Genomic DNA, 115,343 nt, shown 5'->3' on the forward strand with positions numbered 1-115,343 from the left:
TGCGGTAAAAACGCCTGCAGGAATTTCAAGAGGGGCGAACAGTGTTCTTCCGATGAGATCTGCTGCCATTACAAGAACAGCACCTATCAGAGCTGATACAGGAAGGAGTGCTCCAAAGGAAGATCCGACAAGCCTTCTTGCAATATGCGGCGCGATCAGCCCCACAAAACCAATGCCTCCGGCAAATGCCACTGCGCTTCCTGTAAGTGCTGTTGCAATCAGCAGAAGAATGAACCGGTTTTTCTGCACTGAGCTGCCGACACCGGCTGCAAGCTCATCCCCAAGCTCCTGAATGTTGACGTTCCGGACAAAAATAAAGCTGATGATCACAAGCACTATGGTAACAGGCACCATCACTTTCACCTGTTCCCATGTTGCAGAGTACACCGTCCCGGTAATCCATATATTAGCCTGCGCTGCCCTGTATATCGGACCTTTGATCAGCAGCAGGGTTGTAAGTGACTGAGCAAGCATTGAAAGGCCAATTCCGACCAGAACCAGTCTAATCGAGGATGAACCGCCTCTCCAGGATAAAAGATAAACAAGCAAAGCAATAACGGTTGCCCCGATAAAAGCAGCGACAGGCATCCACTGAATTGGAACTGTCAGTGAATTGTTTTTATCACTGAAAAGCACCAGGAAAAGGACTATCGCGACAGATGCTCCGCCTGTAATCCCGATAATATCAGGGGATGCGAGCGGATTGCGGATAATGCCCTGCAGAATTCCCCCTGCTATGGCGAGAGATATGCCGACCATCAGCGCAATTAGAATCCGCGGCAGCCTGAACGAGTTTATGATGAGCTCATCCATTTCTGTGCCGAATCCGGCAAGCGTCTTCAGCACCTGCAGCGGTCCAATCCGCATATCCCCCATACCCGTGCTGAACAAAAACGTAAAAGACGTAACGGCAAGAAGGATTAAAAAAACAGCTAGTGCCTTCTTATCAATAAGAAACGAGATAAATCCTTTGCCGATTCTGAAAGATTGGTAGCTTTTCATTTTTGGAACCCCCTGCGTGCGATGTAGATGAAAAACGGCGTTCCGACAAGAGCCGTCATCACTCCAACCGGAACCTCTTCAGGCATCGCTGCAAATCTGGCTCCTATATCCGCTATCAGCAGCAGGACTGCACCAAGTACAGCGCAATACGGCAAGATCCAGCGGTGATCATTTCCAACCAAATAACGCGCTATATGAGGGATAACGATTCCGACAAATCCAACAGGTCCTGCAATGGCCACTGCACCGCCTGCAAGCAGTATAATAACAGCAGCTGTGACCAGTTTAACCGTCCCTGTCTTCTGTCCGAGACCTTTCGCCACATCTTCCCCCATCATGAGAAGGTTGATTTTAGACGCAAGAAAAACACAGATGAAAAAAGCGGCGGCTGTATAAGGCAGCACACTGTAGAGCAGCTCGAGCTTCCTTCCCTGAACAGAACCCGCAAGCCAGAACAGCACCTGATCAAGGGCAGCCTCATTGCTGACAAGAAATCCTTGAGTTAAAGAAGAAAACAAGGCGGCCATTGCAGCACCCGCAAGTGTGAGCTTCATCGGAGTAAGACCTTCACGCCCGAAGGAGCCTGCAAAGTAGACTGTAAACGCTGCAGCTGCAGCTCCGGCAAACGAAATCCATGTGAATGCCTGGAGAGACGTCACGCCGAATACGGACACGGCAATGACTACAAAAAAGCCAGCTCCTGCATTGATCCCGAAAACGCCTGGAGATGCGAGCGGATTTTTTGTAAGGGCCTGCATAAGTGCCCCTGCAACAGCAAGACTTGCTCCAACAACCGCAGCAACCAAGGCTCTCGGAAGGCGCACATTCTGAATAATAATATGTTCATTTGATCCATCAAAGCCTGTAAAAGCAGCAATCGCGGTCTGCCAGGAAGTTTGTGTATAACCGAGCACAACACTGGCACATGCACTTGCAATAAGAAGGATGACTCCAAGAACAAGTCCTCCCGATTTCATTAAATTAGATTGTAATAACATATTTATACCTCTTGATGTTAAACCATCCCAGGATTATTTTTTTCTACCGTTATTGTAACAAAATCAAATGATTTTGAAAATCATTTTCAATTAAATGTTGACAACGGAAATCAGAAAAATTAATATTTAACTTGTAAATGAAAATCATTATCAAATACAATACGGGGGTACGAAACATATGCAAGCTACATATCAAAAAGCATGGCTGGCACTGATTGCAATCGTTTTATCTGCAGTAATGCTTACAGCATGCGGCAATGGCGAAAAAGAAGAGGCAGCCGATACCGGCAGCAAAGATAAAGAAGGCGAATCTTATACAGTTGAACACGCAATGGGCACGACAGAAGTAAAGGGCAAGCCTGAAAAAGTGGTCATCCTTACAAATGAAGGAACTGAAGCATTGCTTGCACTTGGAGTAACTCCAGTGGGAGCCGTTAAATCATGGATTGGCGACCCTTGGTATGAGCATATTGCCGGTGACATGAAAGACGTTGAAGTAGTAGGAGACGAAAGTGCTCTTAATGTAGAAGCAATCGCAGCGCTTAAGCCTGATTTAATTATCGGAAACAAGCTGCGCCAGGAAGATCAGTATGAAAAACTAAGCAAAATCGCACCGACTGTTTTTTCAGAAACGCTGAAAGGACAATGGCAGGAAAACTTCAAATTCTACGCAAAAGCTCTTGACCGCGAGGAAGAAGGCAAAAAAGTTCTTGCCGACTACAATGCACGCATTGCTGAACTGAAAGAAAAAGGCGGAGAAAAGCTGAATCAGGACGTATCTGTCGTCCGTTTCATGGCTGGCGCTACCCGCATTTACAATAAAGACTCATTCTCAGGAGTCATTCTTGAGCAGCTTGGATTCACAAAACCTGCAAACCTTGAAAAAGTATTCTCTGATAACCCAAAGGACCTGTTCGCACGTGAGGTAACAAAGGAATTAATTCCTGAAATGGACGGAGATCTTCTCTTCTACTTCACATATAACCCGGCTGAATCAAAAGCCGATGCAGACAAACAGGTAGAAGAATGGACAAATGATCCTCTTTGGAAAAACCTGAATGCTGTTAAGGAGGGCAAAGCTTACCAGGTGAGCGATGCAATCTGGAATACATCAGGCGGAGTAAAATCAGCGAATCTTGTTCTTGATGATATTGAAAAGCTGGTTCTCGAAAACTAATCATTGTCTCCCACTTATCTTTAAATAGACCCTTTTAAACGAAAAAACGTCCTCCCATTCGGTGGACGTTTTTTCGTTTCTTCTATTGAATGACAGATTCTCTCGTTTCAGTAATCAACTCATAATATTTCAGTGCAAGCATCTTTTCATCTTTAACTGAGCGGTTCCAGCAAAGATCATTCCAGATTTCTGCAACAGCACTTTTCCTCGCGTCTCCGGACTCTGCATCCTTCTTGGCAATGACCGTAAGCAAAAGATCACACATGAGTGAGGACAGTTTTTTTGCATGCAGCTGCCAGGCGTCTTCATCCTGATTTTTCAAATAAGAGAGGAGCTCCCCGAGTTCCTTCACTCCCTTCATGACTTCAGGACTGTTTGCAGAATGGGAAAGAATCCATCCGGTAAACGATTCATGAACGGAAAACTTTCTGATCAGCCGAAGAACCTCATGCCCCAATATATTGGCTGTCCCCTCCCATACCGTCAGCACCTGCGAATCTCTCAGCAGCCTTGGAGTGACAAAATCCTCTATATACCCGTTTCCGCCGTGCATTTCTATGGCTTCATGCGAAAAGTGAATCGCTTCTTCAGCCGTTCTTGCCTTTAACAAGGCGATAAACAGCCTTGTCAGGGCTTTCTCCTCTTCTGTTGCAGTTTTTTCTCTTGCCGATTTTTCAAACAGCTCGATCATTTCAAAGCAGGCACTTGTCTGAACCTCCTGCTTGACGGCCATTTTGACAAGTGTTTCTTTAATCATCGGGGACTCTGTTAGCTTCTTGCCGAATGCTTCACGTTTATCGGCGTAGGACTTTGCTTCTACATAAGCTCTTCTCATAATGCCTGCGGATGCAATCGCGTTGCAGATTCTTGATAAATTAAGCGCTTCCATCATATAGTAAAACCCTTTAGAAGGATCTCCAATCAAGTAAGCTTGTGCGCCCGTCAGTTCAACTTCAGCAGAAGGGACAGCACGGACACCGAGCTTGTCCTTTAAACGCCTGACTGACAGGTGATTCAGCGTTCCGTCGTCTTTTCTCCAAGGTACAAGAAAGAGAGACAGCCCTTTCGTTCCCTGAGGGGCACCCTCCATTCTTGCCAATACAGCGGCAGCCCCGCAGGCACCGGCATTGCTTGCAAAATACTTTTCCCCATAAAGCCTGTACCCGTCATTTGTTTTCACTGCCTTAGTCTCATTAGCTCCTACATCTGAGCCTCCCTGCCGTTCTGTTAAAAAAGTCGCTCCTTCATACAGCTCTGTGTCGCCTGTTGAAATAAGATGAGGCAAGAACCTTGCTTTTACTTCATCATCTGCGTATTCATCGACAAGGTAAGCCGTCGCCATCGTCAGTGTGACCGGACAGTAAAAACCTGATTCCACCTGTGACAGCACATATCCGAGAGCATACGAGTAATGATAGGTTACTTTTCTGCCAAGCTCAGGCACCGGCTTATGCAAGTACCCGACAATTCCGGTCCCGTACGTTTCTTCAATCGTCTTTTTATAGCCCTCATTCAGCCATATTTCAGACGCATCGTTTCCGTATTTATCATAGCGGATCAGCTTCGGCTGTCCCTCCCTGTCTGTGTGTGCGGCACGCCTGTCAAATTCCCCGTAGCAGCGTTTATAAAAAGAAGAAAGACGGGTAATTGTATATTCATACAGTTCATGATCCATATACTTTTTCAAGTTAAACAGCAGATTTGCTTCCAATGATTGTGCACCCCGTTTCAGTAAATGCGTTCACTTCTTATTTTACTGAAAATTCAAATCTTTTACATATGTTTCTTCGTATTCTTTTAACAATCTTTGGAAAGCTATAGATAGAAAATTCGGGGCAGGAGGGAGTCAGACAAATGCTTCAGGCAGCACTTTGGGGAGCTTTTGCTGGTTCCTCTATTTTGCTGGGCGCATTGCTTGGCATTTATAAGGAAATCCCAAGGAGAATTCTTGGGTGGATAATGTCGTTTGGTACAGGTGTTTTAATAGGGGCAGCTTCCTTTGAACTTTTGAGGGAATCTGTAGATGATGGCGGCTTGATGACCGCATCAGCGGGATTTATCATTGGTTCGCTGACCTTTACCATCAGTGAACTGCTGATTACGAAAAAAGGGGGCAGCGACCGAAAACGCTCAGACAAAAATCCCGAGAATCATTCGGGAGTCTCGATTTTTATCGGCACGGTCATCGATGCCATACCCGAGTCCGTCATCATCGGAGTCAGCCTGCTTCAGGAAAATGCCGTCAGTTTCCTGATGGTCACAGCTGTTTTTATCAGCAATTTCCCGGAGGGACTTTCAAGCTCTGTGGGACTGCGCAAGGACGGGTATTCAAAAAAGAAAATCCTTCTCATGTGGCTCATCGTTCTTGTGCTGTCCTCTTTAAGTTCGTTTCTTGGATATACGCTCCTTCAGCAGGCAGGCCCTGCCGTCATAGCAGGAATAGGCGCCTTTGCCGCAGGGGGAATTATCGCTATGGTTGCTTCGACCATGATGCCTGAAGCGTTTGAAGAGGGCGGCCCGGTAGTAGGCTTTATTGCTTCCATTGGTGTACTGGCTTCATTAATCTTATCTAACTTGTAAAAGGGCCCCGCTTTTGCGGAGCCCTTTTCTCATCCTGTTAAAATGTCTTCATTTGGATATTTGATTTTTTCTTTCTTTGGTTTCGCCAATGAGAACAGAAGTGTAAGAGGCCCAACTTTTCCAATAAACATAATGATGATGATTACTTCTTTCCCAAGATCCGACAGGCTGCCGGTGATCCCCATCGATAACCCAACCGTTCCAAAGGCGGAAACGACTTCAAAGAGGATTTCTATAAATGAGGCTTTTTCTGACAGGGTCATAATAAAGATTGCTGTCAGTACAAACATCAAGCTTACCATCGCAATAGCCAGCGCCTTAAGAATAAACCTCGGATGGATGCTTCTTCTCCCGATTGTCAAATCTTCTTTTCCGCGCAGGAAGGTAATGGTCGCAAAGACAATAATGATCGCTGTCGTCAATTTAATCCCGCCCGCAGTCGATGCACTGCCGCCCCCGATAAACATGAGAATGATCATCAGAAAAAGAGTCGCTTCATCAAGGCTCGCCATATCGAGTGTGTTAAAACCTGCTGTTCTCGGAGAAACCGCCTGGAAATAGGAGGCAAGCAGCTTGCTTCCTGAAGACAGATTCCCGAGTGTTTCCGGATTGCTGTACTCCACGAAGAAGATAAAAAACATGGCAAACACATTTAAAACGAGCGTGCCGATCAGCATGATTCTTGTATGAAGAGAAAATTTGCTGAACTTCCGTTTTTTCCATATATCCAGGAGTACGGTAAACCCAATCCCCCCGATGATAAACAGGGAGGAAATAACGATATTGACCAAAGGATCATTTACATAGCGGATAATATTATCCGGCCACAGGGCAAATCCGGCATTATTAAAAGCTGATATGGAGTGAAAAAAGCTGTAGAAAAGACCTTTGGACCAGCCAAATTCTGGAACCCAGCGGATTGATAAAAAGACCATGGCAACAAATTCAATCAAGATGGAAAACAAAAACAAGTGTTTGACAAGATTGACCACTCCGCCAAGAGATGTTTGGTTAAGCGCATGCTGCATCACAAGACGTTCTTTTATCCCAATCTTCCTGCCAAGGACCATATAAATCAGGATGGCAAAAGACATAATACCAAGTCCGCCAAGCTGAATAAGGAGAGCGATAATGGTCTGCCCGAATGTAGTAAATGTGCTTCCCGGATCAACCGTAGCAAGACCTGTAACCGTCATGGCAGATGCTGCAATAAATAGGGCGTCAAGCCATCTGACAGACTCATGCGTAGCGAATGGCAATTTCAGAAGAACCGTTCCAAGCACAATGCCGGCTGCAAAAACGACGACAAGCAGCTGAGAAGGATTTAATCGTGTTAACCTCTGCATTCTTTTTCTGCTGAACACCTACATCCCCTCCTCCTCAAACCTTGAAATGTCTTTATTGCGTCCGATGACAAGCAGAATATCACCGCTTTTAATGAATTCTTCTGCAGGCGGGGAAACAATGATTTCTTCCTCCCGCTGAATCCCTACAATGTTGCAGCCGTATCTTGATCTGATATCCAGATCAATAAGCGTTTTCCTGTGGATTTTGGAGGTCGCCAAAAGCTCCGCCATACTGTAATCCTTTGAAAGTTCAATGTAATCAACCATTTTTTCAGAAAAGATATAATGCGCGATCCGCTTTGCCATATCGCGCTCGGGATGAATCACTTTGTCTGCTCCTATTTTGTCTAAAACTTTATGATGATAGTCATTTTGGGCTTTTGCCCAGACCTGCGGAATCTTCATTTCTTTCAAAAGCAGAGTAGTCAGGATGCTCCCTTCAATATCATCTCCAAAAGAAACAAAGGCATGATCCACATTCCGGACCCCCAGCTGCTTTAGTGTTGCTTCATCAATCGCATTTGCCTGCACAGCAAGAGTGGCATATTGAGAATAGTACTGCACCTTTTCATCATCTTTATCAACTGCCAGCACTTCAATTCCCATTTCATGAAATTCCTTTACAAGACTTCCTCCGAAACGTCCAAGCCCAAAAACCGCAAACTGCTTTCTCACCTGATTTTCCTTCTTTCAATCCATTAATTTTGCACACAAAAAAGACACAGAGGTTCCATGAACCACTGCGCCTGTTTTTTCAGACTGCAATATGTTTCATTTATCCTCTCTCAAGAACGCTTGCGAAGTTAGCTGTCGGATTCGGGCCATGAGAGTAGCCCTACCTGTAAAGGATTCACCCCGAGCTGCAGTCTGCAGCAAATTTGGGTCCCCCGCTCCTAATGGATTCAGCGATTTAAGAACATATGAATGTGAGTTATGAGAGTATCTTACTCCTGTTGGAATGGACAGTAAAGAGGCATATTCGGGCAAAAAGCTTTAATTTTACGTGTAAATCGTTTGGTTAAGCGCTTACATATGTGTTTTGCTGACTCTGGCTGTAAATTTTAGGGTTTCTCGGATATTGTACTAGTGAACTTTGATGCTGATATCTGAACCGCAGGAGGGACATGACTCGTTACCGCCGACTTTTGCCTTTTTTCTGCCGACTCCCGTGTTTTATCTACCGACTTTTGAACTTTCACTGCCAACTTCATCCATTTTACATCCAACTCTCTCTGCAGGCGGTTCCCACAGTATAACTTCGTTTTCCCTAGAAAAAGAAGGCATCTAAAGAGGGCTTCTGCCTGGCTAACGATCCAGCTCAGTTTTAGAACCAAATCTCCGTAAAATCAACAATCATACAGCGAATAAAAGGCCAGAATACCTCTTTTCTAGAAACCTTGTGACCGAGTTCAGCGTTCCGCTAGAAAAAGAGGTCATCTCAGAGGGCTCCAGTCCGGCTAACGATCCAAAGTCAGAGTCTAACAGTCCAAACTGCCTTGCTAATAAGCGAAATACCGGGTCTAACAATCCAAAACAAGCATCTAACAATCCGAGGTCAATTCAGAGCCGGATCCCCATCATTTACAGCAGGCAATCACTGCATCAAAAAAACCAGGCCGCCGCAGCAGACCTGGTTTCGATCTCTTTATAATTTTGCACGCTGCAATCTCAAGGCATTCAGTACGACTGATACGGAACTGAAGGCCATGGCTGCTCCGGCAAGCCATGGTGCAAGCAGCCCTGCCGCTGCCACTGGAATGCCAAGCGTATTATACCCAAAAGCCCAAAAGAGGTTCTGCTTAATGTTGCGGATGGTCAGCTTGCTCATGTAGATGGCATCCGCAATGCTGTTTAAATCGCCTCTCATCAGCGTAATATCTGCCGCTTCCATGGCGATGTCCGTTCCTGTGCCGATTGCCATGCCTGTGTCTGCAGCAGCAAGGGCGGGAGCATCGTTAATGCCGTCCCCAACCATCGCCACTTTTTTCCCGGCCTTCTGAAGGTTTATCACTTCTTCTGCTTTTCCTTCAGGAAGCACTTCAGCAATGACATGCTCAATGCCCGCAGCTTTTGCGATTGCCTGCGCTGTCCGTTCGTTGTCGCCGGTCATCATGATGACGTCGAGTCCCATCTGCTTTAAGCGTTCAACCGCTGCTTTAGATGTCTCTTTAATCGTATCCGCTACAGCGATCAAGCCCGCCAGTTCTCCGTCAATTGCTGCAAGCATAGCCGTTTTCCCGTCAGCTTCCAGGCGTTCTTTTTCTGAAAGAGCTGCTTGCGCGTCAACTCCGTATTTATCCATAAGGCGTATGGTGCCAATCAGCACTTCATGGCCTGCTGCCTCAGCTTTAATACCAAAGCCAGGTACAGCTTCAAACTTGCTTGCTTCTGCGAGCTCGACGCCTTTCTCTCTTGCTCCGGCGACAATGGCCTGGGCGAGAGGATGCTCAGACTGATTTTCTGCTGCAGCGACCAGCTTCAGGACAGTCTCTTCATCACGGTCACCATAGAGAATCACATCCGTTAATTCCGGTTCCCCTTTTGTCACAGTACCGGTTTTATCTAAAACAACCGTATCCACAAGGTGTGCCGTCTCCAGGTGTTCTCCGCCTTTAAAAAGAATACCCGCTTCAGCAGCGCGCCCGGAACCTGCCATGATGGAGGTAGGCGTAGCAAGGCCCAGTGCACATGGACATGCGATGACAAGCACCGCAATCATTTTTTCAAGCGCTCCTGCAAAGTTTCCCTGGTCAACCCATAAGATCCAAATCAGGAACGTTAGAACGGCAATCCCGACAACGATCGGAACGAATATGCCTGAAATTTGATCAGCGAGACGCTGAATCGGCGCTTTTGACGTTTGTGCCTGCTCAACCACTTTAATGATTTGTGCAAGCGCTGAATCCTTGCCGACTTTCGTTGCTTTCACCTTAACGAAGCCATTTTTATTAATGGTTGCTCCATAGACTTGATCACCAGGTGATTTATCGGCAGGAATGCTTTCACCTGTCAGCATGGATTCATCAAATGCTGAGATCCCCTCTATAATTTCACCATCAACCGGCACTTTTTCTCCCGGTTTAATTAACACGGTGTCTCCTGCTGCAACTTCTTCAAGAGGCACCTCAAGTTCGGTGCCGTTCCTGATCACCCTTGCTGTTTTTGCCTGAAGTCCCATCAGTTTTTTTATGGCTTCTGACGATCTTCCTTTTGCTTTAACCTCAAACAGCTTTCCGAGCAGAATCAGGGTAATCAGCACAGCACTCGTTTCAAAATACAGCTCCGGCATATGACCGGCATGCCCGATGGACTCTATTGTCAAATAGAGACTGTAGAAATAGGCAGCTGATGTTCCAAGTGCAACAAGAACGTCCATGTTGGCACTCTTATTTTTAAGTGCTTTGTAGGCGCCAATGTAAAACTGGCCTCCAATTATAAATTGAACCGGAGTTGCGAGAATCAGCTGAAACCAGGGATTCATAAACAGTTCCGGCACATACATCCATGAGGTGAAGGAGAAATGACCGACCATTGACCAGAGCAGGGGAATTGAAAGGATGGCCGATAATATAAATTTTCTCTGCTGCTTCCCAATCTCTTTTTGCTTGCGGTCTGCTGTATCTTCATGGCCCTTCTCTGCTTTGACACTTGCTCCATACCCCAGTTTTTCAATCCGCTTGATCATATCCTGAGGTGTAATAACAGAAGGGCTGTATTCAACCGAACCTGTTTCAAGAGCTAAGTTAACGGTTGCTTTTGATACGCCTTCGAGCTTGTTCAGTCCTTTTTCAATTCTTGCCGAACAAGCTGCACACGTCATTCCGCTAATACTGAATTCAGCTTTTTCAAGACTGACTCCGTATCCCAGATCCTCTACCTTTTGATGAATGGCTGCGCTGTTCGTTTTTCCCTGATCGAATGTGACGGAAGCTTTCTCGAGAGCGAGGTTCACTGTTGCCTGCTCAACTCCCTCAATCTTATTCAGGCCTCTTTCAATTCTGTTTGAACAGGCTGCACACGTCATTCCGGTTATTTGAAAATTGGTTTCTTTGAGATTGCTCATTTAGAGTCCCTCCATATACCACATAGGGGTATATATTTCTAAAAAAGAAAACGTGCGGTTTAGCACGGTTTCTCTGGTTAAAATAAAGCGATTGCGCTTTTCTCATTGTCCAGCTCCATCGCCTAACTCCTCGGCCAGAACGGCTCCGCCAAAAAAAGCAAACCCGGCTTTTTCCGGCGGATCCTTTTCTGCCCTTCGGAGCTGACCAAGGCGATTCCGCTTTTCGTTTTATTCCACCTCATACCCCTGATCATCAATAGCTTCTTTGATGGCAGCCAGGTTCACTTTTTCCGGGTTGTACTCGACAGCTACTGTGCCTTCGTTAAGATTGACTTTTACTGATGTGACACCGTTTAGTTCACCCACGCCGCCTTCTACTGCTTTCACACAATGGTTGCATGACATTCCCTGTACATTCAATGTTGCGTTTTCCATATTGTATCTCCCCTTTTGTTTTATTTCATTAGACGTTTAACAGTTACAAGTACTTCATCGATGACTTCAAGATCACCATCCTGGATGCGTTCGACCAGACAGCTTTTCATGTGGCCTTCAAGAAGAATTTTGCTGACGGAATTCAGGGCAGATTGTACAGCAGCTATTTGAGTCAGAACATCATCACAATAGGTATCCTTATCAATCAGCCCTTTTACTCCCCGAATCTGGCCTTCTATTCTGTTCAGCCGTGTCACTAAATTCTTTTTAGTTGTTTCCGAATGATGGCTCTTTCGGTCTGTTCCTGGAACATGACAGCTTTCAGGTTCATTTGCGTGATCAACCATGTCATGCACCTCCTTGATTTAAATTTACCATACCCCCCTACCCTATGTAAAGGAAAAAACCGCCTATTTTTTTTCGTCTGTCCACTTGTAGCCTGCACCCCATACCGTTTGAAGGTGTTCTTCAACCGGAAAGCCTGTTTTTCTAAGTTTGTCCCGGATATGTCTCACGTGAGAATCGACCGTTCTGCCGTCTGTATCTGCCTCATATCCCCATACTGCCGTAATCAGGTGGTCCCGGTCAAACACCCTGTTCCGGTTTTGCAGAAAAAGACCGGCCAGTCGAAATTCTTTTGGGGTAAAAGGAATTGTTTTCTCTCGGTAAACAGCTTCCTGCTTATTTTCATCCCACTTTAATCCCCTGAATTCAATTGCAGGGTTGTTTCGCGTTCTTCTTAGAATGGCTTCAATTCTTGCAAGCAATTCGGATTCATCAAACGGTTTCGTCAGATAGTCATCCGCACCGGCCCTGAGTCCTTTTACAATATCCGCCTTATGATCCCGGGCGGTGACCATAATAATCGGAATATCTGAAAACAGCCTGATCTCCCTGCAGATCTCAAAACCGCTTTTATCCGGCATCATGATATCTAAAATCACCAGAGCAGGGTTTTCACTTGCGATCAAGTCTGCCGCTTCATTGCCGTCGGTGCTTTTCACGCAGGAATAGCCTGCAGGCACAAGATAAAGCTCCAGCAGATTAAGCATCAGCTGTTCATCATCTATCAAAAGTATTTTTTTCATGCTTTTGACTCCTTTTGAAACTCAATGATAATAGAAGTTCCTTTTCCAAGACTGCTCTCTGCACGGACTGTGCCTCCCGCAGCCTCCACAATTTCTTTTACGATGGCCAAACCAAGACCTGTCCCTCCGCTGTGGCGCGACCTCGACTTGTCTACTCTGTAGAGCCTGTCAAAGACATGCGGCAGGTCTTTCTCAGGTATCCCGATCCCCTCATCAGAAAAGGCAATCTTCACGGAATGATGCTCTTCCCGGACTTTGACTGTAATGGCTGAATTCTCCTCCGAATAGCGGATGGCGTTGTCTAAAATATTCAAAGTAACTTGCTCAAACCTTGCCAGGTCAATAAAAAGATAGACCTTATCTTCCGGAAAGTCCTCTACAACCTCCATTTTTTTGTCTGCCAGAACGGCCTGAACCTGTTCAACTGTTTTTCGGAGGAATGACCGTATCTCCGTTTTCTCTTTTTCAATGTGAAAGGACAGCTGATCCATTCTTGCCAGTTCGAACAGATCCTCCACTAATCTTGACAGGCTGGATGTTTGCTCGCTTAATATTGTCAAATAGTTCGATCGCTCAGCAGGAGGAAGCTCCGGTCTTTTTGCCACATCAGCATATCCCTTAATATACGTGAGGGGGGTACGCAATTCATGAGCAATGCTTGCCAAAAATTCGTTTCTTTCCTGTTTCAGGTGCTCAAGATCACTTGCCAGCTTTTGAATGGAGGCACCAAGCTCGCCAAGCTCATCGTTTCTGTGCATTTGCAGCTTAACCGTAAAATCCCCTGCACTTAACCGCTCCGTTGCCTCTTTCATCTTGAGCATGGGCTTTGTCACAATTCTTGATAAAAAGAAAACGGCTATAATCGTCAGCAGCACAGAAACAGTGCCGATAAAAAGGAAATGGTCGTTCAGCCTTGAGATCATGGATTGGATGGAATCTGTCCCTTTAAACATATAGACATATCCTTTTACCTTTTCCCCGTCGCGGACGGGGCTTGCCGTCCATATATAAGGACTGTTTTTCCAGTCTTCCCCCGATGCCGAAGGTTCCATTAATGCCTTTTCCATATCAGAATTGAGATCAGCAGATCCATAGAGAACGGTTTTATCCGCTGCTGTCAGCAAAACGTCCGTATCAGCCTCAGATTCCATGAGAACCACATGCTCCATTGTTGTTTCATCCCCGTGTTTCTCAAGGACATCACGATGGCTGTCCCCCCTGATTTGCAGGGCAGTCAGCTCTTCTTCTACACGTGTATTTACAAGATTTCTGTATAAAAAGAGAAAAAGACAGGTCTCTACTATTAAGATAATGATAAAAAACAATAATCCAATTTTAATGGCAAGCTTGTTCACGGTGAATCCCCTTATTATTCTTATTTCTTTTACCATACCAGAAAAATGTGCATAATTTGTGCAAGCGGGCTAAAAAAGCATACACAAAAAGCGGCCCCAAAGGCCGCTTTCTGTATTAAACCATTTTCTCATCAATTTCAGGAATCTTATATTCTCCATGTTTCTTTTCCGTTTCAGCAACAATAACAGCACATGCTGCATCTCCAGTGATGTTAACGGCTGTACGCGCCATATCAAGAAGACGGTCAATACCGATGATCAAGGCGATACCCGCTACTGGAAGACCGACAGAGTTCAGTACCATGGCAAGCAGGATTAGTCCTACTCCCGGCACACCGGCAGTACCGATTGATGCAAGAACAGCTGTCAGAACGACCGTAATCATTTGAGTGATTGTAAGGTCGATACCGTAAACCTGCGCAATAAAGATTGTCGCTACACCTTGCATGATTGCTGTTCCATCCATGTTGATTGTTGCGCCAAGCGGTTGAACGAAGCTTGAGATCGGCTCAGGAACTTTCAGGCGTTTTTGGGCTGTTTCCATAGATACAGGAAGTGTTGCATTACTGCTTGACGTACTGAAGGCAACTGCCATTGCCGGCGAGAAGTTTTTGAAAAATGCCACCGGACTTTGTTTTGCAAGGAAGAAGATGGCCGATCCATATGTGACAACGGCATGAATCACAAGGGCAAGAATAACGACTCCCATGTAGAGACCCATTGCCTTCAGAGCATCGAGTCCCTGGCTGCCGACTGCCGCTGCGATTAAACCAAATGTGCCGTATGGAGCGAATTTCATTACAAGATTGACAAGGTACATCATTAAGTCATTGCCCTGCTCAACAAATCTCAGCAAAGCACTTGCCTTTTTACCAAGGAATGTAATACCAAGACCTACAAAGATTGAGAAAACGATAATCTGAAGCATATTGCCGTCAGCAAAAGCCTTAACAGGGTTTGTTGGAATCATGTTCAGCAGTGTTTCCGCTACAGAAGGGGCTTCCTTCGCTTCGTACTCTGCAGAAGATGTATCAAATTCCCCGAAGTTCCCCGGCTGAATCGTAAGGGCAAGAACCAGTCCGATGACAATGGCGAGTGCGGTTGTTCCAAGAAAGAATGTTACAGTTTTAACACCGATTCTCCCAAGCTTCTTCGGATCACCGAGCCCGGCTACCCCAAGAGTAATAGAGAAGAAGACAATCGGCACAACAAGCATGTTAATTAAGTTCAAGAAGATTTTTCCAAGCGGCGTAAACAGGAATGTATCCAGCTGCTTAAATAAATCCGGGGCGGTAATATTGAGGATTAATCCTACAATTGCACCCAGAATGAGACCAATGATGATTTTCGTTGCTAGTTTCATAGACAACCTCCGTAAAATAGAATAATAAAAAGCTAGTTATTTATTCCCAGTTTAACGGGATGGAGAAACATGATTGTGAGAGTTTTTTAAAAAATACAAAAAAACCACAGGAGGAACCCATGGTTTGCATTCGTCAATTTGAATAATTATGACTTTTCACAGTTGAGTCTCTCCAGCGCAAGCGAGGTTAGCTGTCGGATTCGGACGAAGAGCTGTCCTACCTCAAAACTACAAGGATTCACCCCCAGTGCATGCGCACTTACTCGGGTCCCCCGCTCCTGTTAAGGATTAAGCGTATATTTATTAAGTTATACTACTATTCTAAATAATAGTTTGTCTTTTGGCAAACATCAAAATTTGCCTTTAGTTGGATTTAAGCATAAAATTTAGCAGAAATCGCGATAAATTAAGGAGTTTTCCCATGAAAAGATGGATCAAAAATTTTTTTCTGATAGCCGTGGCAGTACTTGTACTTGCGTTTGCAGGCTTTTTCATATGGTCACAGCAGACATATAAAGCAACTGAAGACCTTTACAACTCGACCAATATTCAAAAGGAAAACACAGCAGACGGCTATTTGCTTTTTGAACCGGTGAATCAGAAGACAAATACGGGCATTATTTTTTATCCCGGAGCAAAGGTCGAGCCTGAAGCTTACGCCTATCTTGCCGAGCAGCTTGCTCAGCGGGGATATACAGCGGCGATTGTCAAAATGCCTTTTAACCTGGCGATTGCCGGCATCAATAAAGCCGGGAATGTAATTAAAGACAATCCGGAAATCACAAAATGGTATCTGGGAGGGCACTCACTTGGGGGAGCTTCAGCATCGATCTATGCCTATGACCACCAGGATACAATAAAAGGACTGTTCCTTATGGCTGCCTATCCCACAGATTCCAGTGATTTTTCCGGGACTGATTTTCCGATTTTGACAATTTACGGAGAGAAAGACGGTTTGGCCACTCTTGATGATATCAGGGAGAAAAAACACCTGCTTTCAGAGGATACATTTTTCTATCAAATTAAAGGCGGAAATCATGCGCAGTTCGGCATTTACGGCAATCAAAAAGGCGATAATGAAGCGGACATCAACGTTTATATTCAGCAGGACCTTATTGTTAATACAATCGACAGATGGATCATCATGAATCAATAAGTTTTAAACAAAAAAACTGCACCCCTTCAAATAGCTTAAGGGTGCAGTATCTTATAATTATTTTACTGCCTCAAGAAACTCCTCTGCATCCTGAACTATAAGAGCCACTGCGTCTTTCCAGAAATCCTCTTTTGTCAGATCAGCGCCAAGATGCTTCATGGCAAGATCTTCAACCTGCATCGAGCCTGTATCTTTAAGCAAGGCAATGTATTTCTGCTCAAAAGCAGCTCCTTCCTCAAGCGCTTTTGCATAGATTCCAAGCGAGAACAAGTAACCGAATGTATACGGGAAGTTATAGAATGGAACGCCCGTAATATGAAAGTGGAGCTTTGATGCCCAGAAGTGCGGGTGATACTCGCCTAATGAATCACAATAGGCTTCTTTCTGAGCGTCTTCCATCAGCTCGCTGATTCTCTCGGCACTCACCATTCCTTTTTTACGCTCTTCATAGAACGCATTTTCGAAAATAAAGCGGCCATGTATGTTCATCAGAAGCGCCACACTGCGCTGAACTTTATCTTCAAGCAGAACAAGGCGCTCTTCTTCCGTTTTTGCTTTTTTCACTGAAGCATCCGCCACAATCATCTCGGCAAAAGTCGAAGCCGTTTCCGCCACATTCATCGCATAGCTGCGGTTCAGCGGATGAACGCCTGCCATTGCATGCTGGTGAAACGCATGACCAAGCTCATGGGCAAGAGTTGCAATGTTAGAAGGCGTCCCTGAGAACGTCATAAAAATGCGGGACTGATCGCTTTCCGGAAAGCTTGTGCAAAATCCGCCCGGCGCCTTTCCCTGTCTGTCTTCAGCTTCAATCCAGCGGTCTTCAAAGGCTTTTTTCGTAAAAGAGGTAAGCTCCTCCCCGAAGTTTGAGAACTGATCAAGAATAAACTCTGCTCCCTCCTGGTAGGAAACCTTCGACTCTTTGCCGCCGATCGGCGCATCAAGATCATACCAGCTGAGTTTTTCCACCCCAAGAAGCTCTGCTTTTCTTTTTAAATACTTCACTAGAGACTGCTTGTTTTCAGAAATAACCTTCCACATCACATCAAGCGTTTCCCGCTTCATCCGGTTGATTTCAAGCGGCTCGCTGAGCACATCGTTCCAGCCGCGCTTTTCGTAGACATTCAGCCTGAAGCCCGCAAGATGATTCAGCGTCTGTGCAAATAAATCCGCTTTGCTTCCCCATGCTTTTTCCCACTCTTCAAATACAGCCTTGCGGACTTCACGATCCCCGCTTGAGAATTTATTGGCTGCCTGGCCAACTGAAAGTTCTTTTATTTCTCCATCTTCTCTAAATGGAATTTTCACTGTTGAGACGAGCGTGTCATAAAATTGTCCCCACGCATGATATCCATCAACAGAAAGAGCATTAATCAGCGTTTCCTGCTCCATCGGCAGTTTATTCTTCGCTTTGTTTCTGCGTTCAGTAAGCACATAGCTAAGGTCAGCAAGACTTTCCGTCAAAATAAGCTCTTCCCAGACTCCATCCTCCACTTTTACAAGCTTTTGATCAAGGCTTGCGAGTGCATTCTGAAAGTGGGAGCTGAGCTGCGTTACTTTCCCTCTCAGAACAGCAGCGTGTTTGTCCTCTGTATCCTGAGCCTGCAGGCAGCCAACAAAAGCACCCGCCTGTCTAATTCTTTTAGCAATCCCCTGGAATGAGTCAAGGATTTCATTAAGGTAAACGTGATCCTCTTTTGAGCTTGGCACAACCAGCTGATCTGCCTCTGCCTGAAATAATGGAACGTCCTTTTCAAGCTCTTCTAAGTGACGCTTAAAACTTTCAGACTTGCTGCCTCCTTCAAAAAATACATCCAAATTCCATGTTTCTGCATATGTAGCGGCTTTCATAAGTTTACCCCCCATTAAGTATTTCGCTGCACTAAATAAACTGACAGGTCTATTATATAACATCGGCTTGAATTTTTGTATAATTCTTACTCTTTTCAAATACAAAAAAAACAGCCTGCAGGCTGTTTTTAGTTACTTCACCGATTTATCTGATTTTACCTCATCGTCATCCATTAAACCTTTTGTTGCATTTTTGAATTCTCTCAGTGTTTTGCCTGCAGCTTTGCCCAGCTCCGGAAGTTTTTTCGGTCCGAAAAGCAGGAGTGCCACAAACACAATCAACATGATTTCGCCGAATCCCAAGTTCATCATGTAACCTTCTTCCATGTCATATTTTCATAAAAATAGAAAGAAAACGCTATCTTTGTAAATTATAGTAGATTCCTGTGTACAATGCAAAGTGAAGTTTTGGTGACAATTATTTCAAGATATCATGCAATTATTGCTATATGGTATATCTCGTTGACAAACTTATTTCTCCCTGCTAAATTAATTCTATTAAAATAACATTAAAAAATCCTCACGACATCTCAGTGAGGTAGAGGTTGCGCGATTGGAAGAGTAGCATGCATGAGGCCGGTGGGGCTGATGAACGCATGACGAAAGGCCTTCGCGCCGAAGTGTATAACAGCCACACTGTTATACGCTGGGACGGCATTAAACAGGTGCCGGACTGCCGCAGATTTTTCTGCGGAGTGCTATCTGGAGATGATCGTGAGTTTTTGCGTACTGTGGCGCACGGACTTTTCCGTGCGTCTTTTTGTTTGTTTTTATTAAGAATGACACAGACTGATCATAAGGTATGTGTTCCATAGGAGGTTTCACATTTTGAAACAGAAAAAATGGGGTTTCTGGCTGTTAACAGCCTTTGTTGTAGGAAATATGGTCGGTTCGGGTATTTTCATGCTTCCGAGCACACTTGCACAAACGGCAAGTCCTCTCGGTGTAACGAGCGCCTGGCTTGTCACTGGATTCGGCGTTCTGATGATTGCTCTTGTTTTCGGCAATCTTTCTATCCGCAGACCCGATTTGACGGCAGGTCCTCAAAGCTATGCGAAAGCCCTTTTTGATTCTCCTAAGAAAGGAAATGTCGCAGGCTTCAGTATGGTCTGGGGCTACTGGGTCGCGAACTGGATCAGCAATGTTGCCATTATCACCAGCTTTGCCGGCTACTTATCTTCCTTTTTCCCGATTATGTCGGACAAATCTGTTCTTTTTACAATAGGCTCACAGGACGTTCAGCTTGGGAGAGCAGTAACGTTTGCTGTCTGTACCATTCTGCTTTGGGGCACTCATTCCATTCTTGTCACAAACATGACAGGTGCAGGGAAGCTTAATTTTGCTGCTACCGCTTCTAAAGTCATTGGATTTATGCTGTTTATCATTGCCGGATTATTTGCACTTGAAACTGCCGCGTTCGGCGAATTTTATTTCCCGGTTGAAACAGACAGCGGCAGTACCCTCGGACTGACAAGTCAAATTCAATTCGCCGCGATCTCAACTTTATGGGCGTTTGTCGGAGTAGAATCTGCCGTGATATTATCAGGACGCGCATCCTCACAGAGAGATGTGAAAAAAGCAACTATTACCGGCTTAATCATTGCCGTTTTCATCTATTTGATTATCACACTTATAACCATGGCTGTTCTTCCGCATGACCAGCTGCAGACCTCCGACAAACCGTTCGTCGATGTGCTCTCCGTTATTTTAGGAGATGCAGGAGCGAATGCAATGGCTCTGCTCGCCGTTGTGTCCCTGTTCGGTTCCACCATCGGCTGGATTCTGCTTTCTTCTGAAGTGCCGTATCAGGCTGCGAAGTCAGGCATCTTCCCGGCATTCTTTGCAAAGACCAATAAAAAAGGCAGTCCTAAAAATGCCCTGCTGATAACGAATTTAATGTCGCAGATCTTTATTTTTTCAACGATTTCAGGGACCATCAGCGAAGCATATACGTTCCTGACAACGTCAGCTACACTTGCTTATCTTTTCCCGTACCTTGTCTCCTCCATCTTCTTCCTGAAGCTGATCGCTAAAGGAGAAACGTATGATCTGGTAAAGGGTTCACGTGTAAAAGACGGGATCATCGCGTTCATTGCCTGCTTGTACTCTGTCTGGGTGATCGTCACCGGAACAGCGGACCTTAAAACATTTGCTCTGGGCGTAGGCCTTTTCCTTGCAGGCTTTGTGATCTATCCTTTCCTTGTAAAGTACATGAAAAAAGAAGAATCTGCCTCTGCTTAACCAAAAGGGCTGCATCCATTATGCAGCCTTTTTAATTTGCTGCCGGAGCAAACATCTGGCTTGCACAATACTCAATGATTTCCCTCCTTCTTATGATTCCAATGAAGATTCCTTTGTCATCAGTCACTGGCACAAAATTCTGTTCCATGGCCCTTGTAATAATATGTTCCATCTCAGCCTGAATGGAAATGGGCTCGTTTTTGCGGTGAAAAGGGATTTCCGTCAGCCGGATGTTTTCTGTGTTATGAAAATTCAGGTTTGGGGTATTTTTCAGCTTCCAGAGCAGATCTCCCTCTGTCAGCGTCGTGACATATTTCCCTTCTTGATCAAGCAGAGGGACCGCTGAATAGCGGTGGTATTCCATCTTTTCAAGCGCCTGACGCATCGTCGACTGGATAGGCAAATAGACAACTTCCTTTTTTGGAATCAGGAAAAAAGCAATATTCATTTCTTAAAAGTCCTCTCTATATTTTTCCATCTGACACAATGTGAATATCAATGTTTTCTGTTTTTCTCATAATTGTATTTACGATAGACCCTTTTCGGATTTCCTCCCATCTTGTTCTTGCTGACTGCCCCAGCAGAATTTGAGTCACATGGTATTTCGTTGCTGTTTCTATGATGATGTCTGCAGGTTTACGGTTCCTCTCATGCTCAAGCAAAAAGACCGCATTGAATTGAGAGGACAGCAGCTTCCACCTTTCCATTTTTTCTCTCATCTCCTGGGTAAATGATTCTTCCGGTAATTTTGCTGCATGGAGGATAAAAAGCTGTGCACGGAGCCGGTTCGCCATCCTCCAGCCTCTTCTGATGAGTTTTTCGGCTGTAGGGCCGTATCCCACGCAGACAAGTATTTTTTCATGTACGCCTATGGGACCATATGAAAGGTTTCCGCTGATCTGCTCCATTTTTTCATCTACATCGTCCGCCACTTCTCTAAGGGCGAGCTCCCTTAAAGCAGAAAGATTGGGAACGGTAAAGAAATGGGAGAGACTTTGCTCTATCTTGTCAGAGCCGTAAATTTTACCTTCTGACATTCTTTTTCTCAGCGTTTCAGGCGTCACATCAATCAGCTGGATTTCGCTTGCTCTTTGAACAAACAAATCAGGCACGCGTTCGCGCACCGCTACTCTCGTAATTTGCTGAACAATATCATGGACACTTTCCAGATGCTGAATATTGACGGCGGACATGACATGGATGCCTGCTTCCAGTATTTCTTCTACATCCATATACCTTTTAAGATTTTTAGAGCCTGGTATATTGGTGTGGGCAAGCTCGTCAATAATAACAACCGCCGGCTTTCTTTCAATAATGGCCTCCACATGCAGTTCTCTGAAAATGCTTCCCTTATATTTCATCTCTTTAAGCGGGATGACTTCAAGGTCTTTTATCAGATCCTCTGTTTCTCTTCTTCCATGACATTCAATCAGACCGATGACGGCATCAATGCCTTCAAGCTTTAAATCATGGGCATCCTGAAGCATTTTATACGATTTTCCAACCCCTGGGGCAGCTCCCACATAAAGCTTCAGTTTGCCCCGGTTCATTTCTGCAATTTCATCAAGCAGCTCCTGCGGGGTTTTTCGCCTGAAATATGGATGGTTTTCCGTCATATTTTCACCTCCTCTATGATAAGCGCGTCAGCTGTTTACAAACATCCAGCCTCAGCTTAATCGGCAGCTGAGGCGGATCTTATTTATTGTTTCATCATGTTTTTTATGTCCAGATTCAATTTAAGAACATTCACTCTTTCTTCTCCAAACAGTCCAAGTTCCCTTCCCTGCACATGTTTTTCAATCAGTTTTTCAAGTTCAGCTTTGTTAATTCCTGTTTCTTCTGAAACCCGATCGAGCTGCACGTAGGCTGCTTTTGGACTAATATGCGGATCAAGACCTGAGCCTGAATTTGTCAGCAGGTCATTCGGTACATCGCTGATTTTCGTTTCAGGATTGTTTTTTTTCCACTCTATTATTGATTCCTTCGTGCGATTCAGCATATCCTCATTGGATGGTGCATAGTTGTTGGAGCCTGATCCTGCACCGCTGTATTCAATGCTTGAGACTCTTCCGTGGAAATAGCCTTCTTCTGTAAAAGTCTGTCCCATCAGCTCAGAACCTATCACCTTATCATTCTCATCATAAATTAAACTTCCATCTGCCTTATGAGGGGCAGCCGCCTGGGCAATTCCTGTTACCGCAACCGGATATACCAGGCCGCAGAAGGCCATTAACACAAGAGTCATTCTGATAATCGGCCCTATTATTGATTGTTTTTCTTCCATTGTATAAACCTCTTTTCTTCTATATAAATGCAGCAAGGCAAAGATCGATCATTTTAATGCCGATAAAAGGAACCAGCACTCCTCCGAAACCGTATACCAGCAGATTTTTTCTGAGCAGGGCATTTGAACTCATCGGTTTATAGCTGACACCTTTCATTGCGAGAGGAATCAGGATCGGGATAATAACTGCGTTAAAAATCAAGGCCGACAGGATCGCAGAGATTGGCGAATCAAGTCTCATGACATTCAGCATATTCATTTCCGGAATGGCGAGCATAAACATGGCTGGAATAATGGCGAAATACTTGGCAATATCGTTTGCAATACTGAAGGTTGTCAGTGCTCCGCGTGTCATCAGCAGCTGTTTTCCAATTGAGACGACTTCAATGATTTTCGTTGGATTGGAATCTAAATCCACCATATTCGCCGCTTCTTTTGCAGCGGCCGTTCCGCTGTTCATGGCAAGACCTACATCTGCCTGTGCAAGTGCAGGGGCATCATTTGTGCCGTCACCCGTCATGGCAACAAGCTTGCCCTGTGATTGTTCATATTTAATGACTTCGATTTTGTCCTCAGGCTTGCACTCTGCAATAAATTCGTCAACACCCGCTTCTTTTGCGATTGTGGCAGCTGTGAGAGGATTATCTCCCGTACACATAACGGTTTTAATCCCCATGCTGCGCAGCATGTTAAACCGCTCTTTCATTCCGGGCTTCACCGTATCTTTCAAATAAATTAATCCGAAGATCTGATCATTCATGGCTACAGCAAGCGGCGTACCGCCGGCCTTAGAAATGTCATCCGTTTTTTTATCAAGATCAGCAGGGATGACTCCTCCATGTGACAGAACCCATTTCTTCACGGCATCCACCGCGCCTTTTCTTACTGTCGTCCCATCAGGCAAATCCATGCCGCTCATACGTGTTTCGGCTTTAAACTCAATGAACGTTCCTCCATCTGCAAGATCCGTTCTGTATGAAAGCTGCTTGTTCTTTAACAGCTCAAGAACCGATCTTCCCTCTGGTGTTTCATCTTCAAGCGAACTGATGGCTGTCCATTGGGCAAGGTCCTGCATCGGGGCATTGCCCACAGGAATGAACTCACTCGCCATGCGGTTCCCGAATGTAATCGTACCTGTTTTATCCAGAATGATGGTGTTTATATCACCTGCAGCTTCAACGGCTTTACCAGACATCGCAATGACGTTAAACTGTGTTACCCGGTCCATCCCGGCGATTCCGATCGCGGAGAGCAATCCCCCGATTGTCGTGGGAATCAGGCAAACCAGCAGTGCAATCAGAACAGGTATTTCAAGCTGAAAGCCGAGATAATTCGCATAAAAAGGAAGTGTTACAACGACAATCATGAAAATGAGTGTCAAGCTTGTTAAAACCGTATTCAGAGCAATTTCATTCGGTGTCTTCTGACGCTCGGCCCCCTCAACAAGAGCAATCATTTTATCAAGGAAGGATTCGCCCGGATCACTTGTGATTCTCACTTTAATCTGATCGCTTACCACCTTTGTTCCTCCTGTTACGGAGTTGAAGTCTCCTCCCGCTTCCTTAATAACAGGAGCAGATTCTCCTGTAATGGCTGATTCATCAACAGATGCAAGACCTGAGATAACCTCACCGTCCCCTGGAATAAACTCTCCCTGTGATACAATAACCAAATCTCCTTTGCGGAGCGAAGCGGAGTCAATTTTTTCAATCTCTCCATTAGGTTTAAGGCGATTGGCCGTCATTTCCTTCTTGGAATTTTTCAGCGAGTTTGCCTGAGCCATTCCCCGTCCTTCTGCCAAAGCTTCAGCAAAGTTAGCAAATAACACGGTGAACAAAAGAATCAGTGAGACCGTTAAATTAAACGTCACGTTTACTTCTGCAGATCCAAAAGCAGAAGGTGCAAAAGTGAGCAGCAATGTCAGGAAGAAACCAATTTCTACAATAAACATGATTGGATTTTTCACCATGATTCGCGGATCAAGCTTAATAAAAGATGCCTTTATTGCGTTTCCAATCAGCCCTTTATCCACTTTCGTTCTGTATTCCGGCTTCTGATCTTCCGGCTCTGTCTGTCTTGCACCTTCCATCTGATCATACCTTTCAGCAGCCTTCACTGCGGTTGCTAATGATGTCTTACTCATTTCGGATCCTCCAATTAGGTTTATAAAGTTAAAAACTCTGCGACCGGTCCTAAAACCAGTACCGGGAAGAATGTCAATGCCCCTACAATAAATACCGCTCCGACAAAAATGGTGCCAAACAAACTAGTATCTGTACGGAATGTTCCGATGGTTTCCGGCACAAGCTTTTTAGCAGCTAATGATGCTCCAACAGCAAGCATGGCAATGATGCCAAAGTATCTGCCGATAAACATGACGATTCCAGTTGAGATGTTCCAGAACGGAGTGGCATCTCCAAGACCTTCAAAGCCTGAACCATTATTGGCTGCAGAAGATGTGTATTCATAAAGAACTTGGGAAAGCCCATGGAATCCCGGATTTGAAATACCGTCAGATCCTAGCGGCGTATAAAGCGCAAGGGCTGTTGATCCCAGAATCAGAAACGGATGAATCAGCAAGGTAACAGCGATCAGTTTCATTTCTTTTCCTTCTATTTTCTTGCCAAGGAATTCTGGCGTGCGCCCTACCATCAGGCCAGATAAGAAAACGGCGATGACAGCGTACATGATGATATTCATAAAGCCAGCTCCAATCCCGCCGAAAACCGTATTCAAAAGCATATTCGACAAGGCCAGCATCCCTGTGATGGGAGAAAGCGTATCATGCATGGTATTAACCGCTCCTGTTTCAGAAGCTGTTGTCACGATTGCATAAAGAGCAGATTGTGCCGCACCAAAGCGGACCTCTTTGCCTTCCATGCTTCCTGATGCCTGCTCAAGGCCTGCTTCAGCCAATCTTGGGTTACCCTGATATTCAGATAAAAGAGCTGTTCCAAGAAAGACCACGAAAATCATGGCCATTGCAGCAAATAGGATTCTGCCCTGCTTTGCGTTTCCGACCATTTTTCCATACGTGAAAGGAAGGGCTGTCGGAATCAGCAGCATCAAAAGAATTTGCAGCAGGTTGCTAATCCCGTTAGGATTTTCAAAAGGATGGGCTGAGTTGACACCGAAGAATCCTCCTCCGTTGTTGCCCACTTCCTTAATGGATAAAAGAGAAGCAACAGGGCCCATTGCGATCGTCTGATCCGCGCCTTCTACGGTTTTTGCCGTCACACTTGAATCCAGCGTCTGAGGAACACCAAGAAAAACAAATACCAGACCCGTTACAAAGGCTATCGGCAAAAGAACACGAGTAATGGAACGAATTAAATCTACAAAGAAATTTCCAAGAGGGTTGCCTGAAAGTCCTCTTATTAATGCAATGGCTGCAGCAAATGCTGTAGCAGGAGCGACAAACATCATAAACGTAATGCCGATCATCTGAGAAAGATAAGATAATCCGCTCTCTCCGCTGTAATGCTGAAGATTTGTATTGGTCATAAAGCTGATGGCCGTATTAAATGCAAGTGTCGGATCCATTCCGGCAATGCCGCTCGGATTCAGCGGAAGCGAACCCTGAAAACGAAACACAAGGTAAACGATAAAAATCATGAAAATATTTGAAATCAGTAGAGCAGAAGCATATTGCCTGAAACTTTGAATCGTTTGTTTGATTCCGCTTAGTTTATAAACCGCATGTTCAAAAGGGCCAAAAAAAGCATCAAGTTTCGTTGTTTCATAAGAAAACGCACGCGCAATGTAGTTGCCTGCAGGCTTTGCCAGCAGGACGACAAGCGCCAATGTCAGGATAATGGAAAGTATGGATAGTACACTCAATGTCTCTTCCTCCGCAAGTTAAAATTTTTCAGGGTTTACCAATGCATAAAGCAAATAGAGCGTGATGGCGGCGATTCCGCCGAGCAAAACAATCGTCACTTTTCTTCCCTTCCTTCAGTCACAATCTTTTCAGACCATTTTACAAGTCCTGACATAAGCAGCGTTAAAGCTGCAAATGAGAGAATCATGATACTGTCAAGCATTTAAATCCCCCGTTCTTATTGAATCAGAAATTTTACGTTATCCAATCTTGAATACATGACATGCTGAGCGCCGAGCAATTCATAAAGCTTAGCCGGATAATTCGCTCTTTTTGTAATCACCGTAATCGGCGCCCTGACACTCGCTTTGAGTATTTCCATCAGCCGGCAGGTCTCAGCTATTTTGTCTTCGAGCAAAAGCACTCGTGAAATGGGCTCGTTTATAATCAGGTACTGTGCATGTTGCTTAATAAAATAAATGGTTTTAAACCCTTTGGTTCTCAAATGACTTTCTACACTGTAATCTCCGGTAATAAATGACAGAGATGAATTCTCCGGGAGAATCTCATCCAGGCAGCCAAGCCTCGTATAGCTCGGAATGCAAATCAGCATCGTTTCCATGACGTTCCCTTCCTTTTCAAATCAATAAAAACCGCGGAAGAGGGTCTCTTCCGCGGTTTTTAGGCATCACTTAAAAAGCATGCCGCACCTGCGATTTTGATTTCCCTCACTGCGCTTTCGGGGTTAGCTGTCGGATTCGGGCTATGAGAGCTGCCCTGCCACCTTTTCAGATGGATTCACCCCAAGCGGCTGTATGCCGCAGAAGATTGGTTCCCCCGATTTCATTGTGAAATTAAGCGTCCAGGTATTCAGTTCTGATTTGACATCTCTTTTAGAGATCCACCTCCTTAAATCATTCTCGTATTTTAACCTTGCTTCATTTCGCCAAGCCAGTACGAGCACGTTCCAGGCTTGCTGAAAATCACGTATCGTGCTCCCAGTTTTTTATATAGGTCATAGTGTCTGCTGTCATCTGTCATCACGATAATCCGCATCGTGCCCAGATCTGAGAAAAAGGCTGTTAATTCAAATCCTTCATTGATCGAATCCGATATAACATAAACAGAACGATAATTTGAAAACTTCTTTTCCAATTCGATCAGGTTATCCATTCGTGTGTTTCCATCTCTAGAGTTCGACAGTTCACACGCATACTGCTCATAGTTCATGACATCTGCAAATCTTCTATTCACGCTTATACTCTCTACGACAGAACCGAATAAATCTCCCTTGCCTATAACCAGTGTGTGATTCATCGTCATCCCCCGCACATCCATGTATAACGGTATTTTTCCCCTCCTGCCGGCTCTACCCCTATTGGATGAAGCAGCCCAAGTGTAAAAAAAAGAGACCAATGCTTACCCTTCCCCAAACAGATCCATATCCAATCAAATCAGCAGAATAAGCTAGATTGATCTACATATGGCTGTTTTGGAGAAAAAGTACTCATTGGTCTACTTAACGCCCAGCAAGCCGAGGCCCTCTTTGCGTTCCGTCTTCCGTTTTTTCCTTTTTCGAATGAATTGCATGCATCAAAAAGACCTTTTACAGTCCCCAGGCCTCTTCTCTGCCTTAAAAAAGGGCAGTAAAAAAAAGACTCCTGTTAAGGCGGTCTTTTGACCTCCTTCGCTTTAGCCGACGAAGTTAGCTGACGGGTAGGATGGCGAAAGATCTCATCCTTCCTGCAAATGCAGAATTAACCCCAAAAAATTGGTTCCTCCGCTCCCGAATCTCGGGACTAGGCCGTTATGCAATTCGTGATTACGTGATTATCTTACTCCCGCGGTGAGATCGTGTAAACAGGGAAATACACCGAAAATCAGGTGAATTATACTGCTTTCGCCTTTCATTCTCTCTATTACTCTTATTTGCTCATGTTATTACAAAATTTAAGTCTTTTTTTTAACGATTGCTGCAGCATATTACCAGCATACTATTCCCTATCATTTACAGTTTGCTATTGACAGGGTCTGGGTGTGTAAGTAAGATAAACTCGTCAATATATGCAAAGCGCACTCACCAGCAAGATAAGATTTTGTCATTGTATGACGGTGGATCTGCGCAACTGCAGCAGCAATGTTAATCAAAAGCATGTTTGCCGGGGGTATATTCATATGGCTGTGTCGCCAAAAAAAAAATTAGAAATGGAACTTAGTGAAGCCTTTATTAAGCTTCAAAGAGACTTAATTGGACGCGGTCCTCAGGAGACCAGAACCTACATTGTCCATGATATGGTGATCGCGAGGTTCAAAGGTGTTCTCACAGTTGAAGAAAAACACCTGGTTGAAAACGAGAATGGCAGAAAGCTTGTGAAACAAATGAGACAAGTCCTGCGTGAAATGTACAGTAAAGAGTTTGAGGAAATCGTAGAAAGATGCACCGGGTGCAAAGTGCTGTCCAGCCACAGCGACATCAGCACCAAAATGGGGGAACGGATTGAGGTTTTTGTGGTAGATAAGGATTTAGAGCGTTCTCTCGAATCAAAAGGCTAAAAACCGCATTTCAAAAGGAGTATGCATAGCCCGCATACTCCTTTTTTCTATGTATTCAACTATTTTCCACCTCATTTCAAACACCTTCTCAGGAATAATAAATAATAATCTGGAGATATACAATAAATTAAAAAAGAGAGAATGAGAGAGAAAACGAGAGAAAAACAGAGTCTGGATAGATTAATTTCTAAATTATTCCTCTTTTTCAGAGCTTTACAAGTAAAATTACCCGGGCTTATGATAGGCTCAATTTATTTCCTAATTCGCAGAATCCGCTAAAGGAACGGGGGACCCAATCTTCCGGGGTGAAGCCGCAGCATCAAGCGGCCGGGCGACTCTTACCGTCCGAATCCGTCAGCTAACTCCGTATGCGTTGTTTGAGAGAGGAAGGTGTGACTATTCAGAGCCGGCTAAAACCCGCTTGCTGAAACAAAAATATAATCCTTCGATTTTTCAAAAACCGTTCGTAATGTCAGACAAAAATTAAAAAATCGGGGTGTTTTTTATGTTGACCATTTTAGATACGTTAAGTGAAATCAAGGCAGAAATAGCTGAAAAACATGTAGAATTGCTGCACCTTCAATTTGTTGATCTTGAAGGGAATTTAAAGCATGTCACCATTACAGCTGATCAGATTGATGAGGCGGTGGAAGGTAAAATGATGTTTGACGGGTCGTCAATCACGGGCTTCTGTCCAATTAATCAGTCCGACCTATATTTAAAGCCTGATTTGAACACATTTGCCATCATTCCCTGGTCAGTTGAGGAAAAGTATGCGGAAGCAAGGTTTCTATGCAGCATTCACAATCCGGATATGACTCCTTATGAAGGTGATCCGAGATTTGTGCTGCAGCAGGCAATGAAAAGAGCAAAATCACTCAGTTATTCCATCAGCATCGGGCCTGAATTGGAATTCTTCCTTTTCAAAACCGACGAGAATGGAAATCCGACAACAAATCCGCATGATCTGGGAGGCTATTTCGAACCCGCTCATGATTTAGGTGAAAAAGTGAGGCTTGAGATCTACCGGACGTTAAAAGCAATGGGCTTCAAAATTGAAGCCTCACACCATGAAGTAGCAAACGGCCAGCATGAAATCAACTTCCGTTTTAACGATGCCCTGACTTCTGCCGATAATGCAACGACTTATAAATGGGTTGTTAAAAATGTCGCAAAGCAATTTAATCTGCATGCTTCTTTTATGCCTAAACCGGTTCAAGGAATAAACGGATCAGGCATGCACGTGAACATCTCGCTGCTTAAGGATAGGGAAAATACGTTTTACGACGAAAACGATGATATGCAGCTTTCAAATGAAGCCTACTACTTTATCAATGGCATACTGACCTATATTGAAGAAGTGACCGCCATCACTAACCCGATTGTTAATTCGTACAAGCGGCTTGTTCCTGGCTTTGAAGCTCCTTGCTATATTGCCTGGTCAACCTCAAACCGTTCAACCTTAATTCGCATACCGGCAAAAAGAGGGGCTGCAACACGCATTGAAGTGAGGCATCCTGATCCAAGCGCTAATCCATACCTTGCTTATGCCGCGATTGCTGAAGCCGGAATGGCAGGCATTGCCTTATCAGAATTCCCGAAGGCTGCTGTGCATGATGACATATTCAGCATGACAGAATCAGAGCGGCTTGAAAAAGGCATCAAGCATCTTCCAGATAACCTTGAGACAGCACTGGATTTGCTGGAAAACGGCCCACTTGCGAAAATGGTTCTAGGGCCTCACGTTTTCCGTCAATTTCTTCTTCATAAAAGGGCTGAATGGCACGAATACAGAAATACCGTACATTTATGGGAAATTGAACGTTATCAGATGAAATTTTAATAGAAAATCAAAAACCCCGGTTCATTGTTGAATCGGGATTTTTTGTGTCTCATTCCGTGAAGGAATTCATAATTTCCGGCCAGTTGGTTAACGTAAGAAAATAAGCTGATTCGCAAGGTGAGCGGACTGGTTATTATATCAATATACTTTTGTGAGAGTGTTATTCTCAACTGTTGGAGGATACTGTATGAATTCCCTTTTCCGAAAAAAATCAATTACCGACCTACTTGCCCAAAGTCAGCAAAAGTCACTTGAACGCACGATGGGTGCAATGGATTTGACCCTGCTCGGCATCGGAGCCATCGTGGGTACGGGCATTTTTGTTCTGACAGGAGTGGTTGCTGCAGAAGCTGCGGGCCCTGCACTCATTCTGTCTTTTATCCTGTCCGGTATTGCATGTGCGCTTGCTGCCTTTTGTTATGCCGAGTTCGCTTCCTCCGTGCCGATTTCAGGGAGCGTGTATACCTATACATATGCAACACTTGGAGAGTTTTTTGCTTTTTTAATCGGGTGGGACCTGATGCTTGAATATCTGCTTGCCACTTCTGCTGTTGCAACCGGCTGGTCTGCTTACTTTCAATCACTGCTCGCAGGTTTCGGACTGGACCTGCCCAAGGCCATCACCTCCGCTCCCGGAGCTGGAAAGGGCGGATTGATCGATTTGCCTGCTGTGTGCATCATCTTCTTAATCACCGCACTTCTGTCAAAAGGAATCAAAGAAAGCACCCGCGTCAACAACATCATGGTGTTCGTCAAACTTGCCGTGATCATCGCTTTTATCGTAGCTGGTGTGTGGTATGTTAAGCCTGCAAACTGGACGCCGTTTGTACCTTTTGGTTTTGACGGGATTGTTACAGGTGCTGCGACTGTGTTTTTTGCCTATATCGGGTTTGATGCTGTTGCCACTGCAGCTGAAGAAGTGAAGAGACCACAGCGGGATGTCCCAATCGGCATTATTGCTTCTTTGACTGTTTGTACAGCTCTGTATATCATCGTTTCGCTTATTTTGACAGGAATGGTTCCTTATACAAAACTGAATGTAGCCGATCCGGTTTCTTTCGCCCTTCACTTTGTCGGTCAGAACACACTGGCAGGCTTCGTTTCTGTCGGAGCAATTGCAGGTATTACGACTGTGCTTCTCGTGATGATGTATGCGCAGGTCCGGATTTCATTTGCGATGAGCCGTGACGGACTGCTTCCAAGCGTTTTATCAAGTGTGCATCCATCATTTAAAACACCGTTTAAAAATACGTGGCTGACAGGTCTCGTTGCTGCAGCCATTGCGGGCTTCGTCGATTTGACTACACTGGCCCATTTAGTGAATCTGGGTACCCTTGCAGCCTTTACCCTGATATCAATCGCTGTGATTGTTCTGAGAAAAACACACCCAACCCTTGAGAGGGCATTCAAAGTGCCGTTCGTCCCTGTATTTCCGGCAATCAGCGCCTTGTTCTGCATCTATCTCATGACGAGCCTTCCCGCCATCACATGGACTTCCTTTATCATTTGGATTGTAATCGGGGCCGTCATCTATTTTGTATACGCAAGGAAAAACAGCAAACTAGTTTAGATCGCAAAAAAAACCTTTCTCCGCTGCAGGAGAAAGGTTTTTACTCTTTATGATCGTCTGACCTGTCTGAAAAAGTACCCGACTAGCAGCAGTGCGACAGCAAATGAAATCATGACAATAAACTTCAGATGATCATGCAGAACGCTTTTCCCAAAAACGGGTTCTACATCTGCTACTGCGCTTTTCACAAGCTTATTTTTTTCAGCTTTCACAGGATCAAGCGGATGTTTGGCGAGTTCCCGGCCATCTTCACCGTCAATCGTCAAATTTCCGTTGGTATCCACATCAGCAGAAATGGTCTCATGTGTTTTTCTGGCATAATAAAGCGGCTCATCCAATGTGAACTCCTGTCCTTCTTGATCCTTATAATATGTTCCAGAAGCGACAAATTCGGATGTGAAATTTGCAAAGCCGTAATCAAGCAGCTTGACCGTATCTTTGTAAGACATACGGTCTGTCTTTGCATTCAGCGTGACAGCGATCAGCCTGATATTTTCTCTTTCAGCGAGAGTCGACAGCGTAAAACCGGACTGGCTGACATATCCGTTCTTTCCCCCCACCATTCCTTCATATGGGGTCGCCTGCAGAAGTTTGTGATGATTGTGGAGAGTTGTGTCCCAGGTTTCCCCGTCCCATTTCAGCTCGGCTGTTGAAAAGATCTCGCGGAAGATTTCGTTTTGTGATGCATACTGAGTCAAAGCAGCCAAATCTTCCGCTGTAGTGACATGATTCGGGTCAAAAAGACCGTGCGGGTTCGTAAAATGAGTATCCTCAAGCCCTACTTTCTTCTCCAAAAACTCATTCATTTCCTTTGAAAATGTTTCTACATTTCCGCTGATATGTTCAGCAATGGCAATTCCTGCATCATTCCCGGAATTGATCATGAGTCCCTGAATCAGCTTTTTCAGTGGCACCTGTTCGCCTGCCTCAAGATACACTCTTGTCCCGTCGGCATTTCTGGCATTTTCGCTGACAGTTACGATATCATCCAAATTCCCATTTTCAATCGCATAGATGGCTGTGGCCATTTTTGTCACACTAGCAGGGTACATCTCGGCATCGCTTTTTTTCGAATAGAGAATCTGGCCGGAATCAGCATCGATCAGGACGGCTGATTCACTTTCGATTGCCGGTTCATTTGCCGACAGTTCCTCTGCTGATGGTTCTGAAGAAAAAATCATACCTAAAAAGAAGCTCGCTGCAAGAATCAAAGGGGTTTTTTTCATCTATATAAATCTCCTGATTGTAGTAGTCTATATTCATTCCGTATACAAGCATAACAGGTAATAAAACGGCATGACAATGTAAAGTTATAGAAACGGATGCATAAACGTTCATTTTACCTGAATTTATAGAAAAATCTGTATTTTTATTGATTTGACTTCCAATTCTGCCTGTCATATACTTTACCTGACGAACGTCAGGAAGGCGGTTTTCAATGTGACCTCAGAACAGCTTAAACAGGCGGCCATCCGCCTATTTGCCGATTATGGCTATGAAGGTACTTCACTGGCTGACATTGCTGCTGAAGTTGGAATAAAGAAACAGTCGATTTACACCCATTTTAAAAATAAGGATGAACTCTTTCTTAAAGCGATGGCTGATGTTCTTGAAAAGGAAATTGAATATGCAAAAGCTTCATTTTCTTCTTCAGAACAGCCTCATCTAAAAGAAATTCTCTTCTCCTATTTGACGGATTATGTGCACCGTTTCGAAGTGGAGGCGGAAACAAAATTCATGCTGAGAATTAGCTTTTTGCCCCCCTCACATTTATATCGGGAGGTCATGGAAAAAGTTTATGTGTACCTCGATACGTTTGAAGAACTGCTCATCAGCGTTTTTGAAAATCAGCCTGCTCTTGCTGTAAAACCGTCTGAAGCGGCCACGGCGTATATGGGTGTCGCAGATGCTGTTTTCGCCGAAATGCTTTATGGCGGACCTTCGCGCGTGCAAAAACGGCTGGATAGCTGTTTTTGCGTTTATTGGAATGGAATTAAAAGAAAAGCGGAGCCGACCGTTTAGCCCTGACAGGCAGAAAAGAAATCACCGGAAAAGTCCGATTTTGACTTTTTCGGGGATTTTGTTCTGACGGAAGGGCTGGGAGGCGAAGCTGGACACCACGAAAAGCGGAGCCGACCGTTTAGCTCCGGGAGTCAGATAAGGAAACGGTGGTAAAGGCGCTTTTTGCCTTTGCCGACGGTTCCGTTCTGACAGAGGAGTTGGGCGGCGGAGCTGGACACCACGAAAAGCGGAGCCGACCGTTTAGCCCTGACAGGCATCCAAAATATCATTCGGTAAAGAAGGTGCTTTTCTGCCTCTCATCCGTTCTCATCGATGATATGGAAACATAAGGAAAGGACGATTATCATGAACAAAGACTGGACGAAAGTATTTATGGCCGGTTTTATTGAAGTCATTTGGGTTGCCGGTCTGAAGTATTCAGACAGCTGGCTTGAATGGCTGGGAACCATCATCACAATCTGCATCAGCTTTTACCTGCTGATCAGTGCATCGAAAAGACTGCCTGTCAGTACGGTTTACGCTGTTTTTACGGGACTTGGGGCAGCCGGAACCGTTATAGCAGAAATTCTGTTTTTTAATGAGCCTTTTCAGCTGGTTAAAATCCTTTTAATCACCGTTTTAGTATGCGGGGTTATCGGGTTAAAAACACTGTCTGATGACAAAAAAGAGGAGGCTTCCATATAATGGACTGGGCGTTTCTAATTGGGGCCGGCCTGTTTGAAGTAGCCGGCGTTATCGGGATTAATAAAATGAAGGAATCTAAGGGAATCGTTCCACTGCTGATTATGATTGCAGGTTTTTCGCTAAGCTTTCTGCTGCTGAATCAGTCCCTCCAGACGATTTCACTCGGGACTGCCTATTCCGTCTGGACAGGAATCGGATCTGCCGGGAGTGCGCTGATCGGCATCTTGTTCTACGGGGATTCAAAGAGCTGGAAACGGATATTATTCATCAGCATGATTATTTCCGCAACGGTAGGGCTCAAACTGGTTTCGTAAGGAGTTTTTACTTTTGATTAAATATTCGTTTCTCGTGTTTATTGGCGCATGCAGCTACGGTATCATTTCAACAATTATCAAGCTTGCCTACAAACAGGGCTATTCAGTGGAAGAAGTGATCGGCAGCCAGTATGTGACTGGCTTTCTTCTGTTTTTAGTCTGCTCCCTTCTCTTTTCAAGAAAAAAAGCGACATGGAAACAGGCGCTCTTCTTGATGCTGACAGGGACGACGACAAGTTTTACAGGGATTTTTTACGGCAAATCACTTGAAACCGTTCCGGCGTCCATTGCGATTATTCTGCTGTTTCAATTTACATGGATCGGCATTTTAATTGAGGCAGTTTATCTTAAAAAGAGACCTGACAGAGCGAAGCTTTTCGCTGTCCTTCTTTTGCTTATAGGCACTTTCATGGCAGGCAACCTGTTCGGGAAAGAAGCAGTCAGCTTAACGGACCCGGGAATCATCTGGGGCCTTTTCTCGGCTGTCTCTTTTTCCCTCTTTATCTTTGCAAGCGGAAAAGTGGCAGCTGAGCTTCCATCGCTGAACAGAAGCTTGTTCATGTCGTTTGGGGCGGCGATCTTTCTCACCGTCCTTTTCACTCCCGATTTTATGACAAATGGTTCTCTTCAGGAAGGACTATGGAAATTCGCCTTGCCGCTCGGCTTTTTCGGCGTGTTTATCCCGGTTGTGCTGTTTTCCATCGGCACTCCTAAAATAGGCTCAGGACTCGCCACGATTGTCGGTGCTGCCGAACTGCCAGCAGCCGTTCTATGCTCGGTCTTTTTTCTGAAAGAATCGGTGAACCTGGTGCAGACGGCCGGTATTATCCTTATACTGGCAGGTATTGCGGTCCCGCAGCTTTTTTATTATTTCCGGCAGAAGAAGAATGTAGGTCAGACACTTCCAATGCAATAAATGCATACAGAAAAAAAGGCTGAGAAATATACTATTTAGCCATCTAAAAAACCGAACCGTGGTATAAACCCGGTTCGGTTTTTATGTTAATGGACTTTTTCAACTGTCAATATACTTTTTAGTATTGGACATGTGATCTTTTATCGAGTGCTGCCACTTTTATCTGAGGTGAATACTCATTTGTGGCGTCTTTTGCCCGAGTGCCACCACTTTTATCAGAGGTGGATCCTCATTTGTGACGCCATTCGCCCGAGTGCTGCCACTTTTATCTGAGGTGAATCCTCATTTGTGGCGCCATTCGCCCGAGTGCTGCCACTTTTATCTGAGGTGAATCCTCATTTGTGGCGCCATTCGCCCGAGTGCTGCCACTTTTATCTGAGGTGAACCCTCATTTGTGGCGCCATTCGCCCGAGCGCCGCAACTTTTACCAGAGGTGGATCTCATTTGTGGCGTCTTTCGCCTGAGTACTGCCACATTTATCAGAGGTGATTTCTCGTTTGTGGCGTCACTAGCCCGTGTGCCGCCGTTTTATATCAAAGGTGGATACTCTTATGTGTCGTTGTCTCCAGAAGTGACATCACTTTTACAAATATTTAACCGACCTGCCTCTTAATAATCTTTTTTGATGTGACCAATCAGTGCCTCTGCACTTTCATTAACCTGTTCCTGATCTAGCATCCTTACCCCATGCTCGACAAAAGCTGGAAGAAAGCGCATGCCGGTCAGATTAGCCATTGCCTGAAACGGCTTGAACAGCTCGCTCATGCTGTAATGGTTATAGCCGCCTGACTGATACGCAGCTTCCGGTCCTCCCGTTGAAACAGCCAGCATAAACTCTTTTCCGTGAAGCTTTGTCCCCTGTGAGCCATATGCCCAGCCGTAGGCAAGAACTTCATCCTGCCATTCTTTCAAAAGTGACGGACTGCTGTACCAGTAGAATGGAAACTGAAAAACGATCCGGTCGTGTTCAAGCAAGAGCTTTTGTTCGCGTTCCATGTCAATTTTAAAATCAGGATACTCACTGTAAAGGTCATGAACCGTGACGTCCTGCTCTTCGTGTAATCTGAGACTCCACGCTTGGTTGACTGTTGAATTGGGTAGATGAGGGTGTGCAAGTATAACAAGTGTTTTCATTTCATGTATCTCTCCTTTTATTTAGTTTCCGCCGGTCGTTTCTTCGTAAATAACCTCTGCTTCTGTTCGGTTTTGATACATACTGTAAAAAGCATCGGCAATTTTTTCTGAATCATAGTAGGTGCCGGATTCTACAAAGCCTTTTATCGTCAAAGTACCTGCATAAATTCCTTCCGGCTTCAGTTCATCATGAAGGCTTTTGGCCAGACTGCGGATCCCAGCTTTTCCTATGGATAAAGACGCGAGATCTGCGTAAGGATGGAGAGCAAGCCCACCGCCAGTCAGAAGAATAGCCCCTTTGTTCATATATGGAAGAACTTCTTTCGTGCTTGCAAGAGCTCCAGACACGCTGACTTTGAAATCGGCAATCAAATCTCCGCTGTCAAGGGCCGTCGGTTTTCCCGGCATTCCTGCAGCCGCATTGTACAAGAGAACATCCACCTTGCCAAAAGCATGGATAACATCTGAAATGGCGGACTTAAGTTGAGATTCGGATGCGATATCTGCCTTGAATCCTCTAGCCTCTATTCCATGAGCTTCCAGTTCTCTTTGATAATCCGCCAAAGCTTCTTTTCGGCGTGCGATCATCGCCACCCTAAATCCTTTTCTCCCAAATGCAAGAGCCGTGCTCAAACTGATTCCTTTGCCGGCTCCAACCACAAGCAGGACATTTTCATTCATATTTCTATCTCCTTTGCACTTTATATTTGTATATGCAAATGAATAAGCAAAAAAATATAGTTGTACATGCAAATGAATACCAAAAAAAATTTACGTTCTTTTCTCTAGTTTATTGCTCGCCTCATGCAGTGACTTGCTTAATTCCAGGCTGAATTCTTTTCCTAGAACAGCCGAGTATTCCTGAAACAGATCCTTCAGAGATGCCCGGAACTGTGTATAAATTTTATCTCCCTCACTCGTAAGTGAAATGAAAGACTGCTTGCCGCTTACTTTCCGGTTTACAAGCCCCTGCTTCTCAAGCTTATCAATAAATCTGGTGCTTGTGGAAGGCGCAATGGAAAGCTTTTTGCACAGCTCCTTTTGAGTAATTCCGGGATGGAATTTAACGGTCATGATTAAGTACAAGTAAGATGGTGCAAGGTCACCCGCATCAAAAACTTGTTCAGCAAGCTTTGTCATGTTTCGAGCAAACCTGCTCGCTGTAAAATACAAGCAGTGCATGAGTACTTGTTCTTCTTCGTTCATCTGCATCATTCCTTTTTTCATTTGCATATACAAATTAACATTTTTCTAAATGCAATGTCAAGTAAGTCATTCAGAGCAGGGAGAGCGTCAATCAGTCCCCTGCCCGAAACGTCTTCATTGCTTCCTCTGCCTGCTCTTCTGTTACATAAGGAGTATGGAAGTAAACACGCACAAGCGTCCCGTCTTCAAGTTCAAGAAAATAATGATAGGTCTGCACGGCGGTCATCGTCTTTACGTGCTGAAGCAATCGTTCAGCAGGATAGGCCAGGTCCGTGATCTCCTTTATCTCAAAAATTCCAGGACTGGATTCAAGACTTTGTTTTTCCTTAGTCGAACTAGGAACAGCACCTCCGACTGTGCGCTCGCCCAGCTTGAATTCAAGACCCTTCTCCCTTTTTAAAATGTCCATTCCCTGCGGCAGATCAATTGCGTACGTTTGCTCGCCGCTCCTGCCGGATTCATTTGCAAGATAGACAGAGAAAACACCAATGCCAAGGAGCAGAACAGCGGCAGCAGCTATCTGAAAAAATCGGTGCATGAGTGTAATAGGAGCCTGCCTTCTCTGCAAGAGTTCACGAATGAATTGTTTTTGTGAAGGGGACATATTTTTTCTAGGGAATTTCATGTTCTCATAATTCAAGCTCAGCACCTCTTTCCAACCGTGGGTTTTGCTTTAATTTCTGCAGGGCCCGGTAATACGTCCGGCTTACTTTGTCCCTTGACCATCCGAGAACATGTGCTGTTTCTTCTACCGAAAGCTCAGAAACAATTCTGAGCAAAATCACATCACGGTATTCTCCCTTCAGCTCTGAAATCGCTTTGTACGCTTCACTCAGCTCCTCATGTTCAAGCAGGATCTCATCCGGCGTTTTCACATTCCGCACGCCGGGCATCCAGCCAAGAAATTTTTTTCTCCTCCACTGGTCGATCACAAGTCTTCTTGCGATGCTGATCAGCCAGGTTTTCGGATGGCTCTCGTCCCGGAACCTGCTTTTGAATGCTTTTAAAAACACTTCCTGAACCTCATCTTCGACATCATGCGTACCTTTATAATAGACAAGAAAGTGATGCACATCGTCACCGTATTCGCTGAACATCCTCTCCAGTTCCTGTCCGTCCATCCCATTCACCTCATTTTGCCCTCTTTGCCCCATTAGACGTTTTCTTTCTCCCATTCTCTCACTGAAACGAAAAAAATTCAGTCCCTTTTCAGACTGAATTTTCCTCCCTCTTATACTTGTCCGGCCCATTCCTTTTTGGCAGCACGGTTATATAGGTCTCTTATTTGATTATATTCTTTTTCTGAAAGATTGCCTTTAGCCGCAAGCTTCGCATTCTGGATCCACCTGTCAGGTTTCGCCGTTCCGACAATGGCTGTGTGAACACCCGGAACCGTAAGTGTAAAACGGAGTGCTTTTTCTACTGCCTCAGGCAATTCCCCTTTTAGAAACGGATAGTCCAGCTCGTGGAACCTTTCCCAATACTCCTGATAATAGCCGTTTTCAGGTTTTTCGCTGTAGTTCCAGGCAACGTTTGCTATCGGGCGTTTTGCAATGATGCCCATTCCTCTTTTTACTGCCTCCGGAATTGTGAGATCAACAGCTTCCTGATCGGCGATGCTGACGGATGTTTCAAAGGTATCGAAAGCGCCGGTTTTTATCGCATACAAGGCGTCCGTGTGATCTCCGCTGTAGCCGATATAGCGGGTTTTCCCCTTCTCCTTCGCACGCTTTAGAACATCAATGACATCTCCCTGTCTGAGGATATCCTCAGAGCAGCTGTGCAGATGGATGGTATCAACATAGTCTGTTTTGAGCCTTTTTAAGCTTCGGTCGATGGATTCTTCAAGCATGGTCGGATTCCAGTCTTCGCCGTCAAGGCCTGAGGTGTGGCCGCACTTTGTGAAAAGATAAAAATCATCTCTGCGGTGAGACATCGTTTTGCCGATCAGCTCTTCACTTGTGTTGTAGCATTCTGCGGTATCGATGACGTTTAATCCGGCATCAAGCGCCGTTCCGAGAAGGCGGTCCACCGTTTCTTCAGAAGCATTTGAAAACCCGATTTCCGCTGCTCCAAAACCAAGTACACTGACCATCATATCTGTTTTTCCAAACGCGCGTCTTTCCATTTTCCTCATCCTCCCTAAAATGGATCTCCCGTAAATTTTATAACAATTCGGACAATAATACGAAAGATAACCCTTCGTTGCTAACGCCATATATAATGGAGAAAAGACATGCCTACACGGGGGAAATGCCATATGAATGATAAAACGGTGCTCATTACAGGTGCATCAAGCGGCTTTGGGATGCTCGCTGCCTGCAGACTTGCTGCGGAAGGATACCGCGTCATCGCTTCTATGAGAAATACGGAGAAACAAACGGACCTTTTCAGGATGCTTGGAGAACACAAAGAAAGAGTGACGGTCCTCGAGCTTGACGTCACGTCCCCGGAATCGATTGATGGCTTAAAGGAGTATTTGAAAGAGACCGGCAGAATCGACATTCTGATCAACAACGCCGGATTTGCCTTTGGCGGATTTGGAGAGGAAGTAACGGTGATCGACTATAAATGCCAGTTCGAGACGAATTTCTTCGGTGTCATTGCTGTTACCCAGGCTGTTCTTCCGTATATGCGCAAACAGCGGAGCGGAAAAATCATCAACATGAGCAGCATCAGCGGATTGATCGGCTTTCCGGGCATCTCGCCGTATGCAGCATCAAAGCATGCGCTTGAAGGATACAGCGAGAGCCTCAGACTGGAAGTCAAGCCCTTCGGCATTGATGTCGCCCTGATTGAACCGGGCTCCTTTTCTACGAACATCTGGACAACGGGAAGAAAAGTATCTTCCATAGAAGATTCACCGTATCTTGTGTATATGAATGCCATCGAAAACGAACTTGAGCAGGGGAAAGATAAGCTCGGGGACTCGGCTGATGTCGCTGAACTGATTGTTAAGCTGTGTTCAAAAGATTCATTGACCAAGCTCAGATATCCGGCTGGAAAAGGCGTCCGGATATCTCTGTTCTTAAAACGGATTCTTCCCTGGCGCATGTGGGAATCCATACTTATTGGCAAGCTGCTTGGAAAAAAGACCGAATTGTAACCTTACTTTTTTAGAAACTCTGTCGTATACTCGCTTATTTCCGCTGACTTTGTCCAGTGGAGATAATGATGACCTGTAAGTGAAACAAGTTTATGTTCCTCCGCAGGACTCATTTGATCTCCATAAAATGCTTTGATCTTTTCGTCCTTCTCTTTTTGGTCCTTGTCCATCGCTTGAAAAATCATGACGGGAACATGCGGCGGGAACGTCATAACTTCTGTTTTTTCCGCATTCCTGTTCAGTTCATTCGCTTCATCTATGACGTTTTTATTGTAACTTTTCCATGCGGCAATTCGTTTGGTCATATTCAGATTCTCCTCTGAATACGTTCCTTCCCCTGTAATGGGAAGAAAGTCTTCAGGTGTGAATACAGCCGCCCACCTGGCAGCACCAAGAACAGAGGCAGCACGAACGAACGAAGGAACCGACGGAGCCTTTTCGTTAAAATACTCAAAAGCCTTTGGCAGGGTTGGATCTATTCCGATAATAGCTTCAATTTCATCTGGATAGGCATTGGCATAATACATGCTGTAGACCCCTGAGACGGAATGCGGCATCAAAACATACGGACCTTTGATGCCGGCTTTCTTCAGCGCCGTCCGCACCTCTTCCACCATATTTTCCACAGTGCGCGCTTGCTTTGTCCCATCACTCCATCCATATCCGAATGGTTCAGCGACCACGACCTTGTGGTTCTTTGAAAGTTCATTTACCAGCGGTTCAAAATCAAGAACTGGCGCAGCCGTTCCGAGTCCGCTTAACAGCAAAATCGTATGTTCCCCTTCACCCTTTGTGTAAACGTGCATGCTCCTGCCGTCTATTTCGACAAGCTGCCCCGGAGCCTGGTATTTCTTCTGCTCATAGAGTGTGATCCCTTGATGAAGGATGAAGCTCAGCAAAATGACAGCTCCGATAAGCAGAAAAAGAGTTCGGATGATTTTTTTCCAATTTGTTTTCATGGTTTGTCCCGCTTTCTTTAGTAAAGGTATTCACATAGATTAGCGGACAAATGTTAAAAAAGAGGTGTGATTATGGGAATATTTTGTTTAAATTTGGCATCGCGGAGAGTTGCGACAAAATGGGGAACCATCAATTGAAAGGTGGCAGCATTTTCGGGAATGGCGCCACTTTTGAGAGTCTCTTCACTCGAAAAGTTGCACCACTACGCAGAATGGCACCACATTTGAGAGTCTTATCACTCGAAAAGTTGCACCACTACGCAGAATGGCGCCACTTTTGAGAGTCTCATCACTCGAAAAGTTGCACCACTACGCAGAATGGCGCCACTTTTGAGAGTCTCTTCACACGGAAAGTGGCACCACTACGCAGAATGGCGCCACTTTTGAGAATCTCATCAATCGAAAAGTGGCACCACTGTGCAGAATGGCGCCACATATTAGAATCTCATCACTCGAAAAGTGGCACCACTACGCAGAATGGCGCCACTTTTGAGAGTCTCTTCACTCGGAAAGTTGCACCACTACGCAGAATGGCACCGCATTTGAGAGTCTCTTCACTCGGAAAGTGGCACCACTACGCAGAATGGCGCCACATTTGAGAGTCTCATCACTCGAAAAGTGGCAGCATTCTGGGTGAACTGTTGAACCCTTTATATACATTAAAAGATCCGGACTAATTACAGTCCGGATTTTTCTTTGGCTGAATGATTTTCTTCAAGTCTCTTCCTATCCCTCCAGTTCCTTCCGCTGCCTGAATTCTTCCTTAATCTCATCCAGAAGCACAGGGTTTGTCAGCAGCTCAAGCGCTGTCAGGGCAAGGCCTTTTGCACCGAGCAAAAGCGCTGCGTCCCCCTGCTCTGATTTGGCTGCCTCCCTGAATTCGTCTGTATGTCCGACGAGGGTATCGGGTCCGATTTTGATATACGGATGGATCGTCGGAACAACGTGGCTGATGTTGCCGGCGTCCGTTGAGCCGAGGCCTTCGCGTTCAGACGTTTCCACTGTTTCTCCGAGACTTTCAAGCTGTTTTTTAAAAACGGAATCAAACGTCCGGTTGAGCACCAGGTTATCGACTTCATTTTGAAAAGCAATGACATTCAGCTTAGCGCCTGTCGCCAAGGCTGCTCCCTGTGCTGCAGCTTTGATGCGTTCTGTTGTCTCTGAGCATTTTTTTCTCGTTGCCGCACGGATGTAGAACCGTGCTTTTGCATAGTGCGGAACTATGTTCGGGGCATCGCCGCCGTGCGTGATGATTCCGTGAATTTTCACATCATCTGTTACATGCTGACGGAGGGCATTGATGCTGTTGAAAAGCTGAATCACTGCATCCAGGGCATTGATTCCCTGATGAGGAGCAGCTGCAGCATGCGCCGGCTTCCCGATGAATTCAAAATCGAGCGGATCCACTGCAAGGGAGTTTCCCGTTATTCTCGTTGCGTTCGATGGGTGCACCATCAGAGCGGCATCGATACCTTCAAGCAGCCCGTGTTTGACAAAGCTACCTTTCGCACTGCCGTTCGGGCCGCCTTCTTCCGCTGGTGTTCCCAAAACGACTACTTCTCCGCCAATTTCGTCAATCTGTCTGCCGAGGGCAATCGCTGCTGCAGTGCTTGCGGTGCCGATGATGTTGTGGCCGCAGGCATGGCCAAGTCCCGGAAGCGCATCGTATTCCGCCAGAAAAGCAACAGATGCCCCGTTTTTTAGCGGCGATTTCTTCCTGGCCAGAAACGCCGTCTCATGTCCTGCGACTCCGCGTTCAACTGTAAACCCTTCTGACTCAAGCAAGTCGGAAAGGAGCTTTGAAGCAAAGTATTCCTCATTGCCGATTTCAGGATTTTCATGAATCGAATGGCTAATTTTCAGGTACTCTGCCTTTCTTGATTCGATTTCATCAATGATCTGCTCTTTAAGCGTAACAGCTGCTGTGCTCATGCTCTTTCCTCCTCAATGATTATTCTCCAATTTCACTTAGAGGGACAAACGTCGGAATCGTGGCTCCATCGTATTCTTTTTCAATAAATTCAGCCGTGTCTTCCTCCTGGTAAAGCTCAACGATGCGTTTCAGTTCTTTGCGGTCCTTGTCTTCTGTGCGTGTTGCGATGATGTTGATATAGGGTGTGGCTGTGTCATCTTCATGGAAAATAGAATCCTTGATCGGGTTAAATCCTGCATCAACAGCAATTCCGTTGTTGATGATAGAACCTGCTACATCGGGAAGAACACGCGGTGTCTGGCCTGCGACGACAGGCACGATTTCAAGGTTTTTAGGATTTTTGACGATTTTATCGAGAGATCCGTTGCCGTCAAAGTCTTCAGGAAGTTCAATTAAACCGGCTGCCTGAAGAAGAAGGAACGCTCTTCCCATGTTTGTCGCTTCATTCGGAACTGCAATTTTTCCGCCTTCCGGAATGTCTTCAACAGATTTGTATTTATCCGAGTAGAGGCCAAGAGGTGCGATGACCGTTGTTCCAATAGGAGTCAGGTCAAGATTGTGTTCTTTTTTGAAGGCATTAAAGTAAGAAATCGTTTGAAACGCATTGGCATCCAGCTCGCCTTCTGAAAGCGCAAGATTCGGCTGTACATAATCTGAAAATCTGACAATCTCAATGTTGATGCCTTCTTTTTCTGCCTTCTTGGCAACAAAATCCCAGATGCGGTTATCAGATCCGCTGACGCCGATTTTCACATCCACCTCTTCTTTTCCGCTAGCTGTTTTATTTCCGCATCCCGCAGCAAAAGCGGCGAGTGCTGCAATCAGTGTTAAAATAATCCATTTTTTCATCATTGTTCTCTCCTATCGTCTTCTGATTTTTTTCGATAAAATGTTTCCTGAAGTCTGAAGTCCCTGAACAAGGACAACAAGAATGGCCACTGTAATGATCATGACAACCGTGTCAAAGCGCTGGTAGCCGTATGTAATGGCGAGATCTCCAAGTCCGCCTCCGCCGACAGCCCCTGCCATCGCAGATGCACCGACAAGTCCCACTGTCGCAATCGTCAGACTGAGAACAAGTGAGCTTAATGCTTCAGGAACAATAAACTTAAAGATGATCTGGGTCGGCGTTGCACCCATTGCTTCTGCCGCTTCAATGACTCCCGGGTCCACTTCAAGCAGCGAGTTCTCTATTAATCTGGCAATATAGGGTCCTGCGTAAAAGACAAGCGGCACAACAGCTGCAGCTGTTCCGATCGACGTTCCGACAATCAGTCTCGTCAGCGGAACAATCGCCACCATCAAAATGATGAACGGCACAGAGCGGAAAAGATTCACAATCCCGTTCAGGATGTTAAAAATAATGGCGTTTTCCCATAGATGTCCCTTTCGGGTGATGACCAGCAGCACGCCGAGCGGAAGGCCGATCAACGTGGAGAAAAGCAGGGAAAAACCGGTCATTGCGAGTGTTTCGACTAAAGCATCGATTATTTGCTGAGAATCAACTAGCATGTGCATTCACCTCTTTCACTGATACGTTCTCCTGGTTCATCACCAGAAGCGCTCTTTTTATTTCACTTTCCGTTCCCTGAAGTTCAACGATTAAATGTCCAAATGGAATCCCCTGAAGCTCCGTGATGTTGCCGAACAGCACGTTGATATGGAGGTCAAATCGTTTCGCAATCTGCGAAAGCAGCGGCTGACCTGAGGATTTTCCGACAAAATTAATTTTGAAAATCTGTCCCTGGCTGTTTTCTTCCTGAACAAGTTTCAGAACCGATTCAGGAATCGAATCATTCAGAACAGAGCTGACAAAGTTTGAAGCGGTTTTTGTTTTTGGATTTGAGAAGACCTCAAACACAGAACCTGATTCTATGATTTTTCCGCCTTCGATCACGGCTACTGTATCGCAAACCTCTCTTATGACTGACATTTCATGCGTGATCATGAGAATCGTAATGTTGTATTCCTCGTTGATTTTTTTCAAAAGCTTCAGAATCGAAGCTGTCGTCTGAGGATCAAGTGCCGAGGTAGCTTCATCGCACAGAAGAATGGATGGCTGGGTAGCAAGTGCCCTTGCAATTCCGACGCGCTGTTTCTGGCCGCCTGATAACTGATCAGGGTACTGATTCGCTTTGTCCTCAAGTCCTACAAACGAGAGCAGCTCAGCAACCCGCTCCTTAATAACTTTCGGCGAGGCCTTTGAGAGAAGCAGCGGCATCGCCACATTTGCATAGACTGTCTTTGAATTAAGCAGATTAAAGTGCTGAAACACCATGCCGATTTTCCGTTTGACTCCGCGCACATCCTTTTTGGAAAGCGCCGTTAAGTCGAGACCATCCACGATGATCTGCCCTGCAGTTGGACGCTCGAGCAGATTCACTGTGCGGATCAGGGTGCTTTTTCCGGCTCCGCTAAAACCGATGACTCCGCATATTTCCCCTTTTTTCACTTCCAAATCAATGCCGTCAAGAGCTTTCACTTCATTGCCGCCGCTCCCGTATACCTTTGTGACACCTTTAAATTCAATCATGTATGTAACCTCCCATTTATTTGCAAGAACAAAAGCGCAAGCGCCTTGGTCAGATCCGATAGGCAGATAAGAATCCGACGGAAAAGTCCAGGTTTGACTTTTTTGACGGATTTGTTCTGACAGAGGATCTAGGCGCTGGAGCTGGACGAGGATAACTTAGTTATGTTATCCACAGACTTTTACTCTTTATAATTTCATTAACAACAAAAAACCCTCTTCTATCCGACAAGAAGAGGGCATGGCATTACGAATCACCGGTTCTCTTCTCATCTCCCAGGCTATCGCCTGCTGGAATTGGCACAGTACTTTTTCGAAAGTCCGCTGCCGAAGCATCATGGGGCCAGTCCCTCCGCTTCTCTGGATAAGAAAATCATGATTTAGTTTTAAACAAAAATAAAAACCTCTCCCTGAAAGACAGGAAGAGGCTGGATCTGCAAAAAAAGACCGTTCGCTCTTCTCATCTCTCAGGCTGCACGCCTGCTGGAGTTGGCACAGTTCTCATAATGAGTCCGCTGCCGAGGTTTCAAAGGGCCATATCCCTCCACCTCTCGTGATAAGAAGCTATATTTTCGATGTGTCTTACTTTACTCCGGTATTTTCTGAAAGTCAACACTTTTTTAAAAAATCAGTTGGACTGTTTAGAAAGTCTGCGGTATTTATACTGCTGCCACTGAAAACGGATAAAGCAGCCGATGCAAAAACCGAGAATCGCGACAAATGCAGCAATGGCAACCATCGCAGTCGCCGCATAGGCTAGCGCCGTCCAGTCAAGCATGTATCCGGCAAACCCAAGGCTCAGGCAGATCACTGCTATCACCTGATTAAACTGCTGCTGATCAAAATCTTCCTGTATATAGGCTGAAGGCTCTTTTTTCAAAAAGGTGCCGGCAGCTTTCATAATCGGGTTTACTTTAAACAGCAGTCCCATAATTCCCGCCGTAAGAGGCACCAGTAAAAAAGCGCCCATGCCGCTGATCAAGAATGCTGCAGCGGATAGCACAATCACCCATTGATTAACTAATACTAAAGGTTTTGGAATGGTTTTCACACTAAAACCCACCTGTCTGATTGGAATATAAGTATTTTACTCCAGGGAACCAATTTTGTGAAGAGGATTGCTTCAGGAAGTGATTGACAGTTATCTCTTCATCATGATAAGATCGTTAAAACCAACTAAACCAATAAGAATTAAATATAATCTATCAAGAGTGAACGAGAGATCTGGCTCCATGACTTCACAGCAGCCGCCGCTTGCCGGAAAGGTGCTCCAACCAGCAAAGCACGATGCTTTGGCCGATAAAGACAAAACCCTCTCTTGTCAGCTGTAAGCAGGAGAGGGTTTTTTAGTTCAGAATTGATTGGGAGGAAATGATGATGACGAAGAAACATGTGCCTGTCCTTGCAGGAGCTGAAAGTTTTTTTCATAAAGGAAATGAGATCGGCATTCTTCTGTGCCACGGATTTGCCGGTACTCCCCAAAGTGTTGGCGAGCTCGGAAAACTGTTGGCCGCAAAGGGATATACCGTTTATGCCCCGCGCCTGAAAGGCCACGGAACCACTCCCCTAGACTTTGAAGACTGCTGCTTTACAGACTGGATTCAAAATATCGAAGAAGCTTATAAAAAGCTTAAAAAAGTGTGCCGCAGAATCTTTGTTGCAGGACAGTCCATGGGCGGAATTTTAGCGGCTCACCTTGCCTGCAGACACCAGGATATTGACGGCCTGATCACCATCAATGCTGCACTCAGTGTTCCGGGCTATGAGGTTTTTCAGCACGAGATCGAACCCCGTTTTATTCCAGAAGGAAAACCGGATATCAAAGCGGACGATATAGAAGAAATTACGTATGAAGCCGTTCCGATTAAAGCCGTACACAACCTGCTGACGCTCATTAAAACAACGAAGCCCGTGCTGTCTGAAGTAACCTGTCCGACCCTGATTTTCAAATCAGAAGAAGACCATGTTGTTCCGGCCTCAAGCTCAGATGTTCTTTTCCATGCCATCTCATCTCCTTTCAAACAGATGGTCAGCCTCACGAATTCCTATCATGTGGCCTCAATGGATTTTGATAAGGACGTCATTGCAGAAAAAACAGCCACCTATATTGAACTTTGCTGCAGCCGGGAGTATAAATTGTCTGTCTGAATCTGCTAAACTGTAGGCAGGTGATGTACATGTTCTTAAAATCAATCAAACTGCTGAAAGAGAATATCCCCTCTTCTAAAAAATATCCCTTTTCCATCCCTGCCATTTCCGGTATGGATGAACTGAGACTGACCAGCCCTGTTACTTTTTTTGTCGGTGAGAACGGCTCGGGCAAATCGACTCTGATGGAGGCCATTGCCTATCAGTGCGGCTTTAACACTGCAGGCGGAAGCCACCATCTCTACAATCCGAGGAGCTCGCAGTCTGACCTTGGCGATTATATTCGGCTCGGGTGGATGCCTAAAGTAAAGAATGGATTCTTTCTCAGAGCAGAATCCTTTTACCAATTTGCCTCCCATCTTGAAGAACTCAGTGAAGACCCTTTATCAGGAGATGTCTTCGGTGCATACGGAGGAAAATCACTGCACGAACAGTCCCACGGCGAGTCGTTTTTGTCCCTTTTCCTGAACCGCTTCGGCAGCAAAGCCATTTATCTGCTTGATGAGCCGGAGGCAGCCCTGTCCCCGTCAAGGCAGCTGACCCTCCTCCGCGTCCTTCACGATTTGACGAAAAACGGAGACACTCAGTTCATTATTGCCACTCATTCCCCTATCCTGCTTGGCTTTCCGGATGCTGACATTCTGAGCTTTGACGATGAACAAATTACAAAAAGGACGTACGAAGATACGGATCACTATCAAATTACGAAATACTTTCTGGAAAACCGGGAGCGGTTTTTGGAGGAGCTATTTAAGGAGGAATAAAGAAAGGGAGCTCCACGGAAATTGGAGTTCCCTTTCTCTTAATCGTTTGGAGTTCCAGCTGTGGGAGCTCCATTCTGTTCACCAGTTACACTTTATCAAGGCAGCTCATTTTTCATTCTTAAAGAAATGAACAGGACGGACTTCTATCCGCCAGCCGAATTCTTCCCCTTTGCTGATTTGCGTCGTTGGATGAAGAGAGGCCATTTTAATTGCTTCATCCATACTTTCTGCTTCAAAAACAAATACACTGCCGATCAGATCTTCCGTTTCTTTAAAAGGACCATCTGTTACAAGAACCTGTCCATTTACGCGGCGCAGGCTCTTAACTTCAGATTCAAGGCCTGCATCAAGAAGCACCTTACCGCTTTCATAAAAATTTTCAATAACAGGCTGGCATTCACTCATAACCGCCTCAATTTCTTCTCTTGGCCGTGCATTCATTTTTTCAGGGCTGAAATAGCCCATACATAAAAATATCATGATTTTCTCTCCTTTAGCACCCGAATTTCCAACTAAAACTACAACTGTTGACCACAAATGGACTTGGACTGAAAGTGTAAGAAAACCTCCTAAAGCTATCAAAACATCAAACTTTTTATAACCTTCTCTACCATTTCAATATTCAGCTTCCATTCTCCTCTAATGAAAAAAAAACAGCTTCTCCTTCACAGACAAAGAAAGAGTTAGAACCGTTGCTGCTTAAGCATGCACAAATCTCTGGATGTTACAAAAAATCCTAGGTCATACTTCCCTCTTTTCATCCTTCCATAAAACAAAGAACATCTGAATCTTCTCAGAATCTCTTAAATCACGTTATGTTTCAAGCCGAAAACAAAATATCTGCACTCTATACAAAATTTCCTTCCTAACAAATGACTGCAATTAAAGATAGAATAGTCAAATCAAATGAAAGCGTTACCAAATTGTGGGGTGAAGGCTATAGTTCTATAAGACTAGATGACATTCAACTATTTAAAACGTTTCGTGCAAAGAAAAAATCAAATCAGGAGATGAATACATGACAAGAAAGCCTAAAGCAAAGAGGATACTGATTTTTTTACTGGCCATTCAAATGCTCATATTCAATGCCGGGTTACTAACAGGCCATACAGAGGGACCAAGCAAGAATGCGGCCGGAACTGCTGCAATGCAGACTATTACATCCATGACTCCGGCCGGCGAAACTTCTATTAAAGTAGGATTTGACGGCGGTGCGGGATTTCAATTTCCAACCTTCAACAATGGGGCGGCGTTCAATGACGTAAAAGATGATATTGCCCTTTTTGTGAAACAGAATAATGAGTGGGTTTCAATTGATAACAATCCGGACAGCGGATGGATCTACGACTCTAATTTCGGAAACTGGTGGGAAGGTCCGGGCGGCTACTGGTTTAATCCGGTAGAAGAAACTACGCAGGTGAAAGTGGCTTCCAAAACAAATCCAGGCGTTTTTGTTGAGTATACATTAAACGTCACTCCGGCCGTGCCTCAGCCAATTACAGCCATGTCACCGGCTGGAGCTACTTCACTTGATGTATCACCTTCAGGCGGGGTTGGGTTTGAATTTCCTAGGTTTAACAACGGGGCTACCTTTAAAGATGTAAAGGATGATATTGCCCTCTTTGTAAAGCAGGATGGTGACTGGATTTCAATCGATAACAATGCAGCAAGCGGATGGATCTACGATACGAATTTCGGAAACTGGTGGGAAGGTCCGGGCGGCTATTGGTTTAATCCGGTAGAAGAAACCACGCAGGTGAAAGTGGCTTCCAAAACAAATCCTGATGTGTTTGTTGAATACACGCTGAAGGTTACGGTGCCGGTTAGAAATTCCTTTAAGATCACAAATTTTGACGGCAGATCAACTTTTGAAGCGGATCAAAACGGGGCAATCGGCCTGCCTATACCTAAAATAGACGGCGGCTCCGCGATCAAAAGTGAAGTCGATAAATTTGTCTATGAAGTGAAGGTTGATGATGAGTGGGTCAATATCCTTGAATCCAATTTGACTAAATTCAGCTATTCTTCCAATGGATACAACCGGATGTCTTCTGCCAATCAGTGGGGATACTGGGTGGATTACATCTTTGGACTTTGGTTCCAGCCTATTCAGGAGGACATGGATTTCCGTATTGGCTATCCGCTGAATGGAGAAAAAGGCGGAGAAATCGGAGACAACTATGTTCAGTATAAGTTCATCGGGAATCCGGATGCCTATCGTCCGGACGAAACAAAGTTAGATGATATCCAAATCGGCACGTCTGAGAACTCAGAAATTGCAGGCTGGAATCTAACTTGGGGTGATGAATTTAACGGCACGGAGTTAGATGAATCCAAATGGAATTATTCCACAGGATACTACCTGAATGATGATCCTGGCACTTGGGGCTGGGGCAACAATGAACTTCAGCATTATACGGACAGTGAGGATAATGTTTTTGTAGAAGACGGGAAATTAAACATAAAGGCGCTCGCTGATCCGAAGACATTTCCGCAGGATCCGGACCGTGTAGCCCCCTACTCTTCAGGAAAAATCACGACACAGGATAAATTCACGTTTAAATACGGCAGAATTGATTTCAGCGCGAAGCTTCCCGCCGTTACTGGAGCTTGGCCGGCACTTTGGATGCTGCCGAATGATGATGTATACGGAGGCTGGGCTTCTTCTGGTGAAATAGATGTCATGGAAGCAAAAGGACGTGTTCCTGGATCGACAAGCGGTGCGATCCACTTTGGCGATGAATGGCCATTAAATAAGTATCTTTCCGGTGAACAGACCTTTGCTGACGGAGGAAGAATTGATACAGACTACCATGTTTACAGTTTAATATGGGAGGAAGATATCCTTAGCTGGTATGTTGACGGCAAGTTTTTTTACAGCGTGACAAAGGAACAATGGTATTCAGCAGCGGCAAGGGAAAATCCGCGCGCTCCTTTTGATCAGGACTTTTATATCATCATGAACCTTGCCTTAGGAGGCTGGTTTGATGGAGGAAGAGAACCATCACCGGATGATTTCCCTCTTTCCATGCAAGTAGACTATGTTCGCGTGTATAACCAGGAAGTGAAGGAAGAAGAACCAGTTCCTGTTACAGGCGTAAAAATCAATAAAACGGAAGCTGCATTAACGGCTGCAGGACAGAAAACAACTCTATCGGCTGCCGTTGAACCGTCAAATGCAACGAATAAGAAAGTAACATGGTCCTCAAGCGACGAAACTGTGGCTACAGTTAGCGCCAGCGGTGTTGTAACGGCCGTAAAAAATGGAACAGCGACGATTACGGCAACAACCGAAGATGGACAAAAAACAGCATCATGCACGGTGACTGTCGCCATTGAACCGCAAATACCGGCAGAACAGCTCTTCCCGTTAAAGAACGGTTCGTTCAGCCAGGAGCTTGCTTCATGGTCAGCATGGAGCTGGAAAAGCAATGATAGTTTTATCAATGAGATAAGCGCAAAGGACGGTAAAGCTAAAATTACGATTCCAAAGTTTGATGCCAGCGGTTCTGGAGCTGAAAAATGGGCTGTCCAATTCAAGCAATCCGGACTTCAGCTTCTCAAAGACAAGGAGTATGTAGTCTCATTTGATGCCAGTTCGACAATTCCGCGGGATATGGAATTGGTTGTTCAAAACGCGGCATTTAATAGAGTCTTTGAGAAAAATATATCTTTAACACAGGAAAGTAAAAGATATACCTATTCATTCAAAGCAACAGCAGAAGAAATCGTCGAATTAAACTTCTTATTAGGCAAATATGCTGACTACGACCAGCATGGCATCACAATTGATCATGTCGTCCTTGAAATGAAAAATCCTGCTTCAAACAAGATTAAAAACCCTTCGTTTAAAGATGGAAATGCTTCATGGGAAGTATGGTCGAATGTTGGAGCAACTTCCAGCAATGAAGGCGAGAAGAAGCAAGTAACGATTCCATCATTGGGCAGTGATTTCTGGAGCATTCAATTCAGCCAGCTTGGCCTTTCATTAGAAAAATCAAAGTCCTACCGACTGGTTTTTGATATGTCTTCTACCATTGGAAGAAAAATAGATGCGATTCTTGAAAGCGCCAGCTATGACAAATATGTATGGGAAACGATTGAAGTAAATGAAGAGGCAAATACCTATGCGATCGAATTTACTCATGAAAAGAATACCGACCCTGCTGCAAAGCTTATTTTTGCATTAGGAAAAGTGGACGGACAAGCCGCACTGGGAGAGCATACCGTAACGATTGATAACGTGCATCTTTATGAAATCCCAGAGCTGTCGGCAGATCCGGCTGATCCTCCAGCACCGGAAAAAGAAGGCTACGGTGTTGGAACCATCAAGGAAAATTCTGTAGAGTTTTATGTGAATGATGCTCCTTGGGCCATTATTCATTACATCAAAAATGGCACTACACAGCAGAACATCATGATGAATAAAGCCGGTGACAACTACTCTGTTTACACATTAAATGATGTAAAAGAGGGGGATGTCATTAAATACTGGTTTACCTATGGCTTAGATGCCGGAGGACAAGCAGAATACAACGAGCAGATTTATACGCATAAGTTTGCCGTCGCTGCCCCGACAGCGGATGAGGTATCCGATCAATCTACAGAAGTAACTGGAAAAGCACAAGCCGGTTCGACGGTGACTGTTACGATTGGGACAGAGAAATACTCCTCAGCTGCAGACTCTGCAGGCGCCTTTAAAGTAACGATTCCTAAACAAACGGCAGGCACCGTGCTTAAGATCACAGCAGCAAATGCGGCCGGAAATGTCAGCGAAGAACTGAGCATTACAGTAAAAGATAAAACAGCTCCTGGCAAACCTACTGCGGGTGAAGTATCAGACCAATCGACAGAAGTGACGGGAAAAGCAGAAGCTAGCTCGACTGTTACCGTTATGATTGGACAAGATAAATATACAGCAGCCGTTGATTCGGAAGGTTCTTACAAGGTAACCATACCAAAGCAAAAAGCGGGCACTGTGCTCAAAATTACAGCAGCAGATGCCGCTGGAAATGTGAGCGAAGAACTGAGCATTACGGTAAAAGAAACGGTAGATTCAACGATTCCAACTGCGAACGAAGTATCAGACCATTCTAAAGAAGTAACCGGAAAAGCAGAAGCAGGTTCGGTTGTAACTGTGACAATCGGGACAAAAAAGAAACAGTATACGGCAACTGCGAATGCTGCAGGCGAGTTCAAGGTGAAAATTCCTAAACAAAAAGCAGGAACAATCATTTACCTTACAGCAACTGATGCAGACGGCAATATCAGCGGCACCAGAACGGTCATTGTCACAGATAAAACGGCACCTCAAGCTCCAAAAGCAGACAAAGTAGACAGCCATTCTACATCTGTCACAGGCAAGTCAGAGGCCCATGCCACCATTACAATCAAAACCGGCAGCAAGGTCATCGGAAGCGCCCAGGCAGACCATAAAGGGAAGTTTAACGCTGCAATTGCCAAACAAAAGAAAGATACCATCCTCAGCATCACCGCTACTGATGCAGCAGGGAATGTCAGCAAATCTGCGAGTGTGAAAGTGAAATAATAAGCAGGGAAGCAGAACGTGAAAACAAAAGATGAAGGTGAAAAAGCATGCAGGGTTTGATCTGCATGCTTTTTGGTGAGAGGTATTTTATGTAACGCAGGGAGAAGGCAGGTAAAAACTGCATGACTTGCACGGCCCAAATCGGGCAGAAAATTCTGTTAAAGAAAGTCCTTTTTTATGCTAAATTCTATCTTTTTTATGATATGGGACTCAAAACCATTCCTCATGCTCAATGCATGCTTCCACATTAAAAAAAGACAATTATTCACGCATGCACTGAAAAGCTTTTGGTTTAACTACAAACAAATTTAAATTATGGAAATAAAAAAACCTAATCTCTTTGTATTGCATAAGAGAAATTAGGCTTTCACTTCTAATATTTTATAGCAAATACTTTATAAATTGCCTATTGAAACAAATTTTGTTTCTAAGTATGGCTCAATGCCCTCCGAACCGCCTTCACGTCCCAATCCACTTTCCTTCATTCCGCCAAACGGTACATGAGCAGCAGAAGGAGCTCCATCATTCCACCCTACAATACCAAAGTCCAAATGTTCACTTAAATAGGTTCCAGTTTTGTAATCATTTGTGAAGAAATACGCAGCAAGCCCGTAAGGTGTACTGTTTGCAATTTCAACAGCTTCTTCAATATCCCTAAAGCTCATTATTGGTGCTACAGGACCAAATGTCTCTTCCTGCAGGATTTTCATGTCTTCATTAACATTCTGTAAAACGGTAGGATAGACAAAGAAGAAACCCTGTTCCCTATTAAATCTGAATTTATTTCCAGTCAGGACTTTCGCTCCTTTATCAAGAGCATCATCGATTTGTTCAACAATTTTGTTAAATCCTTTTTCATTGATAATAGGACCAATTTGAGTACCCTCTTCAGAACCATTTCCTACTTTTAACTCTTCCACATTAGCTGTTAGTTTTTGAGAAAATTCTTTAACAATGTTTTCATGAACGATGATCCGGTTAGCACATACACATGTTTGCCCGGCGTTTCTGAATTTAGAGGCAATTGTTTGCTGAACAGCGAAATCAAGATCAGCATCCTCCGCAATGATTAGAGGAGCATGTCCGCCTAATTCCATTGTGACATGTTTGACTGTATCGGCACTATTTTTAATGAGGGACTTTCCTACAGGAGTCGAACCTGTAAACGTAATTTTTCTTACATATTCACTTGAAGTAAATAAGTCTCCCACTTCTTTGCCGTCACCGATCACATATTGAATGGCATCCTTCGGAATTCCTGCTTCATGTGCGAGTTCAATTACCTTTATAGCAGTTAAAGGCGTATCCTCTGCAGGTTTCACAATAAAGGTACAGCCGGCTGCAAGGGCCGGGGCTGCTTTTCTTGTCATCATTGCGGCTGGAAAATTCCACGGGGTAATCGCAGCGACTAATCCTACTGGCTGTTTGCTTATGATAATTCGTTTCGATTCCGAAGACGCCGGAATGGTGCGGCCGTAAATGCGTTTCGCTTCTTCCGCATACCAATCGATATAGCTTGTGGCGTAGTCGACTTCACCCAGTGATTCCTTTAAAGGTTTCCCGTTCTCTAAGGTCATAACTTCAGCGATTTCACTTTTATTTTCCTGTATTTTTCGTGACCATTCTTTTAACAGTCTTGATCGTTCGTGAGCGTTTATTTTAGACCAGCTTTTAAAGCTTTCATGTCCTTTTTTTAGTGCTTGTTTAATTTCCTCTGCAGAATGAACGCTTACTTCTGCAATCATTTCCCCTGTAGCAGGATTATTTACTTTGAATGATTCCGGCATTCGTATTCATCTCTTTTCTATTTTCTTTTGGACTTGTGAAGTATAAAACGGCGCCTATTAAACACCACGCAGCAAGAATGATCCATTCCATCGGCCAGACAAGTGCAGAAGGCATGCCAGGTAAATAGAAACTTAGAAAGACAATGCTTAGAATAATAGCAAGAGTTCCAGTTGTTTTCCAGTATTTTACTCTATACGGACGTTCTAAATTCGGTTCTGTTTTCCGAAGCTTTAAAAAAGCAATAGATACGATCAAATAGCCGACGACGATTCCAACTCCACCCGCATCTACAATCCAAACGAGAGCCGGTCTGCCTAAGAAAGGAGCGATGAAGGCAAGCAGTCCCAAAAAGAGAATGGCGTTTGTAGGAGTTTTATATTTTGGATGAATATGAGCAAACCATCTTGGAATCATATTCCTAATTGCCATTGCATAGAGAATCCGGCTGCCCCCAATAATAAAGGCATTCCAACTTGTGACGATTCCTGCAACACCGCCCAGGACCAGAATGGTGCCAAACCATTGATTCCCAAATAAATTAACCATAGCATCTGCAGTAGCTAATTGGGAATTATTTAACTGCGACTCTGATAACCCTGTTGTAACCCCGAATACGATAAATAAGTAAAACACGACAGATGTAATTATTGAAATAATCAAGATCCTGCCAATAATCTTCGGCGGAGCGTTAATTTCAGAAGCAACCTGCGGAATAACATCAAACCCTACGAACAGGAATGGAATCATTACTAATACGGCCATTGTTCCTCCGGCTCCGTTCTTAAAAAGAGGCTCAAGGTTAGCTGTATTCCCATTTTTAATGGCTCCAAATACTAACAGGAGGCCAACCGCGACAATGGCAACTGTAAAAACAGACTGGAAAATGGATGCTGGTTTTATCCCGAAGTAATTTAAAGCTGTTAAAAGAACGGCGCCAACAGATCCAATCAGGGCCCAGGTTAAGTAAACATCCCATCCCCCCAATGTCCAAAGAAAGACTTGATGCTGCACGGGATAAATATAATCTAAAACGGTAGGAAGCGCGACGGCTTCGAAAGTGATAACAGAAACATATCCAAATAAAACAGCCCAGGCTGCTACAAAAGAACTCCGTTTGCCAAAAGCACGCAAGACGAAAACCAGTCCCCCGCCTGTTTCCGGGATAGCTGCTGCAAGCTCTGCATAAGTTAAGCCAATGAAGATAACCAATAGTCCGCCAATCAAAAAGGCGATGATGCTTCCTAAAAACCCTGCTTTAGATACCCATTCACCTGAAAGAACTACCCATCCCCAACCCAGCATGGCACCCATGGCTAAAAATAAGACATCTACCTTAGACATTGATTTTGAAAAATTTTTCTCCATCCAATTCCCCCCTTGGTATTTAGAAATTAATGAAACGCCTTTTTCAAAATAGCCAGTCCTTTTGCCAATTCATCCTCTGTAATCACAAGCGGCATAAGGAAACGAATAACATTTCCCTTTAAACCGGCAGAGAGAAGCAATAAACCATTTTCATTTGCGTACTTCACAATTTCTGCTGTCTTCTTTTTATTAGGCTGCTTACTTATGCGGTCTTCCACAATTTCAACCGCGACCATAGAACCCAAACGGCGAATATCTCCCATGTAATCATGTTTTTCATATAGTTCATTTAAAACGGCTTCCATTTTTTCTCCAAGCCATTCTGCTTTATCAGCCAGTTTTTCTTCTTCCATAATATCAATGACCGCCAATGCTGCAGCACATGCGACCGGACTTCCTGCATATGTGCCTCCGAGCTCTCCCGGTTCAGCTACATTTAACATTTCCGTTTTTCCCACAACACCACTTAAAGGCAAACCCGCTGCCAATGATTTTGATACTGTTATCAGATCCGGAGCTACATTAAAATGTTCTATCGCAAAAAACTTGCCTGTTCTTCCAAACCCTGTTTGAATTTCATCTGCTACGAATACAATCCCATTTTCCTGACAAAAATCATAAACGGCTTGCACAAACTTAATAGGAGGAATAATAAATCCGCCTTCACCCTGAACCGGCTCCATAACGACGCATGCCACTGTTTCCGGAGCAACTGTGGCAATGAAGAACTCCTTAAACTCTTCTATTTTCATGTCTACATAAGATTCTTCTGTCATTTCATTTGGTTTTTGATAGAGATATGGAAAAGGAGCCTGATAGATTTCCGGAGCAAACGGCCCAAATCCAAATTTATATGGTTTAACTTTGCTGGTCATCGTCATCGTCAAATTTGTTCTCCCATGATACCCACGGACAAATGAAACAACGGCCTGCCTGCCTGTATAGCGCCGTGCTATTTTAATTGCATTTTCCACAGCCTCAGCACCAGAATTAAATAAAATAGCTTGCTTATCAAAGCTACCTGGAGTGATGCGGCACAATTTTTCTGCAAGATTGATGTAGCCTTCATACATCATGACATTAAAGCCAGGATGCAAAAATCTATTAACTTGTTCTTTAACTGCCTGGGTTACCTTCGGATGACTGTGCCCTACATTTAGAGTGCCGATTGCACCTGCAAAATCTATCCATTCGTTCTGATCAATATCTGTAATCGTTGCACTAGAAGCATATTGAGCAATGTTCAAATTCCCATTACTCACACCTTTCGGGATATACTTACTTCTTTTCTCTTGTAATTCTTCAGTAGATAATTGTGAAGTTAACATAATAATCCCCCTTATCTGAATTTATTAATTATTATGATAACTATCTGGTATAATGAAAAGTACCAAACAGAAAATATTTTAGGTACCAGATGAAGAGGGATAACATGATTTATTTTTTAATTGATAAAAAACTAGATTCGCATTTTATATATCAGCAAATTTATAAGGAAATTAAAAATAATATTTTAAAAGGCAGAATGAAACCGAATGATAAACTCCCTTCTAAGAGAACATTGGCAAAACAATTAGATGTCAGTGTCAATTCAGTGATGAATGCGTATGATCAATTATTAGCTGAAGGTTACATTTACACTCTTGAGAGAAAAGGGTATTATGTCGAAAATATCACTCAATTTATCAATCATAAAGAATCAGTTAAAAATACGCTGCCGGCTGATTTAAGGGAAACGATTTTCACCAGTGAAGGCAGACTCTCCCTTTCTCATATGACCTCGAGTTTGTCGTTATTTCCATTCAAAGAATGGCTGAAATCTCAGGAAAAAGCCATAAAGAATCACTCAAAAGAGCTTTCGGAAATGCCGCATCCTCAAGGGCCTTATCTAGTAAGGAAATCAATTTGTCAATTAATTGCGTTAACACGAGGGGTTATATGTGAGCCAGAACAAATCGTGATTGGCGCGGGGACTAAATCATTAGTACGGCAATTAATGGAGCTCCGTAAAAAAGAGACCGTTATTGCCATGGAAGATCCCGGATATTCAAGACTCTATCATTTACTGAAAAAGATGAACTTTGACACACGCCCAGTTAAAATGGATAAAAAAGGAATAATAATTGAAGAGGTAGAACGTTCCGGTGCAAATTTTGCAGTCGTCACGCCCTCTCACCAATTTCCAACCGGTAAAATCATGCCGATTTCAAGACGCATCGAACTACTGAACTGGTCAATTTCTTCTGATGACAGGTACATTATCGAAGATGATTATGATAGTGAATTCAAATATGAAACAGATCATATACCCTCATTGCAAAGCTTAGATCGAAATCACCGTGTCATTTATACAGGCACTTTTTCAAAGACGATGTTTCCGGGATTGCGAATCAGTTATATGGTGCTTCCGCCCAAGTTATTAAGGGCACATCGTGAATACTACGCGGATTTAATCCAATCATGCAACACACTAAGCCTGTTTACGTTGCATTATTTTATAGAATCCGGCGAATACATCCGGCATATTAAACGTATGAATCACCATTATGAAATCAAGAGAAAAAAGTTAATCAAAGAGCTACAGCACAGATTTAAACATAAGGTCTCTATAGAAAATGTTCCCGCCGGGCTTCACTTCCTTGCACAATTCAAAACACCTCTGGATTATGGAGAGATTGAAAAAAGAGCAATTTTAGAAAATATTGAAATCTATACAATGAGGCGTTTCATGCTGGAACACACCATAGAAGAAGATAATAGAATCAGTTTAGTTTTAGGATTTGCCAATATTCAAGAGGAGAAAATAAATGAAGCGGTCGATAGGCTGCATTTGATGTTTTCTTAGAGTTCACTATAAAGGTGTGGTAACTTTATTTTATCAGCAGTGGTCCTTATTTTAATTTTAAAATAATAAAAGCCGGTGTCATTTTACTCGTCGTAAAATGTCACCGGCTTTTTCATTTCAAGAGGAGGGGTTTGTCCCAGCCTCTCTTACTTGTATTATTGAAACAGTTTCGCAATCGTAGTGTCAGGCAGTGCTTTTACTCCACCGACAATTTCATACTCTTCAGCCAGATCAGAATAATACTGAACAGTCTCTTTTGTTGTTGTTTTTGGCTCATTTGGATCTGTTAGAATGACACCGTTGAATAGGCCAGCCGCAAGTGCAGAAGCGGATAGGGCATCCGGGAAATCAGCGCCTGTCGCGATGAACGGATAGTCCATGTCATAGATTCCTTCTTCAACCGCATAATCTACAATCTGAGTATTTGTTGTATAACGGTTGCTTCCGCCAAGTCTGACCATATCCGGAAGAGTTTCAGTCGCTTTAACAGAAACGACTGAAGATCCGCCTGCAACAATGGAATAGTCGGCATCAGCGGATTTCACATATGTTTTAACAACACCTGGAAGATCAGTACTGCGAGTTAGAAGGATTGGAGCTTGGATGATTCCCGCAACAGGAGCAATGGATAGAGCATCCGGATAGTTTTGACCTGAAGCTACAACAAGAGTTCCTGAGTCCATACCTACTTCCTTTGCCACTTTGACAGAAGTTTCGTATCTGTCATTTCCAGCGATCCGGACAATTGTTTTTACACCGTTGTTTTTCAGTTGAGTTTCAACATCAGCTGAGATAACGCCAGTTCCGCCAATCAGATAAACCTTTGTAACGCCAAGGTCTTTTAATTTTGCCATCACTTTGGATGGTACAGCCTTTGTGTCTGTAAGAAGTAGCGGTGCTTCGTGCTTCGCAGCAAGCGGAGTTGCACTAAGTGCATCCGGAAAATCTCTTCCTGTAGCAAGAACAGCCACATCTGATTCCAGCCACTCATCAGCAAGCGCCACTGATGTGTCAAAGCGGTTTTCACCAGCATAACGGTAAGTAGGAGCTGTTTCAGCTGCACTTACTTGAGCAAATGGAAGGCTTAAAGCAAATAACGCAGATAGTACAATCGTTTTTTTCATATAAAGATCCCCCTGAATATCATCTATCAAACTTCTCTATTATACTTTTTGAAAGAATAAAACGGAATGCAATAAATGACAATATCTTACATAAAAAACCTTAAATTTTTCGACAAAATCCTGCTCTTTACAAGCTTCCTTCTTTTGGATAAAATTGAGAACAAATGAAAAGCGATGAGAAGGAAGAGTACATGCAGGGACGCCTCCAAAGAGAGCTTCGGCAGCTGAAAAGAAGCGTGGCAGACCGCACGGAAAATGACCTTTGAGCTTCACACCGAACGTGCACATGCACAAGTAGACTGTGACGTGGTTGCTGACGTTACAACAGTATACGTATCAGGCTTTCATGCCCCGTACGGACAAAGGCAGGTCAATTGATCTGTAAACTAAGGTGGTACCGCGACTTCAACCCTCGTCCTTAGACTGTTTCAGTCTATGGACGGGGGTTTTTTGCGTGGAAAAGGAGGAAAAATGATGAGTATTTTTATTGGAGGAGCTTGGCCCTATGCAAATGGATCCCTGCATATCGGACATATTTCCAGTCTTTTGCCGGGAGATCTTCTGGCCCGCTATTACCGGCTGAAAGGAGAAAGGGTGTTGTATGTATCAGGGAGTGACTGCAACGGAACACCTATTTCAATCAGAGCAAGGCAGGAAAACGTGGACGCAGCTGTGATTGCAGATCGCTACCATAAGGAATTTTCCGATTGTTTCACCAAACTTGGCTTTACGTATGACTGCTACACACGAACGGATTCGGCCCATCACCACAAGACAGTCCAGGAAATTTTCCTGTCCCTGCTTGAGAACGGCTCTCTTTACGAAAAAGAAACCAGGCAGGCATATTGCGGACATTGCGAACAGTTTTTGGCTGACCGGTACGTGGAAGGTGTCTGTCCCTCCTGTTCATCGCGGGCAAGAGGAGATCAGTGTGACGTGTGCTCTGCCATTCTCGACCCGCTCGAACTGATTGACAAGGAATGTAAGCTTTGCGGGCATGAGCCCGAGGCGAGAGAAACCGCCCATTATTATTTCAGCCTTTCTTCCCTCCAGGTTGCGCTGGAAGAGTATACATCTAAAAACGCCTCAAATTGGCGTGAAAATGCGGTGAATCTGACTAAACGATATCTGGCAGAAGGCCTTCAGGACAGGTGTGCCACACGTGATCTGCCGATTGGCGTGCCGGTTCCGGTCAAAGGCTACGAAAAGAAAAAAATCTATGTCTGGATCGAGGCGGTATCAGGCTATCTATCTGCAAGCAGGCTCTGGGCGGAAGAAACCGGAGAGGACTGGAAAGAATTCTGGAAGGATGATACCTCCTCCTATTACGTTCACGGGAAGGACAACATTCCGTTTCACACCATTATTTGGCCTGGTATCCTTACAGCCCTTGGCGGACTAAAACGGCCGGAGCATATCATCTCCAGTGAATATGTAACCCTTGAAAAAAGAAAGCTGTCCACAAGCCAAAACTGGGCTGTCTGGGCGCCTGATCTTCTTGAACGCTATCATCCCGATTCCATTCGCTATTTCCTGACCATCAACGGACCGGAAAAAAGAGACACCGATTTTTCTTGGAGAGAATTTATCCATTCTCACAACGGAGAGCTGCTTGGAGCCTTTGGAAATCTAGTAAACAGAACGTTAAAGTTTATTGAAAAATCCTTTGGCGGAACCATTTCCGGATGTCCGGATTCTGTGATTGAAGAGGAGATTAAGGATCTCTTCAAGCAGGCTGGAGTACTGATTGAAAGCGGTCAGTTCAAAGCTTCGCTTGAAACCATTTTCGCTTTCATCCGGCATCTGAATAAATACTTTGATGAAAAGAAACCATGGATTTCTATCAAACAAGATAAAGATGACTGCCAAAAAGTACTTTTCACCTGTACGCTGGCCATTGCCAACTTGTCGGTTATCCTGCAGCCTTTTCTGCCTTTTTCCTGCCTTAGGATACAGGAGACGCTGAACCTGTCAGCGGAAGAATGGGCATATTTTCAACAGCAGGTCTTTACAGTTCAGGATGTGAAGCCGCTGTTTGAACGGATTGATCTGGAGAGGATTGACGTGGAAACTGAGAGGCTTCTGAAGTAATAAAAACCGGGAATACTGTTATGCCAGTATTCCCGGTTTTTGATGATCTTGAGAAGGAAGCTCTACATAAAAAACACTTCCCCTGCCAAGTTCACTTTCCACAGTTATTTTCCCGCCATGGATATCAACAATTTTTTTAACGATGGATAACCCAAGTCCAGTTCCTGTTTTGGTACGTGATTTGTCAGCTTTGTAAAACCTCTCAAAAATGCGTTTTTGATCGCTTTCTGACATGCCGATTCCGTTGTCAGCGATGGAGAAAGATATGTGGTCAGCGTTTGAGCGAAGCACGATTTCTATCGTTCCCTGATCAGATGTGAATTTTATGGCGTTGATCAAGAGGTTCAGCCATACTTGCTGCAGGAGTTCCTCGTCCCCTGTAAATACTGCCTTATCAAGTGTAATAACCAGATGAAGGTCCTTTTTTTCCCACTGATTCTGGAGAAGCAGAATCACTCTGCGGATCTGTTCATCAAGGTCAAACGTGCTTTGTTTATACTGAATGGCCTGGTGTTCAAGCTTTGACAGCCTGAGAAGATTTGCTGACAGGTTTGACAGCCGTTCGCTTTCTTCAATCACGATGTCTGTATATTCTTCCCTCTCCTTTAATGACAAGTCCTTCTTTTTCAGCAGTTTGCCAAAGCCATGGATAGAGGAAAGAGGTGTTTTAAATTCATGGGACACTGATGATACAAATTCTTTATGAAGATACTCATTTGCCTTCAATTCTTTTATCATGAGATTAAAGTTTTTAACGAGGTCACTGATTTCATCTTTCCCTTTTTCGCGGATGTGTATTTCGAAATTCCCCTTTGCCACTTCGACGGATGCTTTAGATAAAGATTTTATAGGCTTTACGACCATGGAAACCGCAAACAGAATCAGAAGAGAGCCCAATAGAATCGCTGTAAGAAGAACCGTCCGGGCCGTCCTTTGGAAACGGACGATTAGGTTGTTATCCACATCAGGATGTACGGTCACATACTGTCCGTCAATGATTGCAGCTGTAACAGGCAGCGGAGGCCGGCTGTCCAGCTCACTCGTAACGCTACTTTCCTCCTCAAGCTTCTCAAGCTCACTTTCCAGAGACAAATATTGTCCTGCTTGTAAGAGTTCTTCCCTGTTTACAAACACCTGAATATTCATGTCCGGGCTGCTGATGTACTGAATGGCCTCATGAAGAGGGATATCCTTTTCAGCAACAAGTGAAGTGACAGCTGTGATTCGGTCTTCGAGCTGCTCTTTCACGATATTCTTCAGGTCATCTAATTGAAATGCCGTAACAACGCTAAGTGCCAGCAAAGCAGAAGCAATAAGAATGCCGATAAAAAGAAGGACAAACCTGACATAAATGGAGTTCAGCATCGCTTTCACGAATGGCCTCTTTTCTCTGCTTTATACCCCAGTCCCCACACAGTAACGATTTCAAATTCCTTTACAGCCGCAAGCTTTTCCCGGAGGCGCTTTATATGGACATCGACAGTACGTTCAATACTTTGAACATCATATCCCCAAATTTCATCCATGAGCTGCTGCCGGGTAAAGATCTTTTTAGGGTTAGACAAAAGCTTATAGAGGAGCTTAAATTCTTTTGATGTCAATCCAATCACAACATCGCCCGATGTGACTGTCATCTGATCCTGGTTCAGCACCGTGCTTCCTATTTCAAGGAGATTAGAAGAAGTGATTTTCGCCCTCCGCAAAAGAGCCGTGACTCTCAAAAGCATCTCCTCCATATCGACCGGTTTGACCATGTAATCATCACCGCCTGCAAAGAAACCTTTTCTTTTGTCTTCAACTGTTTCTAGAGCAGTAATGATCAAGATGGGGAATTCATACCCGGACTCCCGCAAATCACTTGTCAGTTCCAGACCGTCAGTTGCCGGCATCATGACATCGGTAATTAATAAATCGATGTGATGATGTTCCATAACCCTCAGAGCCTCATCGCCGTCACTTGCTTCAAGTACACGATACCCTGAGTTTACAAGGTGATCTTTTATCAGCCGCCTTATGTTTGCATCGTCTTCTGTAACCAATATCGTTGCCATGGTTCCACCGCCTATTTCACGTTTCCTGACTGTTTGATCTTCTCAGCTTATAAAGCCGGTACGTACTAAATGCTAATACAATTGTTCCCATTATCATAGCGCCTACAGATACATTGTTCAATGTTTTGGGCGGTCCTGCGGTACCCATCATCTGAAGGATTTGATTCGGTAACCCCATTTCTTCTGCCTGCTGTTTTAGCTCGGGGGTCAGTCCTCCGTTTTTTTTCACTTCCTCTATAAACTGCTGTACCTTAAACATATCCATGTTTTCAGGCAAACCTGCACCGGGCATCCCTCCTGCAGGCATCTCGTTCATTGGTGGAAGACCTCGAGGCTTGAAAGCGCCGCCTTCATCAGGCGGGTTCAGGAAAAGTGGCAGTGCAGTCAGGATCATGACCGTGATTGACAGTCCAATTAAACTGATAAAAAACCATTTTGATTTTAGCATTATTCTCCCCCCATTAATTGCTTCTGAGCGCATCAATAGGATGCAGCTGAGAAGCCTTTCTAGCCGGTGCAAATCCGAACAAGATTCCAATAGCCGCCGAGAAACCGATTGCAAGCAGGATGGTAGAAGCAGAGAGCGCAAAACTTGTTCCCATGATGCTGCATACCACAAAGGCAATGGCAACTCCTGTCACCAAACCAATCAGTCCTCCAAATAGGGAAAGAAAGACAGATTCAAATAAGAATTGCTGCTGAATGCGTTTAGGTTCTGCTCCAAGCGCTTTTCTGAGGCCGATTTCAGCCGTCCTCTCCGTTACTGAAACAAGCATCATGTTCATGATCCCGATTCCGCCGACGACAAGTGAGATAGAAGCTATTCCGCCGAGCATAAGAGTCATCATATCGGTTATGTCATTAATAGAAGAAATCATATCTCCCATATTTATGATGGAGTAGCCTTCATTTTTATAGTTAAATGCCTGATTCATGACCTTTTCCACGCCGCTTGTCACTTCATCTGAATTTTTGGGGTCATCCATGTAGATATCGGCTTTTGAAACAGAACCCGTTTGAAGAAAGCCCATGGCTGTTGTATACGGCATGACAACCGTTTCATTGGTTGAATCATTTGAGTAGCTGTCTGATTCCTTCAGCGTTCCGATGACCTGAAAATTCACGCCTGCTATCTGGATGTTTTCACCGACAGGATCCTTCCCCCAAAACAGCTCTTTTTCAATTCCTGAGCCGATTAGGACAACACGGTTTTTATTCTCAATATCCAGCTTATTGATGGCTCTTCCTTCTTCAACAAGATCTTCATTTTTTCGAAAGTGCACCTGATTTTTCCCCTGGATCGAGATGTCTTCCATAACGTTCTTTGAATATGCGATTGACGTTTTCCCGCTCAGTGTAGGAGAAACACCCGTCACATGCTCTATTTTTTCAAGCTCTCCTATGTCACTTTCAAGCAAACCTTGCTTTAAGGGAGTCCCCTGCACCTGTACAGTCACTTTATCCGCGCCGAGAGAGGACATCTGCTCTGTTACTTCTCCTGTAGCTCCTTTAACAATGGTTATAAGGGCAATAATGGATGCTACCCCGATGACAATGCCTAAAATGGTGAGGAACGAGCGCATTTTATTATGAGCAATGTTCATCCAGGACATTTTGATGTTTTCAAGCATCATGAGTGTGTCACCTCCCCAAGCTCCCCGTCCAAAATGCGGACGATCCGGCTGCCGTTTTTGGCTACCTCCAGATCATGAGTAATCATGATAATCGTCTTTCCTTCCTCATGCAGCTCACGGAACAGGCTCATAATTTGCTGGCCTGTCTTTTGATCGAGCGCTCCAGTTGGTTCGTCCGCAAGCAGAATAGAAGGTTCTGTCACTAAAGCTCTTGCAATCGCCACCCTTTGCTGCTGGCCTCCGGAAAGCTGGCTTGGACGGTTTTGCATTTTTTCTGCAAGACCAAGCCGGGTAAGCATCTCTTCTGCACGCTTCCTTCGTTCCTTTGCAGGCATTCCTGTATAGATAAGCGGCAGCTCTGTATTTTGCAGAGCCGTCAGTTTTTGAAGAAGCTGAAACTGCTGAAAGATAAAACCAATCTCTTTATTCCTGACGGCGGCAAGTTCACGTTCATCTAAATGGTCAACCTTATTTCCGGATAAAGAGTAGTTGCCGGATGTCGGTTCATCGAGAAGCCCGATGATATTCATCAGCGTTGATTTGCCTGAACCGGATGGTCCGAGCACGGACACAAATTCACCCTTTTTAATGTCGAGATTAACGGACTTTAAAACCGTCTGCTCATCTTCTCCCATCAGATAGGATTTATAAATATCCTTTAAACGTAAAACAGATTCACTCATTTATTGTCCCCCCTGCGAGCCGGAAGGACCCATTCCCTCAGGTCTTGGAAGCATAAAGCCGCCTGGTGCCGCGGGCTGCTCCTCTGACGGAATCACAACTGTTTCTCCGATCGCGAGCCCCTCTTTCACTTCAACATGCACACCGTCATTGATCCCGGTTTTAATGTATTTTCTTTTTGGCTGGCCATCTTTTACCGGTACAAGGACATATGGATTGTCATTGCTGTCAAACTGCACAGCATCCATCGGCAATGATGGCACATCCGCCGCCTGTTCATTCAGGATTTTAGCTTCAGCACTCATTCCGGCACGAATGTCTTCATTTTCCTCAAGGTCAATAACAGCCGTAAAATAGGCCACGCCATTTTCATTTGCTGCCTCTTTGGAGATGGAGGAAATAACCCCCTTCACTTCTTGATCAAGAGCTGAAATCATGACATTTACCTCTTTGTCTTCTTTCACACTCTTCAAATCGTACTCATCCACTTTCATGCTTGTCTGCAAATCTGAATAATTCACAATTTCCAGCAGTTCTGCTCCCGCCATAACCTGAGCGTTCTCCTCCGCTGTGACAGCTGAGATTTCTCCATCAATAGGTGCTTTTATTTCTTCACCTGCCGCTGTTTCTATGAGAACATCATCCTTCTTTACTGCATCCCCTTCTTCCACTTTGATCTCCTCTACTTGCATGGCTGTTTCACTTCTGACAATCTTGCGGTCCTTTGCTTCAACTGTTCCGGAGAATGTGTAATAGGATGATAGATCGCCATTCTCTGCGCTGACTTCTTTATAGACAGCCTGACCCTTCGGCATAAAGAGAGGAGCTGCTGCTGCGCCTGCAACAACAAATCCAATCACAATTCCGATAACCAGCTTGGTTTTCTTTTTCTTCTTTTTTGCACTCATGTTTGATCCCTCCAATATGTGATGAGATAAAAGTACATGAGATTTATGAACTGATTATGAACTTCCGTTAAGGGAGTAGATTGATTTTGGGGGTGGTGCTACAAATGGGGGAGCCTACACCGGGAAAGTGGTAGCACCATGGGGAAAATGGTGCCACAAATGGGGAAGTCTTTGCACGGAAAGTGGCGGCACTATGCGGAATGGCGCCACAAACATGGATGCTTTCACATGAAAAGTGGCGGCACTACGGAGAATGACGCCACAAGCCTAGAAACTTCACATGAAAAGTGGCAGCACTACGGGGAATGACGCCACAAACATGGATGCTTTCACATGTAAAGTGGCAGCACTACGGGGAATGACGCCACAAACATGGATGCTTTCACATGAAAAGTGGCAGCACTACGGGGAATGACGCCACAAACATGGATGCTTTCACATGAAGAGTGGCGGCACTATGCGGAATGGCGCCACAAACGTGGAAGTTTTCACATGAAAAGTGGCGGCACTATGAGAATGGCGCCACATATGGGAGAACCTTTACACAGAAAGTGGCGGCACTCTTCAATCTTCCAATTCTTCCCGCACAAAAAAGACCAACCCTGATGGATTGGCTTCAACTGTATTTTATTTACGGCCCAAAACGGTGCGAAAAGTTTGAGAGAGTCTAAACCAAAACTTCCCCTCTCAGCTTCTCCACCCCGTACCGTTTCAAGAACTTTGCAAAGTACTCCCGCTTTTTTCCGTTCGCCGCGTAAATGTCAATGATCTTCTCAACTGCAGAGTACAGCTGCGCGGGTGTGAGTCCTTCAAACAGCAGCGTTCCGGTCTGGGCATTCATGCCTTTAGCCCTGCCGCCGATGTACAGGTCATAGGAATCTTTCATTTTTATCACGCCGATGTCGTTGACGAGAGGCTCACCGCAGGCATTAGGGCATCCGGTGTAGGCTGCTTTGAGCGGAAACGGAACCGGTTTTCCCTGTATTCTTTCGTTCAGTTCAATGGCGGTGGGCATCCCTTCTTCTTCAGCGCCTTTGCAGAAGTTGCAGGTTCGCAGGCTTTTGACAAAGTTCCCGACGGGATACCACTGCAGTCCGCAGAGCTGAAAGGCTGTTTTGGCTTCTTCCAGCTTGCTTTCAGGAATGTCGAGATAGAGCTGCTGAAAGGTTGTGAGCTCAAGTTCCTTGTCCTCTTCCATGTAGGCGGCAAGCGCCAAAAGCTGCTTGGCGGTCAATTTGGCCCCGAAGCCGATGCCTCCATTCACCGCCAATTTAACGGTTTTTTCTTCTATGATCAACAGCTGCACACTCCCCGTTTTCTTTTAAGTATACCTTTCTGTCAGAAAAGTGTGAACAGCTATTTCCGGGTTTGATACCCTGACAGAAACGTTAAAATGGCATGGGCGGCAAGCCTGCTCGTCATATCCCTGAAGTCGACGGCCGGATCAATCTCTACGATATCAAGGGCTTTAACCTGCGGCGTTTCTCCAAGAAAACGCATGGCTTCAATCAGCATCCTTGCATCCATTCCACCGGGGCCAATAGCCGGACACCCTGGAGCAAACGCCTGGTCCATGACATCCATGTCTAGAGAAACGTAAATCTGGTCTGTTTCTTTGAGCAGTTCGTGAACGGCTGTCTCCAAGATTGTCAGAATGCCGGTTTCATAGACATCCTGCATGGTATAAATGTGGACGCCATGCTGTTTTCCGTAATCCGTGTAGGCTTTTCCATTGGAGAAATTGCGGATTCCGATTTGGTGAAGATGCTTACCTTCAAGTACGCCCTTTTCAATCAGCTGCCTGAATGGCGTTCCGTTTGAAGGGCCGCCATCTTCAAGGTTCCGGAGATCGTGATGGGCATCAAACTGGATGATCCCCGCTTTGCCCCTTGCCTCTTTAAAACTTTTAAAAAGAGGGGCCGTGACAGAATGATCGCCGCCAAGGAAGATTGGAAGAATGTCAGTGTGCCTGTTCAGGATGCCTGCTGCTGTTTCTTCGATTCGTCTGATTGAATCTGACAGGTCTGTCACATGCATGGTGATGTCCCCGAAATCTGTGATTGGCTGGATATCCATGTCATCCTGAATGGAATATGTGGTAAAAGAGTTCATCATTTTCCTGATTGTCTGCGGGGCAAAGGATGCTCCCGAGTGGCTGATTGACGGTTTTGACAGGGGGACTCCGATCAGGCCGATGCCTGAAGCGTCTCCCTCTTTCCAATTTCCAAGCAGCTTTCCGGCCTTTGTTATGCCTCTGTCTGTAAAACCAGCCTCATGTGAAAGATAGGGAAGCCCGCTCATGACAGTCCCCCTTTTCATACACGACAGCGCCTTTTTTAATAACGGTCCCAACATGGTTCACACCAAAATGGTACGGAATGTATTCATAGTTGTCTGCGTTCCAGATGACAAGGTCCGCCTGCTGCATCGGGGCAATCACGCCTCTCTGTCCGCCGAGACCAATGGCATGGGCGGCATTTACCGTGACCGCATTCCAGATCTCCTTCACTGTCATTTTGTACATAACGGTAGCAAATGACATGATCAGCTGCAGGTTTTCAGTCGGACAGCTGCCGGGATTAAAGTCCGTTGCAAGGGTCACAGCGACGCCCTCATCAAGCATCTTCCTTGCCTTGGCATGATCCGGTTTGTTCAGGTAAAAAGAGGTTCCCGGAAGAAGACAGGCGATGACGCCGGTCTCTGCAAGACGCTTAATGCCTGCTTCTGATGCGCCTACCAGATGCTCTGCACTGACAGCGCCGAGCTCTGCGGCAAGCTCAGCCCCGCCTAACGGGTCAATCTCGTCTGCATGGATCTTAAGCCCGAATCCCCTCTGTTTAGCCTTTGTCAAAAAGGCACGGGACTGTTCGATTGTGAACACGCCTGTTTCGCAAAAGATATCAACAAACCGGGCAAGGTCTTCTTTTTCAATGACATCAAGCAGCTGAAGCATTTCGTCTAAGAACACTTCTGGCTGATTCCTGCGTTCTGCAGGAATGGCATGGGCGCCGAGAAAGGTGGAAACGACGTCTACAGGATGTTCCGCGTTTAATTTTTTCGCCGTTCTCAGCTGTTTAAGCTCAGCACCCGCTTCAAGTCCGTACCCGCTTTTTGCTTCAACCGTTGTCGTTCCGTATGACAGCATTTCATTCAAGTGCCCGGCTGCTTTTTTATAGAGATCCGCTTCGGTTGCGGCTCTTGTTTTTTCCACGGTCGAAAGAATCCCCCCGCCCCGCTTCAGGATTTCAAGGTATGGCACCCCCTGCTGCTTGAGGCCCATCTCATGTTCCCTTGATCCCGCAAAGACAAGATGGGTATGCGGGTCGATGAGACCGGGAGTGACAAGGCGGCCGCCGCAGTCAATCTGTTTGTCCGCCTCCCAGTCCGCAGCCGAGGATGTTGCTGCAATCTCTGCAACCTTGCCGTCCTTTATGGCTATGGACATGTTTTCAAGAACAATGAGCTGATCCATTTCTTTTCCGCAGAGCGGTCCTTCTTTTCCATAATCCATCGTCAGGAGCTGGCCAATATTCTCAAGTATTAAGTCGTATTGCATAATACCTCCTCCTATTCCTGCATCGGGATGCGGACATTGTGTTCTTTTGCAAAATCCTGGGCTTCCGCGTAGCCGGCATCTGCATGGCGGATGATGCCCATGCCCGGATCTGAAACGAGCACGCGTTCAAGCTTTTTCTTTGCAGTTTCCGTCCCGTCCGCCACCACGACCATGCCTGAGTGGAGGGAATATCCCATGCCGACTCCTCCGCCGTGATGGAAGGAAACCCAGCTCGCCCCTGCAGATGTGTTTACGAGCGCGTTCAATACGGCCCAGTCTCCGATGGCGTCGCTGCCGTCCTTCATCGCTTCTGTCTCCCGGTTCGGCGAGGCGACAGAGCCGCAGTCAAGGTGATCACGGCCGATGACAACCGGAGCCTTCAGCTCTCCTGTTCGGACCAGTTCGTTGATGGCGAGGCCCATCTTCACACGCTCTCCGTAGCCAAGCCAGCAAATCCGGGCAGGCAGCCCCTGAAAAGCAACGTGTTCATGAGCCATGTCAATCCAGCGAAGCAGGGCTTCGTTTTCCGGGAACAGCTCTTTAATGAGCTCATCCGTGCGGTGGATGTCAGCCGGATCTCCTGATAGAGCCGCCCATCTGAACGGACCCTTCCCCTCGCAGAAAAGCGGCCGGATATAGGCAGGAACAAATCCCGGGAAGGCAAAAGCATCTTCCACTCCCTCATCTTTCGCCACTTGGCGGATGTTGTTGCCGTAGTCGAAAACGATCGTTCCCCGCTTTTGCAGTTCAATCATGCAGCGGACATGCTCCGCCATCGATGCTTTTGATTTTTGAACATAAAGGTCTGGATGGTCCTGTTTCAGCTGCAGCGCCTCATCTACCGTCATTCCATGAGGAAAATAGCCGTTCAGCGGGTCATGGGCAGAGGTCTGGTCGGTCAGAACGTCAATTTTGATTTTTCTTGCGAGCACTTCCTGAAGCACATCCACGGCATTTGCCACAAGGCCAATCGAAAGCGGGCGGCCTTCTGCCTTTGCTTCTTCCGCCCACTGCACCGCTTCGTCGAATGAATGTGTGAGCCTGTCGCAGTACTTGGTTTCAAGCCTTTTCTCAATTCTGCTTTGATCCGAATCTGCCGCAATGACTACGCCGCCGTTCATTGTCACAGCGAGCGGCTGCGCTCCTCCCATGCCCCCAAGTCCAGCCGTCAGCGTGATCGTCCCTTTCAGGCTTCCGCCGAAATGCTCTTTCGCTACAGCAGAAAAGGTTTCGTATGTTCCCTGGAGGATGCCCTGCGTGCCGATATAAATCCAGCTGCCTGCTGTCATCTGCCCGTACATCGTCAGCCCTTTTTGATCAAGCTCATGGAAGTTCTCCCAGTCTGCCCATTTAGGGACAAGAACAGAGTTTGAAAGCAGAACGCGCGGAGCATGCTCATGTGTTTTAAAAATCCCGACAGGCTTTCCTGACTGAATAAGCAGTGTCTCATCTCCTTCGAGTGATTTCAGCGAGCGGATAATGCCGTCAAGCGCCTCCTTGTTTCTCGCCGCTTTTCCAATCCCGCCGTAGACAATTAAGTCTTCCGGCTTTTCCGCTACCTCAGGATCAAGGTTATTCATCAGCATCCGAAGTGCCGCTTCCTGCTCCCATCCTTTACATTCAAGCTCTGTTCCCCGTTTTGCCCCCGTAAATTTCAATGTCATGATACAAATTCCCCCTTTGTGTCGTTATGATTTTTTTCAAACCGCTTCATATTTGTTTTTTTCAGAAGGGCTGCCGCCGCCTCGATATCTTTTGAGAACACCCGGTCCTTCGTGATGGCAGGGACAGCATTCCGGCCGTGAAAATAAAAGCGTCTCGTTGTCTCCGCCATTTTTTCAATTCCCCTGTAAGCCGCCGCTTCCATGGCGCAAATGAGTTCAATCGCAAGCACCCTTCGCACGTTCTGGATAATCTGATGGGCATGCCTTGAAGCAATGGTTCCCATGCTCACGTGGTCCTCCTGATTCGCCGATGACGGAATAGAATCAACGCTTGCCGGGTGGGCGAGTGTTTTATTTTCAGAAACAAGAGACGCCGCGCAGTACTGCATGATCATGGCACCGGACTGAAGACCCGGCATCGGACTTAAGAAAGGCGGGAGGTCATTCAGCTGCGGATTGACGAGGCGCTCGATTCTCCGCTCTGAAATATTAGCAAGCTCCGCCATTCCCACTTTTAAAAAGTCCATCGCAAACGCAATCGGCTGTCCATGGAAATTGCCGCCGGATAGCACTTTTCTGCCTTCATCAAAAATGAGCGGATTATCTGTCGCGGCATTCATTTCAATTTCCAGCTTTTCTTTTACATATGACAGCACCTGAAGACTTGCTCCGTGTACCTGGGGAATGCACCTGAGCGAGTAGGCATCCTGCACCCTGAGCTCGCCTTGATGCGTCACGAGATAGCTGCCGTTTAAGATGCCTCTAATACGCTCAGCCACCTCTGTCTGCTCCTTATAGCCCCTGGCAAGGTGAATGTCTTCATCGAATGCATCAATGATTCCTCTTAATCCTTCCAGTGTCATGGACGCAATGTAATCCGCCTGAAGCGCAACCGATTCTGCTTCGATGTAATTGACAAGCCCCATCGCCGTCATGGCCTGTGTGCCGTTAATGAGAGCGAGGCCCTCTTTTGCCTGAAGAGTGACAGGTTCCAAGCCTGCTGTATGAAAAGCTTCAGCAGTCTCCATTTGCTTCCCCTGATAAAGGACCTCCCCTTCTCCCGCAAGGACAAGAGCCATGTGGGAAAGCGGAGCAAGATCCCCGCTTGCACCGAGTGATCCCTGCTGCGGCACAACAGGGTGAATCCTCTTATTCAGCAGCTCGGCAAGCAGCTCCAGCACTTCTTTGCGTACACCTGAAAAACCCTTCAGAAGTGCATTGAGCCTGAGAAGCAGCATGCCTCTTGATACTTCTTCGGGAAATGGATCCCCGACACCGCACGCATGGCTTCTGATCAGGTTGATCTGCAATTCTTCCACATGCTCGGCATCAATCAGTACATCACTGAATTTTCCGAATCCCGTGTTTATGCCGTACACAACTTTTTTCTGCGCCACAATGGCGTCAACCGCTTTCCTGCTTTTCTCGACTTTTCCCCATACATGCTGGGGGATATGCACTGCTTCTTTGTCATAGATAATCTTTCTGGCCGCTTCAATTGTTAAGGAATGTCCCGTTAATTCAATCATCCCGCTTCTCCTTTTTATAGAAAAATGACAAACAAAAAGGAGGCCATACCAATAGAAACACTCAAAACGTGTTTTCTACTGATACAGCCCCCTGCTATCTCATAACTATGGGCGCATCTTATATGTGGTTAATTCCAAGCCCCATTGCCTCATGCTCGGAGCCTTTCACCGGCGCACCGATGGTTCCGTACAATGCAATCGCAATCCATTCGCCTTCTGTTTCTGCCTCGTACGGTTTGCCTCTGACAACCGCAAACCTGAGACCGACTGTCCTGAGCACGCTTCCAAGCTGAACCTGGCCGCGCGTCACACCATGAAGCGCTTCCATAATCGCATGGTACAAAGCATGCGTTTCCCGGTATCCGTCGGGCGAAATCACGCCAGAACGCTTCGCTGCCGTTTCAATGGCCGCCACTACTTTCTGCGTCTCCATTGATCCTGTCTTGCCCAAGCAAAATTGAAATCCCTGTTCTTTCAGCTTTTCGCCGTACAGATGCTCCTCTTCTTCAAGCAGAACAAGCTGCATGGCATTTTTTCCGATACGGTGATCTGGCTGTATGCTCATAAGTCATTTCTCACTTCGTACTGAATTTTCTGATAAACTAGTGTCTATCGTTAGTTTATGATTGAATGAGAAAAGTGTCAAGGGGTTAATTGATGTCTGATCCAGTGCTGCTGAAACGGACCGAAAGAATGACTTTTGTGATCGCCCAGCTGCCCAGATGAACAAATAGGAGCAAAGACAGCATCATCGCAGGACTCAAATCCACTCCGAAAAGCAGAAGGGTAAAGAAAAAATAGATGGCAACCATCGTAAAGATCCATGCGATCGACCGTGATTTCTGTTCGATGAAATGAAACACTTCATCTACACCTCTTTTTTTCTTCGCAAAATAAAGACCAAGCCACCAGGCAACCAGACCCGCTGCCATTCCCCCGTATACCCCGATAAAAGCCCCAGCTGATTCCATCAAACCTCTCCCCCATCCTCAAAAATAAAAATCTCTTCAATTCTGCACGTAAACGAGTTTGCAATCTTAAACGCAAGTTCCAAAGACGGATTGTACTTGCCGGATTCAATCGCAATAATCGATTGTCTTGAAACACCAACCTGAACCGAAAGCTGTTCCTGAGTCATTCCTTTTTCTGAGCGCATTTCCCTGATTCTGTTCTTCATGTTCATCCACCTTGTAAAGCTTCCTTTACGTTAAGTTTACTTTACATGGAATAAAAAGTAAATCTTTTTTCCAGCTCAACAGAAAAAAAGAAGAGAAGCATACGCCCCTCTTCTTGCTTTCCATTCTTGCGGTTATCTCAATCCGTATGCCTTAATGACATCCTGCGTGATTTTATTGCCCGCATCATCCCATGCAGATGCTCTTAGTGACACATGTTTGCTGTTTTTTGGATTGTTGATTTTAGCGGCCCATTTATTTTCTGCTGTTTGCTCAAGCTTTACTGTTTTCCATGACTTTCCTTCATTGAAAGACACTTCGAGCGAAGCACCTTCCAATTTTCCGTACCCTTCAACTCCGTCCAGTTTTGCTGCAGAGAGTTCCAGATTCGTTGATGGTGCGGCCAATGCATCGCCGTACATATCCGTTTCAACCTTGTAGTCAAGAGAATAAAGCGGAAGCGGTTTACGGGAGTAATCTTCTATTCCAGACCAGAAGGTCCACTCCGTGTGTGTGCTGACTGAGGTATCCCAACGTTCCGGATCTCGCTTGGCATCCGTTACTAAACGGTATTGCTTTCTTTCTTCTGAAATGCCGCTGAATACATTTAAAGCCTGACTTGTTCCTTGTTTAATCAGGGTATCTCCCTGATAAAGCTTGTGTGTTTGATTTTTAACCGATTCATCATATTCCGTACCGCCTGTGTGTCCTTTGCCAGAATCTGCCCAGGCAGGAATGTTAAACTGGAACGAGTTCCCGCTGCGGAATGGTGTCCAATATCCGTCACCCAGGCGAGGACGGACGACTGGCGAGAACCATTCTTCCTGCAGTCTTTCTCCTTTTTTATAAGTCACAGCAGGCTGGCGTACAGACCAAGGACTGTCTAAAACTTCAGCCTGGTGATACCAACGTGTTCCTTCAACAGCTGAGACCCACTCGGTCCGAACAGAAGGAAATTGCATTTTGTACATGAAGCCCACTGCTCTGACCGTATGAGGGCGCAAATCAAAGCGGAATTCCCCGCCAGAAGTTTCCTGATCAGACTTATAGCGTGCATCAATCTTTACAAGTTCGCTATTCGAAGGAGCATAGGTCAGATCTTTTGGAATATTTTCACCATGAACGTCCATTAAATCATAGACATATGGCGTGTTTGTTTCACCTTCAACAAACAGCTTCAGATTGCCTGAACGTGCAGCCTTAATTACTTTGTCTCCTTCGCTCTTGCTTATGCCTGCAACAGCAAGGGGAATGTCTGTGTAATCCGGATTGCCTGCATATACGCTGAACTCCGTATCTTCATAATTGACGATGATTAATAGCTTAGCTCCTGCTGCATGTGCGGCAGCAGCCTGCTCTGAAGGAGTGACATCCGCATTGCGGTCAACAACGACAGCTTTGCCTTTTGCATTCAATCGCTCAAAATCAGCCTGGGATCCGCTGCCTGCATAAACCGTTGATAAGTTATATTTTCCATCGAGCAGCGTGCTGCCTGCTAAAGGAATATCATCAAGCACTTTATCTTTAAAGTGAATTTGAAGATAAGGCTTGATTAAACGCCAACGGGTCAGCATTTCAAATTCTCCGTTTTTCACTTTCTTTGTTGGAGCAGCATACAGTTTATCAATCCATACCGGCGCCAAGTACACGTGGTTCATCGTTTTGCCGTCAAGAGAGCGGTAATATTCCAGGCGCTGATAGCTTGGCTCTGTCTCTTTTGGCACATTCACTTTTATTTCGTTTGCTTTCCTTGCGTCAAATTCTACGGTTTTAGGTCCATCCAGTACAAATTCAGGGTTTCCGACTAATGCAACCCCGTGGTGGTCTGTAGTTGCATCTACTTCCATCATGGACATAGCGGAGTAAGTTCCAGGGCGCAGACGGAATTCTGCTTCTCCATTTACAGCGACGAACTCTGGAATCATGTCCTTGTTAACGAGACCAACGTATGCAAGGGCAGGCTTGCCGCTGCGGTCTTTAGCTGTCATTTTTAACGTGTATTTTTCCTCTTCTTTCACCGTGCCGAGTGAAGTATGAGCCACTTGTTTGCCGTTTTCAAGTGCCGTCAAATGACCTTCATACCGGGCTCCGGCTTCACCAAGCTGCGGATTAAGCGTGAGGGAAACGGTTTTAGTGCCTCCAGCCGGAACCACAATCTCGCTTTCAGATATCGTCAGCATGCCATCTGGTGCAGCGTTGCCGTTTGTATTTTTAAAATCAGCCTGAAGAGTTAATGTAACCGCTGTGTCCGAATCATTTGTATACGTGACCGTTTTTTGTACAGGCTGTGCATCCGCGTTCGGCCATTTAAAGAAACCGAATGACAGAGAACCCGTTGCCCTTACTTTGCCTGCTGCTGCAGCCGGCAGATCCAGACGGCCTGTACCAATGTGATACGGAGAATATGGCAATTTTTTTGATGTGCTCATCAGTGCTTCTTTTAACTGAGTGCCGCTCCAGCCAGGATTCTTCTGCAAAAGAAGCGCGGCAGCACCTGCAACGTGCGGTGTAGCCATTGACGTTCCATTTAAACTTTTATAATAGCCTGTTCCGGCAGAAAGTCCTGAGCGCGCGGCAACGATGCCGACTCCCGGAGCTGATAAGTCAGGTTTTAGCGCCTTATCCCCATAGCGCGGTCCTTTAGATGAAAAACCTGCAATCTTATCAGACTTATCAACTGCTCCAATTGTTAGCGCAGCATCTGCAGCTCCAGGTGATCCAATCGCCCCTTCCGCTGAATAATTTCCTGCTGCGATGACAAACAGAGTTCCTTTTTCTTCACTGATCCGGTTGACTGCCTGTGCCATCGGGTCCGTTCCATCAGAAGGTTCAGAGCTTCCGAGACTCATATTCACGATCTTCGCGTTTTCAGCTGCCCATTCCATGCCGTCGATGATCCATGAATCAAGACCACTCCCTGAGTCATCCAGTACTTTTCCGACTACTAGACGAGCTTCAGGGGCAACCCCTTTATTCTTTCCTTCAGAAGCAGCGCCAGTTCCAAGGACGGTCGAGGCAACATGTGTGCCATGGCCGTGTTTGTCGTCAACCTGCTGGCCTGGAACAAAGCTTTTTGACGTTTCAATCTGGCCCGAAAAATCTGGGTGAGCCGGATCAATACCCGTATCAAGCACAGCTACTTTTACGCCTTCCCCTGTATAGCCGGATTCCCATACTTGCGGAGCACCGATCTGCGGCACGCTTTGTGCAAGAGATGCTTCTACTTTTCCATCCAGCCAGATTTTTTCAATTCCCTGTTCAAAAACAGCTGTTTCCGGTTTTGCTTTTGCTGAAGCTGCTGTCTCAGGGGTGATATCCTCCCAGAATGTTTCTGCCTCTTTTTTCGAAGCAGACAGTGCAGCTCCGTTTATACTTTCAAGAGTACGAACTTTTTTAGCTCCTTTTGGGTCTGATTTTACTTGAGCTGCCCGTGCTTTCGTCTCTTCATATTCCACGATTACGGGAAGAGAAGTGAGGCTTTTGTCGTCATAGCCATTTTCAATTAGTTCCGTTACGTTAAATAAATCCTTGTCCAATTTGTCAGCTGCCAAGTAAGGCATGGCCGAATTTGGAATCACGTACGTATCTTCACCAATGGTCAGAACTTGCGCTCCTGCACCGCTTCGATCAGCAGGCTCAACATTAATGGCGCTTTTGCCGTTTCCAATCTCTTGAACGGTCACCACGTCTCCTGTAATGAGAGTGATCTTGCGCTCGCCTTTCCCCGTTGTCTCATGAACGATGGCAGATTGATCCTTTTTTTCAGCACTTGGCTGATCAACAGCTTTGACGCTGCTGAACGTTGAGGACAGCATAACGGCAGATACAGATGTTGCGATTAGCGACTTTAAAACAGATTTTTCCACCAAACATCCCCCTAAAAAATTTAAATTGGTCCACTGCGCTCATCTGGATGCAATACACTTGAAAGAATGCGATCTCATAAGATGATTTGAATATGTTACTAGAATTGTATATTGCCGGAATGGAAGGTACAATCGGGGTTATTAAGCGGACTTTGAGACCTATTGATCACCAAAATTGATAGGTATTTGAATAAAAAAAGCAGGTATCTGATTCTAAATATCTAGTAAACGGGGTTTAAAATTGGGGTTTTTGTTTATTCGACCTTTTTTTTACACATAAAAAAAGGAACCTCCTCTGACTGGAGATTCCTTTTTGTTCCGTCTTTTAATGATGAGATGACGCTGCTTCTTTTTCTTTTAATAAAAGCTGAAACGTTTCCTGATCTGAACCTGCAGGAAGTTCGTATGAATCTTTATACGTTTCACTTCCCTTGCCGGTCACAAGGATCCAGTCACCCGCTTCAGCCATTTCCCATGCTTTTTGTATCGCAAGTGTCCGGTCAGGAACGACAAGGTCTTCTTTTTTCCCGCTGCCGCCGAGAAATGTTTTTAACTCTTCTATCATTTCTGCTGGTTCGACACCGTTTAAATCATCAAATGTCAAAACAGAACAGTCGCTCATTCGTGATGAGATTTCCATCATCTCCGCCCGTTTGCTTTCATCGCGTCCGCCTCTGAATCCAAACACATGATAGATCCGCTTTGCTCCGCAGTCTCTTGCAGTTTTCAAAATGTATTCAAACGCATCTGCCGTATGGGCATAATCAATGACAGCTGTGGCGCCTTCCGGATGATCGTACATTTCAAAACGCCCTGGCACATCCTTGAATGTCCGGAAGCCATCAATCAGCTTCGCCCGGTCCACACCGATTTTTCTGCCCGCCAAATATGCCATTGAGGCATTATATATATTGTGAAGACCCGGAATGCTCATGGAGAAATGAAGCTTTTCACCCTTTTCTGTCACTTCAAAATCAGAGCAGTGAACGTCATTTTCAGATGTGAACTGAAGGTCATCACTTTTCGAAGAACCAAATGTGGATACCTCAATATTCCGCTCCCGCAGTATGCCGGTGAGCTTTTGACCCCATTCATCATGCGTGCTGACAATGGCCTGTCCGCCCTGCTTCAGTTTTGAAAACAGCTGCTGCTTAACTTCAAAATATTCCTCTATCGTATTGTGATAATCGAGATGTTCATGAGCAAGGTTCGTAAAAAGACCAAGATCAAATTCGATGCCCTCGAGCCTTTTTTGCGAAAGCCCGTGAGAGGAAACCTCCATGATGACAACCTCGTCTTTGCTTTCAGCCAATAACCGCTGCAGCTCAAGCGCATCCGGGGTCGTATTCTTGGAACTGTATGCCTGTCCATTGATGACATTGTGAACCGTGCCGAAAAGCGCACATGAATACCCTGCGTGCTGCAAAATATGTCTCAGCATGAAAGAAGTGGTCGTCTTTCCGTTGGTGCCTGTAATGCCGATCATGATGTGTTTCCTTGAGGGATAGTCATAAAAATGCGCCGCCAGATTGGCAAGTGAGTCTCTGCTGTTTTCCACCCTTATATACGGCACAGGCAAACCTGTCAGGTCTTTTTCTCCAACAACAGCCGCAGCCCCTCTTCTGATTGCATCCTCTATATAATCATGGCCATCCCGTGCATAGCCTGAGATCGCTGTAAATAAGCAGCCTTCCTTGACTTTGGCTGAGTTTGCTTCAATTCCCGTAATTTCACAAGCTCCCAGATCATCCTGATGAAAAATGGAATGACCGGTCTGCTCAAGCAAAGTTAGTAAATTCATCGTTGATCTCCTTATTTCATGGCATCCGTTCTGTTATGTTGCATCAAAAAGAGCATTGTTATCAATTATGCGTTTTGTGATACCATATTTGTTCGAAACCATTCCGTTTTTTTGAGGGAAGCGGAGGATGAAAATGTTGGATATTGTCGAAACAGGTCGTAAGGCGCGGACTTCAGGGTCAATTTTAGGCTGAAGGGTTCATGTATGATTGGCACTAACGGACAAAATGGAGCTAACTGTCCAAATCAGAGTTCTAACAAGCGGAAACTACTGTCTAACAATCCAAACTACTGCTCTAACAAGCGAATTTGCCATTCTAACAGTCCAACCTCGCATCCTTACAATCCAAACAGAAAAAACGGCTCCATCCAAGGAGCCGCCAACAAAAGGGGGATCTATATTAACTATTCACAACCTCTTTTTGAGAAAGCTTCACCTTTTCAGTGACCTTCTCTCCCTGCCGGTAGAATTCTACGTCTATTTCATCCCCGATCGCCGTTTGTGAATAGAGGAATTTGCGCAGTTCACCTGAGCTTTTGATCTTCGTGCCGTTCATGGCAACAATCACGTCTCCTTCTTTCATGCCTGCTTCAGATGCAGGAGAACCCGGGCTGACACCCTGTACAAACACGCCCTCTGTCACATCATTTGGAAGCTTCAGCGTATTTGTGCGGTACTGCTCCGGCACCTGGCTCAGATCAATCAGGCCGACCCCAAGAAACGGACGGTCAACTTTTCCCTTTTCAAGCAGTTCATCCACAATCGGCTGCAGATCATTGCTTGGGATCGCAAAGCCGATGCCTTCAACACCGTCCTGGGTAATCTTCAGGCTGTTGATACCGATTACCTGACCGTTCATATTCAGCAGGGGACCTCCGCTGTTTCCCGGATTAATCGCAGCATCCGTCTGGATGACGCTCAAATCCCAATTTCCTTCAGACGTTTCAATCGGCACCGTCCGGTCTGTTCCGCTGATGATTCCTTCCGTCACTGTGCGGGAAAAATCCAGACCAAGCGGATTTCCAATCGCTACAACCCGTTCTCCTGCACGAAGCTTGCCTGAATCCCCGAACTGCGCGACTGCTTTTGCATACTTGCTGTCAATTTTCAAAACAGCCGTATCTGTCAGCGGATCAGCACCCACCAGTTCAGCTTCTGATTTCTCGCCGTCCGAGTACGTTATTTCAATGCTGCTTGCGCCTTCAATGACGTGATTATTTGTAATGATGTAAGCCGTGTTCCCGTCTTTTTTGAAAATAACCCCGGAGCCGGTACCTGCTTCAGCGCTCTGCGTGCCGCCTCCAAAGCTGCGCTGCTGCTGTTTATTGGAAATACCGACAATCGCAGGGGACAGGTTTTCAACCATATCAGCAATATTATTCGTTGAACTGAGCGGCTGCGTATTTACCTCATTCGTGCTGTTTTCCTGAGCGGTGTTGGAATCAACAGAATAAGAAGGCTGATTGCTGCCGGTCTCTTCTTCAAAATACGGCTGAACACCAAGAACAAGCGCCCCGCCCACTACACCGCTGATAACCGATGAAAGAATGCCTCGCATTCTGGACGGCTTCTTCTGCGGCTGTACGTATCTGTTGGTCTCCCGTGATTCCTGCTCCATTGCCTCTTTCCGTTCCGTATCATCGTAATATCCCATCTTCATTCCTCCCGGTGAATTTCTTTGTTGACTCTACTATAAGAAATCTTTTTGGGAGAAAGATGAGAGAAATGTGGGAAATTGTAAGAAAAGCGGAATCGCTCGTTTAGCTCCGGGAGCCAGATAAGAATCCGGCGGAAAAGTCCGGGTTTGACTTTTTTGACGGATTTGTTCTGGCAGAGGAGTTGAGCGATGGAGCTGGACACCACGAAAAGCGGAATCAGCCGTTTAGCTCCGATAGGCAGATAAGAAATCACCCGAAAAGTCCGGGCCCCGCCTTTTTGGGGGATTTTGTCTGACAGAGGAGTTGGCTGATTGAGCTAGACACCACGAAAAGCGGAGCCGACCGTTTAGCCCTGACAGGCAGAAAAGAAATCACCCGAAAAGTCCGGGTTTGACTTTTTGGGGGATTTTGTTCTGACGGAAGGGCTGGGAGGCGAAGCTAGACATCAAAAAAATGATTTCCCCCGCTCCCCCATAGTATAATGACCAATAAGAGGAGGGTGAATCAGAATGACGTATTCGATTTTCCTTGTTGAAGATGAACAGAATCTCAATGATTTACTGACAAAATACCTTGAAAAAGAAGGATACAGCGTGACTGCTTTTACAGACGGAGAAAGCGCGCGCAGTGCCATAGACAAGACGCCGCACTTGTGGGTGCTCGATATTATGGTTCCCGGTGTAGACGGATATCAGCTTATCAAAGAGATCAAAGCGGCTTCACCGGATACCCCGGTTATTTTCATATCCGCACGGGATACGGATATTGACAGGGTGCTCGGCCTTGAGCTAGGAAGCGATGATTACATATCAAAGCCGTTTCTCCCAAGGGAGCTCGTCATCCGGGTTCAGAAGCTCTTGACCCGTTTGTATGAATCCGCCCCGGTGAAAAATACGGTGACTTTACCTCCATACACAATTGACGAAAGCATCCGTTCCGTTTCGCTTGACGGCAAGAACCTGAACTTGACATCAAAGGAATTTGACCTACTTTTACTGTTCCTGCATAACAAAGGACAGGCCTTTTCACGCGAGCAGATGATTGAGCACATTTGGGGAAGTGATTATTTCGGGACGGACCGGGTCGTGGATGACCTGGTGCGGAGACTTAGAAAGAAAATGCCGGACTTGAAAATTGAAACCATTTACGGGTACGGATACAGGATGCTGACTGCCTGATGAAAAACAAATCTCTAGCCTTTCAGATCTGGATTGTCATTTCAGGCATCCTACTATTAATTTCGCTTGTTTTGATGATCATTTTTCCGACAACCCTGAGAAACTTTTTTACCAATGAAATCTACAATACGATTGAAAATGAGCAGCACATCCTGACCGAATACCGCCTGCAGGGGGATATGGAGATGGACCCGCTGAATCCAAACGGCGAGAAGCTGTCTCCGGACCGCTCGGTTCAGCACATCATCCTTCCTGAAAATGCGCCTTTCTTTTATAACGAAAAAAAGCTCCCGCTTCGCTTCTTGCAGGAGACCCAGTCTCTTGCAGCGAATCAGGAAGCCATTACAGAGGAATATTCAAGAGTGATAGGCGACGAACGGCTCTTTTTTGTCATCAAAAAAGTCTCGCTAGACGGACAGCCAGCCTTTTTGCTTTCCTATGCATGGGACTCCTACAGAAACGACCTTGTTCTGACCCTGTTCAAACAGCTTGTCCTTGTCATGATCATCGTCTTTCTGTTCAGCTGGATTCCGTCCATCTGGCTTGCAAAATACCTGTCGCGCCCGCTGGTTTCACTTGAGAAGGATGTCAAACGGATATCCAATGAAGACTGGCATGAGCCTGTAGTGCTTGAGCGCAGCGATGAAATCGGAAAGCTTGGTTCTTCCATTGAACAAATGCGTCAGAGGCTTGTGAAAAAAGATGAAGCCCAGCGAACGCTTCTTCAAAACATTTCACATGATTTGAAGACTCCTGTCATGGTCATCAGAGGCTATGCAAAATCCGTCAATGATGGCATCTATCCGAAGGGCGACCTGACAAGCACGATGGACGTCATTGAAGAAGAATCAGAACGGCTTGAGAAAAAAATCAAAGACCTCCTTTACATCACAAAACTTGATTACCTCTCATCCCGGAATGCTTCAAAAGAAAAACTGCACTTGAACCGGATTGTCCAGGAGGTCATCGACCGGATCAGATGGAGCCGGCAGGAACTCGACTACAGCATCCAGCTTGAAGAAGCCGTCATTCACGGAGACGCTGAGCTTTGGATGAAACTTCTTGAAAACCTGTTTGAAAATCAGCTGAGATATGCAGATACAATCATCGGCGCCAGGCTTATCCGCGAAGGCTCTGACTATCTGCTTAAAATCTGGAACGACGGCCCTCCGATTGAGGAGGATATTCTGCCGCACCTGTTTGAACCGTTCCACAAAGGAAGCAACGGAGAATTCGGCCTCGGCCTGAACATCGTCAAGCGCATTGCAGAGCTGCACGGGGGAAAGGTCTGGGCAGTGAATGAACAGGGTTTGAGTACGTTTTATGTGAAGGTTCCGGTGTAATATAACAAAAAAAGCCATGAGAAACGGTGTATCCGCTTCTCATGGCTTTTTTTGAAGATGGTACTTGATCTTTTATTTTCTCAATTAAAAGCGCGCAACGTATGCTGATTTGTATTGAAAGTTTATTAAGTATTATTTAAAAATGGCAATATTTCGAACAAATATTACCAAATGTATCTTTTTAATGGAAAAAATTATACAATAAATTAGAACGTTCGTTCAATTTAAAGGAAGGAGTTATAATACATTTTGGACAAAAGGCGTTATAACAGTGAAGATGCTAAGCGTGAAATTATGGAAAAAGCGACCTTGATATTTTCTCAAAAAGGCTACAATCAAACTTCTGTACAGGACATATCAAAAGCCTCTGGTTATAGCAAAGGTCACATTTATTATCATTTTGGAAATAAAGAAAAACTGTTTGTTTTACTAGCACAAAACACGATGCAGGATTGGTATACAAAATGGATGGAAAAAGAATCATCCTATAACACTGCAACGGAAAAACTCTATGGGATCGCAAAGCATGTCCTTTATAACTACCAGACTCCTTTATTAAAAGGAGGACAAGAACTCGCCTCAAATCCTGCCTCAAGTTCAGAATCTGTAAAAGCATTATTTGAGTTAGCAGTCATTCCTATGGGTTCATATCGTTCCATTCTTCAAGAAGGAGTGGAAAAGGGAGAATTTGAAGATGGAAATATTGATGAGTGGACCTTGCTTGTTGGAACATGGTTGGGGGGTTTATGTCAGTTGACGAACACACACCAATTGAATACGCTTGAACCTCTTTTTAACCAAGCCATTACAATCTTTGCAGCGTCCATTAGGAGGAGGAAATAAAAATGAAAATAGCATTAATCGGTGACAGTTTAACTGAAGGTCGTCCTGGTGTTTCTTTCTTCAACATACTAGAAGAAAAATTTCCAAATATATCGTTTGATAACCTTGGCAAACCAGGAGAGTCAGTTAAAAGTTTATATACTCGTCTATTAAAAACAAAGTTAGATAGAGATTATGATCTTATTTTCCTTTGGATTGGCGTAAATGATGTTTATTCGAAAATGCTGAGTGTTCAAGCACAACCAGCAGCAAAAAATCATAATGAGTTCAAAGCTTATTACGAGAAAATATTAGACCTGATTCTTTCATCATCGAAGAAAGTCGTAGCAGTTACCCCTGCATTAGTTGGTGAAAATGCGAATAATACTCCCAATCATGAAATCAAAGAATTAAATCTTCTAATTCAATCCATCACTCGTGATCAAGTAAATGTAAGTTTTCTGGATATCCATTCAGTCTTTTTAACTCACCTTTCAAAAGTTAACAGTTCAGATTATATCAGCACAAAAGTAATGAGAGTAATGGTGGATGTTCTTTTTTATAAGAAACCTTCAAGAATTGACAGGTTATCAAAAAAACGAGGTCTTCACCTTACATTAGATGGTATACACCTAAATAGTGCTGGTGCAGAAATTGTTGCAGAGATTTATGCATCCGAAATCACGCGTTTGACATACAAGAATCAAGACGCAATTCAGTCATGATAAAGGCTAGAGGTGTTGTCGAATAGAAGAGGAGTGGGATGCCGGTGATTAGAAAAGTTGCGATTGTAACGGGTGGTGCTTCAGGGATAGGCAGGGCAATTTGCAGGGAACTAGTGAAACAGAATGTCTTCGTTATCATTTCAGATATTGATGAACAAGCAGGAAGAAATTTTGAAATCGAATTGAACAAAGAATCAATAAGTGCTAGGTATGCCTATTTAAATGTCACTGATTATAATAGTGTAGAGCGATTATTTACAGATTTATTTCAAGAATTTTGCCGGATCGACTATCTTTTTAATAATGCTGGTATGGTTATGTACGGTGAACTCTATGATATGACGATAGAAAACTGGAAAGAAATCATGGATGTTAACCTATGGGGAGTCATTAATGGAACTCAAGTAGGATATAATCTCATGAAAAAACAAGGATTTGGCCATATTGTGAACACAGCTTCAGCAGCAGGTTTAGGACCTTCTCCAGTATCTTCAGCATATGCAACTACAAAACATGCGGTTGTAGGCTTAACCACTTCGCTTCATTATGAAGCAGAGGAATTCGGAATTAAAGTTAGCACACTTTGCCCCACGTTTGTTGATACCCCTATTTTCGAAAGCGCACAAGCAATTAATATCAATAAGGCAATTATTACCCAACAACTAAAGAAGCAAAAAATGATGTCTCCTGAAAAACTAGCTAAAATAGCATTAGATGGGATTCATAAAAACAAACCTATCATATGCCCAATGCCGATGCGTCGAACAATGGATATTTTCTTCACGCTGTTTCCGCCGGCACACAAAGGACTAATGAGGTTAGTTTGTAAAGTAAGCAGGAAAGCAAGGATTTCTGGAAATTGAACTTTTTAGATAGGGCAAGTCTTTTACACTATTACATTAGGATGAAGCGGTAATAGAATTGATTGCTCAAATAAATACTTAGCTGAGCAGGTTCCTGCCATATCCTATGCTAATCTCTTCCCATTAAAACCTTTGTATATCATAAAAGAGCATACAAGCAGCTATTCTAGAGTATGCTCTTTTATGTGATATTTAATTAGCTGATTAAGATGCTGGCACTACGCAACCAAACTTTTTTTCTTTATATATTTCGTTTTCCAATCAGCTTTTTCTTTTGTTAGTATTGGTGAGCTAATTAACATCTCCCAAATAAACCTTCTCCGGCTTTTCCCCAAGATGAAGCTTCATAATCTCATCTCTCACCGTGACGGGATACAGCCTGTAATCCCTCAATGCTTCTACAGGTAGCCATTCCACTCCAACCTGACCGTCATCCGGCACCGTTCCCGCTGCAGGTTCAGGCTGCCCCTGTTTGATGGTGCAGAGAAACATCATATCCAGCTGATGAAATCCCTGATCATCAAATCCGTGGTTTCCGCCGACATAATCCCTGACAAATACCAGCTCGTGAATGTCTACTTCTACCCCTATTTCTTCAAGACATTCCCTGCGCAGGTTTTCGTGCAGATTCTCACCCTGTTCCTGTCCGCCGCCAGGCAGAATGTAATAATACCCCTGATCATCCTCTTTTTTGATGGCAACAAGGTTTCCATCCTTTAGTATGATAGCTTTTGAAGCTGTCCGAACCATAGTGAAATCCCCCTTGGAAAATAATAGCTTTTTTATTATAGAGGACTTTCCTGAATTCGAACAGGTATTTTAATAGCCTGTAGGCCAATTGGCAAGCCTGCGCTCGCTTTTCGTTCCGTTTTTGTATGAAGCGTATTCCAGCGCCTTGCACAAATATTTCCTTGTATCTCTTGGATCAATGACATCATCGAGGTAGTGTTTGGAAGCTGCTTTATAGGGAGAACTGTCAAAAGCCCACTGCTCGAGAAGCTTTTTCCGTGCCTCTTCCTGATTGGCTTCCTCCTGCAGCTGTCTTCCATACACGACATTAATACCCACTTCGGGTCCTGTGAAATTAATCTCGGCTGTCGGCCAGGCAAAAACGAAGTCCGCACCCATTGATGGACCGCACATGTTTCCGTAAGCTGCCCCGACACTTTTTCTAATAACAACTGAAATCTTAGGTACAGTAGACTGGGCAAGAGCCTGGTTCCAGATCATAATTTTAGTAGGCATTTTTTCCCATTCAGCATCCTGGCTGATTCTGAATCCGGGCGTATCGTGCAGGAAGATCAGCGGAATATGGTAAGAATCACATAAACATATAAAATCAATGGCTTTATCGCACTCTTTCGGGCCTGCTGCACCGGCAAATTTCTTCGGCTGATTGGCTACAATGCCTGCCGTTCTTCCTCCCATTCTCACAAAAGCCGTGATCAGGCCTTCCCCGTACATCGCTTTATACTCAAACATCTCCCCTGCATCAGCAAGGTCCCTGATTATCTCTTTCATATCATAGACTCTGTTTTTCTGTTTCGGAAGAATGTCAAGAACCCTTTCAAGCTTTCTGTACGGATCGTCATCTGTTTCTTTAAACATGGGTTCCTCCCCGCTATTCAGCGGCATATAGCTGAAGAATTTTTTCATCTGCATGATGCATTCTTCTTCTGTATCGCCAAAAGAGTCTGACTGGCCTGTGTGATCCGCATGAACCCTCCATCCTCCAAGCTCTTCCGTTTCTACTTTTTGCCCGGTAGCCATAGAAAGCATTCTCGGACCTGCAATCGCCATGCAGGTTCCTTTCAGCATTGTGACGAAGTCAGATGAAACGGCCATCCATGTTGGGCCGCCGAAGCTGTCGCCTAGAATTGCCGTCATCAAAGGAACCTGCCTCGAATGAGTCAGCATTTCCTGCGGGAAAAGCTTGTCGCTGATTCCGTCAGACCCCATTCCATCAGGCATTCTGAGTCCTCCGCCTTCATTCAGGTTAAAAAGAGGAAGGCCCCTTTTCAAAGCATATTCATGTACTTTTTTAGATTTGCGGATATGGACGGCCCCCTCTGTACCGGCAAAAACGGTTTTATCACCGGCCATTACAACAGCAGGCCTTCCGTCGACTTTTGCAAGACCTGTAATCAGACCGTCTCCGTAGCTTTTTTCAGCTGCGCCTTCCTTGTCTGAATGATTCAGCATTCCGAGCTCAAGAAAACTGTCATCATCTGCAAGCAGGGCAATTCTTTCTCTCGCCGTGTAAAACCCGCTGCTGTGCTGGCGGTCTATTTTGTCCTGTCCTCCTCCAAGGAGCGCTTTTTGTTTTCTTCTGTGCAAGTCAAGTACTGCATCATCCACCTCGTTTGCATGTGTTTTCATTTCGCTGCCTCCCTCGTTGTTTTTAATTCCCTTCTCAATACTTTGCCTGAGCTTGTGGCAGGCAGGGCATCCAGAAATTCAACTTCTCCTGGTGATTTATAGATGGCCATATGCGCTTTTGCCCATGTTAAAATTTCCTTCTCGGTTACCTTGCCCTTATATTCAGGAGCAAGCACAATAAAAGCTTTGACGCGTTCTCCCTTTTCTTCATCGGGCATTCCGATTGCCGCACTTTGCATAACTGCGGGATGCTCGTTCAGCAGCGCCTCGACATCTTCAGGAAACACACTGTAGCCTGACGTTTTTATCATCTCTTTCAGTCGCCCGTAAAAGTAAAGATAGCCATCCGGATCCAGCATTCCGATATCCCCCGTCCTCACGTAGCCGTTAACAATTGTTTCCAGTGTTTCATCCGGTCTGTTCAAGTATCCTTTAAAAATTCCCGGATTGCGGACCGCGATTTCTCCGCGCTGTCCCTGTTCGCACGGCTGACCGGTTTCAGGATCCACGATCAGAATGTGATTTTGATAGACCGGTATTCCGCAGCTTCCAAACTTAATCTTATCCTTCGGCATGAAAGTATCGCATGTATGAGTTTCGCTCAGTCCGTATGATGCCTCGTGCATCAGGCATCCTTTTGTAAGCTCACTCCACCTGTCAGCAAGCTCCTTTGTTACAGCCGTTCCAAAACTTGTCGCCGGATTATGCTTCAAGGATGATAAATCTCTGTGTTTTGCTCCAGGTGTCTTCAGAATCGCCGCATTCATGGGGGCAATGCTGTACCAGACAGTCACTTTATAGGTTTCAATTGCTTCAGCGGCCGTTTCTGGGTCGAACCTTGTCAGGAGGATGCACGTGTTTCCTGTATAAACAGGAATGTTTACTCCCATGACCATCCCTGCGATATGGCAGAGAGGGGCTGCGGCAAGAGAAACATCCTGTTCCCCCATCTCATTTGCCTGAGCTGTTGCCGCCGTTTTATAAAGGGAACTTCCGCATGTGAGCAGGGCTCCTTTTGGTCTTCCTGTTGTTCCCGAAGTAAAAACCATCAGACCTTCGCCTTCCCATAAATCAATAGGAGCACTCTCTTCCAGCGGGTCCTCATACTGAAAAATATCCTGAATATCCTTGGCGGACGAGTCTTTTTGTTTTTGTCTTTCCAAATCGGAAGGGAGCTTAAAGATTGGAGCATTAGGCAGAAAATCCCCGTAGTGAGCCGTTACAGCCAATAGGTCGGTCTTATTTGATTCTGCGGCTGCTTTTACTCTTTGAAACAGCTCATCTCCTGCAATAACTGCTTTCATGCCTGACTCTTTCAGAAAATAAGACAGTTCGGATTCTTTGTACATCGGATTAAGAGGAACTGCCACACCGCCAATTTTTTGAATGGCGTAGTGGGCGATGATATACTGCGGACAATTTTGCATATACAGCCCAACAGCATCCCCCTGCCCAATTCCATTGCGGCTCAGATATGCTGATAATTGGCAGGTTTTTTTGTAGAGCTCTCTCCACGTAATCTTATTTCCATAGTAAATATAGGCTGCCGAGTCAGGCTTTTCTTCAGCGTGTCTCTTCATGTACTCATGAAGCGGCTTTTCTCCCTGTTGATAGATAAGCGTTTCAGAAAGATAATCTGGCCAATAAGCTGTCATCTTCATTCCCCATTTCATTGAGATCTTCAGACTGACCGGTTAGTATGTTATTCTCTTATTATACAAATAGATCGTTGTCAGAGAAATGATTATGTTAAATTTTTCTATAATCATGCTAAAATAAAAAGAAAACAACAGGAGGCTACACCACTTGAAACTTCCAGTCTGCACATCCTGCCGCTATTCCTTCTCCTGGAAGGAAACGCTTATAACATCACTGAAATTCACCCGAATCCTAACCTGCCCTAAATGCGGCACAAAACTGTATCCGACTCCGAAATCACGTACAAAAGGAACGCTGCTTATCGCCGGTCCGATTATTGCTGCAAGCGTGATCTGCACAATGTTTGGTGCAGCTACAGGTGTGAGAATAGGCGCCATCGTTGCTGCCGGACTTTTATCTGTTCTTTTATCGCCTTATTACTATGAATATATTGAAGAGGACAAGCCGCTTTGGTAGAGGCAGAGTTTTGCTTTGCATTGATGAATGATGCATTAAAAGAGGTTATTTTTAACGGAGACCCGAAGAGGGCACCTGACACAAGTGCTGAAGTAACGCCAGCCAGCAAGTCAGGGAGCGGCCCCTTTCACTTTATTCAATAGCGAAATACCCAAAGGATTTACTTTGGGTATTTGTTTTTTAACGAGGAAGAAGAAAAAAATACTCTCTTTAAAATCCTTTAAAAAATGCATTGAGAACAAAAATCAAAACAAAAAAGAGAATAATAAAGAACGCCTCTGCCGTGTGTTTCTTTTCCGCTTTCTTTTGATTGATAATCTCTTTATATTTCTTATCTATGAGCCTTTTTTTATCGTTCCTTTGCATAAATTTCTCCTTCATTCCCGTGGGAGGAAACTGGTCTGAAAGTTTTTTCTTAGATAACGGCCTAACCTTCTTCTATAAATTCTTTCTTTCCTGATACCTCGGAATCAGCAAAAATCCCGCTATGAAACTAACAAACGAAGCGATTCTCACAGTATCGTACAGTTCGTGGTTTTGAAACCACAGAACATTGATTGCCATAACAATAGCACCAAGTAAAATAAGGACAGCTCCGATAAATCTCCTGGACATCATTTTCCATCTCCCTTCAGAAGTGATTATACACCAAGAGTAATATTTTTCCATAAAAAAAATACCGCTCTATTAGCGAGCGGCACACCTGTCTATTCTCCTCTAGGTCCAATCATATCAAGCGGATTCACATATTCATCAAATTCGGATGCGGTCAGAAGATTCAGCTTTACGGCTGCTTCTTTAAGCGTTATTCCCTCTTTATGGGCTTCCTTGGCAATTTTCGCTGCATTTGCATATCCGATATGAGGGTTCAAGGCCGTGACAAGCATCAGAGATTCATTCAGATTCTTCTCAATGACTGCTAAATTTGGCTTTATGCCGATGGCACAGTGGTCGTTAAATGAGTGGATTGAATCTGATAAAAGCCTGACAGACTGCAGAAAATTATAAATGATCACCGGTTTGAACACGTTGAGTTCAAAGTTTCCCTGACTTGCAGCAAAGCCGATTGCTGCATCGTTTCCCATCACTTGAGCGGCGACCATGGTAATGGCTTCGCTTTGAGTCGGATTGACCTTTCCGGGCATGATGGAGCTTCCTGGTTCATTTTCAGGAATCGTAATTTCGCCGATTCCGCACCGTGGTCCGCTTGAAAGCCACCTGACGTCGTTTGCAATCTTCATTAAATCGGCTGCGAGCCCCTTAAGCGCACCATGCACAAACACGATTTCATCATGGCTTGTGAGGGCGTGGAACTTATTTTCCGACGTCTGGAATTTCGTCGCAGTATAGAGGCTTATTTCCTCAGCCACAAGCCTTCCGAAATCCGGATGCGCATTAATACCCGTCCCTACCGCCGTTCCTCCGATGGCGAGGTCGCGCATCTTTTCAACAGAAAGCCTGATCATGTCCTTGGACTTGTGAAGCATGTGAACCCAGCCGCTGATTTCCTGGCCAAGAGTAAGCGGTGTAGCATCCTGCAGATGGGTTCTACCAATCTTCACGACATCTTCATTTTCCTTTGATTTATTCAGGAGTGTCAGATAGAGTTTATCAATGGCGGGAATAAGAGAATCAAAAACAGCAAGCACTCCTGCGACGTGCATCGCGGTAGGGAATGTGTCATTGGAGCTCTGCCCCATATTCACATCATCATTTGGATGAACGGTCTCATCCGTTTCTCTCAGCAATTCGTTTGCCCTGTTCGCGATGACTTCATTGACGTTCATGTTGCTCTGGGTACCGCTGCCGGTCTGCCAGACAACAAGCGGAAAATGTCCGTCCAGCCTGCGGGCCAGAATATCGTCACACACCTGTACAATTGCCTGCTCTTTCGCGTCGCTCAGCATGCCAAGGCTGCTGTTCACCTTAGCAGCACTTCTCTTTAGAATCGCAAACGCATCAATCATCTCGATCGGCATGCGCTCTGTCCCAATCTTAAAGTTTTCTTTGCTCCGCTGCGTTTGGGCACCCCAAAACTTATCAGCAGGAACCTTGATCTCACCCATTGTGTCTTTTTCAATACGAAAATCCATGCTTCCACCTCCGTCTCTTTTTCTTTACCCTTTTTATTCAAGAAATGTTCATATAAACCTTTCATTCTCCCCATTTTCCTGCTGGATTTTTTGATAAAATAAAGAAGCAGAGGAAAATCTGCTCATATTAAAAGACCCGTATATCAAGCTTAAACCGGTTAATCAAACGTTTGTTTAAAAATAAATGAGGTGAAAAAATGGGAGATATCGCTGTTATTGCTGCTGCTTTGCTTCTGTTGGTTTTTTCATTGGACTCTCTTGCAAAAATAAAACAATCCGAGAAAAAAGAAGAAGGTATTCTTAAAATCTATCTCGGATTTCTTATTCTCGCTTCAATCTCTGTTATCCCTTATAAACTATGGCAGCTAGCCGGAAGCCACCATACTCCGGACGGAATGCTGCTAACAGCGGGTTCGGCTCTTGCAGTCGTCGTTTTCATCGGACGCTTTTACTCCCGCAGAGTGAAGAGTCATAGTCATGCCTGAACATTCAATACAATAGAAAGCGGGGCACTACGCCCCGCTTTTTTTAATATTCGCAAACAAATTCCCCTGGCTGTCCGCTTCCGCATAAAGCACATCCTTGCTCGCTGTTTTATACTGGGCCATCAGCTCATTGATCAGCCATTCTTTGGTTTGCTGTACAGACGCCAGGGCATGCTCCTTGATGTCGCCGTCAATGATGACCGCATAGGAGAGAGCATCCTGCTCCGGCTTGAGATTCAGGTCTTCAGGCGTAACCGGCCTTGCGTCAACTTTCGGAAGCACAGACAAATCCCCGCTCGGCTCCAAGATGGCGTACTCGACATCCTCCACCTTGAAATACCCCTGCACTCTCAGCATGGATAACAGAGAATAAATGCTCATTCGGTTCTTTTTCAGCTGCTGACGGTCAATCTGCCCGTTTGAGATGACAATGGCCGGTTCTGCATTCATTCCGTAAAACATCTTTGATAGGGATACTTTAGAAATCAGGATAATACTGATGCCAAGGATCACCATTCCAAACGCTGTTTTGAACGTATCAATGGATACGAGCGGCTGTGCCCCCACATTTGAAAGAATAAATAGAATCGCTATTTCATAAGGTGTCAGCTGTGCAATTGATTTTTTTCCGATAAAATTGGTTACGAGCCACGTCCCGGCAATGACAATCACAGAGCGGATAATATAAATTGATAAATCTGTTAAGAAATCGCCCATAACATCCTCCTAGAACCTTGGCGTAACAGAGGTCAGATTTTCAAACAGCATCATAGAAGTTTCACCCTCCCGAATGGCTGATTTTAAGTCTTTTTCCTTGATCGCACCCTTCAGCTGTTTCAGTGATATATTGAGGAGAGCCTGATTTGTCCCTCCGCTTTTAATTGAAATAATCACCTTTCCGCGCTCCCACATGCTTTCCACGTTCTCTGCTTTTTCCGCAGCCCTTGCCCAGTCGCCTTCTCTTGATGATGTCATCACAGCGTGAAGCTCATCATAAAACGACTCTTGCTTCTGAAAAAAAACAGCCTGCTGCCAGGCAAACAGCCCGATATAAGAAACAAACAAAAGGGCAAACAGGCTGATTGAAATCCGTCTTTGCGACATACTTGCCCCACCTTCTTTTCTTTACATTTTGGACATGTTTGGGCCCGTGTAATCAGAGAGCACATTAAAACTGTTCCTGCTGAAAAAAATTAGGTACTTTTTATATAGAAAAGTGATCTTTTTTTAATCAAATGACGTTTTACCTTTTATAAAGGTAAAGGATGGGATGATATGAAAAAACGAAATGTGAAAATCATCATGTCGATTGTGCTGATACCTAGCCTTGTCTTTGTCATGGTCAAGGGAGGCGAAGCCCTTTTTACAAGATCGACTGGAAGCACGCCGGTAAAAGCCAGTTATGAGGAAGAAGACCTTGAAGTGGCGACATTCGCAGGAGGATGCTTCTGGTGCATGGAACCGCCGTTTGAAAAGCTTGACGGGGTAGAGGACGTCATCTCTGGATATACGGGCGGTGAAGAGGAGAATCCTTCATACAACGACGTTTCATCAGGTCAGACAGGACATGTTGAATCCGTCCAGGTTGTGTACGACCCGAAAACCATTTCCTATAAGGAGCTTCTGGACGTGTACTGGAGACAGGTAGACCCGACTGATGCGGACGGTCAGTTTGTGGACCGCGGAAAGCAGTATTCAACCGCCATCTTCTTCCACAGCGAAGAGCAGAAAAAAGAAGCGGAGTCATCCAAAACCGCGCTTGGCGAGTCGGGACGGTTTGATAAAGAAATTGTCACACCAATACTCCCTGCCAAAACCTTTTATATGGCAGAAGAGTATCATCAGGATTATTACAAAAAGAATGAAATCAGATATAAATACTACCGGGACAATTCAGGTAGGGATCAGTTTCTTGAAAAGGTCTGGGGGAAAAATGACGCCCAGGCTCCTGCTGATTCCGCCTACTCCAGGCCAACGGATAAGGAGCTGAAAGAAAGCCTTACAGATATCCAGTATGAAGTAACGCAAAAAGACGGCACCGAAGAAGCCTATAACAACGAATACTGGGACTTGAAGGACGACGGCATCTATGTGGACATCGTCTCAGGAGAACCTCTTTTCAGCTCAAAAGACAAGTATGATTCTAAAACCGGCTGGCCGAGCTTTACGAAGCCGCTTGTGAAAGGGAACATCATTGAGAAAGAAGACCGCAGCTTCTTCACGGTGCGGACAGAGGTCCGGAGCAAATACGGCGATTCGCATCTCGGCCATGTTTTTGACGACGGTCCGGAACCGACAGGCCTGAGATACTGCATCAATTCCGCCGCTCTAAGGTTTGTTCCCGCAGAGGATCTTGAGCAGGAAGGGTACAGTGAATTTGCAGATTTGTTTAAGTGAAAAAACTCAAAAAAACTTCAGCCCGCGGGCTGAAGTTTTATTTTTTTAAAAGGACGGTCACTTTCGTTCCTTTTCCGACTTCACTTTCCATTTTAAATTCGCCATTGTGCTCTGTAATGATTTTATTGCTGATTGTAAGCCCGAGGCCTATTCCCTTTTCTTTGGTCGTAAAGAACGGCGTCCCCAGCTTTTTCAGTCTTTTTTCATCGATGCCTGCCCCGTTATCTTCGAACGTAAGCTTATAAAGAGCGCCGTCTATGCTGCACCCGCGGATCTTCAAAGTGCCTCCATCAGACATGGCTTCAATGGCATTCTTCATGACATTGATAAACACTTGTTTCATTTGGTTTCGTTCGCATTCGATGAGCGATTCCTCCGCATCGAATGCCGTTTCGATATGAACATCTCTTAAAGCTGCTTCCGGGTTAAGCAGGATGACGGTATCCTTCACAAGCTGAACGAGGTTTGTTCGCTCTTTTAAATGAATAGCCTGCGGTCTTGCAAGGGCCATGAATTCATTGACGATCTGTTCAATACGGCTTAATTCATCGATAATGACATTCTGATACGTCTGATCTTCTTCATCTCTGTTCTTTTCAGTCAAAAGTTTAAAGAAGCCTTTTATCGAGGTCAGGGGATTCCGGATTTCGTGGGCGACTCCTGCTGCAAGCTCCCCGAGAACCGTCAGCTTTTCATAATTTTTAATGTATTCTTCTACTTTCCGTTTTTCCGTAATATCTCTTGAAATAAACACAATGCTTTCCGGTTCGCCTTTTTGATTCATAACAGCCATCCCTCTTCCTTCAAAGAGCATAGCTTGTCCGGATCGGCTGATTTTATGATAAGGAAGAGTGACAGGCTCCTTTGTCGTAAAGACAGTGGACATAATGTCCTGCGTCTGCTCATGATCACTCTCCATAATATACTTAAAGACATTTTCACCAATCATGGCGTCAGGTTCATAGCCAAGGATTTTTCTGTAGGAAGGCGAAGCATATTTATATTTCCCCTCAAGGTCCACAACACAAATCAGATCATTGCTGTGTTCGAGAATGATTCTGTACTTGCTCTCGCTTTTTCTAAGCCGCTCTTCGGTCATCTTTCTCTGTGTAATATTTCTTGAAACAACTATTGCGTGTTTAAGGTGGCTCTGCTCCTGAACAGGAATGCCGTGAGATTCAAGCCAGATATAGGTTTGATCCTTGCAAAGGTAGCGGTACTCAACCGTCATCTGCCTGTTTTCTGTCACCATCGTATAAAATTGTCCAGCAATTTGTTCCCTGTCCTCAGGATGAACGAACTTAAACGGACTGGATCCGATGACCTCTTCTGCCCCGTAGCCGAGCACTTCTTTAAAGGACGGCGAAACATACGTGAACAGCCCCTCTTCATCTAGCAGCCCGACGATATCTCTCATATTCTCCGTAATTAATCGAAAGCGTCTGATCGTTTCTTCATGCTCTTTCTCAAGCAGTTTCTTCTCCGTGATATCCCGGATAATGACCTGGGTTTCCTGTGTATCTCCCCAGACGTTCGGGAGCGACGTTACTTCAACATATATAGGATGACCTGTCTTCGTATACCACAGCTGCTCCATCGCAGGCGGTGTATACCCGCACTTTGTATCCAGAATTCTCTGCTCGATGTTCTCTCTGTATTGGGGATCTATCGAATCCCATATGGGCTTTCCTATAAGCTCTTCCCTTCTGCCGTACTGAAGCATCGAAGCAGCAGAAGGATTAACGTACGTCCAATTCCGGTCTTCATGTATCAAAAAAGCAGTTGGAGAATTCTCAAGCTGATTTGTATATGCTTCCCTCAGCGCATCAAGCTTCTCCTGAGATAGGACCTTCCCGCCGCAGTCTTGCTCAAGGTTCTTCATCTGTGTCCATCCCCTCCACTTCTCTCTTTCCTATCCTTAATATATCAAAAATTCTAAAATTAAGGAACGAAAAGCGGAGCTGATGGGCAGCTTCGGGAGTGACGCCACTTTTTCACTATTCCCTCTGGACTTGTGGCACCACTAGACGGAGTGATACCACTTTTCACTCTTCCACCATCGGACTTGTGGCACCACTAGGCAGAGTAATGCCACTTTTCACCTTTCCCCCCCAGACTTGTGGCACCACTAAGCGGAGTCACGCCACTTTCCTCACTTCCACCACCGGACTTGTGGCACCACTAGGCGGCGTGATACCACTTTTCACTCTTCCACCCCTGGACTTGTGGCACCATTCGGCGAAGTGTCGCCACTTTTCACTCTTCCACCCCTGGACTTGTGGCACCATTCGGCGAAGTGTCGCCACTTTTCACTCTTCCACCCCTGGACTTGTGGCACCATTCGGCGAAGTGACGCCACTTTTCACCTTTCACCGCCCCGGACTTGTCGCATCACTTAGCAGGAGTAACACCACAATCAAAAAAACAGGGCCCGAAAGGCGAGGTATCCCGCCTGTCAGTCCCCTGCTAATTAATAATCCCATGATGCACAATCTCAACCGACACGTCCGGTTCGATCGAAATTTCAGGATAGTCTTTGTCCCAGTCAAGTTCCTTCCACAATTCCGGATGATAGGCAATGAGTTCCCTGCCGATTCCGAGATAATCGCAGTTTGCTTCCTGGATGATGGAAATGGCTTCTTCCACATTTTGCTGAAGCTTTTTCTCGATCCCTTTTTGAAGATTTTCAAGGACATTTTTTTCATATAAGCGGTCATGCGGGAATTCCATAATATCGAGCTCTGCTTTGAAAGGAAGCTTGACCTTAACTTTATTCAAGCCATCCTTCTCTATTTTCAGCTTGCCTTTTGAATGAGAGATTTCGTAGGATACCGTCAGCTGCTCATCTTTAAACGGAATCGTATCATTAATCATCATCGCTTTGTTTCGTTTATTGCTCAATGCAAGCAGCAGTTTCGTCTGATCTGTATTTACTGTAACTCCGGTAAATTTATCTTTATGGAAAAGGGCGGCACCTGCAACTTCTGCTGCCTGGTTGCTTTCATTAAGCTTCATATAAGGAAGCATCAAGCCTTTTCCTTCATCAAATAGAATGGTGCAGATGGATTGGATGGTTTCAGTCGGAACAGTTGATTCGATTTCCATTGTTTTGATTAATCCGGAAAGGTTTTCGCCAATCAGCTCATCTCCCACCTTCTGAAGTTCCAATATGGCCTTCGGGTCCTTCTCCACAACAATAAACTTTCCATTAAGCGGACTTTCAGGCGTGCGGTAGAGAACATCTGCGAATTGAAGCAGTCCCTTTTTGGCCAGGTCATCCTGCAGGAGGAAGATCTTGTTTTTTGCCGTCATTAAAAAGCCTGAAGCCTCTTGATTCAGTTTGATTTTTGCATCGCGGGATGATTTTGCAACTACCGAATATGTTTTATTGACCGGTCTTTGCTCCTTAGTTGTATACGTATGGATGGACGTGGTGACCAATACCTCATCTTCCGACTTTACCTGAAAAGCGGTCGCGGACATAAAAACTGTATTTTTTAAAAGTTTTTGGTCCCAGCACCCGCTTAGCAGCGTCACCGACAGCCCGGCTAAAAACAGCGGTTTAAGCTTGTTCATTTTCATTTTTCGCTTTCCCCTTTCTGACAAATGATAGTAGGAAGAGGATGAGAGGAATTGTAAACACAAAAACCAGCGATGACATGTTCACAATGTCCGCAAGCTTTTCTGTGAGCTGATCACTTTTAGCGGGAGTTAACGCAAGCAAAGTGACAGCAATAACGACGACAGGCACAAACGGACGGTGGTTCTTTTTCCCGGAAACGTTCTGCATGCCCTTGCTTGCAATGTAAATATACATTAGTCCTGATGTGATGACCGAAACAACCCAAATAGCGAGAAACACCAAATCTACTCGTTCAATGACAGAGTATGTAATAGCCTTCAGCAGATAAAGCGTTGGCTCAGGTACGATTGGCATCTCTTTTGGACTGAAAAAGATAAGGCTTGTAAACGTAATGTACGAATAGAACAGAGTGACAATCAGGTTGCTCAGGGACACCATTTTCAGGCTCTGAGCAGGCTTCCCTTCTACATATGGATAGAGGAACAGAAGGATTTCAAACCCCATGTAGGACATGATCGCCTCTTTGCTGCCAAGCAGAATATTGACAATTCCGCTTTCTCCAACGGGAAATACATAGCGGATATCCACCGTTTTATAGGCATTGAGGGTCAAAAGAAACAAGAAAATAAGCAAAGTAGAGACAAGCACATAAAACCTGGCTAATTTTCGTATATTCTCCTTTGCAAAATAGAGGGCCACTGCAGATAGCAGCAAAATCAGCACCCAGGCAGGCGTAAAGTGATAAATCCATCTTTTTAGAACGTTGACATACAACACAGCAATCAAACTAGACAGGAATATATAGAAAATGATGTAGCCGTAAGCTGCTATAGCTGTGAGGGCGATGACAATAATCATCATATTGGATACAAGATTTGCTTCAACGATGGCTGTTCCGATAACCAAACCGCCTACAACACCAATTGTCTGTGAGATGGAGGTAGGCAGACGCAAAGCTGCTTCTCTCAGCAGTTCCAGAATGATAACCATGAGCAAAGCTTCAGCGAGAGGCGGAAGCGGAACATTCTCAAGGGAGCTTTTAACCGTCAGAATCAAATCATTTGGAATCAGCTCATAGTGAAATGAAATCGTTGCGATATACAATGCCGGTAGACTTATCGCAATGAAAAAGCCCAATATGCGGATCAGCCGGTAAAAAGACCCGTACAGCGAGCGGCTGTTATAGTCTTCGGGAGATTGGAAAAATGAAAAGAAATTAACAGGTGTTATAAGGGCTGAAGCACTTCCTGTAGGCAAAATCGCCACTCTTCCTTCCAGTAAATTTGACACAATTTTATCCGGCCGTTCTGTATTTAAAAGCTGCGGAAAAAAAGAGAACGGATTTTCTTCAAGTGACTCTTCAATGATTCCTGGAGAGTCCAGGGCATCTGTTTCAATTGTCTTAAGGCGTGTAATCACATCTTTAACTAATTTCTGATTTGTCAGGTGATTCATGTACACAACCGCTACTCTTGTTCTTGAAACACTTCCAATTTGCACATATTTCACAACTACACTTCCATCTAAAATCCGCTGCCTGACCAGATTCAGATTAATATCCAGATTTTCTGTCAGCCCTTCATGAGACCCTCTGATGACCTTTTCATTTTGAGGCTGCTGCACAGATCGTGCCTGACTGATGCCGGCATCTATGCAATAAATGATGTCTGTTTCTTCAATTAACAGCAGGCACGCACCTTTACATAAATAGTGAATCGCTTCGTGAATATCTTTGGTTTTTGTAATAGAGGCAATTGCAACTGCGTCTTCTACTTCACCGGATTTCGCCTGCTGCAGCGGACCAATGACATCCTGGTTGATTTTCTCAGATTGCATCATCGGAACAAAATAAAGGAGCAGTGCCTGCTTTCCCTGAAACTGTATTCTCCTTTGTCCAAGATCATCAGTGTGGTCGAGATGGGTAAGAATCTTAGCGATATTAACGTTAAAATGAGGAGAAACGGGAATGTTGACATCAGCCGGCGACACAACATTCTGCGGCTGCGGCTTCTTTTTTTCCGATTCCTTCTTCTTCTTTTTTAAAAACGAAAACATTCTCTTCTCCCCTTTCTCCTAGATGTATGAGATTAGTTTCTATGTCAGCTGGCAAAAGTATGCATTTTATATCTTCACTTGTGAACCTGTTGCTTTAAGAATAGAAAAAAGGCGTCCGAATGTTTTCGGAGCGCCTTTATAAATTATGAGTGGATCGCCTGCAAACCAGCCTGATTCAGGAAGTTCCAAGGCTTGTTATAGTGAGGCTGGAAGAAGAAGTCGACAAAGCCAAGCTCATCAATAGTCATGCTGTTTTGTATGCAGACAGACAGTGTGTTGATCGATTGTGTCAGGTCTGCTTTGGACATCACCTGTGCACCGACAATTCTCCGTGTCTCTTCTTCATAGACAACTTTCAGCGTAACAGGTTCGTAGGTTGGCATGAATTCCGGACGATCGTTTTCTAAGATTGTGATACTTTTCACATTCATGTCTGCAAGAGAAGCAGCCGTTTCCGTCATCCCGGTTGATGCAATGTTCTGATCATAGATTTTAATGCCTGAGGTACCCTGTGTTCCCATATATTTAATCGTCTTTTTAACGAGGTTTCTTGCAGCAAGAGTTCCCATTCGAACAGCGTTGGTTGCAAGCGGGATATAGGCGTGCTTTCCAGTCGGGTTGTAGCGGATCGCACAGCTGTCACCGGCTGCAAAGATATCTTCATTGCTTGACTGCATATATTCATTCACGATAATGGCCCCGTTATCAAGCATTTCGACCTGTCCTTTGAGCAATTCTGTATTGGGCTTGAAACCGATGCAGAGAACAACCAGATCCGATTCATACTCACCATGGGTTGTCACAACCTTTGTCACTTTCCCGTTTTCGCCTTTAAATTGTTTGACAGTTTCCCCAAGAGCAAGTGTAACTCCGCGGTTTTCAAACTCCGTTTCAACAACTTCTGTGTATTCCGCGTCGAGGTATTTGCTCAAGACTCTGTCTTCGCTGTCAATCAGCGTTACTTCTTTTCCGTAGGATTCGAACGCTTCTACAAGTTCGATGCCGATATAGCCTGCGCCTACAACCGTAATTTTTCTGGCTTCTTTTGCTTTATCAATAATGGTATTGGCATGCTGATAATTTTTTGAAAGGACAATGTTCTCCAGATTGATTCCTTCAATAGGCGGAACAATCGGCCAGGATCCTGTCGTCATAATTAATTTATCATACGTGTCGACAACTTCTTCGCCCGTTTCCAGGTTTTGTGCCGTCAGTGTTTTTGCTTTAGAATCAATGGCCGTGACAGCATGTCTCATATTCATCGCTGCCCCCATTTTTTCAAGTTCTCCGGGTGATGAATAGAAAAGCCCCTGTGCATCTTCAACGACTCCGCCAACATAGAGGGCGATGCCGCAAGAGAGAAATGAAACATTATCGTTTTTTTCATAAACCGTTATTTCTGCATTTGGATAAAGCTTAGCCATATTTGAAACAGCTGCCGTTCCAGCATGTGTACATCCGATAACTGCGATTTTCATAAAGCAATTCCTCCCTGAGAGTAACTTGTTAGTTTGTGAAGTTTTTCACATAATATTGTGAAGGAATTCACTTATCCTTTATGACCCTATTATATCTCCGCTCCTTTCGAAATGCAAGAGATATTGTGAAGTTTTTCACAAATACTTTTGGAAATATTCTCTTATATTCTATGCACAAATCAAAAGTCATGGTAAAATTTTTACAATACTCAGAAAATGGATGTGTTTATATGCAAGCAGCTTTGGCCATCAGCAGGCATATCCTGCTGTTTTTCGTTATTGTCATCATCCTTATTTTAACCGTTCTACTGCCGAGGGATGTTGAGATCGGTGCAGAAGGGAAGCCTCAGACTGTCGTCTTCGAATACGAATTTACATGGGCTTTATATTCTGAAAATCTCACCGGTTTTTTCTTAGATATAATCCGTGAAAAATCGTTCGGCTTAACAAAGTATGAACGCTCAGCTGAGGATGAAGCCGTTCTTTATTTTTCAAGAAGTCTGAAAGTGATTGTTTTCGCTTTTTTTCTCAGTCTCTCGCTTGGCATCTTAAAAGGCATATATGATGCAAAACGCGGAGGGCCTCTTCGGCTTGTTTTCGGTAAAGGGTTTACGTGGCTGCTGCAGTCTGTGCCTGATTTCTTTCTGTTTCTTTCCTTGCAGTGGATTCTGCTGATTTATTTCAGGGACTATGTGGATCTTTTCGGGTACGAAAGCTGGTACAGTTTTATCTACCCCGCTTTGCTCGTGTCTATATATCCGGCACTGTACATAAGCAGAATTACAGCGGCTTCGATTCTTGATCAGGAAGGAATGCCGTATATTGCGGTTGCCCGCTCAAAAGGACTGCCTTCCGCCATGATTACCTTCAAGCATATGCTAAAAAACAGTCTCGTCCCGATTTTAACAAACATGGGCTCCCTGATGATTTATCTTCTGTCCAATCTGCTGATCGTGGAGTACCTTACGGATTATAAAGGAGCGGCCTACCGGCTTTTCGAAGCTTTTCATGTCACGCCTGTTTTAAGCGCAGGACTGAATACAGCGATTGAACCAAATGTCATTATTTTATTTGGCATCTGCTTTATGTTCATGGTTCTCACTGTTCAGATTCTGAGCGAAACAGCAAAAAGATGGATTGATCCAAGGGAGGGAAGCGCATGAGGAATATCCCTCTATTATCCGGCCTCTTCATGCTCGCAGTCCTTGTTGCTGTCGCATGGCTGGGTCCGGTGATTCCGTCTGTGAAGGAGGGGATCATTGAACAGAGAATGGTTTTTAAAGAGAGCGGAGCGTTTGAAAGGGCGCCCTTTCCTCCATCGCTGCAGCATTTGTTTGGGACAGATGAAGACGGACGGGATCTGTTAAGCCTTGTCATCATGGGTGCAAAGGAGACGCTGATGCTCGTTCTTGTCATCAGCATCATCAGGTATGGAGCGGCTATTTTGCTTGCGCTGCTCAGTTTGCCTGAAAAAAGTCCCGCCCGGGCACTTATCTACAGTCTGAACGGATTTGCAGCAAGCCTTCCGATCGTGTTCGCTGCCATTCTCTTTATCACGATGCCTGTCTTTACCTTCAGCCCCCACCGTGTTTATTGGATTGTCCTGATTCTCTCCCTTTCAGACGTCGGCCGGGTCGCCTATGTCTTTCAGCAGGCCATGAAGTCCATCTCGCATACGCAATATGTAGAAGCCGGAGTAACAATCGGAAACAGTCCGTTTGGCCTGTTTTCCCGCCACTATTTTCCGAATTTGCTGCCTGATGCTGTTACCCACTTTTTTATGGATTTGGGAAAGGTAACTCTTCTCCTCGGCCAGCTCGGCATCCTGTCCATTTTCGTTACGCAGGCATTTGTGCAGCTGAACTACGGGTACGGAGAATTGCAGAATACAAGTCTGAATTGGCCGATTCTGCTTGGCATGGCGAAGTCTGATATTATCAGTGGATTTTGGATTCCTTTTTTCCCTGCGCTTGCTCTGACCTATTTAATTTTAACGTTTAATCTTATTGGGGAAGGCTTGAGAAAGCATTTCAGCAGGATCTAATACTAAAAAAGGTGAGATCATGAGAGATCTCACCCTTTTTGCAGTCTTACCGGTTTTTTTTTGGATAGTAGGTGAAACCGGGAAATTTTACGACCGGCCATTTTTCTTTGCGGAGCGATTTCATTAATTCCCGTGAGGCATTCACATTCTGCTGCACGACCTCTTTAGGCGTCAGGGCCATCCATTGATTAAGTGACACGTCTTCAAACTTGCTGCTTTTAAACATCTCCAGAAACCAAAGACTCTGGTCGCCCGTATTCTGGATATAATGTCCAAAAGCAAATGGCACATAGCCCACATCCCCTGCCCGGTAATCAAATGTCCGCGCTGTTCCATTCCCTGCAAAAACCGTCATTCTGCCTGTTCCTGAGATATAATACTGCCATTCATCGTTATTCGGATGCCAGTGCAGTTCCCTCATTCCGCCAGGTTTGATTTCTACAAGTGCTGCAGCGACTTTCTCTGAGACAGGAAAGTTTGATGAATCAACAATTCTGACGGTGCCGCCGGGAAATTCAAGGGGCTTTTGCTGATAAAGCCGGTGTGTAAAGCTCTTTGGGACGTTGCCATAAGGATCTGCCACCTGCTGGCTCTCAAGAGATCCCGGAATATCACCCTGGAATATGTACAGCTCCTTTTCAGGAATTCCAGCCAATGTACTTTCAGGTATCCCGAAATTTGCCGACAGCACATCTTTTGGAGTATGCGCAAACCAATCAGAAATGGACAATGTGTTTAAGTCAGAAAACGTCCCGTCATCAAAAACAAGCAAAAATTCGCAGCCCTCTTCAAGTCCTTGAATGGAGTGCGGGATTCCGGGAGGGAAATACCACAAATCTCCTTCTCCTACATCTGCAATGAAATTTTTTCCGTTTTGATCGACCGCTGTTATGCGCGCACGTCCCACAAGCATCATCGCCCATTCTGCCTGCTGATGCCAATGCAGCTCACGGATGCCGCCGGGGGTCAGAGCCATATTTACTCCAGCAAGAGTCGTTGCAATCGGAAGCTGCCTGACCGAGATTTCTCTTGACCAGCCTCCATGATTTAATTGCATATGGGTATCTGAGAACGAAAATTTGAGGTTGGGAATGGTTCCGGCATCCGTTGCCGGCGGAACAAGCAGATCCGGATTTTCAAGGTCCCGCATCACGTTGCGGGGACCATAATCCCACCAGCCTGCCCCGTCTTTTCGGCTGAGGAATCTTTCCATTTTCGGACTGGTCGCGTGCATCTCTGTTCATTAAGATCATCCTCTTTTCCTGGTAGGCTTATCTAAACATCCTATGCATTCCGGATGAGAAATTTGATCGTTAAATAAACGAATGGCTTTCCTTCTTTTATAAAAAAGAAATGCCGGACACGCTATGTCCGGCAGAAACTTAAGCTCTTATTCATCTGTTTAAATCGACACATCCCGCTTCGTAAAAGCTGCCCACGACGCCAAAAGGAAAACGAGCAAATAGACAAACAGAACGGTCATTGAAAAACTAAGTGTCATTCCTTCAAACAGCGGCTGGTTTCCTTCCAGGTGCTGCTTAAGGTTCGTGTTTGCAAACAAGATATATTTTCCCCAGTTCATTCCGTAGTGAACCATCAGCTGCACCATGATTTTGCCTGAAAACGTCAGGACGATGGAAAGCCCGATGGCAAGAGAGCTGTTTCTGAATACAGAGGAAATCATAAAGGCAAAACCCGATATCAGAACGATTTCAATAAAAGCTGTCAAATAGTGCAGACCAATGCTTTCTGCCATCAGTTTGTCATCAGGCGCAACGGATGCACCAAAGAAAACAACCCCAAGAATGACAGAGAAAAGAAAGTAAGCCAGCAGGAAATAGACGCCGAAAAGCAGGGCCGTCAAAAATTTTGCCGCAAGGATCTTCGAACGGTTTTTCGGACGGATTAAAAGAAACTTGATGGTGCCCCAATTAAATTCGTTTGCCACAATGGCACCTGCAATCACCAGCGCGAAAAATGGCAGGACAAACAAAGTGCCGGTTGAAAACGAGAGATAGCCAACGACGTTTTCGCCCACTCCCGCTCCTGTGAACATCTGCTTTGAAACGGCGGCAAGCAGGAAACTGATCACAGCAAGCGCTATAAAAAGCGCAGCTGTGCTTTTCTGATAGAGCAGTTTTTGGTGTTCCATTTTCAACAGATTAAACATCCGGCATGCCTCCAGTAAGTTCAATAAATGTTTCCTCCAGTGATTTGGAGAGAGGCAGGATGGCAAACACATCAATTTGTTCTTTTATCAGCATTTTATTTATGATTGGGATCTCTTCTTTTTTAGCAAGAAGAACGATCTCGCTGTTTTCAGCAGCAGCTGAGTATTCCGGAAGAAGTTCCGCCGCACGGGTTGCATCGGACACTTCAAACTTTACCGTCAGAAGCTCTCCCTCCCTGCGGCCGATTTCCTGAACAGCAAGAATTTCACCATCTTGTATGATGGCGGCACGCGAGCACATCTCCTCAACTTCTTTCAGCAGATGTGAAGCAATCACGACGGCCGTTCCCTCTTTTGTGCAGAGTTCTTTCAAATACGTCCTTAGCTCTCTGATTCCCGCAGGATCAAGCCCGTTTGTCGGCTCATCCAGAATCAGCAATTTCGGTTTATGTAAAATAGCCTGCGCGATCCCGAGGCGCTGCCTCATTCCGAGGGAATAGGTCTCAACTCTATCGTGAATGGCAGGACCAAGCTTCACGAGCGATACTGCTTCTTTTATTCTGTCTTCATCTATGTTTTCATGCATACAGGCAAAGTGTGTCAGGTTTTGAAATCCTGTCATGAATGGATAAAATTCAGGATTTTCGACGATTGCCCCGGCATGCTTCATCGCTTCTTCAAAATGTGTCTTAATGGAATAGCCACTGACAGATATTTCTCCTTCGTCCTTTTTCACGAGACCAAGAACAGATCGGATCAGTGTTGTCTTCCCGGAGCCATTCGGGCCCAGCAGACCAAATAATTCTCCTTCGTATACAGTCAGGTTTACATTATAAAGCAGCTGTTTATCCCCGATTGCCTTGTTCAGGCCCTTCACGCTTAGTACGGCTTTTCTCACGGAGCATTCCTCCTCTCCCACCAAGTATATACTTGTTTTTCTAATTACGAAATGCAAAAAATGAAACGAAAAAGAGCTGCCGATTTGAAAGAGCAGCCCGACTTGATTCTATGTATTTTTCGGCAGAACAGGCGGCTGGAAATAAGGCGGAACCTTCAGCCAGCTTCTTTGAATCATTAAGCTTTTCAGCCTTATACTGTACTGGATTATGGCCGTCATAAAAGTAAGGAAAAGGGTAGAAACATCATTTCTGACAGACTCCGATAAGGAAGTACCGCAAAACGTGATATAGGTAGCTGTCTTCACGCTCAGAAAATTTGCGATTTCATTGTCTGTAAATCTGACACCGAACGGTACATCAAGCGGCTCGGACTTCGGTTTTTCTTCTGACGTCGGCGGAAGAGGCACTCCTTCTCCGGCCAAAAATTCTTTCAGCTTCAAAACCGTATCTTCTGTCGATGTCTTGGCTTCTTCAATCATTTTAATCAGCTCTTCGTCTGTTGTTGTATTCAGAAATACACCATAAAAAACGACGGCTTCCTCCATCAATGTAAGAAGCGTCCAGAGCGCCATCACTTCTCCCACATGCAGAGGAGCTTTCGGCTCACCATCAGCAGAGAGCTTGATCATACTTTTAATGGTTTCGATTACCTTTATCATAAAACACCTCCATATCTATAATTGCCCTTTTTTATTTGAAATATAAGGGGCAGACGGACTGGACAGCGTGCAAAGAAAGATACTGGCTCCATATAAAAAGGACCGTGCCCCGTCAAAAAATTGACAGCTGCACGGCCCCTGCTCGGTCTCTGCTAAGCTCTGCTCTATTTCGCTTTTAAGCGTCTATGCTTTTAAGTGATAAAGTAACTGTTTCTATCTTATCCTGCTTCTTGATCAACGTCAAGGGTTTATTTTACCAGCTGCTTTTTAATAGAAAAAAACTCCGCACTCGGCGAAGTCACATTTGATCATTTGTTTTTTCTGATTCAGCCGTCAATGCATTCCTGTTTTCCTGAACCTTGGAGCTGTAAGTAAAGTCCCCGTAGCAGTATGGATACCTGAAGTTGGACTTGTCCCCTCCGCAATTGTACAGATCCGGCTGTTTTTTCACCTGAATCATTGAAAATTGCTTCGCGAGCTCTTCCGTGTGCATTCCGCCGTTTTTCACCACAAAGTCAATATAGCCGAGGCCCATATTATAAGCCTGCACGATGGTCATTTCATCTACCTTGCGCTCCTGGCCGTACTTCAGGCTTCTTTGAAAATACTCCACACCCTGCCTGATGCTTTCTTCCGGATCGGTTATGGCATTTCGCGGCAGACCGGCTGACTCTGAAGCCTGCATGGGGTCTCCCCCTCTGCCTTTGCTTTCCTGCTGCATAAGTGCCAGAACGAGCGGCGTATATTCTTCAAGCTGATAGGACGCAAGCTCCTGTTCAATGAGGGGCTCGTACTTTATGACTTCTTCAAACGCATTCTGCTGCATCACCGCCGGCTGTCTTTCTGCGGAATAAAACACGGTCAGCGCAAAAAAACCGGCAAACACAAGCAGCAGAAAGCCTATACTGGTTTTTATGAATTTCATCTCATCCTGCTCCGTTCTCTCATGCCCTTTGCCTACTATTATAATAAATCTGGCAATCTCTTCAACTAAGAACATGCGCCAGCTTCTCATCTTTTTAAGAATAAGGTAGAATGTACGAAAGCGAAACAGGCTGAAGACTATCAGCTTGTCGGGCCCTGGCCCTAGATGAAACTTTTGCCGGCCTGTTTTCGTCTATTCTATGAAACTTCTATTCCAAGTGAGGGATTACCATGTTTGAAATAAAACCAATACAAGCTGAACATACATATGCCTTGAGGCAAAAAGTACTGATGCCCGACTCCTCCGTAGAAGAGTGCGGCTATCAAAAAGATTTTGATGAAGATACGCTTCACCTCGGTGCATTTAAAGAGGAAGACCTGATCGGAACAGCATCCTTCTTTAAAGAAACACATGAAAAAATAAAAGGGAAACGCGCTTACAGACTGCGAGGCCTGGCAATAGATCCGGAGCACCGGAACCAGCTCCGTGGTCAGACATTGCTGTTGCTTGCTGAAAACAAATTATCACAGCTCGAAGCAGACACGCTGTGGTGCACAACTCTTGTCAACAACGTTGAATACTACCAGCATCTCGGCTTTAAAGAAACCGACTTCCGTTTCCATGTTCCTTCGAAGGGATTGAATGTGCTGATGGTGAAGGGGCTTTAAAGCGTAGGCGATACATGGAACAGCAGGCCACAGTGGGCCTGCTGTTTTTTTTGAACTTTTTGGAACGCTGATTCAGGACTTTGTGCTGTTAATCTGTTCTGGAGCACTTTCCTTTGTTCTCGGGCTGCACTTTCTGTTGCTAACTTCTCTTTAGCGCATTTTCCTTTGTCATCGGGCTGCACTATCTGCTGTTAACTCCGTTTTAGTGCATTTTCTTCCAGTCACGCGCTCCTCTTTCTGTTGTTAACTCCGTTTTAGCGCACTTTCCTTTGTGCTCGGGCGGCGCTTTCTGTTGCTAACTCCGTTTTAGCGCATTTCCCTCTAGTCACGCGCTCCTCTTTCTGCTGCTAACTCCGTTTCAACAAAAAAACACCCGCAGCTGCACCAGCCGCGGGCCTTCCTTTACTTCACTTCTTTATTCACAAGGACAAGCTGCTTTGTTCCGGCTCCTGATTCAAGCCACTCGGCTGCAGCACGGGCAAGGTTCTTTTCAATGATCCTGTCAGCAGCCGTCGGGCGGGAACTCATGCATTGGGATTCGTCGTAGATAAGCTCTTTGAAATCAAGCTCCATCTTTTCTCCCAAGTAAGCACCCAGCTTCTGCGGCGCAACCGACTCATTGATGATTAAAAAGGAATATGTGATCCCTTTTTCATCTTTTTGCTTTAAGTAATCAGCGGCATGCTGCCAGGATGATTCATCTGCGGCAACCACAAATCCGTCAACAGCTGCAGCTG

General features: G+C 45.0%; 101 protein-coding genes, 9 riboswitches and 1 other annotated feature (2 of these 111 cut by a window edge). Of the genes, 28 read left to right on the plus strand and 73 right to left on the minus strand.

Annotated features, from left to right (window positions below; translation table 11 throughout):
• Together ACK1LH_RS17915 and ACK1LH_RS17920 are read right to left on the minus strand one after the other, a co-directional pair.
• Positions 1-1,002: the 5' portion of a FecCD family ABC transporter permease gene (locus ACK1LH_RS17915; RefSeq protein ID WP_411333810.1), read on the minus strand. The gene continues 54 nt to the left of window position 1, outside the view; 1,002 of the gene's 1,056 nt are visible here — the first part of the coding sequence; its start codon is at positions 1,000-1,002; its stop codon lies beyond the left edge, outside the window.
• On the minus strand, positions 999-2,000 hold the full coding sequence (locus ACK1LH_RS17920) for a FecCD family ABC transporter permease (protein ID WP_029284260.1): 1,002 nt from the start codon (positions 1,998-2,000) through the stop codon (positions 999-1,001). The genes ACK1LH_RS17915 and ACK1LH_RS17920 overlap by 4 nt, the downstream gene beginning before the upstream one ends.
• Before the next feature lie 178 nt (positions 2,001-2,178).
• Between ACK1LH_RS17920 and ACK1LH_RS17925 the strand changes: the two genes are divergently transcribed.
• The gene (locus ACK1LH_RS17925) at positions 2,179-3,177 is read left to right on the plus strand and encodes an ABC transporter substrate-binding protein (RefSeq protein ID WP_282034645.1); all 999 of its coding nucleotides are present in this window, start codon (positions 2,179-2,181) and stop codon (positions 3,175-3,177) included.
• 82 nt (positions 3,178-3,259) lie between these two features.
• On the opposite strand, the gene ACK1LH_RS17930 is transcribed toward ACK1LH_RS17925, so the two are convergent.
• On the minus strand, positions 3,260-4,852 hold the full coding sequence (locus ACK1LH_RS17930; RefSeq protein ID WP_411335120.1) for an acyl-CoA dehydrogenase family protein: 1,593 nt from the start codon (positions 4,850-4,852) through the stop codon (positions 3,260-3,262).
• 179 nt (positions 4,853-5,031) lie between these two features.
• Between ACK1LH_RS17930 and ACK1LH_RS17935 the strand changes: the two genes are divergently transcribed.
• Positions 5,032-5,757: a ZIP family metal transporter gene (locus tag ACK1LH_RS17935; RefSeq protein WP_029284266.1), complete on the plus strand. Its 726-nt coding sequence runs from the start codon at positions 5,032-5,034 to the stop codon at positions 5,755-5,757.
• A 29-nt stretch (positions 5,758-5,786) separates the two neighbouring features.
• Here ACK1LH_RS17935 and ACK1LH_RS17940 read toward each other — a convergent pair whose 3' ends face one another.
• The 8 genes from ACK1LH_RS17940 to ACK1LH_RS17975 form a co-directional block, all read right to left on the minus strand.
• Positions 5,787-7,103 carry a TrkH family potassium uptake protein gene (locus tag ACK1LH_RS17940; protein ID WP_029284268.1) on the minus strand — a complete coding sequence of 439 codons (1,317 nt, stop codon included), beginning with the start codon at positions 7,101-7,103 and terminating at the stop codon, positions 5,787-5,789.
• Positions 7,104-7,121: 18 nt separating this feature from the next.
• Entirely contained in the window at positions 7,122-7,778 is a 657-nt protein-coding gene (locus ACK1LH_RS17945) for a potassium channel family protein (RefSeq protein WP_029284270.1), read from the minus strand.
• A gap of 102 nt (positions 7,779-7,880) precedes the next feature.
• Positions 7,881-8,021: riboswitch (cyclic di-AMP (ydaO/yuaA leader) on the minus strand.
• A gap of 727 nt (positions 8,022-8,748) precedes the next feature.
• Positions 8,749-11,166 carry a heavy metal translocating P-type ATPase gene (locus tag ACK1LH_RS17950; RefSeq protein ID WP_411333811.1) on the minus strand — a complete coding sequence of 806 codons (2,418 nt, stop codon included), beginning with the start codon at positions 11,164-11,166 and terminating at the stop codon, positions 8,749-8,751.
• 228 nt (positions 11,167-11,394) lie between these two features.
• Entirely contained in the window at positions 11,395-11,601 is a 207-nt protein-coding gene (copZ, locus tag ACK1LH_RS17955) for a copper chaperone CopZ (protein WP_029284277.1), read from the minus strand.
• A 20-nt stretch (positions 11,602-11,621) separates the two neighbouring features.
• Positions 11,622-11,948 carry a metal-sensitive transcriptional regulator gene (locus ACK1LH_RS17960; RefSeq protein WP_029566682.1) on the minus strand — a complete coding sequence of 109 codons (327 nt, stop codon included), beginning with the start codon at positions 11,946-11,948 and terminating at the stop codon, positions 11,622-11,624.
• Between the two features lie 63 nt (positions 11,949-12,011).
• Positions 12,012-12,689, minus strand: a complete 678-nt coding sequence (locus ACK1LH_RS17965; RefSeq protein WP_203288784.1) for a response regulator transcription factor — start codon at positions 12,687-12,689, stop codon at positions 12,012-12,014.
• Positions 12,686-14,044 carry a sensor histidine kinase gene (locus tag ACK1LH_RS17970; protein WP_411333814.1) on the minus strand — a complete coding sequence of 453 codons (1,359 nt, stop codon included), beginning with the start codon at positions 14,042-14,044 and terminating at the stop codon, positions 12,686-12,688. The genes ACK1LH_RS17965 and ACK1LH_RS17970 overlap by 4 nt, the downstream gene beginning before the upstream one ends.
• Positions 14,045-14,159: 115 nt before the next feature.
• On the minus strand, positions 14,160-15,407 hold the full coding sequence (locus ACK1LH_RS17975; RefSeq protein ID WP_029284285.1) for a dicarboxylate/amino acid:cation symporter: 1,248 nt from the start codon (positions 15,405-15,407) through the stop codon (positions 14,160-14,162).
• Positions 15,408-15,568: 161 nt separating this feature from the next.
• Positions 15,569-15,712: riboswitch (cyclic di-AMP (ydaO/yuaA leader) on the minus strand.
• A gap of 116 nt (positions 15,713-15,828) precedes the next feature.
• Between ACK1LH_RS17975 and ACK1LH_RS17980 the strand changes: the two genes are divergently transcribed.
• Complete coding sequence (locus ACK1LH_RS17980; RefSeq protein ID WP_029284287.1) at positions 15,829-16,563, plus strand: alpha/beta fold hydrolase; 735 nt, start codon at positions 15,829-15,831, stop codon at positions 16,561-16,563.
• Positions 16,564-16,620: 57 nt separating this feature from the next.
• Here the strand turns inward: ACK1LH_RS17980 and ACK1LH_RS17985 are convergent, their stop codons facing one another.
• Positions 16,621-18,414, minus strand: a complete 1,794-nt coding sequence (locus ACK1LH_RS17985; protein WP_411333816.1) for a M3 family oligoendopeptidase — start codon at positions 18,412-18,414, stop codon at positions 16,621-16,623.
• A 132-nt stretch (positions 18,415-18,546) separates the two neighbouring features.
• Complete coding sequence (locus tag ACK1LH_RS17990; protein ID WP_029284291.1) at positions 18,547-18,723, minus strand: twin-arginine translocase TatA/TatE family subunit; 177 nt, start codon at positions 18,721-18,723, stop codon at positions 18,547-18,549.
• A 222-nt stretch (positions 18,724-18,945) separates the two neighbouring features.
• A riboswitch (Lysine riboswitch) is annotated at positions 18,946-19,123 on the plus strand.
• Between the two features lie 116 nt (positions 19,124-19,239).
• On the opposite strand from ACK1LH_RS17990, the gene ACK1LH_RS17995 reads away from it, so the two are divergent.
• On the plus strand, positions 19,240-20,655 hold the full coding sequence (locus ACK1LH_RS17995; RefSeq protein ID WP_411335121.1) for an amino acid permease: 1,416 nt from the start codon (positions 19,240-19,242) through the stop codon (positions 20,653-20,655).
• A 31-nt stretch (positions 20,656-20,686) separates the two neighbouring features.
• On the opposite strand, the gene ACK1LH_RS18000 is transcribed toward ACK1LH_RS17995, so the two are convergent.
• From ACK1LH_RS18000 to ACK1LH_RS18035, 8 genes are all read right to left on the minus strand, one after another.
• Positions 20,687-21,103, minus strand: a complete 417-nt coding sequence (locus ACK1LH_RS18000) for a CBS domain-containing protein (RefSeq protein WP_029284297.1) — start codon at positions 21,101-21,103, stop codon at positions 20,687-20,689.
• A 16-nt stretch (positions 21,104-21,119) separates the two neighbouring features.
• The gene (kdpDN, locus tag ACK1LH_RS18005; protein ID WP_411333817.1) at positions 21,120-22,271 is read right to left on the minus strand and encodes a KdpD-like non-kinase potassium sensor; all 1,152 of its coding nucleotides are present in this window, start codon (positions 22,269-22,271) and stop codon (positions 21,120-21,122) included.
• An 83-nt stretch (positions 22,272-22,354) separates the two neighbouring features.
• The gene (gene kdpC / locus ACK1LH_RS18010; protein ID WP_411333819.1) at positions 22,355-22,939 is read right to left on the minus strand and encodes a potassium-transporting ATPase subunit KdpC; all 585 of its coding nucleotides are present in this window, start codon (positions 22,937-22,939) and stop codon (positions 22,355-22,357) included.
• 19 nt (positions 22,940-22,958) lie between these two features.
• On the minus strand, positions 22,959-25,028 hold the full coding sequence (gene kdpB / locus ACK1LH_RS18015; protein ID WP_411335122.1) for a potassium-transporting ATPase subunit KdpB: 2,070 nt from the start codon (positions 25,026-25,028) through the stop codon (positions 22,959-22,961).
• A 74-nt stretch (positions 25,029-25,102) separates the two neighbouring features.
• Positions 25,103-26,779: a potassium-transporting ATPase subunit KdpA gene (gene kdpA, locus ACK1LH_RS18020; RefSeq protein WP_411333820.1), complete on the minus strand. Its 1,677-nt coding sequence runs from the start codon at positions 26,777-26,779 to the stop codon at positions 25,103-25,105.
• Between the two features lie 18 nt (positions 26,780-26,797).
• Positions 26,798-26,878 (minus strand): potassium-transporting ATPase subunit F, encoded by an 81-nt coding sequence (locus ACK1LH_RS18025; RefSeq protein ID WP_081414239.1) that lies wholly within the window; start codon positions 26,876-26,878, stop codon positions 26,798-26,800.
• A 119-nt stretch (positions 26,879-26,997) separates the two neighbouring features.
• A complete protein-coding gene (locus tag ACK1LH_RS18030) occupies positions 26,998-27,381 on the minus strand; it encodes a hypothetical protein (protein ID WP_051827375.1) in 384 nt (127 codons plus the stop codon).
• Between the two features lie 98 nt (positions 27,382-27,479).
• Positions 27,480-27,630: riboswitch (cyclic di-AMP (ydaO/yuaA leader) on the minus strand.
• Positions 27,631-27,686: 56 nt separating this feature from the next.
• Positions 27,687-28,076, minus strand: coding sequence for a hypothetical protein (locus tag ACK1LH_RS18035; RefSeq protein ID WP_139015517.1), 390 nt, complete (start codon positions 28,074-28,076; stop codon positions 27,687-27,689).
• Between the two features lie 362 nt (positions 28,077-28,438).
• Positions 28,439-28,575, minus strand: a riboswitch (cyclic di-AMP (ydaO/yuaA leader).
• A gap of 359 nt (positions 28,576-28,934) precedes the next feature.
• On the opposite strand from ACK1LH_RS18035, the gene ACK1LH_RS18040 reads away from it, so the two are divergent.
• The 3 genes from ACK1LH_RS18040 (at position 28,935) to ACK1LH_RS18050 (ending at position 32,725) form a co-directional block, all read left to right on the plus strand.
• Positions 28,935-29,312, plus strand: a complete 378-nt coding sequence (locus ACK1LH_RS18040; protein ID WP_029284313.1) for a DUF2294 domain-containing protein — start codon at positions 28,935-28,937, stop codon at positions 29,310-29,312.
• A gap of 254 nt (positions 29,313-29,566) precedes the next feature.
• Positions 29,567-29,701: riboswitch (cyclic di-AMP (ydaO/yuaA leader) on the plus strand.
• Positions 29,702-29,817: 116 nt separating this feature from the next.
• Positions 29,818-31,155, plus strand: coding sequence for a type I glutamate--ammonia ligase (glnA, locus tag ACK1LH_RS18045; protein ID WP_203288804.1), 1,338 nt, complete (start codon positions 29,818-29,820; stop codon positions 31,153-31,155).
• 187 nt (positions 31,156-31,342) lie between these two features.
• On the plus strand, positions 31,343-32,725 hold the full coding sequence (locus ACK1LH_RS18050; protein ID WP_203288806.1) for an amino acid permease: 1,383 nt from the start codon (positions 31,343-31,345) through the stop codon (positions 32,723-32,725).
• A gap of 47 nt (positions 32,726-32,772) precedes the next feature.
• Here ACK1LH_RS18050 and ACK1LH_RS18055 read toward each other — a convergent pair whose 3' ends face one another.
• Positions 32,773-33,951, minus strand: coding sequence for a D-alanyl-D-alanine carboxypeptidase family protein (locus ACK1LH_RS18055; protein ID WP_203288808.1), 1,179 nt, complete (start codon positions 33,949-33,951; stop codon positions 32,773-32,775).
• Between the two features lie 214 nt (positions 33,952-34,165).
• Between ACK1LH_RS18055 and ACK1LH_RS18060 the strand changes: the two genes are divergently transcribed.
• From ACK1LH_RS18060 to ACK1LH_RS18075, 4 genes are all read left to right on the plus strand, one after another.
• Positions 34,166-34,747 carry a TetR/AcrR family transcriptional regulator gene (locus tag ACK1LH_RS18060; protein ID WP_203288810.1) on the plus strand — a complete coding sequence of 194 codons (582 nt, stop codon included), beginning with the start codon at positions 34,166-34,168 and terminating at the stop codon, positions 34,745-34,747.
• Between the two features lie 345 nt (positions 34,748-35,092).
• Positions 35,093-35,431: a DMT family transporter gene (locus ACK1LH_RS18065; RefSeq protein ID WP_029566692.1), complete on the plus strand. Its 339-nt coding sequence runs from the start codon at positions 35,093-35,095 to the stop codon at positions 35,429-35,431.
• On the plus strand, positions 35,431-35,745 hold the full coding sequence (locus tag ACK1LH_RS18070) for a DMT family transporter (protein ID WP_029284326.1): 315 nt from the start codon (positions 35,431-35,433) through the stop codon (positions 35,743-35,745). Before ACK1LH_RS18065 ends, ACK1LH_RS18070 begins: the two co-directional genes overlap by 1 nt.
• A 13-nt stretch (positions 35,746-35,758) precedes the next feature.
• A complete protein-coding gene (locus ACK1LH_RS18075) occupies positions 35,759-36,661 on the plus strand; it encodes an EamA family transporter (RefSeq protein WP_411333822.1) in 903 nt (300 codons plus the stop codon).
• A gap of 609 nt (positions 36,662-37,270) precedes the next feature.
• Here the strand turns inward: ACK1LH_RS18075 and ACK1LH_RS18080 are convergent.
• From ACK1LH_RS18080 to ACK1LH_RS18105, 6 genes are all read right to left on the minus strand, one after another.
• Positions 37,271-37,795: an NAD(P)H-dependent oxidoreductase gene (locus ACK1LH_RS18080; protein WP_411333823.1), complete on the minus strand. Its 525-nt coding sequence runs from the start codon at positions 37,793-37,795 to the stop codon at positions 37,271-37,273.
• Between the two features lie 21 nt (positions 37,796-37,816).
• Positions 37,817-38,476, minus strand: a complete 660-nt coding sequence (locus tag ACK1LH_RS18085) for an SDR family NAD(P)-dependent oxidoreductase (protein ID WP_411333824.1) — start codon at positions 38,474-38,476, stop codon at positions 37,817-37,819.
• Positions 38,477-38,566: 90 nt separating this feature from the next.
• Positions 38,567-39,001: a MarR family winged helix-turn-helix transcriptional regulator gene (locus tag ACK1LH_RS18090; protein WP_029284334.1), complete on the minus strand. Its 435-nt coding sequence runs from the start codon at positions 38,999-39,001 to the stop codon at positions 38,567-38,569.
• 91 nt (positions 39,002-39,092) lie between these two features.
• The gene (locus ACK1LH_RS18095; RefSeq protein WP_411333825.1) at positions 39,093-39,641 is read right to left on the minus strand and encodes a hypothetical protein; all 549 of its coding nucleotides are present in this window, start codon (positions 39,639-39,641) and stop codon (positions 39,093-39,095) included.
• On the minus strand, positions 39,631-40,122 hold the full coding sequence (locus tag ACK1LH_RS18100; RefSeq protein WP_411333826.1) for an RNA polymerase sigma factor: 492 nt from the start codon (positions 40,120-40,122) through the stop codon (positions 39,631-39,633). Before ACK1LH_RS18100 ends, ACK1LH_RS18095 begins: the two co-directional genes overlap by 11 nt.
• Before the next feature lie 110 nt (positions 40,123-40,232).
• On the minus strand, positions 40,233-41,129 hold the full coding sequence (locus ACK1LH_RS18105) for an aldo/keto reductase (RefSeq protein ID WP_411333827.1): 897 nt from the start codon (positions 41,127-41,129) through the stop codon (positions 40,233-40,235).
• 132 nt (positions 41,130-41,261) lie between these two features.
• On the opposite strand from ACK1LH_RS18105, the gene ACK1LH_RS18110 reads away from it, so the two are divergent.
• On the plus strand, positions 41,262-42,107 hold the full coding sequence (locus ACK1LH_RS18110; RefSeq protein ID WP_411333828.1) for an SDR family oxidoreductase: 846 nt from the start codon (positions 41,262-41,264) through the stop codon (positions 42,105-42,107).
• Between the two features lie 2 nt (positions 42,108-42,109).
• Here the strand turns inward: ACK1LH_RS18110 and ACK1LH_RS18115 are convergent, their stop codons facing one another.
• The 6 genes from ACK1LH_RS18115 to ACK1LH_RS18140 all read right to left on the minus strand — a co-directional run bounded on the left by ACK1LH_RS18115 (position 42,110) and on the right by ACK1LH_RS18140 (position 48,580).
• A complete protein-coding gene (locus ACK1LH_RS18115) occupies positions 42,110-43,066 on the minus strand; it encodes an alpha/beta fold hydrolase (protein WP_411333830.1) in 957 nt (318 codons plus the stop codon).
• 726 nt (positions 43,067-43,792) lie between these two features.
• Positions 43,793-44,998 (minus strand): M20 family metallopeptidase, encoded by a 1,206-nt coding sequence (locus ACK1LH_RS18120; RefSeq protein ID WP_411333831.1) that lies wholly within the window; start codon positions 44,996-44,998, stop codon positions 43,793-43,795.
• 19 nt (positions 44,999-45,017) lie between these two features.
• A complete protein-coding gene (locus ACK1LH_RS18125) occupies positions 45,018-45,848 on the minus strand; it encodes a MetQ/NlpA family ABC transporter substrate-binding protein (protein ID WP_029566703.1) in 831 nt (276 codons plus the stop codon).
• A gap of 12 nt (positions 45,849-45,860) precedes the next feature.
• Entirely contained in the window at positions 45,861-46,511 is a 651-nt protein-coding gene (locus ACK1LH_RS18130; RefSeq protein WP_029566704.1) for a methionine ABC transporter permease, read from the minus strand.
• A complete protein-coding gene (locus ACK1LH_RS18135; protein WP_282035321.1) occupies positions 46,501-47,532 on the minus strand; it encodes a methionine ABC transporter ATP-binding protein in 1,032 nt (343 codons plus the stop codon). Before ACK1LH_RS18135 ends, ACK1LH_RS18130 begins: the two co-directional genes overlap by 11 nt.
• A 263-nt stretch (positions 47,533-47,795) precedes the next feature.
• Positions 47,796-47,900, minus strand: a riboswitch (SAM riboswitch).
• Positions 47,901-47,986: 86 nt separating this feature from the next.
• Positions 47,987-48,092: riboswitch (SAM riboswitch) on the minus strand.
• Positions 48,093-48,157: 65 nt separating this feature from the next.
• The gene (locus ACK1LH_RS18140) at positions 48,158-48,580 is read right to left on the minus strand and encodes a DUF4395 domain-containing protein (RefSeq protein WP_411333832.1); all 423 of its coding nucleotides are present in this window, start codon (positions 48,578-48,580) and stop codon (positions 48,158-48,160) included.
• Positions 48,581-48,728: 148 nt separating this feature from the next.
• Positions 48,729-48,835: riboswitch (SAM riboswitch) on the plus strand.
• A gap of 71 nt (positions 48,836-48,906) precedes the next feature.
• On the opposite strand from ACK1LH_RS18140, the gene ACK1LH_RS18145 reads away from it, so the two are divergent.
• Entirely contained in the window at positions 48,907-49,677 is a 771-nt protein-coding gene (locus ACK1LH_RS18145) for an alpha/beta hydrolase (protein WP_411333834.1), read from the plus strand.
• A gap of 29 nt (positions 49,678-49,706) precedes the next feature.
• The gene (locus ACK1LH_RS18150) at positions 49,707-50,441 is read left to right on the plus strand and encodes an AAA family ATPase (RefSeq protein WP_203288838.1); all 735 of its coding nucleotides are present in this window, start codon (positions 49,707-49,709) and stop codon (positions 50,439-50,441) included.
• 105 nt (positions 50,442-50,546) lie between these two features.
• Here the strand turns inward: ACK1LH_RS18150 and ACK1LH_RS18155 are convergent, their stop codons facing one another.
• A complete protein-coding gene (locus ACK1LH_RS18155) occupies positions 50,547-50,921 on the minus strand; it encodes a YciI family protein (RefSeq protein WP_029284360.1) in 375 nt (124 codons plus the stop codon).
• A gap of 538 nt (positions 50,922-51,459) precedes the next feature.
• Between ACK1LH_RS18155 and ACK1LH_RS18160 the strand changes: the two genes are divergently transcribed.
• On the plus strand, positions 51,460-55,989 hold the full coding sequence (locus ACK1LH_RS18160; RefSeq protein WP_411333835.1) for an Ig-like domain-containing protein: 4,530 nt from the start codon (positions 51,460-51,462) through the stop codon (positions 55,987-55,989).
• 395 nt (positions 55,990-56,384) lie between these two features.
• Here ACK1LH_RS18160 and ACK1LH_RS18165 read toward each other — a convergent pair whose 3' ends face one another.
• Genes ACK1LH_RS18165 through gabT form a run of 3 tightly spaced genes read right to left on the minus strand, consistent with a single transcriptional unit; the run spans position 56,385 to position 60,470 of the window.
• Positions 56,385-57,776: an NAD-dependent succinate-semialdehyde dehydrogenase gene (locus ACK1LH_RS18165; RefSeq protein ID WP_411333837.1), complete on the minus strand. Its 1,392-nt coding sequence runs from the start codon at positions 57,774-57,776 to the stop codon at positions 56,385-56,387.
• Positions 57,751-59,142: an APC family permease gene (locus tag ACK1LH_RS18170; RefSeq protein WP_411333838.1), complete on the minus strand. Its 1,392-nt coding sequence runs from the start codon at positions 59,140-59,142 to the stop codon at positions 57,751-57,753. Before ACK1LH_RS18170 ends, ACK1LH_RS18165 begins: the two co-directional genes overlap by 26 nt.
• A 26-nt stretch (positions 59,143-59,168) precedes the next feature.
• Complete coding sequence (gene gabT, locus ACK1LH_RS18175) at positions 59,169-60,470, minus strand: 4-aminobutyrate--2-oxoglutarate transaminase (RefSeq protein ID WP_411333839.1); 1,302 nt, start codon at positions 60,468-60,470, stop codon at positions 59,169-59,171.
• Positions 60,471-60,574: 104 nt separating this feature from the next.
• On the opposite strand from gabT, the gene ACK1LH_RS18180 reads away from it, so the two are divergent.
• Positions 60,575-61,987, plus strand: a complete 1,413-nt coding sequence (locus tag ACK1LH_RS18180; protein WP_411333840.1) for a PLP-dependent aminotransferase family protein — start codon at positions 60,575-60,577, stop codon at positions 61,985-61,987.
• A gap of 155 nt (positions 61,988-62,142) precedes the next feature.
• Here ACK1LH_RS18180 and ACK1LH_RS18185 read toward each other — a convergent pair whose 3' ends face one another.
• Positions 62,143-63,111, minus strand: coding sequence for a cell wall-binding repeat-containing protein (locus ACK1LH_RS18185; protein ID WP_411333841.1), 969 nt, complete (start codon positions 63,109-63,111; stop codon positions 62,143-62,145).
• A gap of 165 nt (positions 63,112-63,276) precedes the next feature.
• Positions 63,277-63,534, plus strand: a binding site (T-box leader).
• Between the two features lie 51 nt (positions 63,535-63,585).
• Here ACK1LH_RS18185 and metG point away from each other — a divergent pair.
• Positions 63,586-65,202 carry a methionine--tRNA ligase gene (gene metG / locus ACK1LH_RS18190; protein ID WP_411333842.1) on the plus strand — a complete coding sequence of 539 codons (1,617 nt, stop codon included), beginning with the start codon at positions 63,586-63,588 and terminating at the stop codon, positions 65,200-65,202.
• A gap of 18 nt (positions 65,203-65,220) precedes the next feature.
• Here the strand turns inward: metG and ACK1LH_RS18195 are convergent, their stop codons facing one another.
• The 17 genes from ACK1LH_RS18195 to ACK1LH_RS18275 form a co-directional block, all read right to left on the minus strand.
• The gene (locus ACK1LH_RS18195; RefSeq protein ID WP_411335123.1) at positions 65,221-66,567 is read right to left on the minus strand and encodes an ATP-binding protein; all 1,347 of its coding nucleotides are present in this window, start codon (positions 66,565-66,567) and stop codon (positions 65,221-65,223) included.
• A gap of 5 nt (positions 66,568-66,572) precedes the next feature.
• Positions 66,573-67,253 carry a response regulator transcription factor gene (locus tag ACK1LH_RS18200; protein ID WP_282035291.1) on the minus strand — a complete coding sequence of 227 codons (681 nt, stop codon included), beginning with the start codon at positions 67,251-67,253 and terminating at the stop codon, positions 66,573-66,575.
• 16 nt (positions 67,254-67,269) lie between these two features.
• Positions 67,270-67,701: a hypothetical protein gene (locus tag ACK1LH_RS18205; RefSeq protein ID WP_282035290.1), complete on the minus strand. Its 432-nt coding sequence runs from the start codon at positions 67,699-67,701 to the stop codon at positions 67,270-67,272.
• Positions 67,702-67,714: 13 nt separating this feature from the next.
• The gene (locus ACK1LH_RS18210; RefSeq protein WP_411333843.1) at positions 67,715-68,887 is read right to left on the minus strand and encodes an ABC transporter permease; all 1,173 of its coding nucleotides are present in this window, start codon (positions 68,885-68,887) and stop codon (positions 67,715-67,717) included.
• A complete protein-coding gene (locus tag ACK1LH_RS18215; protein WP_411333844.1) occupies positions 68,884-69,570 on the minus strand; it encodes an ABC transporter ATP-binding protein in 687 nt (228 codons plus the stop codon). The genes ACK1LH_RS18210 and ACK1LH_RS18215 overlap by 4 nt, the downstream gene beginning before the upstream one ends.
• Positions 69,571-70,476, minus strand: a complete 906-nt coding sequence (locus ACK1LH_RS18220) for an efflux RND transporter periplasmic adaptor subunit (RefSeq protein WP_411333845.1) — start codon at positions 70,474-70,476, stop codon at positions 69,571-69,573.
• Positions 70,477-71,143: 667 nt separating this feature from the next.
• Positions 71,144-71,773, minus strand: coding sequence for a nitrite reductase (locus tag ACK1LH_RS18225; protein ID WP_411333846.1), 630 nt, complete (start codon positions 71,771-71,773; stop codon positions 71,144-71,146).
• Between the two features lie 59 nt (positions 71,774-71,832).
• Positions 71,833-72,777, minus strand: coding sequence for a formimidoylglutamase (gene hutG, locus ACK1LH_RS18230; protein ID WP_029566723.1), 945 nt, complete (start codon positions 72,775-72,777; stop codon positions 71,833-71,835).
• Positions 72,749-74,032, minus strand: a complete 1,284-nt coding sequence (gene hutI / locus ACK1LH_RS18235) for an imidazolonepropionase (RefSeq protein ID WP_411333848.1) — start codon at positions 74,030-74,032, stop codon at positions 72,749-72,751. Before hutI ends, hutG begins: the two co-directional genes overlap by 29 nt.
• Positions 74,033-74,043: 11 nt before the next feature.
• Positions 74,044-75,696 (minus strand): urocanate hydratase, encoded by a 1,653-nt coding sequence (hutU, locus tag ACK1LH_RS18240; protein WP_411333849.1) that lies wholly within the window; start codon positions 75,694-75,696, stop codon positions 74,044-74,046.
• A complete protein-coding gene (gene hutH, locus ACK1LH_RS18245; RefSeq protein WP_051827381.1) occupies positions 75,693-77,225 on the minus strand; it encodes a histidine ammonia-lyase in 1,533 nt (510 codons plus the stop codon). The genes hutU and hutH overlap by 4 nt, the downstream gene beginning before the upstream one ends.
• Positions 77,226-77,343: 118 nt before the next feature.
• On the minus strand, positions 77,344-77,790 hold the full coding sequence (gene hutP / locus ACK1LH_RS18250; protein WP_029284403.1) for a hut operon transcriptional regulator HutP: 447 nt from the start codon (positions 77,788-77,790) through the stop codon (positions 77,344-77,346).
• An 85-nt stretch (positions 77,791-77,875) separates the two neighbouring features.
• On the minus strand, positions 77,876-78,196 hold the full coding sequence (locus ACK1LH_RS18255) for a hypothetical protein (RefSeq protein ID WP_051827382.1): 321 nt from the start codon (positions 78,194-78,196) through the stop codon (positions 77,876-77,878).
• Complete coding sequence (locus tag ACK1LH_RS18260; protein ID WP_029566726.1) at positions 78,196-78,402, minus strand: helix-turn-helix transcriptional regulator; 207 nt, start codon at positions 78,400-78,402, stop codon at positions 78,196-78,198. The genes ACK1LH_RS18255 and ACK1LH_RS18260 overlap by 1 nt, the downstream gene beginning before the upstream one ends.
• Positions 78,403-78,534: 132 nt before the next feature.
• Positions 78,535-82,266 (minus strand): S8 family peptidase, encoded by a 3,732-nt coding sequence (locus tag ACK1LH_RS18265; protein ID WP_411333851.1) that lies wholly within the window; start codon positions 82,264-82,266, stop codon positions 78,535-78,537.
• A gap of 325 nt (positions 82,267-82,591) precedes the next feature.
• Entirely contained in the window at positions 82,592-84,067 is a 1,476-nt protein-coding gene (locus ACK1LH_RS18270; protein WP_411333852.1) for a UDP-N-acetylmuramoyl-L-alanyl-D-glutamate--2,6-diaminopimelate ligase, read from the minus strand.
• Between the two features lie 400 nt (positions 84,068-84,467).
• The gene (locus tag ACK1LH_RS18275; protein ID WP_051865598.1) at positions 84,468-85,721 is read right to left on the minus strand and encodes a S1C family serine protease; all 1,254 of its coding nucleotides are present in this window, start codon (positions 85,719-85,721) and stop codon (positions 84,468-84,470) included.
• 513 nt (positions 85,722-86,234) lie between these two features.
• Between ACK1LH_RS18275 and ACK1LH_RS18280 the strand changes: the two genes are divergently transcribed.
• The 5 genes from ACK1LH_RS18280 to ACK1LH_RS18300 all read left to right on the plus strand — a co-directional run bounded on the left by ACK1LH_RS18280 (position 86,235) and on the right by ACK1LH_RS18300 (position 90,656).
• Positions 86,235-86,903: a response regulator transcription factor gene (locus tag ACK1LH_RS18280; RefSeq protein WP_029566860.1), complete on the plus strand. Its 669-nt coding sequence runs from the start codon at positions 86,235-86,237 to the stop codon at positions 86,901-86,903.
• Positions 86,903-88,246: a sensor histidine kinase gene (locus tag ACK1LH_RS18285; protein ID WP_029566861.1), complete on the plus strand. Its 1,344-nt coding sequence runs from the start codon at positions 86,903-86,905 to the stop codon at positions 88,244-88,246. Before ACK1LH_RS18280 ends, ACK1LH_RS18285 begins: the two co-directional genes overlap by 1 nt.
• A gap of 249 nt (positions 88,247-88,495) precedes the next feature.
• On the plus strand, positions 88,496-89,089 hold the full coding sequence (locus ACK1LH_RS18290; RefSeq protein WP_029566862.1) for a TetR/AcrR family transcriptional regulator: 594 nt from the start codon (positions 88,496-88,498) through the stop codon (positions 89,087-89,089).
• Positions 89,090-89,091: 2 nt separating this feature from the next.
• Entirely contained in the window at positions 89,092-89,793 is a 702-nt protein-coding gene (locus ACK1LH_RS18295) for an SGNH/GDSL hydrolase family protein (protein ID WP_411333853.1), read from the plus strand.
• A 38-nt stretch (positions 89,794-89,831) separates the two neighbouring features.
• Positions 89,832-90,656, plus strand: a complete 825-nt coding sequence (locus tag ACK1LH_RS18300) for an SDR family NAD(P)-dependent oxidoreductase (protein ID WP_411333854.1) — start codon at positions 89,832-89,834, stop codon at positions 90,654-90,656.
• Between the two features lie 291 nt (positions 90,657-90,947).
• Here the strand turns inward: ACK1LH_RS18300 and ACK1LH_RS18305 are convergent, their stop codons facing one another.
• The 3 genes from ACK1LH_RS18305 to ACK1LH_RS18315 all read right to left on the minus strand — a co-directional run bounded on the left by ACK1LH_RS18305 (position 90,948) and on the right by ACK1LH_RS18315 (position 94,690).
• On the minus strand, positions 90,948-91,406 hold the full coding sequence (locus tag ACK1LH_RS18305; RefSeq protein ID WP_029284421.1) for an NUDIX domain-containing protein: 459 nt from the start codon (positions 91,404-91,406) through the stop codon (positions 90,948-90,950).
• A gap of 69 nt (positions 91,407-91,475) precedes the next feature.
• On the minus strand, positions 91,476-93,035 hold the full coding sequence (locus ACK1LH_RS18310) for an acyl-CoA carboxylase subunit beta (RefSeq protein ID WP_411333856.1): 1,560 nt from the start codon (positions 93,033-93,035) through the stop codon (positions 91,476-91,478).
• Positions 93,032-94,690 carry an AMP-binding protein gene (locus ACK1LH_RS18315; protein ID WP_411333857.1) on the minus strand — a complete coding sequence of 553 codons (1,659 nt, stop codon included), beginning with the start codon at positions 94,688-94,690 and terminating at the stop codon, positions 93,032-93,034. Before ACK1LH_RS18315 ends, ACK1LH_RS18310 begins: the two co-directional genes overlap by 4 nt.
• A 151-nt stretch (positions 94,691-94,841) precedes the next feature.
• On the opposite strand from ACK1LH_RS18315, the gene ACK1LH_RS18320 reads away from it, so the two are divergent.
• Positions 94,842-95,150, plus strand: a complete 309-nt coding sequence (locus ACK1LH_RS18320) for a TIGR04104 family putative zinc finger protein (protein WP_035207246.1) — start codon at positions 94,842-94,844, stop codon at positions 95,148-95,150.
• Positions 95,151-95,588: 438 nt separating this feature from the next.
• Here ACK1LH_RS18320 and ACK1LH_RS18325 read toward each other — a convergent pair whose 3' ends face one another.
• Together ACK1LH_RS18325 and fumC are read right to left on the minus strand one after the other, a co-directional pair.
• Complete coding sequence (locus ACK1LH_RS18325; protein ID WP_203288887.1) at positions 95,589-95,768, minus strand: hypothetical protein; 180 nt, start codon at positions 95,766-95,768, stop codon at positions 95,589-95,591.
• An 89-nt stretch (positions 95,769-95,857) separates the two neighbouring features.
• Entirely contained in the window at positions 95,858-97,243 is a 1,386-nt protein-coding gene (gene fumC / locus ACK1LH_RS18330; RefSeq protein ID WP_029284433.1) for a class II fumarate hydratase, read from the minus strand.
• Between the two features lie 197 nt (positions 97,244-97,440).
• Between fumC and ACK1LH_RS18335 the strand changes: the two genes are divergently transcribed.
• Positions 97,441-97,728 carry a hypothetical protein gene (locus ACK1LH_RS18335; protein ID WP_029284435.1) on the plus strand — a complete coding sequence of 96 codons (288 nt, stop codon included), beginning with the start codon at positions 97,441-97,443 and terminating at the stop codon, positions 97,726-97,728.
• Positions 97,729-97,755: 27 nt separating this feature from the next.
• Here ACK1LH_RS18335 and ACK1LH_RS18340 read toward each other — a convergent pair whose 3' ends face one another.
• Positions 97,756-98,445 (minus strand): DUF421 domain-containing protein, encoded by a 690-nt coding sequence (locus ACK1LH_RS18340; RefSeq protein ID WP_029284436.1) that lies wholly within the window; start codon positions 98,443-98,445, stop codon positions 97,756-97,758.
• A 9-nt stretch (positions 98,446-98,454) separates the two neighbouring features.
• Complete coding sequence (locus tag ACK1LH_RS18345; protein ID WP_029566870.1) at positions 98,455-98,832, minus strand: DUF4363 family protein; 378 nt, start codon at positions 98,830-98,832, stop codon at positions 98,455-98,457.
• 171 nt (positions 98,833-99,003) lie between these two features.
• Here ACK1LH_RS18345 and msrB point away from each other — a divergent pair, with 171 nt between their 5' ends.
• Entirely contained in the window at positions 99,004-100,125 is a 1,122-nt protein-coding gene (msrB, locus tag ACK1LH_RS18350) for a peptide-methionine (R)-S-oxide reductase MsrB (RefSeq protein WP_203288898.1), read from the plus strand.
• Positions 100,126-100,162: 37 nt separating this feature from the next.
• Here msrB and ACK1LH_RS18355 read toward each other — a convergent pair whose 3' ends face one another.
• The 4 genes from ACK1LH_RS18355 to ACK1LH_RS18370 all read right to left on the minus strand — a co-directional run bounded on the left by ACK1LH_RS18355 (position 100,163) and on the right by ACK1LH_RS18370 (position 107,241).
• Complete coding sequence (locus tag ACK1LH_RS18355; protein ID WP_411333859.1) at positions 100,163-102,007, minus strand: PAS domain S-box protein; 1,845 nt, start codon at positions 102,005-102,007, stop codon at positions 100,163-100,165.
• 584 nt (positions 102,008-102,591) lie between these two features.
• Complete coding sequence (locus tag ACK1LH_RS18360; RefSeq protein ID WP_029284444.1) at positions 102,592-103,707, minus strand: Ger(x)C family spore germination protein; 1,116 nt, start codon at positions 103,705-103,707, stop codon at positions 102,592-102,594.
• Entirely contained in the window at positions 103,688-105,763 is a 2,076-nt protein-coding gene (locus tag ACK1LH_RS18365; protein ID WP_411333861.1) for a GerAB/ArcD/ProY family transporter, read from the minus strand. Before ACK1LH_RS18365 ends, ACK1LH_RS18360 begins: the two co-directional genes overlap by 20 nt.
• Positions 105,764-105,906: 143 nt before the next feature.
• A complete protein-coding gene (locus ACK1LH_RS18370) occupies positions 105,907-107,241 on the minus strand; it encodes an FAD-dependent oxidoreductase (protein ID WP_411333862.1) in 1,335 nt (444 codons plus the stop codon).
• A gap of 230 nt (positions 107,242-107,471) precedes the next feature.
• On the opposite strand from ACK1LH_RS18370, the gene ACK1LH_RS18375 reads away from it, so the two are divergent.
• Complete coding sequence (locus tag ACK1LH_RS18375) at positions 107,472-108,404, plus strand: ABC transporter permease subunit (protein WP_029284452.1); 933 nt, start codon at positions 107,472-107,474, stop codon at positions 108,402-108,404.
• Positions 108,401-109,285, plus strand: a complete 885-nt coding sequence (locus tag ACK1LH_RS18380; protein ID WP_029284454.1) for an ABC transporter permease subunit — start codon at positions 108,401-108,403, stop codon at positions 109,283-109,285. Before ACK1LH_RS18375 ends, ACK1LH_RS18380 begins: the two co-directional genes overlap by 4 nt.
• A gap of 46 nt (positions 109,286-109,331) precedes the next feature.
• On the opposite strand, the gene ACK1LH_RS18385 is transcribed toward ACK1LH_RS18380, so the two are convergent.
• The 5 genes from ACK1LH_RS18385 to ACK1LH_RS18405 all read right to left on the minus strand — a co-directional run bounded on the left by ACK1LH_RS18385 (position 109,332) and on the right by ACK1LH_RS18405 (position 114,013).
• Positions 109,332-110,498 (minus strand): oxalate decarboxylase family bicupin, encoded by a 1,167-nt coding sequence (locus ACK1LH_RS18385; RefSeq protein WP_411333864.1) that lies wholly within the window; start codon positions 110,496-110,498, stop codon positions 109,332-109,334.
• Between the two features lie 189 nt (positions 110,499-110,687).
• Positions 110,688-111,455, minus strand: coding sequence for an ABC transporter permease (locus ACK1LH_RS18390; protein ID WP_411333866.1), 768 nt, complete (start codon positions 111,453-111,455; stop codon positions 110,688-110,690).
• Positions 111,448-112,353 carry an ABC transporter ATP-binding protein gene (locus ACK1LH_RS18395; RefSeq protein WP_411333868.1) on the minus strand — a complete coding sequence of 302 codons (906 nt, stop codon included), beginning with the start codon at positions 112,351-112,353 and terminating at the stop codon, positions 111,448-111,450. The genes ACK1LH_RS18390 and ACK1LH_RS18395 overlap by 8 nt, the downstream gene beginning before the upstream one ends.
• A gap of 108 nt (positions 112,354-112,461) precedes the next feature.
• Complete coding sequence (locus ACK1LH_RS18400) at positions 112,462-113,013, minus strand: DUF3231 family protein (RefSeq protein ID WP_411333869.1); 552 nt, start codon at positions 113,011-113,013, stop codon at positions 112,462-112,464.
• A gap of 298 nt (positions 113,014-113,311) precedes the next feature.
• Complete coding sequence (locus tag ACK1LH_RS18405) at positions 113,312-114,013, minus strand: lysozyme family protein (protein WP_051865608.1); 702 nt, start codon at positions 114,011-114,013, stop codon at positions 113,312-113,314.
• A gap of 155 nt (positions 114,014-114,168) precedes the next feature.
• Between ACK1LH_RS18405 and ACK1LH_RS18410 the strand changes: the two genes are divergently transcribed.
• Positions 114,169-114,606 (plus strand): GNAT family N-acetyltransferase, encoded by a 438-nt coding sequence (locus ACK1LH_RS18410; RefSeq protein ID WP_029284466.1) that lies wholly within the window; start codon positions 114,169-114,171, stop codon positions 114,604-114,606.
• Positions 114,607-115,008: 402 nt separating this feature from the next.
• On the opposite strand, the gene ACK1LH_RS18415 is transcribed toward ACK1LH_RS18410, so the two are convergent.
• Positions 115,009-115,343, minus strand: the end of a protein-coding gene (locus ACK1LH_RS18415) for a 6-phosphofructokinase (protein ID WP_411333870.1). Its footprint extends 466 nt past the window's final position; the window shows 335 of its 801 coding nt (coding positions 467-801); the start codon falls outside the window, past its right edge; its stop codon occupies positions 115,009-115,011.

Origin of the sequence: Metabacillus indicus (assembly GCF_046603695.1) — a bacterium.
GTDB lineage: Bacteria > Bacillota > Bacilli > Bacillales > Bacillaceae > Bacillus_P > Bacillus_P indicus.

What these genes read in the sequence shown, in the direction of transcription:
- ACK1LH_RS18080 (WP_411333823.1), bottom strand. Translation starts at nt 37,795, where the DNA reads ATGAAAACACTTGTTATACTTGCACACCCTCATCTACCCAATTCAACA.
- kdpDN (WP_411333817.1), bottom strand. Translation starts at nt 22,271, where the DNA reads ATGACGGAAAACCATCCATATTTCAGGCGAAAAACCCCGCAGGAGCTG.
- metG (WP_411333842.1), top strand. Translation starts at nt 63,586, where the DNA reads ATGAGTATTTTTATTGGAGGAGCTTGGCCCTATGCAAATGGATCCCTG.
- ACK1LH_RS18300 (WP_411333854.1), top strand. Translation starts at nt 89,832, where the DNA reads ATGCCGGTGATTAGAAAAGTTGCGATTGTAACGGGTGGTGCTTCAGGG.
- ACK1LH_RS18135 (WP_282035321.1), bottom strand. Translation starts at nt 47,532, where the DNA reads ATGATTGAATTTAAAGGTGTCACAAAGGTATACGGGAGCGGCGGCAAT.
- ACK1LH_RS18170 (WP_411333838.1), bottom strand. Translation starts at nt 59,142, where the DNA reads ATGGAGAAAAATTTTTCAAAATCAATGTCTAAGGTAGATGTCTTATTT.
- ACK1LH_RS18040 (WP_029284313.1), top strand. Translation starts at nt 28,935, where the DNA reads ATGGCTGTGTCGCCAAAAAAAAAATTAGAAATGGAACTTAGTGAAGCC.
- ACK1LH_RS18090 (WP_029284334.1), bottom strand. Translation starts at nt 39,001, where the DNA reads ATGAACGAAGAAGAACAAGTACTCATGCACTGCTTGTATTTTACAGCG.
- ACK1LH_RS18030 (WP_051827375.1), bottom strand. Translation starts at nt 27,381, where the DNA reads ATGGAAACGATGCTGATTTGCATTCCGAGCTATACGAGGCTTGGCTGC.
- ACK1LH_RS18125 (WP_029566703.1), bottom strand. Translation starts at nt 45,848, where the DNA reads ATGAAAAAATGGATTATTTTAACACTGATTGCAGCACTCGCCGCTTTT.
- ACK1LH_RS18110 (WP_411333828.1), top strand. Translation starts at nt 41,262, where the DNA reads ATGAATGATAAAACGGTGCTCATTACAGGTGCATCAAGCGGCTTTGGG.
- ACK1LH_RS18400 (WP_411333869.1), bottom strand. Translation starts at nt 113,013, where the DNA reads ATGATAAAGGTAATCGAAACCATTAAAAGTATGATCAAGCTCTCTGCT.
- ACK1LH_RS18100 (WP_411333826.1), bottom strand. Translation starts at nt 40,122, where the DNA reads ATGGACGGACAGGAACTGGAGAGGATGTTCAGCGAATACGGTGACGAT.
- hutG (WP_029566723.1), bottom strand. Translation starts at nt 72,777, where the DNA reads ATGAGCGGGCTTCCCTATCTTTCACATGAGGCTGGTTTTACAGACAGA.
- ACK1LH_RS17920 (WP_029284260.1), bottom strand. Translation starts at nt 2,000, where the DNA reads ATGTTATTACAATCTAATTTAATGAAATCGGGAGGACTTGTTCTTGGA.
- ACK1LH_RS17980 (WP_029284287.1), top strand. Translation starts at nt 15,829, where the DNA reads ATGAAAAGATGGATCAAAAATTTTTTTCTGATAGCCGTGGCAGTACTT.
- ACK1LH_RS18155 (WP_029284360.1), bottom strand. Translation starts at nt 50,921, where the DNA reads ATGATATTTTTATGTATGGGCTATTTCAGCCCTGAAAAAATGAATGCA.
- ACK1LH_RS18145 (WP_411333834.1), top strand. Translation starts at nt 48,907, where the DNA reads ATGACGAAGAAACATGTGCCTGTCCTTGCAGGAGCTGAAAGTTTTTTT.
- ACK1LH_RS18115 (WP_411333830.1), bottom strand. Translation starts at nt 43,066, where the DNA reads ATGAAAACAAATTGGAAAAAAATCATCCGAACTCTTTTTCTGCTTATC.
- ACK1LH_RS18375 (WP_029284452.1), top strand. Translation starts at nt 107,472, where the DNA reads ATGCAAGCAGCTTTGGCCATCAGCAGGCATATCCTGCTGTTTTTCGTT.
- ACK1LH_RS18385 (WP_411333864.1), bottom strand. Translation starts at nt 110,498, where the DNA reads ATGGAAAGATTCCTCAGCCGAAAAGACGGGGCAGGCTGGTGGGATTAT.
- ACK1LH_RS18165 (WP_411333837.1), bottom strand. Translation starts at nt 57,776, where the DNA reads ATGCCGGAATCATTCAAAGTAAATAATCCTGCTACAGGGGAAATGATT.
- ACK1LH_RS18390 (WP_411333866.1), bottom strand. Translation starts at nt 111,455, where the DNA reads ATGTTTAATCTGTTGAAAATGGAACACCAAAAACTGCTCTATCAGAAA.
- ACK1LH_RS18210 (WP_411333843.1), bottom strand. Translation starts at nt 68,887, where the DNA reads ATGATGCTTGAAAACATCAAAATGTCCTGGATGAACATTGCTCATAAT.
- ACK1LH_RS18270 (WP_411333852.1), bottom strand. Translation starts at nt 84,067, where the DNA reads ATGAATTTACTAACTTTGCTTGAGCAGACCGGTCATTCCATTTTTCAT.
- ACK1LH_RS18085 (WP_411333824.1), bottom strand. Translation starts at nt 38,476, where the DNA reads ATGAATGAAAATGTCCTGCTTGTGGTTGGAGCCGGCAAAGGAATCAGT.
- ACK1LH_RS18000 (WP_029284297.1), bottom strand. Translation starts at nt 21,103, where the DNA reads ATGAATATTGCTTTTTTCCTGATTCCAAAAAAGGAAGTTGTCTATTTG.
- ACK1LH_RS18130 (WP_029566704.1), bottom strand. Translation starts at nt 46,511, where the DNA reads ATGCTAGTTGATTCTCAGCAAATAATCGATGCTTTAGTCGAAACACTC.
- ACK1LH_RS18215 (WP_411333844.1), bottom strand. Translation starts at nt 69,570, where the DNA reads ATGAGTGAATCTGTTTTACGTTTAAAGGATATTTATAAATCCTATCTG.
- ACK1LH_RS18260 (WP_029566726.1), bottom strand. Translation starts at nt 78,402, where the DNA reads ATGAAGAACAGAATCAGGGAAATGCGCTCAGAAAAAGGAATGACTCAG.
- ACK1LH_RS18160 (WP_411333835.1), top strand. Translation starts at nt 51,460, where the DNA reads ATGACAAGAAAGCCTAAAGCAAAGAGGATACTGATTTTTTTACTGGCC.
- kdpB (WP_411335122.1), bottom strand. Translation starts at nt 25,028, where the DNA reads ATGGAAGGTGCAAGACAGACAGAGCCGGAAGATCAGAAGCCGGAATAC.
- ACK1LH_RS17975 (WP_029284285.1), bottom strand. Translation starts at nt 15,407, where the DNA reads ATGAAACTAGCAACGAAAATCATCATTGGTCTCATTCTGGGTGCAATT.
- ACK1LH_RS18295 (WP_411333853.1), top strand. Translation starts at nt 89,092, where the DNA reads ATGAAAATAGCATTAATCGGTGACAGTTTAACTGAAGGTCGTCCTGGT.
- ACK1LH_RS18255 (WP_051827382.1), bottom strand. Translation starts at nt 78,196, where the DNA reads ATGGAATCAGCTGGGGCTTTTATCGGGGTATACGGGGGAATGGCAGCG.
- ACK1LH_RS18050 (WP_203288806.1), top strand. Translation starts at nt 31,343, where the DNA reads ATGAATTCCCTTTTCCGAAAAAAATCAATTACCGACCTACTTGCCCAA.
- hutI (WP_411333848.1), bottom strand. Translation starts at nt 74,032, where the DNA reads ATGCAATACGACTTAATACTTGAGAATATTGGCCAGCTCCTGACGATG.
- ACK1LH_RS18150 (WP_203288838.1), top strand. Translation starts at nt 49,707, where the DNA reads ATGTTCTTAAAATCAATCAAACTGCTGAAAGAGAATATCCCCTCTTCT.
- ACK1LH_RS18345 (WP_029566870.1), bottom strand. Translation starts at nt 98,832, where the DNA reads ATGTCGCAAAGACGGATTTCAATCAGCCTGTTTGCCCTTTTGTTTGTT.
- msrB (WP_203288898.1), top strand. Translation starts at nt 99,004, where the DNA reads ATGAAAAAACGAAATGTGAAAATCATCATGTCGATTGTGCTGATACCT.
- ACK1LH_RS18195 (WP_411335123.1), bottom strand. Translation starts at nt 66,567, where the DNA reads ATGCTGAACTCCATTTATGTCAGGTTTGTCCTTCTTTTTATCGGCATT.
- ACK1LH_RS18055 (WP_203288808.1), bottom strand. Translation starts at nt 33,951, where the DNA reads ATGAAAAAAACCCCTTTGATTCTTGCAGCGAGCTTCTTTTTAGGTATG.
- ACK1LH_RS17950 (WP_411333811.1), bottom strand. Translation starts at nt 11,166, where the DNA reads ATGAGCAATCTCAAAGAAACCAATTTTCAAATAACCGGAATGACGTGT.
- ACK1LH_RS18205 (WP_282035290.1), bottom strand. Translation starts at nt 67,701, where the DNA reads ATGCTAAAATCAAAATGGTTTTTTATCAGTTTAATTGGACTGTCAATC.
- ACK1LH_RS18365 (WP_411333861.1), bottom strand. Translation starts at nt 105,763, where the DNA reads ATGTTTTCGTTTTTAAAAAAGAAGAAGAAGGAATCGGAAAAAAAGAAG.
- ACK1LH_RS18340 (WP_029284436.1), bottom strand. Translation starts at nt 98,445, where the DNA reads ATGGGCGATTTCTTAACAGATTTATCAATTTATATTATCCGCTCTGTG.
- ACK1LH_RS17930 (WP_411335120.1), bottom strand. Translation starts at nt 4,852, where the DNA reads ATGGATCATGAACTGTATGAATATACAATTACCCGTCTTTCTTCTTTT.
- ACK1LH_RS18035 (WP_139015517.1), bottom strand. Translation starts at nt 28,076, where the DNA reads ATGAATCACACACTGGTTATAGGCAAGGGAGATTTATTCGGTTCTGTC.
- ACK1LH_RS18275 (WP_051865598.1), bottom strand. Translation starts at nt 85,721, where the DNA reads ATGGGATATTACGATGATACGGAACGGAAAGAGGCAATGGAGCAGGAA.
- ACK1LH_RS18185 (WP_411333841.1), bottom strand. Translation starts at nt 63,111, where the DNA reads ATGAAAAAAACGATTGTACTATCTGCGTTATTTGCTTTAAGCCTTCCA.
- copZ (WP_029284277.1), bottom strand. Translation starts at nt 11,601, where the DNA reads ATGGAAAACGCAACATTGAATGTACAGGGAATGTCATGCAACCATTGT.
- ACK1LH_RS18370 (WP_411333862.1), bottom strand. Translation starts at nt 107,241, where the DNA reads ATGAAAATCGCAGTTATCGGATGTACACATGCTGGAACGGCAGCTGTT.
- ACK1LH_RS17985 (WP_411333816.1), bottom strand. Translation starts at nt 18,414, where the DNA reads ATGAAAGCCGCTACATATGCAGAAACATGGAATTTGGATGTATTTTTT.
- ACK1LH_RS18280 (WP_029566860.1), top strand. Translation starts at nt 86,235, where the DNA reads ATGACGTATTCGATTTTCCTTGTTGAAGATGAACAGAATCTCAATGAT.
- ACK1LH_RS18180 (WP_411333840.1), top strand. Translation starts at nt 60,575, where the DNA reads ATGATTTATTTTTTAATTGATAAAAAACTAGATTCGCATTTTATATAT.
- gabT (WP_411333839.1), bottom strand. Translation starts at nt 60,470, where the DNA reads ATGTTAACTTCACAATTATCTACTGAAGAATTACAAGAGAAAAGAAGT.
- ACK1LH_RS18335 (WP_029284435.1), top strand. Translation starts at nt 97,441, where the DNA reads ATGGGAGATATCGCTGTTATTGCTGCTGCTTTGCTTCTGTTGGTTTTT.
- ACK1LH_RS18105 (WP_411333827.1), bottom strand. Translation starts at nt 41,129, where the DNA reads ATGGAAAGACGCGCGTTTGGAAAAACAGATATGATGGTCAGTGTACTT.
- hutH (WP_051827381.1), bottom strand. Translation starts at nt 77,225, where the DNA reads ATGATTGAATTAACGGGACATTCCTTAACAATTGAAGCGGCCAGAAAG.
- hutU (WP_411333849.1), bottom strand. Translation starts at nt 75,696, where the DNA reads ATGACATTGAAATTTACGGGGGCAAAACGGGGAACAGAGCTTGAATGT.
- ACK1LH_RS18355 (WP_411333859.1), bottom strand. Translation starts at nt 102,007, where the DNA reads ATGAAGAACCTTGAGCAAGACTGCGGCGGGAAGGTCCTATCTCAGGAG.
- ACK1LH_RS18305 (WP_029284421.1), bottom strand. Translation starts at nt 91,406, where the DNA reads ATGGTTCGGACAGCTTCAAAAGCTATCATACTAAAGGATGGAAACCTT.
- ACK1LH_RS17940 (WP_029284268.1), bottom strand. Translation starts at nt 7,103, where the DNA reads ATGCAGAGGTTAACACGATTAAATCCTTCTCAGCTGCTTGTCGTCGTT.
- ACK1LH_RS17960 (WP_029566682.1), bottom strand. Translation starts at nt 11,948, where the DNA reads ATGGTTGATCACGCAAATGAACCTGAAAGCTGTCATGTTCCAGGAACA.
- ACK1LH_RS18360 (WP_029284444.1), bottom strand. Translation starts at nt 103,707, where the DNA reads ATGAAAATGAACAAGCTTAAACCGCTGTTTTTAGCCGGGCTGTCGGTG.
- kdpC (WP_411333819.1), bottom strand. Translation starts at nt 22,939, where the DNA reads ATGGAAGAAAAACAATCAATAATAGGGCCGATTATCAGAATGACTCTT.
- ACK1LH_RS18200 (WP_282035291.1), bottom strand. Translation starts at nt 67,253, where the DNA reads ATGGCAACGATATTGGTTACAGAAGACGATGCAAACATAAGGCGGCTG.
- ACK1LH_RS18410 (WP_029284466.1), top strand. Translation starts at nt 114,169, where the DNA reads ATGTTTGAAATAAAACCAATACAAGCTGAACATACATATGCCTTGAGG.
- ACK1LH_RS18315 (WP_411333857.1), bottom strand. Translation starts at nt 94,690, where the DNA reads ATGACAGCTTATTGGCCAGATTATCTTTCTGAAACGCTTATCTATCAA.
- ACK1LH_RS18220 (WP_411333845.1), bottom strand. Translation starts at nt 70,476, where the DNA reads ATGAGTGCAAAAAAGAAGAAAAAGAAAACCAAGCTGGTTATCGGAATT.
- ACK1LH_RS18120 (WP_411333831.1), bottom strand. Translation starts at nt 44,998, where the DNA reads ATGAGCACAGCAGCTGTTACGCTTAAAGAGCAGATCATTGATGAAATC.
- ACK1LH_RS18380 (WP_029284454.1), top strand. Translation starts at nt 108,401, where the DNA reads ATGAGGAATATCCCTCTATTATCCGGCCTCTTCATGCTCGCAGTCCTT.
- ACK1LH_RS18070 (WP_029284326.1), top strand. Translation starts at nt 35,431, where the DNA reads ATGGACTGGGCGTTTCTAATTGGGGCCGGCCTGTTTGAAGTAGCCGGC.
- ACK1LH_RS17925 (WP_282034645.1), top strand. Translation starts at nt 2,179, where the DNA reads ATGCAAGCTACATATCAAAAAGCATGGCTGGCACTGATTGCAATCGTT.
- ACK1LH_RS18065 (WP_029566692.1), top strand. Translation starts at nt 35,093, where the DNA reads ATGAACAAAGACTGGACGAAAGTATTTATGGCCGGTTTTATTGAAGTC.
- ACK1LH_RS17935 (WP_029284266.1), top strand. Translation starts at nt 5,032, where the DNA reads ATGCTTCAGGCAGCACTTTGGGGAGCTTTTGCTGGTTCCTCTATTTTG.
- ACK1LH_RS18405 (WP_051865608.1), bottom strand. Translation starts at nt 114,013, where the DNA reads ATGTTCTTAGTTGAAGAGATTGCCAGATTTATTATAATAGTAGGCAAA.
- ACK1LH_RS17990 (WP_029284291.1), bottom strand. Translation starts at nt 18,723, where the DNA reads ATGAACTTGGGATTCGGCGAAATCATGTTGATTGTGTTTGTGGCACTC.
- fumC (WP_029284433.1), bottom strand. Translation starts at nt 97,243, where the DNA reads ATGGATTTTCGTATTGAAAAAGACACAATGGGTGAGATCAAGGTTCCT.
- ACK1LH_RS18310 (WP_411333856.1), bottom strand. Translation starts at nt 93,035, where the DNA reads ATGAAAACACATGCAAACGAGGTGGATGATGCAGTACTTGACTTGCAC.
- hutP (WP_029284403.1), bottom strand. Translation starts at nt 77,790, where the DNA reads ATGAGCATACAGCCAGATCACCGTATCGGAAAAAATGCCATGCAGCTT.
- ACK1LH_RS18285 (WP_029566861.1), top strand. Translation starts at nt 86,903, where the DNA reads ATGAAAAACAAATCTCTAGCCTTTCAGATCTGGATTGTCATTTCAGGC.
- ACK1LH_RS17965 (WP_203288784.1), bottom strand. Translation starts at nt 12,689, where the DNA reads ATGAAAAAAATACTTTTGATAGATGATGAACAGCTGATGCTTAATCTG.
- glnA (WP_203288804.1), top strand. Translation starts at nt 29,818, where the DNA reads ATGTTGACCATTTTAGATACGTTAAGTGAAATCAAGGCAGAAATAGCT.
- ACK1LH_RS18325 (WP_203288887.1), bottom strand. Translation starts at nt 95,768, where the DNA reads ATGATGTCCAGGAGATTTATCGGAGCTGTCCTTATTTTACTTGGTGCT.